The sequence below is a fragment of the Xenorhabdus bharatensis genome, from assembly GCF_037996705.1.
Classification (GTDB): domain Bacteria; phylum Pseudomonadota; class Gammaproteobacteria; order Enterobacterales; family Enterobacteriaceae; genus Xenorhabdus; species Xenorhabdus bharatensis.
Genome location: NZ_JBBMXG010000001.1, coordinates 173,015 through 288,357, shown reverse-complemented (window position 1 = coordinate 288,357; position 115,343 = coordinate 173,015). Strand labels below are relative to the sequence as shown.

Sequence of the window (115,343 nt, the reverse complement as noted above, 5' to 3'; positions counted from 1 at the left end):
TAATTCAGTTATGAATTATTCCCCCAGTCACATAACTTATCTATGTGACGGGAGATTGGCTTCTTTATTGCTGGGGAGCATCAGTGTAATTTAAGATTTCTCAGTTTTTACTTTTTTGCCGCGCAACAGTTTTCTGACCCAGAAGCGGTTAGGGTTTAAAGCCGCTAATGTTTCATCGTCAAGCGGCAGAGCTTCACCAAAAATTTGTCCTGCGAGTAACTCAGCGCTTAAAGGAGCAGAGCATAAGCCACGAGATCCTAGTGCTCCGATAATAAACAGATCAGGATAACAAGGTGACTCGTCAATTTTCTCCCCGGACTGTATTTGTTGGTGTAAGTTGGCATACTTTTTCATAATTTCTTTGAGAACAGGCACATTACCCACCATTGGCATGTGATCCCGAATGACACAGCGTATTCCCTGACGAGATTTGTTTTCTGAGATATCAACCTCTTTCACCCACTCAACATCAGGAAAACACTTCAGTAAACGGTCTCGGTTTTCTTGTTGTTCGGCGGAAGAATACTCAGTATCCAGAAAATGACGCTGATAACTTGCGCCAATACAGTGATATTGATTCTGTGGGTTGACAGGTGTCATATAACCATCGTAACAGAGTACAGTTTTTAGCTGGTTGAGGCGCTCGGTAGTTGGGATATGACTGACTTGTCCACGAACAGCGGTAACTGGGAGCTTTTCAGTTTGTTCAAATTGTGGCAAGCAGTGCCCGTTGGCAATAACAACCACTTTATGGGTTTTAAGCTGTCTTTGCCCCTGATGTTCAATATGTAGCTGCCAGCCGTCTTCATATTGATCCAAGCGTATTATCTTCTGGTTGAAGTGCGTACACATACCACGCTGTTGTGCAAGTCTGATAGCTTCCTGAGTCAACTGTCCCGGATATAACCATCCTCCTTGTGGATAATGCACACCATGATAATTAACATCCAGCCCACTAGTCTGGCTCAGGTGCTGGCGATCCATTTCAACGGCAATGTCTTCTGGCCATACTGTCTGGAGTATCCCTGAGATTTTTTTATCCGATTTTTCATCGTAGGCCAGCTGGCTCACTCCATCCCACTGATGATCAAATAAAACGCCTTGTTCAGTCAGGTGGTCGTACTGACGACGGGCAAAGGTAAATGCGCAGGTAAAAAAACGTTCGAGTGGATCATTCTGACCATTCAGTAAGGGATACAGCGCGCCTTGTTGATTACCTGACGCATTTTGTGCCGGGTGTTCATCCTGACAATATAGGGTGACTTTTGCTCCACGGCGCAATAAAGCTAGCGCAGTAAGTGCGCTGGCAATACCGCCGCCAATGATGGCGATATCATCAGTGTATGCTGCGCTTTGTCGGGTAAACCAAGGGGTATCCGGGCTGGAATTGAGAGCTGTGGGAAGTAAAGTGCCTGTCAGCATCTCTCTTTTACGCCCGAAACCTTTTATTTTTTTGACATCAAAACCTGCTTCCTGTAATCCGCGGCGAACTAAACCGGCGGAAGTAAAAGTCGCAAATGTCCCTTCTGAGCGGGAAAATTTTGCCATTGAAGTGAACAGTTGTTCGCTCCACATTTGTGGATTTTTGGATGGGGCAAAACCATCTAAAAACCATGCATCAACTTTGCTGTTCAGGCCAGAAGTTATCTTGGGTAATAGCTCATTTACATCACCAAACCAAAGATCCAGCGTGATAGCACCATTATCCAGAATTAACCGATGACAACCTGAGAGTGGTAAGGGCCACTGTTGACATAACTCTTCAGAGAATGGCTGAAGTTCTGGCCAGCGTTGATGGGCATTTTTCAGATCTGCGATTTTTAATGGATATTTCTCAAAGCTAATGTAATGAAGCCTTTTTAATGTAGCATCGGGTGATTGTTGCCTGAAAGCTGAGAAAGCCCGCCAGAGTGCCAGAAAATTTAACCCTGTACCAAATCCGGTTTCAGCAATAACGCAATCAGAACGAGGATGTGTGTTAAAACGTTGAGGAAAATGATTGCCTTTCAAAAATACATATACCGTTTCTTCCAACCCATCTTGATTTGAAAAATAAACATCATCAAACTGCTCAGAAATAGGTGTGCCCTGTTCATTCCAACTTAGGGTTGCGCTACTGATAGTACTGTTTTTCACGATACTGTTTTTCAAAATAAGACCTGTATTGTTGTGAAGAATAATGGGGGATTTTAACGGTCTTGATGCTGTTACACCACCTATTGAGGATCTTAAGAACTGACTCTGATCAATTGTTCCACAATTTTTAACCTGATCGGACTTGTTCAGCGTACAAGTGTACGCTAAAGTGCGAGTAGGAAATCCCGCAGGTAAACATATTGATGAGGTAATTAATGAAAAGAGCAGTAATCACTGGTCTGGGAGTTGTTTCCAGTATTGGTAATAACCAGAAAGAGGTGCTTAAATCTCTGAAAGAAGGCCTTTCCGGGATAACTTTTTCCGAAGAATTCAAAGAAATGGGGCTTCGCAGCCAAGTTTGGGGAAATGTCAAACTGGATACAACGGGTTTGATTGACCGAAAAACACAGCGCTTTATGAGTGATGCTTCTGTTTATGCTTATCTGGCAATGGATGAGGCAATCAAAGATTCCGGCCTGTCAGATGATCAGGTTTCTAATTTACGCACAGGGCTGGTTGTCGGTTCTGGTGGCGGTTCACCTCATAATCAGGTTGTCTGTGCAGACGGTATGCGTGCCCGTGGCTTGCGGGGTGTCGGGCCTTATATGGTTACAAGAACAATGGCTTCCGGCATTTCAGCTTGTCTGGCAACACCTTTTAAAATTAAAGGCGTGAACTATTCGATCAGTTCTGCCTGTTCGACCTCTGCGCATTGTATCGGTCATGCTGTTGAGTTAATTCAGCTAGGCAAACAGGATGTTATTTTTGCGGGTGGCGGTGAAGAGCTTAGCTGGGAAATAGCCTGTGAATTTGATGCAATGGGTGCGCTTTCCACCAAGTATAATGAAACTCCGGATCGGGCTTCCCGTACTTATGACCAAAACCGTGACGGCTTTGTTATCGCAGGCGGTGGCGGTATCGTGGTTGTTGAGGAGTTGGAACATGCATTAGCCCGTGGCGCGCATATTTATGCTGAAGTTATTGGCTACGGAGCAAATTCCGATGGAATGGATATGGTAGCACCTTCAGGCGAAGGAGCGGTTCGTTGTATGAGAATGGCGATGGACGGTATTGATGGTGAAGTAGACTATATCAATACTCATGGCACATCGACGCCGGTTGGCGACCTGAAAGAGCTGGAAGCTATCAGAGAAGTATTTGGTGACAACACACCTGCAATTTCAGCGACTAAGGCGATGACCGGGCATTCTTTGGGAGCGGCGGGTGCTCAGGAAGCAATTTACAGCCTGTTGATGCTGGAGCACGGGATTATTGCACCGAGCATTAATATCGAAGAGTTGGATGAAAAAGCGCTGGGTATGAATATTATTACAGAACCGACCGAACGCGAGCTAAGAACAGTGATGTCCAATAGCTTCGGGTTCGGTGGTACGAATGCATCTTTGGTAATGCGTAAATATTCTGCTTGATTTTCTAAAGTTGAATATTTTATCGTTCTGAGTAAAAGCCAATTCATCAGTTATGTGGATTGGCTATAAATTTTCCTGCTTTTCTGCCGTTTTTTACGAATGATCCGTAATGTAGGTGGAATAATTAGAACCAGTGCAGCTAAAACCAGCAAAGACTGAGCGATAGCACTACTCCACAGGATATCAAAACTACCATTGCTGATTGAAAGAGCCCGCCTTAAGTTTTGCTCCAGCATTTCACCGAGCACAAACCCCAGAATAAGGGGTGACATTGGGAAGTTCATTTTCCTGAGGATGTAACCAAAAACCCCCAGACCAACCATTAACATCAGATCGAACGTTGTGCTGTGTACTGCATAAACGCCGATTGCTGAGATGCTGGCAATGATCGGAACTAAAAACCAATGTGGGATGCTCAGCATACGGGTAAATAGACCAACCATTGGGATATTCATAATTAGCAATAGAATATTCGCAATAAGTAGTGCAGCGATTAATCCCCATACGATATCAGGCTGTTCGGTGAACATAGCAGGTCCCGGAGTGATGTTATAGAGCGTCAGTGCGCCTATCATTACCGCTGTTGTGCCTGAACCGGGCACACCCAGTGTCAGCATGGGAATGAATGAGCCACATGCGGATGCATTATTGGCCGCTTCAGGAGCGGCAACGCCCCGGATATCACCTTTACCAAACGAATCACTGTTACCACTGAGCCTTTTTTCGGTCATGTAGGTGATTGCGCTGGCAATGGTCGCTCCGGCACCGGGAAGTATTCCGACAAAGAAACCAATAACTGACGAGCGTAATATTGGCCCGGTACAGGCTTTAGCTTCTTTTTTATTAAACAGCAATCTTCCGGTTTTACTTATTACTTTTTGGCCGGTAGACGTGCTTTCCAGCATCAACAGAATTTCGCTGACAGAGAACAGCCCAATGACAACGACAATAAACTGAATTCCGTCGGAGAGGTGGACACTATCGAAGGTGAAACGATAAACACCTGTATTAGAATCAACGCCTACAGTGGCTAACCCCAAACCAATCAAGGCCGCCAGTAGCGATTTAACCGGATTCTGGCTCATCATGCTGCCAAGACAGGCAATTGCAAAAACCATCAGGGCAAAATATTCGGCAGGCCCGAAGGCCAAAGACCATTTTGCCAGAAGAGGCGCAAACAAAATGATCCCAGCAATAGCCAGAATTGACCCACAGAATGAACTGACCGCTGAGATAGATAATGCAACCCCGGCTTTCCCTTGTTTTGCCATCGGGTGCCCATCCAGAGCGGTCATAATGGCAGCGGCGTCCCCCGGCACATTCAGCAGAATTGAAGATATCCGCCCTCCATATTCACAGCCAATATAGACCGTTGCCAGTAAGATTAAGGCGGATTCTGCGGGGAGTTTCAGAGCAAAAGCCAGAGGTAATAAAATCGCAACCCCATTGATTGGGCCAAGACCCGGAAGCAGGCCAACAACAGTACCAATAAAACAACCGATTAGCGCAATGACCAGATTTTTAGGGATTAATGCGACTTCAAAACCATGTGTTAGGTATATCCATGTATCCATTTTATCTCCTTACCTGAACAGGCTACCAATTGGCAGAGTGACATCTAGCAGGCGATCAAAGATAAAAAAGAGAGAGGTACCTAAGATCAAGCCAGAAATAATTGCGGCGGGAAGTGTGGCGTTAAACAGTAATGCAATGCTGACAGTCAATAATGTTGTTGCAAGAGGGAAGCCTAACCACTCAAACGTTCCGGCATAAAAGATCAGTGAAGTAACCAGTAAGAATAAACGGAGCAATGTTTGTGGAACAGGCCAGTCAACTATTTCCGGTTTTCTGAATAGTAGTAGCAGTGCGCACAATATCATTAACGAAATAATAGCAATCGGAAAAGGGCGCGGGCCGAGTGGCTCATAGCTGTATTCACTATGGATACCCCAGCCAATGACCAGCCCTATTCCACATAACACTAACCAGATGACGGCAAAAATACGATCACTCATAATGCAGTCCCTATTATTTCGCTAAACCAAAAGATTTAGCCATTTCATGGTACTGAGTAACCTGTTTTCTCACATAATCATCCAGCTCTTTGCCTGTCATATTGAATTCAAATAGACCGCGTAGTTCACGCTGCTTTTTAAATTCGTCGGTTTGTTGCAGTGTGTTGAACGTGTCAACCCACCATTGATATTGTTCATCAGAAACTTTCGGCCCCATGTAAAAACCCCGGATCACCGGCCACACAATGTCGTAACCCTGTTCTTTAGCTGTCGGGATACCTGCCAGAACGCCATCCAGTCTTTTGTCTGCATAGACAGCAAGAACACGGATTTTATCACTTGTCAGGTACGGTAGAGCCTCGCTGATATCGCCGGAAAAAACCTGAATATGGTTACCCAGCAAAGCTGTAAGCGATTCTCCTCCACCTTCAAAGGCGACATAACGCATTTTGTGTGGATCAATACCGGCTTCTTTGGCGAGTAATGCGGTTTTCATCCAATCCTGACTGCCGATGGAGGCACCGGCACCAAATACAATATTGGCGGGGTTACTCTTAAATACATTGAGGAGATCTTTTAAGGTTTTATAAGGAGAATCCTGACGAACGGCAATCATACCGTAATCAGTACCAACACCGGCCAGCCAGCGCACATCATTCACGTTGTAACGCCCGAATTTTCCCTGAGCAAGATTTAACAGCGAGCCACCGGAAAAGGCGACAATCGTTCCCGGCTCGGCTGGTCGCTGGGCAACAATAGCATTGTAGGCCACAGCGCCGACGCCACCGGGCATAAATGTTACCCGCATAGGTGAATTAATAGCTTTAGTTTCTAATAATGAGACCTGAGCCAATTTACAGGTTAAGTCAAACCCGCCTCCGGGTTTGGCTGGAGCGATACATTCAGTTCTGTCAGGGGCGCTGGCTGCAAAGGTATTGATACAGAAAAGTAAACCAGTAGCCGCTAATAATGTTTTTAATATTTTCATTTTTTATTCCTCACATGGCACCAGTCCAGTAATGGTGACAATACAATAAATCTCTGGTGCATTATTATTTATAGAACCGAAATCTCTTATTAGCCGTGAAAAATGTTTATATGTGACACTAATCACCTAATGTCACATTTGGTTTGCTTTTAAATACACCAAAATACTTAATGTTATTGATAACTGAAATAGAGTAAGTCTGGCCTTATTTTTTATACTAATTCAACTTCAATGTGCATGTTATATATCCCCACAATGTGGCGAGATATAAGGACTTTCCTCAGATTACCCGTTGTAACTTGAAGTTTATCGAGTATATATTAGAGAATCTTCTTTAAATGTATCTTTAATAGAACTCAGTATTAATATTTATTAATACTGAACAAGTTTAACTAATGTGTTTTTCTAAATTGTTTTGATATTAACAAAAATAAATTTATAGATTATAGAATCACTAGATTTCAGTTTAATAACTCATCTGTGAGTTATGAACAATAAATGAAGAGAACAGTAAATAGATTCAGTTCGGAGGGAGGTATTACGATCTGTTTTTGCAGTTATTGCCCAATGATACTATTGGGCAATAACTGGTGATAAAGTTATTTAAAATGTCTTACGATTAACTTTTGATACTATTTTCAGTTTGTTTTTTATAACTGTTAATTGGGGTACGTAATTGTTGGGCAATCATCACACCAGCCAGCACAATACCTCCTCCGATAAGATGATAGCTATACATCTTCTCATGAAGTACTACAATCGCAATGATGGCGGTAAAGACCGGAGCCAGATTCATAAATATCGATGTCATATTTGCACCCAATCGTCTAACTCCCTGTATCCACACATAAGGTGCAATAATTGAAGCCGGAATACCCGCAAACAGTACAAGAGGAATATTATCACTGGTTAGCTGAACATCTTCTGTCATCATGAAATTAGGAAAAAGTAACAGTACGCCAAACCCGATTTGTATATAAAGAGCCTGCCAGTTGGGTAATGGAATTGCCCAGCGTTTGGTCAGGACGCCGTACAAAGCATAAGCGGCTGATGCAATAAACATCATTGCGTCTCCGATCCCTAATCCGTTCTCCAATAAAGTAGACGGTTCACCTTTACCCACTAGCCATATCAGCCCAAACAGTGAAAAAGCCGTTCCGAGTATAATGCCAACGGTCGGCGTGATCCGTAGTATAAATATACTGAGTATGATCGTCAGCAACGGAATTAATGAGGTTAAGATCCCAATCAATGTTGCACTGACAGTATGGGCAGCATAGTAAATCAGGCTTTGATTAAGAACCATACCAAGAAAACCCAGAATCAATAATTTCCACCAGTGTGGGATGACTGCTTTCCACTGCTTTATTACCGGCAGTAAGATAAAAGGCGTCAAAATCAAAAACGCGATAAACCAGCGATAGAAAGCGATAGCGCCGGGTTCAATTGAGATTGCTGCGGATTTACTGACTACCGCATTAGCTGACCAAATCAGTACAGCAATAAGGGGAAATAATAAATTTTTCATTGAGTTTCATTGTGTGTAGAACATCGTGTACTTAGTGTAGCAGTGACCGATTTATTATACATATTGATAATCCGCCAACTGATGTGGCAATCAGGACAATTTATAAATGCCTCTCCGTTTTTGGGAGTAAAAATGAATTTTTTGAAAGGGAGTTAATCAAATGATGTTTCAGTTACCGGACTGGGATATACCCAACACCCTCATTTTTCGTGATGAAACCCTGAGTGCTGATACTGAATTTATGCTGCATTCCCATCCATTCGGGCAATTAATTTATGTTGTAAGCGGCGTTATGGAGATGGCTGTGGAAGGACAACGTTTTCTGGCTCCTCCGGAATTCAGTATCTGGATCCCGAAAAATAAGGTTCATTCGAGCTATAACCGGAAAACGATGCAGTTTTGGATAATCGATATTTCACCGCAATTGAGCAAATTTTTGCCCCAACATCCCTGTATTATCCGGTTAAGTTCTATTTTTAATGCCATTATGCAGGATTTCTTTAGCCGTAGGATTATCCGGCCCCAGACAGATAAAGATCAGCGTCTGGCACAGATCCTGATTGATCAGCTTGAAATTTCACCAAGCCAGAATACTTACCTGCCCTCATCAAAAGATAAACTGCTTGCACCGATCTTACAGGCATTAGAGCATAACCCCGCTGATAATACTTCATTGGTAGAATGGGCAAAGAAGCGTTATACCTCGGAAAGAACCTTATCACGCCGTTGCCAGCAGGAGTTGGGGATGTCTTTTAGTGAGTGGCGACAGCGTCTGCGTTTTCTGCATGCGATTTCTTTGCTGGAACAGGGGAAAAGCGTTCATGAAGTTGCATTTGATGTGGGTTATAGTTCATCGTCGGCTTTTATTGTTATGTTTCAACAGATTGCCGGAACAACACCGGAACGATTCAGGAAAGGATCAGCTGAAAGTAACACCAATCAGAGTGCATGAGGCTGCGGAAATTTTCTCATTAAAGAGCTAAGCAGAAAGAGAAAGCGGGATTAGGCATTATGTCGATTAAATGGCAGAATAGCGGATCACGCCCACTCAAGTCGTTGGATATGAAAAGTGAAAATTTTAGTCGATGAAAATATGCCTTATGCTGAACAACTCTTTAAACAATTAGGAGAAGTTCAGGCAATTCCGGGGCGCCCTGTGCCTGAGGGGGTTCTGGAACACGCGGATGCTTTTATGGTGCGTTCTGTCACTAAAGTTAATGAGTCCCTGTTAAAAGGCAGTGCTGTAAAATTTGTCGGCACAGCGACCGCGGGTATGGATCATGTCGATCAGCCGTGGTTAGAGCAGGCGGGGATCGGTTTTTCTGCTGCCCCCGGATGCAACGCAATTGCTGTTGTTGAGTATGTCTTCTCCGCGCTGATGATATTAGCAGAACAGGATCAATTTCAGCTGAAGGATAAAACTGTCGGTATTGTCGGTGTTGGAAATGTCGGGGGGCGTCTGGCTGCACGACTGGCCGCTCTGGGCGTGAAAACTCTGCTGTGCGACCCACCTCGGGCAGATAGGGGTGATGAAGGTGAATTCTGGCCTTTGGAAAAATTGGTCAAAGAGGCAGATATTCTGACTTTCCATACTCCGCTTAATACATCAGGCCCTTATCAGACTTATCATCTGGCAGATGCAGAACTGCTTTCTGCCTTGCCGGATAACCGGATCTTAATTAATGCCAGCCGTGGCGAAGTGGTTGATAACCAAGCACTGTTATCAGCTTTACAAAACGGAAAAAAATTGCGCGTCGTACTTGATGTCTGGGAACCAGAACCTAACCTTTCATTACCTTTGCTGGCGCTGGTGGATATCGGTACACCGCATATTGCGGGATATACGCTGGAAGGCAAGGCCCGCGGTACAACTCAGGTTTTTGAGGCGTATTGTGAATTTTTAGGCAAGCCACAAAAAACCGCATTGTCTGACTTATTACCTGAGTCTGATTTCAGCCATATCACGGTTCGTGGTGAAGTGACACAAAGCATCCTGAAGCGTCTGATGCATTTAGTGTATGATGTGCGCCGTGATGATGCACCATTGCGTCAGGTAGCCGGGCAGAATGGTGCTTTTGACCAATTGCGGAAAAATTACCCGGAACGCCGTGAGTGGTCTTCCCTGACAGTGCATTGTGATTCTGAAAGCAGTGCTCAATTACTATCCCAGATTGGATTTGAAACTAAAGTCATTTAAAAACAGCTGATTAACGGTGTTTAATTAACTGTATTGAGTTAACAACAGGCAGAATTCTCTGCCTGCCAGCAAAATAAAAGAGAAGTGGAGAAAACCAACATGTCAGAAGGTTGGAATATTGCGCTATTGGGTGCAACGGGCGCAGTAGGTGAGGCGATATTGGCGTTATTACAGGAGCGCCAGTTTCCGGTTGGTGAACTGCATCTTCTTGCCAGTGAACAAAGTGTCGGCAGCATCAAGCGGTTTAATGGTAAGAACATCACCGTTCACGATGTTGCCGAATTTGACTGGTCACAGGTACAGCTAGCATTTTTTGCTGTGGGTATGGACGTCACCGCACAACATATTGCACAGGCAACAGAAGCGGGCTGTCTGGTGATAGACAGCAGCGGGTTGTTTGCTGCTGAACCGGATGTTCCATTGGTTGTGCCGACAGTAAACCCCCATGCGTTGGCTGAGTATCGTAACCGTAATATCGTTTCAGTTGCTGATAGTGCAACCAGTCAGGTGTTAACGGCTATCAAACCTTTAATTGATACTGCGGGTATCGCGCGTTTACAACTGACTAATATCCTGCCGGTTTCTGTTCATGGTAAAGCAGCGATTGAAGAATTAGCAGGGCAAAGTGCCCGTTTATTGAATGGTATCCCACCCGATGAGGGGCGTTTCAATAAACAGCTGGCATTCAACTTACTGCCTTTGCTGCCTGATGTGGAAGGTACAGTGCGTGAAGAGCGCCGGATTGTCGATCAGGTTCGCAGAATATTACAGGATGAAGGTTTGCCTGTTTCTGTCAGCTGTGTTCAGTCTTCCGTCTTCTACGGTATTGCCCAGATGGTCAGTGTAGAAACGCTGCGTCCGGTTGGTGTAGAAGAAGCGCGTGACGAATTTGAACGTCTTGAAGAAATTCAGGTCTCAGAAGAGGGGGATTACCCGACTCAGGTTACTGATGCATCAGGTGCAGATGGGCTGAGTATCGGCTGTCTGCGTAATGATTACGGAATGCCGGAGAGGCTACAGTTCTGGTCTGTTGCCGATAACATTCGTTTCGGTGGTGCATTGATGGCGGTTGAAATCGCAGAAAAACTGATTCAGGAGCAATTTTACTGATGTCTGATACAGAACTGAATCAGTCTGTGCCAGAAGCAAAAAAAGTGAAAATTGCACTGGGGATTGAATACGACGGCAGCCGCTATTATGGCTGGCAGCGTCAGCAGGAAGTCAGAAGTGTACAGGCGTGTCTGGAAAAAGCGCTGTCAAAAGTTGCAAATGAACCCATTGCTGTTTTCTGCGCAGGCAGAACGGATGCAGGTGTTCACGCAACGGGGCAGGTTGTGCATTTTGAAACTTCGGCACAGCGTAAAGATGCCGCATGGACAATGGGCGTTAATACCCATTTGCCTGCGGATATCGCAGTGCGTTGGGTGACAGCGGTAGATGATGAATTTCATGCCCGTTTCAGTGCAACAGCACGTCGGTATCGGTACGTTATCTTTAATCATCGTTATCGTCCTGCGGTATTGGCGAAAGGTGTCACGCATTTTCATTATCCTCTGGATGAGAAAAAGATGCATGAAGCAGCCCAATGTCTGTTAGGAGAAAATGATTTTACTTCTTTCAGAGCAGTACAGTGCCAGTCCAATTCGCCGTGGCGCAATCTGATGCACATTAATGTCAGTCGCCACGGGCACTATGTTGTCGTGGATATCAAAGCGAATGCTTTTGTCCATCATATGGTGCGTAATATTGTCGGCAGCCTGCTGGAAATTGGCTGTGGTAATCAGGGCGTACAATGGATGGCTGAACTGTTAGCACTGAAAGATCGGACAAAAGCAGCAGCAACGGCTAAAGCTGAAGGGCTATATTTAGTTGCGGTGGATTATCCTGCTCACTTTGGGTTGCCTGAGCCGGTGATGGGGCCTTTGTTTCTGGCTGATGAATTGGTTTCTGACTGATGAACTGGTTTTTGACTGATAAATGCTGATTTTTTCGAATGACGGCAGGGATGTTTGAGTACTACGAGGAATATTATGGAGTTTTTTACTCATTTTATTGATTTCGCGAAGTTCATTGTTGATTTTATTTTACATATTGATGCCCACTTGGCTGAATTAGTTGCCAATTATGGTGACTGGGTATATGGGATCTTATTTTTAATCGTATTTTGTGAAACCGGGCTGGTGGTTACACCGTTCCTGCCGGGGGACTCACTGCTATTTGTAGCGGGAGCGCTGTCGGCATTGGATTCTAACGATCTTAACGTACATATTATGGCTGCATTGATAATTGCCGCGGCAATTATCGGGGATGCGATAAACTATACTATTGGTCGTGTTTTCGGTGAGAAACTGTTCAATAACCCAAATTCGCGGATTTTCCGTCGCAGTTATCTGGATAAAACTCATCAGTTTTATGAGAAACATGGCGGAAAAGCGATCATTCTGGCGCGGTTTGTGCCAATTATCCGAACATTTGCGCCATTCGTTGCCGGGATGGGAAAAATGTCTTACCGACATTTTGCTGCATATAATGTTATCGGGGCATTGATATGGGTATTATTGTTCACTTATGCCGGTTATTTATTCGGTGACATGCCGATTATCCAACAGAATCTGAAATTATTAATTGTTGCAATTATATTTATTTCTATTCTGCCGGGTGTGATTGAAATCTGGCGTCATCGCCGGGCGGCATCTAAAAATGCGGCAGATAATAATTAGATGTCACTAAATGATAGATAGCCACAAACAGGTTTGAGCAGTTTTTTATCCACACTGTTATAGCATTGTGGTTTAATGGCACGTAAAACAAAAGCTGGCTTATACCGAGGAAATGCAGCCCCCGTTATAGGCCAGAATCAGACGGAAAGGTTCATTAATGAGCTGGATTGAAAAGATTCTAAACAAAAGCAAAATCATGCAAACTCGCAAGGCAAGTATCCCTGAAGGAGTTTGGACTAAATGCGACAGTTGCAGTCAGGTGCTTTATCGCGCTGAATTAGAGCGTAACCTCGAAGTGTGTCCACGATGTGACCACCATATGAAAATTTCTGCCCGCCAGCGTTTGCAGTCATTTTTGGATGAGGGAAGTACAACAGAGTTAGGCAGCGAATTAGAGCCTAAAGATATCCTGAAATTCCGCGATATCAAAAAATATAAAGATCGGCTGGCAGCAGCTCAGAAGCAGACTCAGGAAAAAGATGCCCTGATCGTCATGAAAGGCTTGTTACATGATATGCCGGTTGTCGCGGCTGCATCTGAGTTTAACTTTATGGGCGGCTCCATGGGTTCGGTTGTAGGCGCGCGTTTTGTGCGTGGTGTTGAACAGGCACTGGAAGATAACTGCCCGTTTATCTGCTTTGTCTCCAGTGGTGGAGCACGTATGCAGGAATCACTGATGTCACTGATGCAGATGGCAAAAACCAGTGCTGCATTAGCGAAAATGCAGGAGCGTGGCTTACCTTATATTTGTGTTCTGACTAACCCGACGTTCGGTGGTGTGACCGCAAGTATGGGTATGCTGGGTGACATCAATATTGCCGAGCCTAAGGCATTAATCGGTTTTGCTGGCCCACGGGTTATCGAGCAGACGGTACGTGAGAAATTACCGGAAGGTTTCCAGCGCAGTGAATTCCTGCTGGAAAAAGGTGCGATTGATATGATAATGCGCCGTCCGGAAATGAGAGAAAGAATTGCCAGTATGCTTGCCATGCTGACTCATCAGCCACATCCCGACGCGAAAACAGCGGTAACAGAAATTGTTGCTGAACCTACTGACGTCGAAGTTGACATACACATCAACCCTAATAAAGAAGATGTCTGATACTTTACAAATTCCTCAAGCCACATCGTCACTGACGATGTGGCTTTCCTACCTTGGAAACCTGCACCCGAAAGCGATTGATATGGGGCTTGAGCGTATCGGTACCCTTGCCGATAAACTGGATTTACTACATCCGGCCCCTAAAGTCATTACGGTATCCGGTACCAATGGTAAGGGCACAACCTGCCATACCCTTGAATCCATTTTTCTGGCTGCGGGCCTGAAAGTTGGTGTTTATAGCTCCCCGCATCTGGTGCGTTATACCGAGCGGGTACGTATTCAGGGTCAGGAACCTACAGAACAGGATTTTTGCCGTGTATTTGCTGGCATTGAATCCCAGCGTGGTGATATCTCCTTAACCTATTTTGAATATGGAACACTGGCGGCATTACAGCTCTTCAGAGAAGCTGATCTTGACGTTGTGATCCTCGAAGTAGGGCTGGGTGGGCGCCTAGATGCCACGAATATTGTCGATGCAGATATTGCCGTAGTTACCAGCATTGCACTGGATCATACCGATTGGCTTGGCGCGGATCGTGAACGTATCGGACGCGAAAAAGCGGGTATTTTCCGTCAGGGCCACTTTGCTGTCGTTGGCGAGCCGGATATGCCACATTCCATTGCTGATGTTGCCGATGAACTGGGCGCAAAATTATTCAGCTGTGGTAAAGACTGGGATTTTGCTCAGGAAAAAGAGAGCTGGCACTGGCGCACAGTTGATCGACAATTTAACTCGTTGCCGATCCCTAACCTGCCATTAGCGAATGCTGCAACTGCACTGGGCGTCATTCATTGTCTGTTACAGCAGAATGATAAAGTCAGTCAGGCGATTGATGAACAGGCTATTCATGATGGTTTGAAGCGTGCCCAGTTACCGGGGCGTTTTCAAATCATAGGGGAAAAGCCGCGTATCATTCTGGATGTGGCTCATAATCCCCACGCCGCCGGATATCTGGCACAAAAACTGACGGAGTTATCCCGTTCACCGGGCAGTAAAGTACGGGGTGTTGTCGGCATGTTGCAGGATAAAGACATTGCGGGAACACTGGCCTGTCTTACTCAGCAAATTGACGAATGGTATTGTGCATCACTGCATGAATTTCGTGGTGCAGAAGCGGCTGTGCTGGCGGAACACTTACCCGATGCCCGAATATTCCCGGATGTTGAACAGGCATGGCATCAGGCTATGGAAGAGGCATCAGAGCAGGATATTATCGTGGTCTGTGGTTCTTTCCATACGGTCGCTCATGTTATGGAGTCATTGGAGGAGATAAAGGGACGTGGCAAGTAAATTTCAAAATCGCTTAGTCGGAACCATCGTTCTGGTGGCACTGAGTGTCATCGTACTGCCGATGCTACTGGACGGCGATAAGAAATATAATGAGGGAAAATTCGCTTCTATCCCATTAGTGCCTAAGCCGGGTGATGAAGAGAATATTGATTCGATTCCGCCACTGACACAAAGTATGCTGTCTACACCTCCGGAAGGGGCTGCAGAGGCGATGCAGACACAAACTCAGGAGCGACAGCAAGGTACGGATACGGCAGGTACTGATACATTTTCCGGTGCTTCGGCTCCGGAACCAGTACCGGAGCCGCCAGCTGTAACGTCAAGAGACAGCGGAGAACAGGTAAAATCTGATCTTCCTGTTATTCCTAAACCAGAAACCAAACCGCAGGTTAAGGTAGAGAATCGCACTGAAAGCCAGCCGGAAATGAAATCCCGGTCTGTTGAGCAGGCGCCGCAGGCGGTTGCTTACGTTGTCCAGCTTGGGGCATTAAAAAATGCGGATAAAGTAAATGAAATTGTGGCTAGGCTGCGTCTTTCCGGGCATCAGGTGTATACGGTTCCTTCTTCGGCAGTACAAGGCCAGTTAACCCGGATCTATGTCGGGCCGAATGCATCAAAACAGGCTTTGGGGTCTATTTTGCCTGAACTGAAAGAATTAACCGGTTTACAGGGGCAAATTAAAAATTACACGCCATAACATCATGGTCTTACATACCGGGTTAAAACCCCCCGTGAAAGTTCAGGAGCCCTTCATAATGCACATAGCTTGTACAGGCAGATATGAGCGGTTCCTTAAATTATTTTTAATAGCGGAGTGATAAATCTGCTACGCAAACGTTTTCGTTTTCTGTTAGAATGCGCCCGACCTGAAAGTCGGGAGCCTGTTTTGGATTAAAATATGGTCTGGATAGATTATACAATTATTGCCATTATTGGTTTCTCTGCACTGGTCAGCCTGATTCGGGGCTTTGTTCGTGAGGCACTTTCACTGATCACTTGGGGATGTGCTTTCTTTGTTGCAAGCCACTTCTATACTTACCTGGCGGTTTATTTTACCCGTCTTGGCGATGAGCTGGTGCGCAATGGGGTTGCGATTGCTATTTTATTCATTGCAACACTGATTGTGGGTGCAGTAGTAAATTATGTGATTGGTTCACTTGTTCAGCGAACAGGCTTATCAGGTACTGATCGGGTTCTGGGGATCTGTTTCGGGGCACTGCGGGGTGTCTTAATCGTTTCTGCTATTTTGTTTCTTGCAGACTCATTTACTCCGCTTCCCCAAAGTGCGGACTGGAAACAGTCGCAGTTGATCCCTCAGTTCAGTCAAATTATCAGGTGGTTTTTTGACTACCTGCAAAACGCGTCGAGTTTCCTACCGGAGAAATAGCCTTCTCCGCCTGACTGATGAGGAAAGACTACATGTGCGGTATTGTTGGTATCGTTGGTTTTACATCGGTTAACCAGTCGATTTATGATGCATTGACGGTGCTTCAGCACCGTGGACAGGATGCAGCAGGTATTGCGACTATTGATGGTAACAATGAATTCCGTTTACGTAAGGCCAATGGTTTGGTTAAAGATGTGTTTGAAACAAAACACATGTTACGTTTACAAGGGGCAATCGGAATTGGGCATGTCCGCTACCCGACAGCGGGGAGTTCCAGTGCTTCTGAAGCCCAGCCTTTTTATGTGAACTCACCTTTTGGTATCACATTGGCACATAACGGCAATCTGACAAACGCGCTGGAACTGAAAAAAAGTCTGTTTGAAAATGCCCGTCGCCATGTCAACACTACGTCTGATTCTGAAATCCTGCTGAATATCTTTGCTGATGAGTTAACGCAATTTCCGCATTTCCCATTAGAGCCTGATGATATTTTTGCAGCAATTGCGGCAATGCACCGGAAAATCCGCGGTGCTTATGCCTGTGTTGCTATGATTATCGGGCATGGTTTGGTGGCTTTCCGTGATCCGAACGGGATCCGGCCTCTGGTATTAGGGAAACGTACACTGGCAGATGGCCGCAGTGAATATATGGTGGCCTCGGAAAGTGTGGCACTGGATACCTTAGGGTTTGAGTTCCTGCGGGATGTTGCTTCAGGTGAAGCCATTTATATTACTGAGCAGGGGCAATTATTTACTCGCCAGTGCGCAGAAAGCCCCTCATTAACTCCCTGCCTGTTCGAATTCGTTTACCTTGCCCGCCCTGATTCCTTTATAGATAAAATTTCCGTTTATAACGCCCGGTTACGGATGGGAAGAAAGTTAGGGGAAAAAATAGCCCGTGAATGGGAAGATTTACAAATAGATGTTGTTATCCCCATTCCTGAAACTTCCTGCGATGTCGCACTGGAAATCGCTCATATTCTGGATAAACCTTATCGTCAGGGGTTTGTTAAAAATCGCTATGTCGGGCGTACCTTCATTATGCCCGGTCAGCATGAACGCCGGAAGTCAGTCCGGCGTAAACTGAATGCCAACCGTGCTGAATTCCGTGGCAAAAATGTTTTACTGGTGGATGATTCGATTGTCCGTGGTACAACGTCGGAGCAAATTGTGGAACTGGCCCGGGAAGCTGGCGCTAAAAAAGTCTATTTTGCTTCGGCTGCTCCTGAAGTCCGCTTCCCGAATGTCTACGGAATAGACATGCCAAATGCTAATGAATTGATCGCCCACGGTCGCGAAGTTAATGAAATTCGCCAGTTGATTGGTGCTGATGCCCTGATATATCAGGATCTTTCTGATTTAATCGCTGCGATGCATGAAGAAAACCCGGATATTGAAAAATTTGAATGTTCAGTTTTTGACGGTATCTATGTCACGAAAGATATTGATCAGACTTATCTCGATTATCTGGAAAACCTACGTAAAGATGATGCCATGAAATTACAGGGGCAGAGCGAAATCGAGAGTCTGGAAATCTATAATGAAGGATAATAACATTCCTATCATTAAATTATTTCCGGTATTACTGAGGAGCGCATGAAAAAACTGATCGTCGGTCTGACAGGGGCAAGTGGTGCAATTTATGGCATTCGGCTGCTACAGGTTTTGCAACCTGTAGAGGGTATTGAAACACATCTGATAATCAGCCAGTCAGCCCGGCAAACACTGGCACTGGAGACAGACTACACTTTGCGTGAAGTACAGTCCCTTGCTGATGTGGTGCACGATAGCCGTGACATTGCCGCCTCTATCTCTTCGGGGTCATTTAAGACATCAGGGATGGTGATCTTACCTTGTTCCATCAAAACATTATCGGGCATTGTGCATAGTTACACAGATGGCTTAATCACCCGTGCTGCCGATGTGGTTTTGAAAGAAGGGCGTAAACTGGTGTTGGGCATCAGAGAAACGCCATTACATCTGGGGCATTTAAGGTTAATGACTCAGGCTGCTGAAATCGGTGCTGTAATTATGCCGCCAGTACCTGCATTTTATCATCGGCCTGAATCTATTCAGGATATTGTTGACCAGACGGTTAACCGTGTGCTTGATCAGTTTGATATCGACCTGCCAGCGGATTTATTTAACCGCTGGCAGGGCGCAAAAACTGTCAGTATTTAACATATCAGTATTTAAAACGTCAGCGTTCAATATTACCTGACGTTTCCCGTTAGTAACTGTTTTAGGGTTTCTTCTAATTCAAAATAGCGGAAGCCGAATCCGGCTTCTTCCAGCCGCTTCGGTATCGCCTGTTGCCCGCCTAATACCAGTGTTGCAGCTTCTCCCATCACGATTTTTAATACGAAAGCCGGGAGCCGGAACACAGCGGGACGATGCAGCACTTTAGCGAGTATTGCGCTGAACTGATCATTATGAACAGGATAGGGCGCAGTCATATTGAAAGGGCCTTCCAGCTCAGGAGAAACCAGCAGATAATAAATACCACTGACCATATCATCAATATGGATCCACGGCATATATTGCCTACCATCTCCTATCGCTCCCCCAAGCCCTAAACGGAACATAGGCAGCATTTTACTGAGCGCACCTCCCTGACTTGCCAGCACAATACCTGTCCTCAGCAAACATACCCGGGTTTTTTCACTTTTAGCCTGTAAGGCCAGTTGTTCCCAGCGTTCACAGAGCTGATGGGAAAATTCATCATGGGGAGGGTCATCTTCTGAGACAAGAGATTGCCCTTGATCGCCATAATATCCGACGGCTGAACCGGAAATAAAAACAGAAGGAGGAGACTCACCTGCTCTTATCAACGCACTTAATTTTTCGGTCAGTTTCCAGCGGCTCTGGCAGAGTTTATCTTTTTGTTTGGGTGTCCATCGCTTATCTACGATAGGTTCACCGGCAAGATTGATAACTGCATCAAAGCCATTCAGATTGTTCCGATCATTCAATGTTGTCCAGCATTCCACCTTATCACTGAATAAAGAATAAACTTTTTGTGGAGAACGGCTCAAAACAGTGATGGAGTGGGAGAGTGAAAGTAATTGATAGATTAACTGTCGGCCTATCAGTCCGGTTCCCCCTGTAACTAAAATATGCATAACCACTCCTTGTGAACAAAGCAAAAGTGGGTATATCTGGGATCTCTCAGGTACAACAACCAGATGGTATCCTGAAAAACGCGAAGTATAGCCAGTGACTGACTATAGCAAGGGATGATGTATACAGCAGCGAAATATGCTGTTATCTGCTATCGACATCAAGTTTTCAGGTGAAAAATTCACGCGGATAAATGATTAGGCCCAGAAAATTTCAAACGACTTCACGGCGACAAAGAAGCGGCCCCCGATAGCATAAGTGCTGATATCGGGGGGTGCGCAGCCGACAAAGAGCCAGCTTGGATACATACTTATTACTTTATGGCTTATTGTAGACGGCTTGCGTTGCAGGACGCTGGCTGATTTTTTCTAACCACTTTTCTACAGCGGGATAATTCTGCAAATTAATTTTTTGATGTTCATAGCGATACGCCCACGGATAAGTAGCAATATCCGCAATACTGTACTCATTGCCGCCGAGATAAGGCGTTTTTTCCAACTGGGTATTCAGTACATTGTATAGCCGCTGAGTTTCTGTTACATAGCGATTTATCGCGTAGGGAACGACTTCAGGCGCATAGTGGTTAAAGTGATGATTTTGTCCGAGCATCGGGCCGAATCCTCCAACCTGCCAGAATAGCCACTGTAATTGCCGGATACGTTCCCGTTCATTCTGGCTCAATAATTTCCCGGTTTTTTCGGCCAGATAGAGCAAAATAGCACCTGATTCGAAGAGAGAGACGGGGTCTCCTCCATCGACAGGCTGATGGTCGACAATGGCAGGGATTTTATTATTGGGTGAAATGGCAAGAAACTCTGGAGTGAACTGTTCATTGGCGCTTATATTGATTGGGTAAATCGTATAAGGGAGACCCGCTTCTTCAAGGAACAGCGCGATTTTATAACCATTAGGTGTAGGGGCATAGTATAGGTCTATCATATAACCTCTAGTAATAATAACGTTAGGATTAATGTTAGATATATTACATTACCATTGTTCCTGTTTGGCTGTAAAATTCCACCGAAGCAAAAGTCGGCATATATATTATTTAGTAAAGGTTTGAAGATGACTCAAGAAAAATCAGTAGATATTGAGTGGGTTGATATTGTCAATGAAGAAAATGAAGTCATCGCGCAGGCAACCCGTGAGCAAATGCGTAATCAAAACCTGAGGCATCGGGCAACTTATATTGTTGTACATGATGGAATGGGAAAAATTCTGGTTCAGCACCGTACAGAAACAAAAGATTTTTACCCCGGTAAACTGGATGCCACTGCTGGTGGAGTCGTAACGATGGGTGAGCATCTGCTTGAATCAGCCCGTCGTGAAGCTGAAGAAGAACTGGGAATCGCGGGAATTCCTTTTGCTGAACATGGGATCTTCTATTATGAAGAAAAAATCTGCCGTATATGGGCAGGCTTGTTCAGCTGTGTCAGCCACGGGCCATTTGCATTACAGGAAGAAGAGGTTTCTGCGGTTTACTGGTTATCAGCGGAAGAAATTGCAGCCCGATGTGATGAATTTACGCCAGATTCGTTGAAGGCCCTTTCTCTATGGTTGTCCCGTAATAAATTATCCTGATCCAAAATATCCCCTTTTTATTGCGTATCAGCAGAATGGAGCCATAACGCTTCATTCTGCATAGCAAAGTCTGATGTAAAACCTCACCGAATATCAGCAGGAATGCACTATACACAATGGAATTCAAGCGGCGTCGCGGTGGCAAGAGAATTCATTCCCGGGGACATAGATAACTATGTGACCGGGCTGTGACTGGAGTGAGTGAGCGCAGCCAACAAAGAGGCAACTTGAAAGGTGAAGTGTATATAATCGTTAGATTTATTTGACAATATAGTATCTCAGATTTTGTCATTTTTTTGTTTTTCTAACTTCTCCGTTAATTTTTCAGATAAATAATCAGCTGTTTTTAATCTTTGCTCATTGATGAATATTTTATTCATCCTGCTTTCCTGATATTTTTTATCTATCACATATTAATTAATCTTTTTTTGTATCTAAATGATGTTATTTATTTGTTTTTTAAAGAATAACCTGTGATTTTTCTTAGGGTAAAGTAATTTTTTAAATTGAAACAATAATGGATTAAAGGTATACCAATATCCTGTTACGTAAAACGTTAGTCGTTTATCTTAATAGCGACAAACATGATAAAATTTATAATGAAGAAAATAACAAATATACTTAATATAAGCTTCGTCTTTTAGGTCAGGTTGATTAGGGGAGTGTTATGGCTTCATTGAATCACAAAAAACATCTGACAATGGCCGATTTTTCCAATGCTATTGTGCGCAGCTTTATTGATATCACTATTATTGGCGGAATTTATTTTTTCCTGTGTGGTTTACAGGGGGAAGCGCCTTCGGCCAGTATTTATCTTATTATTTACCCTTTAGTTTCTATTGTTACAGTTTCTTTTGAGATTATATTTGATAATGTAAAATCTTCCTCGGATAAATATAGTCAACAAACCCTCTCTGGTAATATCAGAAAGTCAGATAAGCTGATAAACAAGAATGGGCATGTTTACCGGTTATGGGGATTGATTACCCTCTATGCCGTTATGTTTTATATTATATTGATCCTGCCATTTTGTTTTTTATTACAGAGTATCTCTGTTTCGTCAAAATTAAATATTTGGCTGGCACTAATCGGCAGTTTTTTATTGATATTACTTTCAAGTTGTTTCATTGTATCCAGACTTAAAAATTACGCTATTGAACTTTATGGCCAACTATTCTCCACGGCAAAGGGAGAAGTAAAAGAAGAAGATAGTGACTCTCATATAATATTTAATTATTTTTTACCTTGGGCAATTATTGGTGCTGCGATTGCAGGGTTATTGGCATATGGTTATTTTCGGGCCGAGAGTGGTAATTTTACAGATGTAATTACCGTTTCAATGGTAGCCTTCAGTGCAGGCGGAACATCTTATATTATTTCTCTATGGATAGCTTATGTAACACAAAAACAATCTATCCTCGATATTAAAGCAAATTTATTACACTTTGAAAAAGATGATAAACTTGATGAATACTCAATGTATTTTCTCATTCATGTTTTCAGTGGTGGTGTCATAACATTAATTTTTATTGCATCTAAATTTTTATCTATTGATCACTTCTCTCTAATACAAATAATAGTTATTGAAACAATTGTCGGAGCTGCGGCGGCTATAGCAGGTTCATTAGCCGGGTTATTAAGAGGCAGATCAAAAACGTTATCCTAAAACGTTTAATTAATATTTTTGTCAGAATATCTTGCTAATCTATTTGAGCTGCGGGTATTTGAAAACATACTCAGAAATATGCTTAATAGGTTGAGTATGGTGTTCCTGATAGCAGATAACAGTGAAAACACTCAATACAGTGCATGAGATATGCGCTGGATATGGGATTGCTTTATTCAGAACGCGAGGGATGTATGTCCAGGACATATTTTTTGCATGACAGAAAAATTAATGGAGATATTGCGATTGTCGGGATGGCAACTCATTTCCCTGATGCCCCGAATTTATATCAATTCTGGGAAAACATCATAGGCAAAAAGGATTCGCTGATCGATATCACGGAGATGTCAAAAGAAGAATATTGGAAAAAAGAAGACTTTTATCATCCAGACCCGACAGCCACTGATAAAACCTATGGTCATCGAGCCGGCTTTGTGCCTGCGATTGATTTTGATCCGGTCGAATTTAAAATTCCTCCCGCTATTCTCGATTCACTCAGTACAGCTCAGTTATTTGCCTTGTATGTGGCTAAACAGGCAATGCAGGATGCTGGTTTGCTGGATCCGCAAAACAGTAAGACTGACCGTGATCGTATTGGTGTGATTTTAGGTGGTGGTGGCAACGGCAATACCTCATTTTCGCTGGCTGCCCGCCAACAGGCCCCTTATCTGCGTGAAATCATGACAAAGGCAGGTCTTTCCGAAGAAGTTGCCGATGAAATTATTGAACGTGCGCACGGAATGTATCTGGAATGGAACGAAGACAGTTTTCCGGGGTTTTTGGGTAATGTGGCCTGCGGCAGGATCGCCAGTTATTTTGATCTCGGTGGGACATCCTATATGGTGGATGCCGCTTGTGCCAGCAGCCTTGCCGCAATCAAGGCCGCTATCGGGGAATTACATTCCGGTAGCTGTGATGCTGTCTTAACGGGCGGTGTCAATTTGGAAAACTCCATTTTCTCTTTCCTTTGTTTCAGTAAAACCCCTGCCTTATCGAGAAATAACGTATCCCGTCCCTTCGACCAGAGCGCTGATGGCATGATGCTGGGGGATGGTGTGGGAATGCTGGTGTTAAAGCGCCTTGAAGATGCAGAGCTGGATGGCGACAAAATCTATGCAGTCATCAAATCCGTTGAAGCCTCCAGTGATGGTCGTGCAAAGAGTATTTTTGCTCCCCGTCTGGAAGGGCAGGTAAAAGCCCTGAAACGGGCTTATGCCAGTGCAGGTATTATGCCGGCTGATATTCAGCTCGTTGAAGCACATGGTACCGGAACCGCTTCCGGTGATGATACTGAACTCAAGAGCCTGCATGCGGTCTTTGGGGAGTTTCAGCTTCCGCCGAAATCGGTGGCAATCGGCAGTATCAAATCTCAGATTGGGCATACCCGTTGCGCCGCTGGCGCGGCTTCGATGATCAAAGTGGCACTGGCGTTACATCATAAGGTATTACCACCGACAATTAATGTGGAAAAACCAACAGATTTGTTGATGTCGGAAACCAGTCCGTTCTATGTCAACAGTGAATCCAGACCGTGGCTACGTTCGTTCAGAAATGCGCCGCGCCGGGCGGCATTGAGTGCATTTGGTTTCGGTGGCACTAACTTTCATGCCATTCTGGAGGAATACGAGAAACAGGCCAATGGCCGTTATCGGTTGAATGAATCACCTTGGGTTGTGTTGCTTAAAGGGGAAAATCCCGCTGAATTACTTACGCAGTGTGAATCCACGTTATCCCTCTTTACCCGTGATGCAGCGGAAAATGCCATCCGTCGGCATCTTGAACAACAAGATATTGATAATTTACAGCAGCATCAGGCCAGAATACTGTTCGTTTCTCAGTCGATAGAACAAACAGTGAAACTGCTTTCCATTGCGATCAGTCAATTACAGAAAAACAGCACAGAAGGTTGGGAACATCCTCACGGGATCTATTATCAGCCTGAAGGAAAAATGCTGGATGGCAGGATCGTTGCTCTGTTTCCGGGGCAGGGTTCGCAATATGTAAATATGGCGCGGGATATTGCCAATGACTACCCTGAAATGCGTCAGGCACTGGAAGTGCTGGATGATGTGGCTGTCAATGAATCAGGTCACGAATTATCCCCGATCATATACCCTGTTCCGGCTTTTTCAGATGAAGAGTATGCCGGACAGCAGCAGCGGCTGACAGACACCGCTAATGCTCAGCCGGCATTGGGGGCAGTTAGCGCCGGTTATTTCAATATATTGGGCAATATGGGATTCAGGCCTGATTTTGTAGCCGGTCACAGTTATGGTGAGGTAACGGCACTTTGGGCAGCGGGTGTTCTTTCCGACAAAGATTTTCATCGGGTTTCCCTTGCCAGAGGCCGAGCCGCCGCATCAGCGAATCGGCTTTGTGGCACAGGCTCTGATGCCGGTGCAATGCTGGCGGCATCATTGCCCCACGCCCGGCGTGGAGAAATCCTCCACCGTTATACAGGCGTTATTATTGCCAATGATAACTCTGAACAGCAGGTCGTCTTCGGAGGAGAGACTGCTCAGATTAATCAACTGCATGATGAATTGAAAAAACAGGGCGTTCATTGTCGTATTCTGCCGGTATCTGCCGCTTTCCATACCCGATTTATCCAGCCCGCTTATCAGCCTTATCGTGAATATCTGGCGGATATTAACTTCCAGTCACCGGAGTGCCAGTTATTTTCCAGTGCCACAGCAGAACCTTATAGCCGCACACCGCAGCTGATCAGAGAATTATTGGCCGAGCAGCTGATAAAACCCGTCAAATTCCGCCAGACCATAGAAGCAATCTACCAACAAGGAGGGCGTTTATTTGTTGAGTTCGGGCCAAAAGGCGTTCTGGGCAAATTAGTGTCCGATATTCTGAAAAATCGCGAGCACACCGTGATTTCAACTAACCCCACCGATAAAGGGGAGGAGAGATTACAGCTAGCCCGTGTTCAGGCCCGGTTACTGGCAGAAGGAGTAAAGCTGCGGGATATCAACCGGTATGTCCGCCTCCAGCCTGTGGAAGAAGAAAGAAGCAGACGTCTGACGTTCAGATTAAGTGGCGGTTTCTTCCTGTCTGAAAAAAATAAAGCCCGGCGCCAGCATGCCTTGCGTGTTGGTGATCATGCTGTTGTTGAGCGGTTTATCGCAGGATCTTTGCCCGTACAGGCAGAAGTTGAAAGTCCCCCTGTTTATGAAGTTGAAAGTAGAGTCGAAGTTATCGCTGAAAGTGATTTTAAAAACGAGATTGAAACCGAGATTGAAACCGAAAAAGTGGTAGAACATAACCAGCCCGTTTCAGCCGAATTTATCCGACAGAACGTACTGACAATTATTCAAAAACGAGATAACCCTATGGAACAGAATAATAAAATAAGTGAAAGCCTGAATGCCGACACACTAAATGAACTGTTGCAGGCCCAACAAGTGATGAGCCAACTACATCAGCAATTCCAGACAAATCAGAAAGAGTATATTCAGTTGCTGAGTATGTTGTTGGAAAAGCAATACAATTTGATGGAAACCTGCCGGGATCATCAGAATCTGTCAGTGATGCTCTCCAGCCTGAGTCAGAGTGTTCAGTTGTTGGATAAAAATCTTGAACTGTATCATACCAACCATGAGCGTTATTTCATGACTCAGCAGAGTCTGTTCCAGTCCGGACAGGTAACTTCTGCTATGTCATTATCGTCTATGCCATCCTCGCCTACGTCATCACCATCGGTGAGCCATGTGACATCGCCTGCTGTTGAATACTCTGCTCCGGTTAAGCCTGTTGAACCGATTTCGACCGTAGTGCCGGACATCCGTTCAGCAGAAAAAACAGAAAAAATAGAAAAAACAGAAAAAATAGAAAAAACAGAAAGAATGGAAGCGGTTGTGGCTGTACGCCCAGTCGTACCGGAAATGCCAGAAATGCCAGAAATGCCAGAAATGCCAGAAATGCCAGAAATGCCGGTTGCACCGATGGTATCGATGGCCGCTTCCGAACCTGCAAATGAGCCTGTTAAACCAGAACCGGCTGAAATTAAAGTAAAAACACAAAAACTCACACCGGAAATCGAAAAGCTGGTCAGGCGTCTTGATCAGATCACTATAGAAAACATTATCAGCCAACTGGTGAATATCGTCAGTGAAAGAACGGGTTATCCGCAAGATATGATCAGCCCGGAGATGGATCTGGAAGCTGATTTGGGAATTGACTCCATCAAACGGTTGGAAATTTTTGGCGCAATGTTTGATGCCTTCTCGGCAAATCTGGAGTTGTACGGTGAAACATCAAGAAATAAAGACTTGGAAAACTTCGAAGTCGATTCACTGAGTACTATCGCCAGAATGAGTAGCTTCTTCAGGGAGATGGTCGATGAAGCGATTGCTGCCTTATATAGCAGGGAGAATGGTTCGGGATCAGAGCATACCCCATCACTGGCAGAAAGCCATCCTGTTGAAAAGCAGCCGAAAGAAATGGCGGCGGACAGAGGCGAGCAATCAGATAAATTACGCTCTCTGGGGTTCGTTACATCAACCATGACCTCATCTGCGAGTACTAATGTAAAAAAGCAGTTGGCTGAATCGCAACGGATAGAAACCTCTGCGGTTCAGCCTGTACTGAATCAACACACTGTATTGAATAAAGACGTTTTGAGCAAAGAAACACCGAACAAAGAAACGGAAAAAGTCCCTTTTGCTGCCTCGCCTGTTTCCCGTTTTGCAGTGGTAAAACAAGCATTGCCGATGCCGGAGCGTTTGCAGGATGTTTTTGCATCCCCGAAATGCTGGCTGATCGTCGATGAAGAAACAGTCGGTTCGACTTGTGCGGATACTTGTGCGGGTACTTGTGCGAATAATATTGCTGAGTCACTGAAAGCGCAGGGGCAGAGAGTTGTCATTATGTCACTGAGGCGGGATCAGGCATCAATGAGCGATGAATCGTTACTGGATGCCGCCCTGACAGATATTGAACGGCAACATGGCTCTATTGACGGCGTTATCTATTTACAGGCGGTCAAACAGCCAGTTAAGGGGCTGACGGATGTCTTCAGTGAGCAGGATTATCGTTCAGTTGAGACAACTTTTCTGTTAGCTAAACGCTTGCAAAGGAGCCTTACGGGCGATGGGAAAAGATCGGGATATTTCATGGTGATTATGCGGGGAGATGGTGAACTGCTGACCTCCGGCCGTGAGTATTTACCTGTCGTTTCTGCGGGTATCACCGGGCTGACAAAATCGCTGAATATTGAATGGGCTAATGTTTTCTGCCGGACAGTAGACATCGATGCCAGCGTCAAAGATCGTGATGTGGCAAAAATAGTGATGGAAGAGCTTCAGGACAACCGGACTGAGATGGGTGAAATCGGGCGTGGTGTGAATAATGAACGCATGACATTGTCACTGACAGAAGAAAAAGCACTGTCAGTGACACCCGAGATGCAGGTCAGTACCCGTGATGTTCTGGTCGTCACCGGAGGTGCCCGTGGCATAACTGCACACTGCATTACTGAACTGGCAAAACAGAGTCAGGCGGCGTTTATTCTGCTCGGGCGTACTGATATTACCGCCCCGCTGCCGGTATGGTCAGCAGGTAAAACAACCCTGTCTGAACGTAAAGCAGCAGCCATTGATTATCTTCAGGAACAGGGTATTCAACCGACACCGGTGAAAGTGAATAACATGCTAAGCCGCCTGATCCATGTTGATGAGATTAATGCCACACTAGAGGCGATCAGGCAGGCAGGGGCACGGGTGATATACCTGCATTGTGATATTACTGAGCCGGAACAAGTGAAAACCGCACTGGAGAAAGCACAGCAGCAATTCGGTCAGATAACGGGGTTGATTCATGGTGCTGGTAATCTGGCGGATAAGCGGATTGAAAAGAAAACACTGGCTGATTTACATTCAGTTTTGTATGCCAAAGTCAGAGGGCTTGAAAATATATGTCGCGCAATAGACTGCACATCTCTGCGACATATCATCCTGTTTTCATCTGTTGCCGGATTTTTTGGTAATGCAGGGCAGACGGATTACTCACTGGCGAATGAAATACTGAATAAATTTGCTTACCTGCCGTTTCACAACAAAAACAAGCAGATAATTCGCTCGGTGAACTGGGGGCCGTGGGATGGCGGTATGGTCAGCGATGTGCTTAAACGGGCCTATAAAGCTCAGAATATGGTGATTATCCCGCTTGAAGAAGGAATACAGCGTTTTGTCCATGAATTCTGCGATTCCCGCACACGCCAGATTACTATTGGTGGAAAAACGTATATGGCCCCGAAAAAAATGACACCATGATATTTTAACGGATTTCAAGGTGCGTCGTAGTGGTAAGTTATCACAGCCGACAAAAATGCACCTTGAAAGACGAAGTGTATATCAAAAAATAATTATGGCTTGTCAATAATAAAATAATAGACCTGAACGAAAATATCCGCTCAGGGAAACGCTATCATATTAAGGAGTCTCTCCTTTATGGAACATATTGCTATTATTGGAACCGGATGTTTATTTCCCGGTGCGGATACCCCTGAAAAATACTGGGATAATCTATTACATGAAAAAGATTGTTCCACCCCGTTGTCAGCTCAGGAATTAGGTGTTGATCCGGCCTGTTATTATTCTTCTGAAGCGGGTAAACCTGACACAATTAATTATATTAATAATGGTCATGTCCGTGATTTTCATTTTGATGGCAAAGGTTATCATTTGCCGGAAGAAGAATTAAATACACTGGACGATCTATTTAAATGGACAATTTATGCCGCAGATCAGGCATTAAATGATAGTGGCTATCGCCAGCATAAAAATATTCTGCAAAAAACCGGATTAATTCTCGGCAGTATCGGTATGCCGACTCATTCCACTAAACAATTAATGAATCCGTTTTATCACAAAATATTACAGCCTTATATCAGAGAATTAATTGGGCAACCGGATTTTAAGTTTAATCAATTCTGGCCTCAGGCTAATCATTCTGAGCAGAATTTAATAACCGGTGGCTATAACGCCACAATTGCGGCATTAGCATTAGGGTTATCCGGGCCTCGGTATTGTCTTGATGCCGCCTGTGCATCAGCATTGTATGCCATCAAACTGGGAGCGGATTATCTTCTCAGTCACAAGGCTGACATGATGTTGGTTGGTTCAATCTGTCATGTGGATCATATTTATATTGATCACGGATTTAATATATTGCAGGTTTTCCCGGAAAAAGGGGATTCTATTCCTTTTGATAAATCATCCAAAGGGGTAAAAGCCGGTGAAGGTGTCGGCGTTGTCGCTATCAAACGTTACTCCGATGCGGTGCGTGATAACGATAAAATATATGGGGTGATTGAAGCCATTGGGTTATCTAATGATGCGGGTACTAAACATTTGTTGGTACCGGATCAACAAGGACAGAATATTGCACTGGAGCGAGCCTATCAGAACTGCCTGCGGGAAATTGATTACATTGAATGTCATGCAACCGGCACCAATATCGGCGATCAAATTGAGCTGTCAACGATTGAGGCTTTTTTTGGTGGCAATAAAAATTCTGATGAAAGTGAAAACATTCCATTAATTGGTGCGAATAAAGCCATCAATGGTCACATGCTGACTGCATCAGGCATGGGCAGTCTGCTGAAAGTGCTGTTGGCTATGCAGCATAATCTGATCCCGGCCACGCCACGGGTTAATCAACTGGTATCGACACCGCAAGGCAAACTCAATATCAATCATATCGTGCGGCAGGCCAGACCCTGGCCTGAGCGTCATCGTCCCAAAAGAGCCGGTATTAATGCTTTTGGTTTCGGTGGTGTCAACGGACATATGGTTATCAGTGAAGATAGTCCTGAACGGCGGTCTGCCTGTATCCCCTCTCAGATGAAAAAAATGCAGAAAACGGAGCGTCTGGCGATTGTGGGTATGGGTGTTCATCTGGCAAAAACAGAAGATAACCTGACACTGGATCAGACGTTACAGCAGGGAACCCAACACTTTTATCCGCTGCCGAAAACCCGTTGGATTGGTATGGAAAAACGGCCGGATATTCTGGCGATGCGCGGGATCAGTCAGCCGCCGTTAGGCGCCTATATTGAAACTTTTGACGTTGATTGCAGGAAATTCAAATTACCCCCCAATGTTATCGGAGCGCACCTCAGCTGCCATTTGTTTTTGTTGCCAATTGCGGAGCGGGCTTTTCTTGATGCGGGATATCAGCTGGATGGCAGTAAACGTAATATCGCCGTCATTGTGGCGGGAGGAATTGACTACAGCTGTCTGCGTTATCAGGTACGTAATGAAATTAGCTGGCAATTGAAACAAAGTCTGGAGAGTCACGGTATTCAGCTATCGGCAGAAGATACCATCGCATTGCAGGACATTGTTAAAGATAGCCTGTTCCCGAAACCTTATCCCGAAGGTATCACCGGCGGAATCGGTAATATTGTGGCGAGCCGTCTGGCTGCACATCTGAAACTGAATGGCCCGGCCTTTACGCTTTATAACGAAGAAAGCTCTCCGTTTAAGGCTCTGGAACTGGCTCAGTTTATGCTGAACAGACAGCATGTGGATGCAGTTATGATTGCCAGCAGCAGTTTTGGTGGCAGTCTGGAAAATGTGTTGTGGGATCACCAATCCGAGCATGGAAATCAGATAGTCGGGGATGGGGGAGGTGTGATAGTCCTCAAACGTGAACAGGATGCCATCAAGGAAAATATTCCGGCTTATGCCATGTTGGATGGTATTGGCATCAGTTACGTACCGGATCATTCACTGGATTTCCGAATCAATGAAGACGCGATTGCTGCGGCTGCCCGGTCAAGCCTGACTGCGGCGGGCTGTAGTGTGGATCAGGTTGGCTATATTGAACTTTATGCGGGGGGAAAATCCGGCGAGATTGCGACGGAACTGTCTGCTCTCGGGCGAGTTTATGGCGCACAAGACGGAAAACCCACTGCGGCTATTGGTACGCTGAAAGCAAATTATGGTCATTTATCGGCGTCTGCGGGTTTGCTCGCCATTATCAAATCCGCCCTGCAACTGACACAGTGTTACTTGCCGATATTACCGGATTACCCTCAGAGACAAACGCTGGCCCAGCATGCTGCGGGTAAATTCCATTTACCGGCACAGACTCAGGCATGGCTTGCTTCAGAGGGTGCTCCGCGTCGTGCTGCCATCAGCCATTTAGGTATTGACCGTTCTTACAGCCACGTCATTTTAAGTGAACCACAAAACGGAAAAAAAGCGCATCTGACACAGCCGCCGGTATCAAATCAACCCGGTCTGAAAGTAACGACTTATACCGCAAGAGAAAAAACAGTAGAAGAGTTCATTCTCAATGAGCAGACATTAACCCGTTTCGCACCTTTGAGAGCCGTTTCTGTACAACAACAGGCCGTATCAGCAAAAGAAACGGAAACTATTCAACCAGCCTTTCCACCAGCGGAAGTGAACCATTTCATACGCAATGCCCGTACTCAGTTGTGTTATCTGCAACTGGAACAGACATTTTATCAATTGATAAAACAGAACTTAGCGCAATCCACTGATATTTCATCAATCAATCAGGCGTCGTCCATAACGGAGAAAACCGCAGTGGCTTCATCTGTCATTTTTGATGAGCATCAATTACTTGAGCTGACCGACGGGAGCGTGGCAAAAATACTGGGAGCGGATTATGCCGAAGTCGATAACTATCCGATCCGTACTCGTATGCCATCCCCTCCGTTTATGTTTGTTTCTCGTATTACGGGGCTTTCTGCTGTTAAAGATAAGCTGGAACCTTGTTACATCGAATGGGAATACGATATTCCTGAAAATGCATGGTATGCCGTGAATGGTCGCGTTCCTTCGTTTGTCGCGCTGGAATCATCCCATGCGATGATTGTCGCGTTTACCGTGATTGGTTGTGACATGTTGTTCAAAGGGCAGCTTTGTTACCGCGCGGTTGACTGTAGCACGACAATCTACAGCGAAATGCCGAAAGCAGGAGAAATATTACGCGGACGTGTCAATATCACTTCTGTTATACGGGTAGGAAGCCGGTTTCTGGCGGGCTACGAATATCTTTGCTATGTGGGGGATCGTCTGGTTTTCCGGCTGGTAGCCACATCGGGCTTCTTTAGCCGTAAGGAGATCGAAAACGCGGGTGCCTTTGATAGCAAGGCTTATTTTGCCAAAGCCAGAGCTGCGGTCACGGAAAACCCCTTCACGCTTTTATTAACGGATAAGCCTTCCCCGAATAAGGTATCACCAGACAGACAGGGACAGAAAACGCCATCGTATGCTGAATTCCTACCCAGCGCATTTCTGCACTGCGACAAAACCACGTTTAATCAACAAGATATCACGCATGTTATGAATGGGGATTTGTCTGCCTGTTTCGGTTCCGGCTATGGGCGTATTCATAGCGAGAACCTGTGTACGCCGGATACCCGTATGCTAAGCCGGATCCTGAGCGTTGACAAAATGGGTGGGGAATTTGGTCTGGGGCAGATAGTGGGAGAGTTTGATATCGATCCTGAACACTGGGCGTTCAGGGCACATTTCAAAAATGATCCGGTGATGCCGGGAACGCTATTGGTAGAAGGTTCAGAGCAATTAATGAAATTCTACTTGTTTTATCTCGGGTTACATTCTCTGCCTGATCTGGAAGTACAGACACTGACAGAACATACGACCAGCGCCAAATTCCGTGGTGAAGTGAAATGTACGCGGGATGTGCTGCAATTCCGGCTGACCTGTAAATCCATTGATGCCCGCTATACCGCTGATAAACAGCAGGGCGACAAACTGGATTCGATCACTTTGTTTTTCATCGCAGAAACTCTTTATCGCGGCAATGTCGTGGGGATCAGTGACAACATGGGGGTGAAGTACATCCGTCGTCAGCCACCGCAAACGGCAGAGCCGGAACAGGAAGCCCCAAAATGAATCAGCCGAAAGCTATTTCGTCAAACTTGTTAAACAACAGTTTGTTAAAACACTCTGTATCGATGGAAAGTGTTCCTCGCTTGCAGGATTTGGGCGCTGAACTGAGGGTGGTTAAATCCGGCACTTCTATTTCATTGCTATCAACGGAATTGCTATCCACGGATGAGCCAATAACAGATCGGGTTACTGTTCTGGGGAGTCTGCCTGCTATAACGGCAGGTAGTCTGGGAAATGCCGGTTTTATGGCAGATTATGGTGTGGACTACGCCTATTATGCCGGTGCAATGGCAAACGGTATCCATTCTGAAGAGATGGTTATTGCATTGGGGCGGCAACGAATTCTGGGGATCTTTGGTTCCGGCGGTTTACGTATTCCCCGGATTACCGCAGCGATTGCTCGTATTCGGCAGGCATTACCGGAAGGGCCGTTTGGGGTAAATTTGCTGCATAACCCCGGTAACCCTGACTGGGAAATGGCCTGTGTGCGTCTGTGCATAGAAAATCAGGTTCGGGTGATTGAGGCTTCAGCTTATATCAATCTCAGTCCGGCACTGGTTTATTATCGTGTCAGTGGGCTGGCTCAACAGCCAGATGGCTCCGTATTGCGTCGCCATCGCCTGATAGCGAAAGTTTCCCGTCGGGAAGTCGCCCAACATTTCCTGCGTCCGGCTCCCGAAAACCTGCTGCAAAAACTGCGGGCAGACGGCCTGATTACGGCTGAACAGGTTGAGTTGGCCCGTCAGGTTTCAATGGCAGATGATATTACCGTAGAAGGTGATTCCGGCGGGCATACCGATCAGGGCGTGCTGGCCTGCATTTTCCGCTCGGTTGTACAACTACGGGATGACATTGCGGCAGATGAAAGCCAAATCGGTTATCAGGTGCGGATCGGCGCAGCAGGAGGATTAGGAACACCCCATGCCATTCTGGCTGCTTTCGCACTGGGAGCGGCTTATGTTGTCACCGGCTCAGTCAATCAGAGTTGTGTGGAAGCAGGAACATCTGCTGCCGTGAAAAAAATGTTGGGGCAGGCTCGTATCAGCGACGTTGCTACTGCGCCATCAGCAGACATGTTTGAACTGGGTGCCAAAGTACAGGTTTTGAAACAGGGCAGCATGTATGCAGTACGGGCACAGAAACTGTACAGCCTGTATAAACAGCATGACGCTCTGGAGGACTTACCAGAGCAAGAAATAACTTTGCTGGAAAAACAGATATTTCATAAACCGCTGTCAGACATCTGGCAAGAAACCATCGACTATTTCCACTCAACGAATCAACCCGACATTATTGCCAAAGCAGAAAAACAACCAAAGAAAAAAATGGCGCTGGTATTCCAGTGGTATCTCGGTCAGTCATCCCGCTGGGCGATTACCGGTGATCCCGTGCGTAACATGGATTACCAAATCTGGTGCGGTGCGGCAATGGGGGCCATGAATGAATGGCTGAAAGGCACGCCTTTTGAGGCGGTTGAAAACCGGCATGTCAGTGACATTGCCAGACTTCTGATGAATGGGGCGGCCTGCCTGACCCGCATAGCACTACTCGAATTACTCAATGTTGTTGTACCTGAACAGGTAAAACAGCAGCTGTTGTTGAGTCACGGGCAATACAGCTCAAAACAAGGTGTTACAGAACGACGTTTTACAGAACAAAGCGTTACAGAAAAAATCATTACAAAACAAATGCCTGACCAAAAAATAGAATCTAACCAAAAAACAGAACCTGATCAAAAATCAAAGGTGAGGAGTAAAGAATCTATGGATGCTTCAACAAAACTCTGTCTGGATAACTCAAAAGGTTTTTATAAAAAATGCTGGGATCTGATGCCCGGAGGATCGCACTATAACTTTGGTGATCCTGAGCGTCCGTTAGTGATCCCGTTTAATCGCGGGGAAAAATCCCGGGTATGGGATCTGGATGGTAATGAACATCTGGATATGTTTTGTAAATTCGGTGCATTACTGGTCGGGCATCACAATGAGGCTTACAACAGCTCATTGATTGAATATATGAATAAAGTCACTTCCGTTGATACCTGTGATTTGGAAGTGAGTGTCTGTGAAACGATGGTCAGACATATTCCTTGTGCTGAAATGGTGCGTTTCTGCCTGAGCGGAACCGAAGCTGTACAGAATGCGCTGCGTCTCGCCCGTGCGTTTAGCGGTAAAAACCGCTTTATCCGCTTCCACGGTCACTATCACGGTAATGCCGACAATATTATGGGCTGGCGCAAGAAACAGGATCTGACTTATCCGGTGCCGGAGCAGTTCAAGGGAGATCTGCTGGATACATTGGGGCGTGATCCTAACGTGATGACAGATCAGTCTTTTATGTTGCCGTGGAATGATATTGATATCCTGACAGCGACGATAGAGCGCTACCACGATGAAATTGGTGCCGTTCTGATGGAACCGATCTGCATTAATGGCGGGGGAATTTTCCCGGTCGAAGGCTATTTGGAGAAAACCAAGGCACTGTGTGAAAAATACAACATTGTACTGATTTTCGACGAAATTATCACCGGCGTTCGTATCGGGCTGGGTGGAGCACAGAAAATACTGGGTGTGACGCCGCATCTGGCGACGTTTGGTAAAGCGCTGGGTGGCGGAGCCATGCCAATCTCTGCCATTGCCGGACGTCGGGATATTATGAATCTCTATACCCGCGGCAAAGTTATTCACGCCGGAACGTTCAACGGTTATCCACTCGGACTGGCTGCCATTAAAACCACTTTCAGCCTGATTGAACAGGACCCCGGTTGTTATGACCGGATGGGCGGCATCATGCGCCAGATTTCGAATACCTTTGTGAAAGCCGCAGAAGCTGTCGATTTACCACTGGTGGTACAGGGTATGCCGACAGCGCTGGTGTATCACTCTCAGGATACACCGGTTATGTCTACTGAAGGTTACAGCGATAAAGTTAAATTCTGTGACATCATCATCCGTGAAATTTCCAAACGCTATGGCATTCAGTTCTCGCCATTATCCCGCATGTACCCCAATCTGCTGATGTCACAGGATGACGTACGTTTCTTCGAAGAGCGGATTTTCGATGCCATGGAAAATGCCCGCAAAGTGATTGATATTGCTTTTAAAGAAGGGGTTACCGGATGAGCCGGCAGATTGCTGTTGTCACCGGAGCAGGCGGGGGATTCGGCACCGCGATTGCCAGCACTTTGCTGGATATCGGTTACCAGGTGGCTGCAACCGATATCAGCATACAAAAACTGACGCTCCTTAAGGAGCGTCTCGGGCAGCCGGAATCTCTGGCGATATTTGAAATGGATGTCACTGATCCCGCCTCTGTTGAACAGGCCGCACAACAGATCACTGAAACTTGGGGTAAAACGATCACGGTACTGGTGAATAATGCCGGCATTATTCACCGGACTTTCTGCCTGTCAGGTCAGGGGCTACCGGAAGTTGCCAAAATGATAGATGTCAATCTGACCGGCGCCTTTAACTGCACATCGATTTTTGTCCGTTACATGGCAGCGCAGAAATACGGGCGCATCATTAACATCGCCTCGATTGCCGGTATTTGGGGCGCGGCGGGGGGAGCGGCCTATGGCGCATCCAAAGCGGGTCTGATTTCTGCCACGGAATCCTGGGGGCGTGAACTTGGCCCTCTGAATATCAGCGTGACAGCGATTGCTCCGGGGGTCTGCAAAACTGACATGCTGGAGCAGTTTGTCAATTCAACCCCAATGGAATCAGCGGCGGAAGATAAGATCGTACGTTCCATTGTGCCCGTCGGACGTTGGGGAACATCAGAAGATGTGGCGGAAGTTGTCGGATTTCTGGCGAGTTGTAAAACCAATTATCTCAATACTGCGGTGATCCCGCTGGATGGCGGAATGCGCGTCGGTACCATATGAAACCTGTTTAACCCATTAACGCAGAGGATAAACATGCTCAACAATACCCAAAAGGATATCAAAAACATTCTGGTAACTGGTGCAACAGGTGTCATGGGGGGAAGAGTTTTACTTGAAATTCTGACGACAACTGATGCGAATGTATATTGCCTGATAAGAGCTGAAAATAATCAGCAGGCACTGATGCGTCTGGAAGATTTTTTATTTACTTACGATCCCGAAAAACGGAGCCGCGACAGTTTACATCGCATTATTCCTGTATTGGGTGATATTACAGAAACAAATCTTGGGCTGGCAGAACCTTTTTACGCAGAGCTGGCTGGTAAAATTGACAGAGTGATCCATTGTGCAGCCTGGACAAATCTGGTGGCATCTTATAGCCGCCTTGCTGCCGTCAATGTGTCGGGAACAGAGCATGTTATTGAATTTTGTCTGCGGGGTGATATCCCCATGCTCTATACCTCCAGCTTCAGTATCGTGGGGGAAAACCTGTACCGTAATGGCTTTGTCATGCATGAAACGGATCTGGATGTGGGGCAGAGATTCGATGACATGGATTATGAGCGCACGAAATTTGAAGCAGAACAGGCTGTTCACCGAGCGGGGGAAAAAGGACTCAGGTGGGTCATTGTGCGTCCGGGTAACATCTGGGGCGATAGCGCCAATGGCAATTACCCACTGAGAAATACCAGAGTCAAAGGTCTTTACTATGAAATGGTCAGGGCGCTGGTCGAAACCGGGCTGACTTTTAGTGCAACGGATGATTTCGATATTACACCTGTTGATTACATCGCACAGGCATCATTGTATGCCATTTTGAATATCGATAAATTTAACGGAAAAACCCTTCACCTGACGACGCCCAATCCAATCAAATACAACGATATTGTCGCTTTCCTGCGGGAATTCGGTTACCGCATTGAAACCATCAAAAATGAAGTTTACATGGAAGCATTAGCCCAAAGCTGCCTGTATCTCAATGGGCAACCTTATCGTTCAGTTTTTACTGATTTGCTGGCGCTGGTTCATGGCGATGGAGAAATGAATGAAACGGCCAAATATGCCACCGAGATAACGACCGAGTTACTCAGTGGCAGCGGTATTCAATGCCCGCCATCGGATAAAAAGCTGCTTTCCTGTTATGTGAACTACCTGATTGAAAATAACTTTATTCCATCACCTCAACAGCAGGGTGAACAGGCCGAAATCCGCTCATTGTCAGCGGGCAGCGGTTATATGGAAAATTTGTTTGATGCGGATTTGTAATAAGAAAATACGGACTAAAACGGAGTTTACAATGATTGAACAAGATCTCTGTGTGACATTAATTCAAACCGATTTGTTTTGGGAAGATGCAGAAAAAAACCGGAAACACATAGAAGGCTACATTACGCAACTGGTTGAGAGTGATCTCATCGTTTTGCCGGAGATGTTTACGACCGGATTCAGTATGAAGCCACAAGCTATCGCAGAAACGATGGATGGCCCCAGTGTGCTGTGGATGAAAAAACTGGCGGCTGAAAAAAACTGTGCCATTGTCGGCAGCATGATCATCACTGAAAACCAGCAATTCTATAACCGTCTGTTATGGGTCAATGCAGATGGCTCCATTGCCTATTATGACAAAAAACATCTCTTCACTTTCGCTCACGAAGATCATGAATATACCGCGGGCAATACCCCACTGATCGTCGAGTACAGAGGGTGGAAAATTGCCACGTTTATCTGTTATGACCTGCGGTTCCCGGTATGGTCACGCAATACTAATGAACATTATGATGCCGCACTCTATATCGCCAGTTGGCCAGCCAGACGCTCTCTGCACTGGCGTACCCTGTTACAGGCACGGGCAATTGAAAACCAGAGCTATGTCATCGGTGTTAACCGTGTAGGACAGGACGGAAACCAGCTCGACTATACCGGGGATTCCATGCTGGTTGATCCGTTAGGTGAAATTCTGCTGCACGAAAAAGAAATCGAGGCAGTAAAAACCATGACCATCTCTCTGGCCAATGTTCGGGAAACCAGAGAACGCTTTCCTTTCTTGAAAGATGCTGATCCTTTTATTTTTCCACCGTCATTTTAATAGAAGCGCTTTAAACGAAGCGCTTTAAAAAGGTCATGTGAAAAGGATCGTTGTAAGGCACGTTTCAGGGCTGTTTGGTCGCACAACTGTTTTAATTCAAAGCGAATGTGTTTAATTGAAGGAAGATGGCTAATGGTGATTTCAACCGAGTTTGAGCAAATTGCTGCACGTTTCCCGGAAAATATCGCGGTGACACAGGGAAATGAAAGTCTGACCTATCGCATGCTGTCAGAGCACGTGACTACACTCAGCCAACCATTGCATGATCAGGCTGGCAGTCAGTTCGTCATGACATTGATGGAAGAGAGTATTTCTCTGATAACCGCAGCCTTAGCCATTATGAAAGCAGGCAAAGTGTTTGTGCCATTATCGCCAAAACTGCCGGAACAACGCCTTGCCACCTTGCTGGCCCAATTTCGTGGCGCAACGATTGTGACCAGCCGTCAATGGCTGCCACTGGTGGAACATTTGTCTGAAGGTTATTCGCTGGTATTTGTTGATAATATGTTGGCTGATGAAATTCAGGAGCAACATTCAATCATCCCGCCTGTCGGAATGCCGGAAAGCGTGCCGGAAAGAGTGCCGGCAAATGTATTACCTACCCGTATTCATAACGGTGACACTCAGCATCACAGGCTGGCGTATGTCTATTTTACCTCTGGCTCGACCGGGCAGCCCAAAGCCATATTAGGGCGTGAAGACAGCCTGCTGCATTTTATCCATTGGGAAAGTCGTGAGCTGGGCGTGACACCTGCTGATAAAGTCAGCCAATTGATCAATCAGATGTTCGATCCTTTCCTGCGGGACATGCTGTTACCTTTGTTGAACGGGGCAACACTGTGCATTCCGCCTGCCCATGATATCCGCTATTCACCGCAGGAATTACTTGGCTGGATACGTGACCAGCAAATCAGCATTACGCATCTCATTCCTTCCTTATTTCAGGTTTTACTGGAGTGCCTGCAATCTTCTCATGATCTCCGCTCTCTACGCTATGCGGTGCTGTCAGGGGAAATGTTGAAAGGCTCGCTGGTGGATCTGTTTTATCAGTGCCGGTTACCGCAGGCTCAGTTAATCAATCTGTATGGAACGACAGAAACCACACTGGCACGAGTCTGTTATCGGGTCACAGAGCAAGACCGCCAACGGTCACTGATCCCTGCGGGTAAGCCTATCGATGATACTGCCATTGCCGTGGTCAATGAGAAGGGAGAAAGTGTTCCTGCCGGTATGGAAGGAGAGATCTGGATCAGTACGCCCTATATGAGTGGCGGTTATTTGTCATCGGGAGCTGAAAATCACGCACGTTTTATCACACCGGAACAGGGAGAGCTGGCCGGTCAGCCGGTTTACCGTACCGGTGATTTGGGACGTATTGATGAACAGGGAAATTTACTCCTGCTGGGGCGAAATGATTTCCAGATTAAAATCAACGGACAGCGCCTTGAAACAGCAGAAATTGAGAGCCTGCTTGAACAGCACCCTGCGGTACAACAGGCCATCGTGCAGGCATTTGAGCAGCCACAGGGTATCCGGTTAGTGGCCTTTATCCGCCCGCTTCCTGAGGCCACCGTGACCGGGGCGGCATTAGATACTTATCTGTCACCTAATCTGGCGGCTGCTATGCGCCCCGCTGATTATCAGTTCCTGTCACAACTCCCGCTGTTATCCAATGGAAAAATTGATCGTAAGGCATTACAGGCACCGGCTATTCGCCAAGACGCCATTCACCGACAGAATGCAGTGCCTCCATTGGGCGAACAGGAAATAAAGCTGGCGGCTATCTGGCAGTCATTACTACATGTTGGCCCGATTGGGCGTGACGATAATTTCTTTGCTCTGGGAGGCGATTCTCTACAGGCAATCCGCATGATTGCTCAGGTACGGGAACAAACGGGGCTGAAACTGCATTTCAGTGATCTGTTCCGGCAGCCGACGCTGGCCCAATGTGCGGCTATGCTGCACGCCAGCGAACAGCCAGAAGCGATAACGACAGATTTACAGACTGCCAGTTATGAACAGCAGGGCATTTATCTGATTCAACAATCTGTTCCTGACATCCCTATTTTCAACATGGCCTATGTTACCGAATGGCAGGGAGCGCTGGATCAGCATCGTTTACAACAAGCTTTTGATGCTTTGCTTGTCCGTTATGATGTGCTGAGAACCGGTTTTCTAATGCAGCAAGGCGAGATTACCACCCAGATAGCGCAAACTGTTTCTGCTGATATTCTCTGGCAGGATCTGACCCGATACGGTGCGCAGGCACCATTGCAGGCCGAAAATATTATCAGCCGGCTTGCTTCCTCACCCTTTGAATTAACTCAGCCCCCCTTGTTACGCTTGGCAGGGCTGACACTGAGACCACACAATCACCTGATTGTACTGGTTTTTCATCATTTGATTGTGGATGAAGAATCCGTCAGACAGCTGTGGGATGAATTACTGGAAAACTACACGCAGTTGCAGGCAAGAAAAGAGCTTACTCTCCGATCATCTCATTATGGTCAGCGGGAGCATGTACGTATCCAGCACCAGCGGGTGAACGGGAAAAGCGGAATGGCGGCCCGTGAATACTGGCAACAACAACTGGCAGGAACACTGCCGTTACTCCAACTGCCTTATGATTTTCCCACACCCGCCGTCCGCAGTTATCGGGGACGACATATGTCCTTTAGTCTGCCCTCAGGGTTTCATAAACAGATTGAGACACTGGCCTATCAGTATGGCGTCACGCCTTATTTGATTTTACAGGCGGGATTTATTGCATTTCTGGCCCGCTATTCGCGTCAGAGCGATATTTTGTTGGGAACACCGGTTTCCAATCGTCATTATAGTGAGGAGCAGCAGCCGGTTGGTCTGTTACTCAGCTTATTGGTGATACGCAATCAGGTCGATCTCAGCCAGTCATTCGGACAACTGCTGGAGCAGGTTAAATCGACCTTCATTGATGCGATTGCACATCAGGATCTGCCCCTCAGCCAGTTATTACTTCTGCTCAAAGAGAAGTCAGGAAAAACCAGTTCAGAACACACCAGTGGCGAAGATAATCATCACCCGGGGATTTCGCCCCTGTTTCAGACTCTGTTTACCTACCAAAACACACCCGTTACTCACAAACGTCTGGGAGCAGTACAACTTTCTCCGTTACGCCATTGGGATGTACAAATCGCCAAATACGAGCTGGCACTGGAAATGTGGTGTGAAGATGGCGAATTACAGGGCGTATTTCAATATGCCAGCGACCGTTTCCTGTCGGAAACCCTCTCTCGCATGGCGGAAAACTTCTGTTATTTTCTGCCGCAGTTAATCAACCAGCCACAACAGGCTGTCGGGCGTGTGGCCCTGCTCAGCCCTGACCAGCAACAGCAACTGGCTGAATGGAACCGGACTGAACGCCCCTTCAGCGATAATATTGCGCTGCACCAGCTTATTGAACGTCAGGTACAACGCGTGCCTGATGCGATTGCTGTTGAATTCGGTCAGCAATGCCTGACTTATGCTGAATTGGATCAGTGCGCTAACCAATTGGCTCGTTTTTTGATCCAACAAGGTGTCGGGCCTGAAATTTGTGTCGGATTGAGTGTTGAGCGTTCACTGGAACTGGTGATCTGTTTTCTGGCGATCCTGAAAGCGGGTGGGGTATATGTGCCGATTGATCCTGATTACCCGTTGGATCGCAGCCTTCATGTGATTGAAGATGCGGGCCTGCACGTATTGATAACACAGGAACAGTTTGTGTCACGTTATCAGGACGGTAAAGTTCCTCTGTTCTGTCTTGAAACGCTGATGCCTCAGCTATCTGCATTCAGTACTGACACCCCACAAACAGATGTCCGGGCTGAAAATACCGCCTATATCATCTATACCTCCGGCTCGACCGGCAAACCGAAAGGCGTTCCTGTCCGCCACCGGGGAATATGTAATCTGGCAGAAACGGAAATGGCGTTTTTAGCTATACCGCCGGACAGCCGGATACTCCAGTTCGCCTCTTTTAGCTTCGATACTTCCGTCTGGGAAATCCTGATGGCGTTCTGTAGCGGTAGCACATTATTAATGGCTTCCCGCCTTGCTATCATGCCCGGCCCTGATTTGCTGGAACAGCTTATTACGCGACGTGTGACTCATGTCACTTTACCTGCATCGGCACTGGCTGCACTGCCTATGGCAGATTTACCTGATTTGCAGGTGCTGATCGTCGCCGGAGAAGCCTGTGGGTTGGATTTGCTGCATAAGTGGGGAAAAAATCGTCGTTTTATTAACTCTTATGGCCCGACGGAAGCCACAGTGGGGACGACGAATGCCGAATTGACAACGAGTGATACTCAGATTCATATCGGGCGCCCAATCTCCAACTCACAGGTCTGGATTCTGGATGAATATCAGGCACTATTGCCGATTGGTGTCGCGGGTGAACTTTACATCGGCGGGGTTGGTGTGACGGCGGGTTATCTGAATCGGCCTGATCTGACTGCCTCCCATTTTATCCCCGACCCGTTCAGCTCCCGACCGGAGGCCCGCCTTTATCGCACCGGCGATCTGGCTCGTTACAGAGCTGACGGCAATATTGATTATTTGGGGCGCATTGACCAGCAAATAAAAATTCGTGGCTATCGCGTAGAACTTGGCGAAATTGAAAGCGCCCTGCGCCAGCATTCTGCTATTGCTGATGCCGTGGCAATGGTACGGGAAGATTACTTGAATGCCAGTGCAATCGTCGCTTATATACTTCCTAACGTTGGGGCTGAACTGGATCAGGCGCAGATTGAATCGCATCTGAACGGCTTATTGCCGGAATTTATGTGCCCTTCCTGCTATGTGTTTTTGCACGAATTTCCTCGCCTGCCGAATAATAAAGTGGATAGAAAGCGCTTTCCCAAACCCGTGAGGCAGCAAAACGAAAAAAACGAAATTGTTGCAGAACCTGCTCAGAACGACACAGAACAGGCCATTATTCAGGTCTGGCAGGATTTGTTGGGGCATCAGTCGATTGGCCGTCATACCTCATTTTTTGCCGCAGGGGGGCACTCACTGCTGGCTGCTAAAATGGTCGCTACGCTGGCTGACCAGTTCCGGCTGTATTTCAAAGTCAGTGATGTGTTTATCTGCCGAACTCCGATGCGGCTGGCAGAAAAAGCCGATTTAACAGCCCCTGTTAATCCTCTGTATCCGGCAGCAATTCATGAAGCTCCGCTGAGTTTCGCCCAGCAACGGATGTGGTTCCTTGATCAGCTATACCCTGATAGTTGTCGTTATCACATCACCAGTATCAAAACGTTTACCCGCGCTGATTCACTGACCAACACAACCGGAAACGGCGGAGAGGCTGAACGGATACAACACAGCATAACGTTGCTGTTCCGCCGCAATCCATTACTCAATCTGCGTTTACGGATGGAAGGAACCACGCCACGGCAATACTACAGTGAGCAGTTACCTGATTGCCCGCACGAAATTATCGAAGTACAGAATGAACAGCAATGGCAGCAGCAGTTACAACAGCGGGCTATGCATATGGCGGAAACGCCATTTCAGTTGATCGGGCAACCGTTGTATCGGCTATTGCTGGTCACGGATGCAAAGCAAGGCAGCGCATTGATTGTCTGCCTGCATCATATTCTGGTGGATGAGCAGTCACTGGCGCAGCTGGATAATGAGTTACTGTCATTGTATTTGACAGAAGAGTATTTGACAGAAGAGCATCTGGTAGAAAAAAACACCATTCAACCAGCCACCCCCGATTATATGCAGTTTGCTGCATGGGAACACAGCGAAGCAGCCCGGCAAATCCGGCATAGCCAGTTAGATTACTGGCGTCAGGTCTATCACCATCTGCCACCGGTAGTGACATTCCCTCAACAGCATTCTGAACGGACTGACGATGTCAAAGCGGCTTATCACCGTCTGCCGCTCTCCCCTGAACAAACCGCCGCTCTGCGCAGGCTGGCACAACAGCAGGATACAACACTGTTTACCCTGATGATGGCGGCGTTCCAGATATTATTACAGCGTTACTGCGGGGAAGGTGACGCAACAGGGGATATTGTCGTTGGGATACCTGTATCGCTGCGTGACAAACCCGAACTGCAATCTGTGATTGGATTATTACTCAATACGCTGGCTGTACGGCAGAACGTGGATATCAGGCTGCCATTTACTGAGTTTCTGCATCGCAGTGTGCAAACACTGAATCAGGCCATGGCGAACAAAGATGTGCCGTTTGAGCAGGTTGTGGATGCGGTATTACCCGCGGCAAAACGCACGCTTTCTCCGCTGTTCAGAGTCATGTTTGTATTCAATGCACAGCAGCATAATCAACAATGCCCGACAGGCACAATAAACAGTCAGTCGATACATAATCCGGAAGCTAAATTCGATTTAACGTTGTTTGTTCAGGAGATGTTTGTTCAGGAACTGTCACAGCCGGAAAAGACGGATAGCCTGTTATTAACCGTGGAATATCGTCAGGCGTGCTTTGCACCGGAAATGGTGGAGCAACTGATGACACATTATGCCCGTCTGCTGAACAGCCTGTGTGATACACCAGAGCAGCCAATCTATCAGTTGCCTATATTGTTACCACAAGAATATCAGCAACAGGCGAATGTATTTAATACCACGGAACAGCCGATGTTGTATCCAGTGGTTCACCAGCAGTTTGAACAACAGGTGAATCGAACCCCACAGGCGATTGCTCTGCGGGAACAAGACGAAACCGAATTTGCGTTGAGTTATGAACAGCTCAACCAACATGCTAATCGGTTGGCGAATGATCTGCTGCAACAGGGTATTGGTCAGGGATCGCAGGTGGGGATCTGCCTGCCGCGTTCCGCGATGCTGGTTGTGGCGATCCTTGCCGTTCTGAAAACAGGGGCAGCATATGTGCCCGTTGACTGCACTTATCCGGCAGAACGTGCCCGGTTTATGCTGGAAGATGCACAGGTTGTACGGGTGATCACTAACCATGAGCAGGCTGACAGACTGGCTCTGCCAGCGCAGCAATGCATTCTGTTGAATCCCGGACAGTTTATTTCAGCAGCCGTTACCGATTATCAGGGGAATGTGCCTAATCCTGCTATTGTGATTTCACCGGAGCAGCCTGCCTATATTCTCTATACTTCCGGCTCGACCGGCAGGCCAAAAGGCACCGTCATTCCGCATCGTGGGCTGCAAAACTATCTCCAGCATGCCTGCGAATATTATGGAGACAGAAGCAGACAAGGAAATACTCTCCATGCCTCCATCTCCTTTGATGCCACGATTACCAGCTTGTTCCTGCCGTTATTACAGGGGCAAACCCTGTTTATTCTGCCGGAAGGCGACGATATCCCGGCATTAATACAGGCGTGGCAGCAGTTGCCGGATTTAACAATGGCGAAGATCACGCCGGCTCATCTGGAACTGCTGAGCCAGCAGTTATCACCGGAACAGGCAGGGCGGATACCGTTGCTGGTCATTGGCGGCGAAAGTTTGTCTGCCAGTGCCCTGCGCTTCTGGCGGCAATATGCACCCCAAGTCAGAATTATCAATGAATATGGCCCGACGGAAACTACAGTGGGCTGCTGTATCTATGACATATTAGCCGGAGAGATAAAAGGTGATGGCGCATTGCCGATTGGCCGCCCGATAGCCAATACACGGCTTTACCTGCTGGATGAATGTCAGCAGTTGGTGCCGTTTGGTTCGGTGGGAGAACTGTATATTGGCGGAGAGGGCGTAGGGCTGGGGTATTTTAATCGCCCGGATCTGACCGAAAGCCGCTTTATCACATCGCCTTTCCCTTCATCATCACAGAAAAAACTCTATCGGACAGGAGATCTGGCTCGTTATCTGCCGGACGGCAATTTGTTATTTCTGGGACGCAAAGATCAACAAATCAAACTGCACGGCTACCGAATTGAACTGGAAGAAATAGAGGCTCAACTTTCAGCCTGTCAGGGTGTGGCTCAGGCAGCGGTAGGGATGAGAGACGTTCACGGTCGTCAGCATCTGGTTGCTTATCTGGTCATGCACAAACAGTTGGCAGATCAAGTTGTCACAGAGATGGAAAATGTACGGCAAGAACTGAGTCAACGCTTGCCAGCATATATGTGCCCGTCTCAATGGGTCATACAGGAAACTCTGCCACTGACAACGAATGGCAAAATTGACCGCAGAAGTCTGGCGCAGATTGCGTTACCCGAACAACCGGATTACCCGCATCGTCGGAAGCCGGTGACAGCATTGGAAAAACAACTGACAGCAATCTGGCAACAAGTGTTGGATCAGCAAAATTTGGGCATTGATGATGATTTCTTTGTTCTGGGTGGAGATTCTATTCTCAGCCTGCAAATTGTGTTCAGAGGGCGGGAAATTGGCCTGCGGATCACACCAAAAATGCTGTTTGATTACCCGACGATTGCAGGATTAGCCGCTGTCGTAACACAAGACCCTAACAGTAAAATGGCACAGGCAAATAATGTTGATGATAAAGCCGGAAACAATGCTCAGCCCGTACAGGGAGAGTATGCCCTGCTGCCAATTCAGCGCTGGTTCTTTGCCCATCGCCATGCTAACCCGCACCATTATAATCAGTCTTATCTATATACGCTGGAGCCGGAAACAGATATTTCGCGGCTGGAGCAGGCATTGACACTGGTGATTAATCAGCATGATGGACTGCGTTCACGTTTTCCGCTGACAGGCGATCATGGACGGAGTTATGGGCGAATAGACGAAGCAGTCACAATATTCCCGATAGAGCGCTGCCGGATCACAACAACCCCGGCGAGAAAAGCCCTGCTGCAAGCCGTGGCTGAACGGCAGGCACAGTTGAATATTGAACATGGCCCGCTGCTGACAGCGACCCATTTTATGACCACAGAAGGAGACTATTTATCGCTGGCTGTTCACCATCTGGTCATAGATGGTGTTTCATGGCGCATTCTGACTGAAGATTTAAGCCACTATTATCGGGCACTGCTGGCAGGGGAAAAACCGACCCTGATGACCAAAACGGCCTCTTTGATTAACTGGTCATCCCATCTTATCGATTACGCTCAATCAGAGCAGGCTCAGGAAGAGTATCGGTTCTGGCAACAAAAACTGAATCAGGCCATGCCTTCTCTGCCTTGCGATCAGGGAGAAAAACCGTTCCCCGGCTTAGTCAGAGAATCGGCTAAATATCGGCTGGCATTAGCGCCTTCTGTTACCACGGATCTGGTTCAGCACACCGGACATGCCTACCGTACCCATGTGGGCGATTTATTACTGGCAGCGCTGGTGGCAACGCTACAACAATGGAGCGGTGCCGGATTGCTGCATGTGGATATGGAAGGTCACGGACGGGAAAGTCTGCATGAACATGTGGATGTCAGCCGTACAGTTGGCTGGTTTACTACGATTTATCCTCTGTTACTGGAACTGCCAACACCCTGTTCACCGGATCAATTGATTCAACGGGTAAAAGAAGCTGTGCGTCAGGTTCCTTATAGCGGAACCGGATACGGGGCATTACGCTATTCCCAGCCAAATGCCAACCATCAACTGCCCGCCATGCCGAAGGCTGATATCTGCTTCAACTATCTGGGCCAATTTACCCGTACCTTCCATCAGACACCATTACAGGGTGTGGCAGATATGGGGCTGGACGATCGTTATGCCGCGGATAATACCGCTTCATATGCGCTGGCGGTCGATTGCTACATTGATGAAGGGCAATTACAGATAGAGTGGACGTATAACCGTCAGTGTTATCGGGATGAAACTATCAATAAACTGGCGATGGTGATGAAAGAGCAGCTTCTCCAGTTGACAGATCACTGCGTGGCTCAGAGCCGGACAACATATACACCATCTGATTTCCCGCTTGCCCGCCTGAATGCGGAAACCCTGCACCAGTTGCAGCAACGATATGGCGTAATAGAAGATATCTACCCGCTGACTGACACGCAGGAAGGGATGCTATTCCATTCAATGGCAGAGCAGGGGCGCGGGCTGTATCACGAGCAGCTCTGTTTTACGTTCAGTCATCATGAAACAGATATTTCCCGCTTAAAGAGAGCATGGCAGCAGGTAACAGACCACTATCCTGTTCTGCGCAGCCGTTTTGAAATGAGGCTTGCCAGTCAGCCGTTACAGATTGTCATGCCCAATCAGGAGATAGACTGGCGCCAGCATGATTTAAGGGCTTATCGCAGACCGGAAGCAGAACAACATTATCAGAACCTGTTGGCTGCGGATCTGGCAGAAGAATTTACACCAGAACAAGGAACACTGTTCCGCATCACCGTGCTGCAATTACCGGATGGGGTGATACGGCTTCTGTTCAGCCATCATCATGCTATTCTTGATGGCTGGTCAGTCAGGCTGTTACTGACCGCCGTTGAATCTCTTTACCAGCAGGCTTCCCAGCCTCTGAATAGCATCCTGCCCCCCGCACCGGCATTCCGATCATTTATTCGCTGGCAACAAAATAACCGAAGAGCGTGTCAGGCATACTGGCAGGCACAATTAGCGGATGTTGGTGCAGCCACACCTTTGCCCGCCGCTCATCCGCTCAGGGCCGCCAGTCAGCTGAAACAACGTCATACCTTCCGGTTATCTGCCGCACTTTCGGCGCGGCTTGCTGAAACAGGCCGTCGTTACCGCTTAACCATCAATACGCTGGTACAGGGCGCATGGGCTTTATTGTTACAGCGTTACAGCCAGCAGGATGAGTGTCTGTTCGGTATGACGGTATCCGGCCGACAGGCAGAATTAGCCGGTATTGATAAAATGGTCGGGTTGTTAATCAGCACATTGCCAATCCATATTGTTACTCACCATGATCAGACGACCACAGACTGGCTGAACGCTATTCAACAGCAGCAGCGGGAACATGAAAGATTCAGTGATATCTCGCTGGCTGATCTGAAATCAGCCTGTGAACTGCCGGAATTTGAAACGTTGCTGGTGTTTGAGAATTACCCGCAACCCAAACAGACCGATGCCCAGAAAAACCTGTTCCAATTTACTCAGGCGACGGAAAGCACGAATTATCCACTGGTGTTGGTGGCATCATTTTCTGACGGCCTGCATGGTACGTTGGTGTACGACACCGGTTTGTATGATGCCGCTACCGTGGCCCGTTTGACAGGGCATTTTATCCGTCTGTTGGAGCAGTTAATCAATAATATGACGGGAAGGCCGGGCGATATTGCCCTGCTGGACGAACGGGAAAAGCAGCAGCTACTGACACAATGGCAAGGGGAAGCATTGCCTGTTTTTGCCGGGAATGTGTATAGCCTGTTTGCCCGTCAGGTTCAGAATTCTCCCCGACAGATTGCGGTGATTGATGGGCATCAGCAGGTCAGTTATGCCGAATTAGCGCAGCAGGCTGAACAGATTAGCCTGCGTTTGCACCATAATCAGGTTAAGGCCGGAGACAGGGTTGCACTTTATTTACCCCGCAGTCTGGATTATATCGCGGCGATGCTGGCTGTCAGCCGGATTGGTGCCTGCTATGTGCCGATTGATACGTCTTATCCCACGGAGCGGGTCACTTATTTATTGTCAGACAGCCAAAGCTGTCTGGTGCTGACTTATCAGGCTCTGGCCGCCGGTCTTACACATGACATCGCTGTTTTGGCTCTGGATCAGCAGACAGAGCCGTTACCAGCGAATGCTTTACCGCCGGTCATTGATGACGCCAGTGCATTGGCTTATCTGATTTATACCTCCGGCTCTACAGGCGCACCGAAAGGCGTCATGATTGAACATCACAGCCTGATTAACTATCTGACAGATGCCGGTCAGCGTTATCAGGTGACGGCCGGCACTCAGAGCCTGTTCCATTCTTCCGTCAGCTTTGATGCCACCCTGACCAGCCTTTACCTGCCGTTGTTACATGGCGCCACCATCACCGTGGTTAAAGATGATGCGGATATTGCGGCAATCGCAACGGCATTACAGCAAGCCTCATTCGGGGATCGCCATTTATTGAAAATCACGCCGGCTCATCTGGGCGTGTTATCGGAATATCTGAATGTTAGCGCGAGATCTCATGTGCATTCATTGGTGATCGGAGGCGATGCGCTCAGTTGTGAAACCGTACAGGCATGGCTGTCAGACGGGATGGACATTGGTGTATTCAATGAATACGGCCCGACGGAGACCGTCGTTGGCTGCTGTGTTCATCGTGCGGACAAACAGCAGGATTCACAGGGCATGATGCCGATTGGTTTACCTATCGCCAACACGCGTCTGTTTGTCCTGAATGATGATTTGTCACCGACCCCCTTTGGTATGGCAGGTGAGTTGTATATCGGTGGATTCGGCGTGGCACGGGGTTACTGGAATCGCCCTGAATTAACGGCAGAAAAATTCATCACATTATCCGTCCCGCTGGACGATGGAACACAGGAAAGCATACGGGTTTATCGCACAGGGGATCGGGTTTGTGCCTTACCGGACGGAAAACTGCTCTATCTTGGTCGCCGCGATCGGCAAATCAAACTCCGGGGTTACCGGATTGAACCGGGGGAGATTGAAGCACAACTGATGCAGCATCCCTGTGTACAGCAAAGTGCATTGCTTGCTTATTCTGCAACAGCTTATTCCGGCACAGCATCTTCCGGCACAGCATCTTCCGGTAAACAGGAAGATATGCAGCTGGTGGCTTGTGTGTCCCTGAAACCAACAGTAAAAACCGATGTATCTTCCGATTATTTATCAGAAATATCAGCGCAAATACTCGGTTTCCTCAGTGGGTATCTGCCGACTCATATGTTGCCGCATGTCATTGTACCGATGGATGAAATGCCACAAACCACAAACGGTAAGATTGATTACCGGGCTTTGCTGGCACGTTTGCCGGAACATCTATCCAGATTGAAACATCCCTCCCATCAACCGCAAGAAGAAAACGCGTCGTACTCTCCCCAAACGGCACTGGAAAGCCATCTGCGGGATATCTGGAGTGAAGTACTGCGACAACAACAGATTGGGTGTGATCAGAGTTTCTTTGCGCTGGGAGGGCACTCATTACACGCCTTACGTATTGCAGCCCGTATTGAACAACAACTGGCAGTCAGGCTCTCTCTGGCTGAACTCTTGCAACACCAGACCATTAAGCAGCTTGCTCATTTTCTGGATTCTCGTATGACCGGAAAGGTGATCGGAAAGAACACACAGCACAACACGATAAAACGTGTCGTACGCGGACGGAAATAAAAAACACAATAACAATGGAATATACCCGAAACCTGCAAAGTAACGGGTATTCAGCCGGAGGTTTTATGCAGGAAAATACATTTCAGTTTAAAGCATCCCTTGCGCAAAAACGTTTATGGTTGCATGAACAACTCGAACAAAAATCCGCCATTTATCACATCACAACTGCGCTGGTGCTTGAGGGACATTTGGACATACCGGCACTTACGCAGGCTATCAGCGACATGGTGGAAAGGCACGAGTCTTTTCGCACCGGTTTTGTGTATCAGAATGGCTCACTTTACCAGTGCTGCCATGAATCCGTATCGTTACCGTTGGTTACGGTTGATCTGTCTATGCTGAGTGAAGAAAAGCAAAAGCAGCGTTTGCAGCAGGACAGCCAGCAACCGTTTGATTTACAACAGGCCCCGTTATTGCGTTTTACTCTGTATCAGTGTGGAACCGAACACGGAGAAGAGCGCCACTATCTGGTGATGGTGCTGCACCATATTATTTCAGATGGCTGGTCTGCCGGTATTATCAGCCGTGAACTGACAACATGTTATAACGCACGGCGACAGGGCAGATTCCCCGAATTGCCGGAGTTACCCATACAGTACATTGATTATTCAGAATGGCAGCACGAGCAGCATGAAAATCCTGAATCGGCGGAGTCATTGGTATGGTGGAAAGAAAAACTGTCCGGTATTGAGCCTATCGCACTGCCTTTTGATTATCCACGCCCCAGCCGTCTGAGCCTGCGCGGTAAAACGCACTGTTTCGCATTATCGCCTGAACTGACACAAGCACTGGATCAGCAGGCACGTCAGCAAAATAAAACCCTGTTCTCCACGTTATTGAGTGCATTTTACCTGCTGCTTTACCGCTACAGCGGTCAGACTGATCTGGTTGTTGGTTCGCCGGTCTCCGGACGTGGGCAACTGGAGCTGGAAGGCATTGTCGGATTTTTTGTCAATACACTGGTTTACCGGATTGAGCTGGATCCTCGTGCTAATTTCACTGAATTACAGACACAGGTTTTTCATACTGTACTTGATGGCTTGTCCCACCAGCAGGTGAGTTTTGAGCAATTGGTGGAAGCGATTAACCCCAGACGGGATCTGAGTTATGCCCCGCTGTTTCAGGTCATGTTTGCCTTTGATAGCTCAGACTCTGCCGGATGGCAGTTAGACGGCATCAAAACCACGCCATTCACGGTTACGGGGGATTACGCCAAATTCGATCTGACGCTCTCGATGGAAAAAAACTCACAGCCAGACGGCAGAGAACAATTGCAGGGCACATTTGAATACAGCACTGACCTGTTTGATGAAGCAACGATTAAACAGATTGAGGCTAATTTCTGCTTTCTGTTGCAGGAAATAGCCAGAAACGCCCATGCAGCGCTGACTGAATATCAATGTATCAATGAAGCGGAAAAACAGTGGTTACTGCAAGAATGGCCGCGCAGTCTGAACACGCATCCGGTGACACACACCTTACATCAGGCATTTGAGCAACAGGTCATGCGTCGTCCGCAGGCCATTGCTCTGAGTACTGACAATGGCAAGACACTCACTTACGAACAGCTTAATCAGCGGGCCAATCAGCTGGCACACTATATTTTGAAAATCAGGCAGCAAAGGGAGGGAACGACAGAATTGACACCATTGATCGGCCTTTGTCTGGAACGTGATGAGGAGATGCTGGTTGCTATTCTGGCAGTATTAAAAGCAGGGCTGGCTTATGTACCTATCGATGGCAGCCATGCACCGGAACGGGTTCGTTTCTACGTTGAAGATGCGGGTATTCAACTGATTATCGGTACTCCCGTATACCGCACTCTGTTTGACCATGAAAAAGTGGATTATCTCTGCATAGAGACTGAAAAAACCTTTATTCAGACTATGCCGCAGGATAACCCTGATATGGCCTGTCAGCCTGATGCACTGGCTTATGTGATTTATACCTCCGGCTCGACCGGAGTACCGAAAGGTGTGGAAATACCACACGCTAATGTCATGCGGTTATTCAGTGCCAGTCAACGTCATTTTACCTTTAGCGAAAATGATGTCTGGACACTCTTTCACTCCTGCGCGTTTGATTTCTCGGTATGGGAAATCTGGGGGGCATTACTGCACGGCGGGCGTCTGAGCATTGTGCCTTATTGGACCAGCCGGACACCGGGCCATTTTTATCAGTGGGTACAGCAGGAAAAAGTGACCGTACTGAACCAGACGCCTTCTGCTTTCCAGCTATTTATGGCGGCTGATGAACAATTGAATAAAGAGCATGAAAACGGCATAACTTCATCCCTGTCACTGCGTTATGTGATTCTGGGAGGAGAAGCGCTGGAGCCGGCTAATTTGTTGGGCTGGTTTAAAAAGCATGGCGATGAGCAGCCTGAAATCATCAACATGTATGGCATCACTGAAACGACAGTGCATGTGACTTATCGCAGGATCAGACAGGCGGATGCCTTGCAGGGGGGAAAAAGCCCGATTGGTGAAGCGCTGGACGATCTGGAGATTTTTTTACTGGATGGACAGGGTAGATTGTCCCCGCTGGGAGCCGTAGGAGAGATATACGTTGGTGGCGCCGGTGTAGCTCGGGGCTATTTGAACCGGCCTGAACTGACGGCCCAGCGTTTTGTCGACAAACGGCAGTTTTTCCCGCAGGCAGAAGCAGGACAGCGGTTATACCGGAGCGGAGATTTAGCACGTTTGCGGCGGGATGGTGCATTGGAATATCTCGGACGTGCCGACCATCAGGTCAAAATCCGGGGCTTCCGTATTGAGCTGGGCGAGATTGAAACAGCCCTGAAACGCATTGACGAAATAGAACAGGTGGTCGTGATGGCTTACCAGAACGACGGTGAGCATACTTCCCATCTGGTGGCGTATATTGTGCCGACAGGAACAGGTTCGGCTGAAGCCTTGTCTGTCGATATGCTCAGGGCTGAGTTGAAGCGTACTCTGCCGGATTACATGCTGCCATCAGCCTTTATTTTCCTTGATGTCCTGCCACTGACCAGTAATGGCAAAATTGATCGCAAAGCCCTGCCCGCACCACAACAGGTACGCCCGCAACTCGCCAGTGAATATCGGGAAGCTCGCAATGAAACCGAACGTGAATTGCTGAAGTTATGGCGGGATACATTGCCGGTATCGCGGATTGGTATCCATGATAACTTTTTTGCGCTGGGGGGCGATTCCCTGCGTGGTGTCCAACTGACGGGCAAAGCACAGGAGCAAGGCTGGTTGCTGACGCTGGCGGATCTGTTCCAGCACCAGACCGTGGCAGAATTGGCAACCCTGATTGATGAACGCCGCAAAGAGCATCAACTGTCAGCGCAGAGTATTGCACCATTCAGCCTGATATCAGAAAAAGATCGCTTGCATTTACAGGCAAAAGCACAGGAACAATCGCAAAAAATCGTGGATGCCTACCCACTCAGCCGGATGCAGGCGGGTATGTTCTATCATATGAATATGTCCCCGGATGCCAACGTATATCATTGTACCGGAACCTCTCATCTGCGTATTAACGGGGCGTTTAATGAGCAGGCATTCAGGGAAGCAACTGCCCAGACCGTGGCGGCTCATGATGTACTACGCACCGCGTTCGATATGGAAAATTACAGTGAACCGTTGCAATTAGTCTATGCCTTTGCTGAATTACCGATTGTTGTAGAAGACTTACGTCATTTGTCGGAACAAGAGCAGGATGTGCGGGCAAAAGCCTTGCTGGAAGCTGAACGGGTAAATCCGTTTGATCTGCTGAATCCGACCCTGCTGCGTTTCTTCATTCAACTGCGTACTGATAACTCCTTCCAGTTTACGATGACCGAATGTCACCCGGTCTTTGATGGCTGGAGTTATAACACCATGATTGTGGAAGTCTTCAACCGCTATGCTACGCTGACAGGGCAGGCAAACTGGCAGGCACCGGATAAAAAATCGCTGGAATATCGTGATTTTATTGCGTTGGAACGGACTGCCGTTGCTGATGAGCAACAAAAAAATTACTGGGCACAGAAGCTGGATGATTGCACCATCCTTGAATTGCCCCGTAAACAGCATACAGAGGGTATTCAGAGTGCTCATCCCCCTGCAACCAGCCCGAAACTGAAAGCGGTTTCCCTGACGCTGGATAGTGCTGTTTATCAGGGATTACGTCATCTGATGCTGCAACTTGGCGTACCGCTGAAAAGCGTCCTGCTGGCAGGGCACGTCAAGGTTATCAGTATTTTCAGCGGAGAAAATGACATTCTTACCGGGATCAGCGCGAACGGACGCCCGGAAGCGCAGGGAGGAGAGCATCTGTATGGTCTGTTCCTTAATATTCTCCCATTCCGTCAAATTCTGACATCCGTTTCCTGGAACGAGCTAATCCGGCAGGTCTTTGCTAACGAAATTGAAGCCATTCCGCACCGTCGCTATCCATTGGCAGAAATTCAGCGCCAGTTCGGTCAGCAGCCGTTACTGGATGAAGTGCTGTTTAACTATATTGATTTCCATGTTTACGACCAGATGGCACCGGAAGTAGGGCTGGAAGTGGTGGACAGGCTGCATACGCAGGATGTTTACGAAGGCACCCATTTTACACTGGATGTCCATTTTCAGCATCTCACGCTCTCTTCGGCACTGGCCAGTGATCAAATTTCCATCCAACTTGATTATGACGAAAATAAAATCAGCCGTGAATTGGTATCAAATATGGCGGAATGCTATATCGCGGTATTTACGGCGATGGTGGCAGAACCACAGGCATTGCATTGCGCCGATCATTTCCTGCCAATGGGACAGCAACGGAAACTGGAACATTTCAATCAGGGAGCCGCAGGCTATCAGGGGCCGGAAACACTGGCCGGGTTGTTTGCTGAACAGGCGGCTAAAACGCCATCTGTGCTCGCGGTTGAATTCGGTGAGCGGCGGCTCAGTTATCTGGAGCTACACCAACAGTCCAATCAGTTAGCACATCTGCTGGCGCAAAAAGGGGTGAAACAAGGGCAGTATGTGGCGCTATTACTGGGGCGCAGTGTTGAATTGATCGTTTCGATGCTGGCACTGGTAAAACTCGGCGCGGTTTACCTGCCACTCAATACTGACGATCCGGATATCCGCCTGATAGAGCAGATAGAAGATGCCCGGTGTGATTTGTTAATCATAGATCGGCGGGTAACAGATCGGTGGCTGCCTGCCACTATGCCAGATCTTCCGCCTGTTTTATGGCTGGATGAAGAGCAGCCTGCTCTGGCACAAATGCCGGTGACTGATCTGCCGGATGACCTGAATTCTCACGCAGAGCATCAGTGTGGGCTGCCTGCTTATATCATGTACACCTCTGGCTCTACCGGTAAACCGAAAGGGGTTCTGATCGGACAAAAAGGCATTATTCGTCTGGTTAAAAATGTCAGCTATGTTGATTTCCGCGCTTTCAAGCGTTATCTGCAACTGGCTTCCGTCAGTTTTGATGCATCAACATGGGAAATATGGGGACCATTACTGAATGGCGGTTCAATCGTCATCTTCCCGCAAGGTGTTGTTTCTGTCCTTCTGCTGGAAAAAATCATTCAGGAATCGCAGATAGAAAGCCTGTTCCTGACCGCGTCCTTGCTGAATCTGATTGTTGATGAACGCCCCCAGATATTGCACCCCGTAAAACAATTGGTTTCCGGTGGTGAGGCGATGTCATCATGGCATGCCGCCCGCCTTAAAGAACGTTATCCTGAACTGACCCTGATCAACGGTTATGGCCCAACGGAAAACACCACGTTTACCACCAGCTATCGTTATCGGGGGACAGAAGGCCATAGTGTACCCATCGGCAGGCCGAATGAGGGCAATCAGGTTTATATCCTTGATAGCTTCCTCCACCCTGTTCCTGTTGGTACTGCGGGTGAGTTGTACGTTGGCGGTGAGGGTCTGGCGATGGCTTACCTTAATCAGGAAAGCATCTACCAAACCCTGTTTATTGAAAACCCATTCGATAAATCTCGCTCAGCCCGGCTGTATAAGACCGGTGATCGCGGGCGTTTTCTGCCTGATGGCAACATTGAATACCTCGGGCGTATTGATGACCAAAACAAGATCAGAGGCTATCGGGTAGAAACCGGAGAAATTGAAGCCGTTCTGTGCAAACACCCGGATGTAGAACGTGCAGCGGTTCGGGTGATTGAGGAAAACCGGGGTAAACGGATTATGGCTTATATCGTTCTGCATGTCGGGCAGGCGCTGAACACGATGGAGCTGCGTAATTATCTGGCGGAAAGGCTGCCACGTTACATGATCCCCGCCTATTTTCAGGCGCTCTCTTCTCTGCCATTGAATGCGAACGGCAAACTTGATATTGCCCGATTGCCGCAGGATATCCCACAACAGGCTGCTTATCATGAACTGAGTAACGCTTCCCCGTTAGCGGAGACGGCTCCCGCTATCGCTGAAGAAAAACCGCATGTCTTGACCGATCCTGTCGTGCTTGCCATTCAGCAGGTCTGGGCCGAAGTGTTGGATATGGAATCTCCCGGCTGTAATCAAAACTTCTTCGATTTGGGAGGCGATTCCCTGCTGCTGGCCCGTGTTCATCTGAAACTGCATGCGCTGGGTCATACCCGGCTCTCCATTATTGATTTGCTGAATTACTCCACCATTCACCAGCTTGCCCGCTTTATCAACGGAGGGCATGGACAGAGTGAACACGGAGGAATTTCGGCCGTCATGAATAGAGCACAGGGAGCTAAAGAAACCAGCCTGAACAACATCACTGATGGCCGTCAGCGCTTGGCTGAAATGCAGAAAAAAATGCAGCAGAAAAGATAGCCGGAAGATGAATAGCGGGAATGAGGAATAACGGATCATGAATAACACCGATGTTAATAACGTTCAGAGAGAACAGGCAATGGAATCAATGTCTGATTTGGAAATGCACGGTTTTGAAATCGCGATTATCGGCATGGCGGGACAATTTTCCGGCGCGGGTGATGTTGAACAATTCTGGCAGAATATCGCGGCAGGTGTTGAGTCTGTCAGGTCATTGAGTGATGCCGAACTGGATGCCGCAGGAATATCAGTGGAGGCCCGTTCCCGGGCCGATTTTATCCGCAATGTTTCGGTGCTGGAGCATCCTGAAGATTTTGATGCTGAATTTTTTGGTTATTCTCCGCGGGAAGCACAGGCTCTAGATCCACAGCAGCGTTTGTTTCTGGAAACGTCATGGCTGGCGTTGGAAAATGCCGGTTATACAGCGGAAAAGTTCTCAGGGCCAATCGGCGTGTATGCCAGCAGCTCCAGCAGCAGCTATTTTATGAATTATCTCTTGAATCATCACACAGCCGAAGGGCCGTATTTATCGGATATGCTGCTATTTGGCAATAACAACGATCTGCTTTCGACGCGGGTATCCTACAAGCTCAATCTGCGGGGGCCGAGTTTCACTATCGGTTCTGCCTGCTCCAGTTCAATGGTGGCGCTACACTACGCCTGCCAGTCTTTATTAGCCGGAGAATGTGATATCGCACTGGGTGGCGGTGTTCATGTTGGTTTCCCATCTCACAGTGGCTATCACTTCGAGGGCAGTGGCATTCTTTCCCATGACGGTCATTGTCGTACTTTCGATGCTGAGGCATCCGGTACTCTGAGCGGTGATGGCGTTGGTGTTGTGGTGCTGAAACGGTTACAGGATGCACTGGACAGTGGCGACCATATTTATGCGATGATTAAAGGTTCTGCGGTAAATAACGATGGGTCAGAGAAAATCGGTTTCACTGCGCCTTCGGTAACAGGTCAGACTGCGGTTCTTCAACGCGCATTGCTGGCAGCGGATGTGACACCAGAAAGTATCAGTTATATCGAGGCGCATGGTACCGCCACTCATCTGGGCGATCCGATGGAAATGAAAGCCCTGCTCAATGCTTATGGTCAGCCTGAAACGGCGCAGCCGCGCTGTGCGGTGGCTTCTGTAAAAGCGAATCTGGGCCACGTAGACTCAGCCGCAGGCGTGACGGGAGTCATGAAAGTTGCCCAGATGATGACGCACCGTTATCTGCCACCGGCAGTTAACTTTTCCCGCCTCAATCCTGAAATTAATCTGACCGGTTCAAGATTCTATATACCGACAAAAGGTGAAGCGTGGCAGTGTGAAGGCGTACGCCGGGCGGGTGTCAGTTCCTTTGGTATAGGCGGAACCAATGCCCATATGATTTTGCAGGAAGCTCCCTACACTTTCCCGTCAGGCCCGGCTCACCCGCAGCAGTTGCTCTCTTTTTCAGCCAAATCGCCGCAAGCATTACAGGCAAAGTTACTTAATTTCCGCGATTGGCTAGAAAAATCTCCCCGACTGCCATTAGCTGATATTGCTTATACCCTGCATATCGGCCGTCATGAAATGGAGTATCGGCACAGTCTGGTATGCCATGATCACATCAGCGCAATAGCGGCACTGGATAATTATTTATCCCGGCCAGCACAGGAAAATACGTTACGTACCGTTTCCTCATCTGTCATTTTTATGTTCAGCGGGCAGGGGGCACAGTATCCCGGCATGATGAAGGGGTATTACGATCAGGAGCCAATATTCAGGGCCGCAGTGGATACATGTGCGGAGATGATGCTGCCTTTGCTGGGGCGCGATATCCGTTCGTTAATCTTCGATACGACTGAAGCGAATAAAACTCCGGCGTTATATCAGACTCGTTATACCCAGCCAGCTCTGTTTGTTATCGAATATGCATTGAGTCAGTTGCTGATGGCGTGGGGGATACGCCCTACGGCTTGCATTGGTCACAGTATCGGAGAATATGTTGCCGCTTGTATTGCGGGTGTGTTCACTCTGGAAGGTGCAGTGAAAATTGTGATCAGGCGGGCTAACTTAATGAATCAGATGCCTGCCGGAAAAATGCTGGCGGTAGAACTTAATGAAAGAACATTACAGGGATATCTCACTGAGGGCGTTACACTGGCTGCTTATAATGCGCCTGAGCTTTGTGTGGTATCCGGTGAAACAGAAGCCATATTGATGCTCGAAGCGCGTCTGGCGGAGGATAATATCGAATCCGGCATGTTGCACACTTCCCACGCCTTTCACAGTGCGATGATGGATGCGTGTCTGGAGCCGTTCAGGCAGGCGTTTGATGGCATAACACTATCAGCGCCAGAATTGCCCTTTATTTCCTGTGTAACGGGAACATGGATCACCGCTGAACAGGCTATGTCGCCGGATTACTGGGTACACCAATTGCGTGAACCGGTTGCATTCAGTCAGGGAGTGGCCTGCTTATTGTCTCAACAGGAAGTCACTTCAGCCTCTCATTTACAGCAATCTCATATACAGCAATCCCAATCACAAAAAGTTTTACCCTCAAAAGCGCCGGTTTTACTGGAAATCGGGCCGGGCAGTGCGCTGACCGGACTGGCAAAAATACAGCTTACAGGTTCATCGGCACATCAGCGGGTGTTCAGCAGTACCCGAGGTATCAAACAAACTATTCCGGACAGGCAGCATTTACTGAATCTATTGGGACAGCTATGGCAACAGGGAGTATCTGTCGATTGGTCTGCATTTTATCAGCCACAGAAACGCCACCGCCTTCCTCTGCCCGGATATACATTCCAGCGTCAGCGTTACAGTCTGGACGCATGGTTTAGTGATACCTCACATAACATAGCTTCTCACACCAGACAGGCGGCTTCGGACAGAGGGCGATTGCCACTGGAGCAGTGGAGCCATCAGATCCGCTGGAAACAGATGACCATCCCCGTGTCAGATGATACCCGGTTAAATGGGCAGGTTTTCCTGATTTTTATGGATCGTTCAGGAGTAGGCAAACAGTTGACGGCTGAACTGACACAACTGGGTGGTGAAGTCTGGCAGGTGATACAGGGCGGGCGTTTTAAAGCGGAGACAAACACACGTCAGGTCATCATCAATCCGCAGAATAGCGCAGATTATCAGGCATTGGCGGATTTATTTAACCGCCGGAAAGTGAAGGTCACTAACATCATTCATGCCTGGTCAATAACGCGTTCAGCTTCCATTGCATTAAACACGGCCTTTACCCATTATGAATCCCTGTTGCATATCGCCCGGCAATTTGCGGTAGACCGCTTAGCAACAGATGAAATGGGATCAGCGAATCAACTGGAAACGGTTTCACTGAAAATAAATATCCTCTCCAACCGGTTGCATTCGATTACAGAACAGGACAGAAACGATCCGGCTAAAGCGCTGCTGATTGGCCCATGTCGTGTCATTCCAAAAGAGTTTGAGCAGGTGCAGTGCAGGAGTATTGATATTGCCCTGCCTGCTCGCTGGTCACTGCCTTTACTTAATCCTAGGCCGTCCGATGCCGTAATATCAGCATTACTGACAGAGATCCTCAAACAACCGGAAGAACAGGGTAATCAGGATAATATTGTCGCGCTTCGCGGAAGGCATCGTTATGTTCCGTTGACTGAAACCGCAGTCTTACCCGCGACGGCGTCCCCGTTATTAAGACATGGGGGAAATTACCTGATTACGGGCGGATTTGGCGGTATTGGTGCCACAATAGCACTCTATCTGGCTAAGCATTATCAATCCCATTTGATTTTCATCAGCCGCAGTGAATTACCGCCCAGCAATGAATGGTCAGACTGGCTGGAAAATCATGATGCCGACAATAAACGCTCACGCCATATCCGTTTGTTACAACAGTTAAAGCAGATGGGAGCTTCTGTTTCAGTGATTTCTGCCGATCTGGCGGATGCCTCAAAAATCAACAAAGCGTTGACCGACGTTGTTATCCAATATGGGCAGATCCACGGCATCTTTCATTGTGCGGGTATTGCCGATGGCGGGCTGATTCAGAATCGCAGATTCGAAGATTCACTTCAGGTATTCCAGTCAAAAGTACTGGGGACACAGGTTCTGGATAACTGGTTTAAACGCCGGCCACTGGATTTTTTCGTTTTAAGTTCATCACTGGCAGCCCACATAGGCACCATCGGGCAGGTTGCTTATTGTGCAGCTAATGCTTTTGAAGATGCTTACGCGTTATCACGCCATCAAGATGTTTTGGCTGAGAAACGTGTCAATAAGCCACATTCAGGCAGGAAAAAAACGACCCGCTATCTTGCTATTGGCTGGGATGCATGGCGTGAAGTCGGCATGGCTGTGGATAGCCTGCGTCAGTGGTATCAGGATCATGAAGAACAAGAAAGTATCAGGCACGGTATTCTGCCAGAAGAAGGTTGCCAGTTGCTGGAATTATTACTGTCACATGGGGACAGTGTTTATGCGATTTCTACCCGCGGTTTACCATTACCGGATACCGACCACGCTACGGAAAACAATACCCCAGCGGAACCGGATCGAAATACGGCAAATACGGGCGAGCAGAACCTGTATCCCCGCCCGGTATTAAGTGTCGCTTATCAGCCTCCCCGCAATCAGACGGAAGAAATTATTGCCGATATCTGGCAGGAAAAAATGGGGATAGGCCCATTGGGGGTGTTTGATGATTTCTTCGAATTGAATGGTCACTCACTGATGGCTGTTCAGATCATCGCAAAAATTAAACAGCGGCTACAGGTGGTATTTCCTGTCGGGTTTATTTACGAGCACTCCACCATTGAACAATTGGCTGAGCAGGTCAATCTGCGTAACAAGGCGCAGCCGGACAACGTGACAGGCCGTTCGGAGGAAAGGCGATGATAGCCAAGATGCAAAGAGGCAAGGCAGCCCGCGACTTGTACCGCACCGGGAATAACAAAAAGGGAAACTGGTTCCCGTTGGGCTATGCCCAGCACTGTTTCTGGTTTGTATCCACTGCACTGGGGGATACCGCTAACAATCAGGTTGGTATTCTGATTGAAGGAGAACTGCGGATAGCGGTGCTGGAACAGGCTATCAATACGCTAATCCAGTCGCATATTTCCCTGCGCACGGAAATACTGGATTACGCCCCCCTGCAGCGACTTTGCCGGATGCGGGAGTTTGATCTACCCCTGCTGGATTTATCAGCTTATGATGCCGATACGCAGGAACAGCGGGTGGTTGAAAATAGCCAAAAATTCCTGCAAACGCCATTTAATCTTAAATCTCCACCCCATTTGAGAGCACAGATTTTCCGGTTGGCGGAGTCAAAACATGTATTGTTTTTATGTTTTCCTCACATTGTGGCAGATGGAGGCGCTATACACCTGTTTGAGCAACAGCTCTGGCGGCTTTATCAACAGGGCTGCCACGGAAAAAAATGCCAGTTAAATTTATCTGATCAAATGCAAATTGATGAATGGGTCTGTTATGAGCGGGAAACCCATCATCAACATGGTCAGCAAGATTTGGCTTTCTGGCGGCAGCATTTGAAGGGATATCCTTATGCGCGTTTTCCTGCTTGCTATCTCAACCGGAATACTCTTACCGATCATGAGTTTTACCTGCCATTTCCTGAAAATAGCTATGACTGGCTGGATACACTGGCTAAACAGCAAAAAGCAACCTTGCAGATGGTTTTTCTGACACTGGTTGCTGAGGTGGTTTATGCAATGACAGGGCAACCCCGTTTCTCGCTGAATTCAGTGCTGGAGGGCCGGGAACAACCCGGAAGTGAAACATTGATGGCACCCACACTGCGTGTTATGCCGGTGCCTGTCAATCTGAATAGCCTAAAGGATAGAACAGGAAAAAATGAGGCCACGACAATGGCTTTGTTGGAACAGGTCAGAGAAAAAATTTTATCGGCCTATGACCACATGGAATGCCCGTGGAGTTTGCCGGTTGGTGTGCTGGCTGAACAACGCTGGCATAGCAGCCCCGGTATTTACTCTCTGGCAATCCGTGCAGGTAGCTGGCTTTACAGCAAGGTATTCCGGCGTGCCCGGCTCTATCCGCATTTTCTGGCTGACTTTTTGTTTATGGAACCCAGACCACCGCAATCCATTATCCGCCGGGCCAAGCGTGGCGTAGAAATTTCACAACCGACGATTAACATTAATATATTACAGGATGCATTCAAATCTGCGCCGACGGGTAACAGGCCGGAGGGATTACGCCTGAGCAGCTACTGGAAAAGTGAACATCGGGAACATCAGGCGCTGCCCGGTCAGGCTATTTCCACCCAATGGGAAAATGACTCTATCAATATTTACGTCACACTTTCTGAAGATAATAAACCCATCATGCAAATTAACTGCTGCTGCTTTAATCAGGCAGGAATGGCGCGTTTTACCGAATTGCTGAAGGAAAAACTATCTTCTCTCGCCCAACTTATCACTGAATGAGATACAGAGAATGGCTATTCAGAAACAAGAAGAGAAAGTGATTGAGTTTAAGCAGGTCAGGAAACATTACAAAGATTATCAGGCGCTGAAAGGCATTTCTCTGGACGTTTATCGTGGTGAGTTTATTGGTCTGCTCGGCCCGAATGGTGCGGGAAAAACGACTTTGGTTGAAATACTGGAAGGACTAAAAAAAGCAGATTCAGGCTCAGTTAGGGTATTGGGAAAAACATGGCAGCACGATGCTCCTTATCTGCGCCGTCGTCTCAGCGGAGTCTTACAAGAAACGTTATTTATCAACAAACTCAGAGTAAAAGAAGTGCTTACGCTGTTCGGTAGTTTCTACGGTTGTTCACGTAATCGGGTACAGGAAGTAATGGAACTGGTTGAATTAACCGAAAAACACCGGACTTATGTGGAAGGGTTATCAGGCGGTCAGCGCCAGCGGCTGGCTTTGGGCGTTGCCATCATGAATGAGCCGGAAATCCTGATACTGGATGAGCCGACAACAGGGCTTGATCCGCGTTTCCGGCATGATACATGGGACATTCTGCGCAAACTCAACCGGGAAAAAAAATCAACAATGCTGCTGACAACGCATTATATGGAAGAAGCGGAGTATTTATGTGATCGTATTTGTATCATGAATCAAGGGGAAATTATTGCGCAGGGTGGCATGAATGAATTACTGAAAAAATACTGTAACGGCGATCTGATTGAGCTGACAACCCGGTCTCCTGAACGTTTGCAAGCCCTGAGCCGGCATAATCGGGTATTAAGTTATGAATACGATGAATCAAAAAACAGGATCCGTATGATAATTGACGATTCAGCCAGCTTTGTGGCTGAGCTTTTTGAATATGCTAAAAAAGCCGATACCGATATCAATGAACTGGTGATCAGAAAGAAAACACTGGATGATTTGTTCATGACACTGGCAGGGAGACGCTTCCATGAATAGTGCGCTGATCAACCTGATGAAAACACAATTCAGGCAATATATCCGTGAACCGGAAATTCTGTTCTGGTCATTTGGTTTTCCGCTTTTGCTGGTCTGGCTATTAGGGCTTTCGTTCTCATCACAGGATATTCCTGAAAGGTATATCGGCATTGTCCTGCCAACAGAAATTACGGAACAACAGAAGATCCAACAATGGGGAGAGCAGTTTACCGAGCATGAGCACACCATTTCCGGCATTATCAATCAGGATGAAATCAAACGGAATAATCTGGTGAAGGTCAAATATCACATTAAATATTATCCTGACCGTGAGGCGGTGATTCTCGGGTTGAAACGGGGTGATATTCAGATGTTTATTGAACAGAATGCACAGGGAAAACAGATTCATTACCTTGATCCACAGGATGGTGATGCCCTGCTGACTTATTATTTGCTCAATCAGCAAGAGGGAAGACAGACAGATAAAAATCTTTTCATTCTGGAAACACCGGGATTGCGTTATCTGGATTTTCTGATACCCGGGTTACTGGCGATGGCAATAATGGAAACGTGTTTAATTGCTGTCGGCTGGGCATTGGCAGAAAAACGCCTCGCGCGGGTCACTCGTCAGATGTGCATCACGCCAATGCGTAAGACCACATTTCTGATGGCACATATTCTGGCCTGTCTTATCATCAACTTCGTTGAGATACTGATTATTTATCAGTTTGCTAAGATCTACTTTGATATAGAAATACAGGGTTCATTTTACGCCTTCCTGCTTTTACTCTTTGCCGGGAATATCTGTTTTTCTGGTGTGGCAGTGCTGGTGGCATCCCGGGCACGTAAGGCTCAGACCGCAAATGGCTTACTGGAAGTTTCGATTCTGATACAGGTTTTGTTATCGGGGATCTTTTTCAGCTACAAACATTTTCCACAATGGATGGTTAATATTGTTGAGTATTTGCCATTAACCATTCTGGCTGATAATATGCGCAAAGTATTTATTGAAGGCGGGGAATTATTACAGGTTGTTCCTGCCTCTATTGCACTGATTATTATCGGTATCATGACTTTTATATTAGGAATGCGAATTTTTCGCTGGTATTAATCTGTCAGTGGCTGCTTTGGCAGCCACTTGAAAAAATAGATCATGGAAACATTCTACTGATTAATATAATAAATAAAACCGAAAGGATAATGTTAAATAAAACCTAACCTGATTAATTTTTTGTGTTTTTTATATGGAAAGCAATCTGATATAGGAAGTGGAAATATTATATTATGAGATGATAATATGTTAAATAACATTCCGTATATTATTTTTGACGCAGAACCATTCTGTTTTGGCCCGATATCTACCACATTAAATATTGTGGAGCAATTAAAGCATCGAAATAAATTGATATCAGGGACTAAGCTCATCTTATTAGGCACACTTACCTCTTCTCAATTAGGTGAAAAATCTCATTTATTTGATATTATTTATGAGTGTGATACAACTTCTGTTACCGAGCTTTCACGTTATTCTGAGCTGATTTCAGGAGCCAGTCTTTACATTAACAATACTAATCTCGGGTCGATCAATTTTGTTTCGCAACTGGGGACACCTATTGTCTATATCGATACACTATTCTGGATGTGGCGTGATCTCCACGTTGATCTACACCAAACCGAAAAAACGTTCATTCAGAACTTTCATGGAATAGAACAGAATATTGCCAAATTCCGGGATAAACTTGGTGATTATCAAGTTATACCCCCCATTCTTTCTGATTCTTTGCAACAGGGCCTAATGGATGATCATCCATTAGATGGTGTATTAATTACCCTTGGTGGTATTGATACGGTTTACAAAGAGACAACAGATTTTTACTCCCATTTTCTTCAGGAATTACTCTCTATTCCCAATCTGCAAAATGAAACAAATATTACGATTGCAGGTGGTGGAAAAACAATTGGTAATCTGAAAGATAGACTCACTGAAACACACCCCCATATCCATGTTGATTGTTTTTCAAGACATGATTTTCTGCAAAAATTACGGCGGGCCCGTAAAGTCTTATCTAATGCGGGGCTTACCACATTTTATGAATGTGTTGCGCTTAATAAAGATGTTTTTTTCTTACCACCACAAAATTATAGCCAGCAATTGCAGTTAGAAATATATCTTCAACATTATTATCCCCCTGAATATGGTTTTTTATGGCAGCCGGAATATGGATACCCTGAGATCCCTGCCTACTTATCAGAGAGAGAGGGGTTAGCGTTAATTGATAAATGCACCGATTTATTTATTAATCGCCCGATAGAAAGAAAGCGTGCTCTGGAGATGATTGACCAGTTTCTCTCAAAAGAGAAAGTGAATACTCATTTTTATCAGGATATCTTTGAAAATAATGCGAGTGATACGGTTGTCGATTATATTGAAAAACGGTTTTAGCCAGAAGGTTACAGGGTGAAAAAGATATGAATGCACGCAACTGAATTAATATCTGAAGGTTGATGACAAATGCTTAATTAAATGCTAACTATTAGTCTTTCAGACAGGATAATAGGTGTGTTTGATATGAACTCCAAAAATATTTGGAGAACCTACGGTTCAACTTCTCTTTTTGTCTTATTGTGGAGCAGTGGCGCTATCTTTTCTCGTTGGGGGCTGGATTATAGCTCTTCTTTTGCCATTTTGACTGTACGTTTTGTCATCGCTTTTCTATGCCTTTTGTTACTCAGTGTGTTCAGAAAGCATTACTTACCGGCGTCAGGAACTATCGGAAAAGTTGCGGGTACAGGATTATTGATGATTGCCGGATATTCTATTTTTTATTTTCTTGCATTAGAGCATGGCATCACCCCCGGAATTTTAGCTACAGTCATGGGAATTCAGCCTATTATTACCCTGTTGGTGATAGAAAAACATTTTTCTGCCCGCCGTTTACTGGGGTTGTTCTTGTCTTTAATGGGGTTGATATTCGTTGTTTTCCAAGGGCTGGTGATGACTAACTTTTCTTTTCTAGGTACGTTTTTTGCCTTGTCAGCATTAGGTTGTATGAGTTTAGGCGCTATTTTTCAGAAGAAAATTCATCAGTCACCGTCAGAAGTGCTGCCTTTGCAATATGGTGTAAGTTTAATAGCATGCTTATTATTTGTTCCTTTTAAACCTTTTCATATTGAATTCACCACGGGTTTTATTGTCTCTGTTTTATGGCTTGGGCTAGTTATTTCTGTAGTAGCACAGTTATTACTTTATCGGCTCATTAAAGTCGGCAATTTAGTTAATGTCACTAGCCTGTTTTATCTTGTGCCGTGTGTTACCGCATTAATGGATTATTTATTTTTAGGTAATGCACTTTCCACGTTAAGTATGATTGGAATGGTGGCGATAATCACTGGTTTGGCTTTTGTTTTCCGTGAAAAAAAGTAATAGGAATATTGTTACTCTGATTTATTGTGTTCCTGTTTCTTACGATATGAGCGCCAGCGATATCTGGGCCAATAGAAACTGAATAGGATCATCAGTATGGTCAGTGGTGTTCCGCAAAAAGTGATCATTGTATCAATGGGAAATCCGGCTCGATTTGCAAGAAGATAAATTCCGATCGCTTTTGACAGGTAGACCAAAATCCAAGCGATGGAAACCTCGTGCCATACTTTGTTATAGATGGGCTTGCCATAAACCGAGATAGTCTTTAATCCCGGCATGGCTTGCTCTGCCATTGTTTTTGCAGCCGGTCGTCCTATTAATGAATAAAAACAGAAAACGGCAACCAATGATACCGCACTGCTGATTGGACGGAAAATTTCCTCCAGTTTTTTATCAAACAGGGTATATCCGTGTATATAAAGATAATGGCTTAGCCCTGATACTAACAACAGAGCGATCACTACCCAAGTACTTTGTGTTTTGCTGATAATTTTGAGAATAACTGAATATATTGTGGTCAGTAGCAAGGCAGTACCAGCACCGCCTATATTGAATGCAACATGATACAGAATAATCGGTATAATCATGTTGAGCATCACATCCCGTGATCTTAAATAACGCCAGATAGATAATTTTGTTTGCTGCATTTTTTTTACCTGATATTTAAGGGGTTTTAGGCTACATACACAGGAAAACTAAAAGACAATAAATTAACATGTTGAATATTAATATATAGTCGGAAATATGTGTCCCGCAAGAAATAAACCGAGTTAAGTTATATATTACTTTGGACATATAAACTGGCGTTAAACCAATCTGTTTTTTTATGAATATCTATAATGTTATTTTAAATAAATCACTCTTAATGAGACATGCTTTCAATTTTATTGCATTATTATTGCGTGAGTTTGATAAATATCTCTAATTGATGCATGATGGTTTGTTGAGTACTTTTATCGTAGTTAAAATATGCATTTTGCCATTCTGAACTGAATATATGCCAAGATTAATTGGGTATTAATAGGATAAAGGAGCAAAAAACATGATCGTCTGTGAGTCTAAAGAAATATCAGAAATACAATTAACACGTTGCATACAAACACTGACACGTGCTTTTGATGGTTATTCTTTGATGCGGCATTTTCTGGCTGAGAATGGTCACCAACAGAGAGTACAGCGTTATCTGGAGGCCTTTCTTCGAAAAGTCGGTATGGCAGTAGGGCATGTGTGGGCTACTGATGATGGAACGGCTGTATCTATATGGACGGCTCCCGGTATTGAAGATGCCGCGTCTGTTTTTGTTCCGCTGTCTGTCGAATTTGAAAAGATCGCAGGGGAAAGAGCAAACATCATGCAGGCATCTGAAGCCATTATGGCGAAAGAACGCCCGGATTTTCCGTGCTGGTTTTTGGGGGCCGTCGCCGTAGATCCTGACTTTCAGGGAAAGGGACTGAGTCGCGCAGTTATTGAGCCTGGGCTGAAGAGAGCTGAGCGTGAAGGGTTTCCTGTGTTTCTTGAAACATCGGATGAAAAAAACGTCAGAATTTATGAGCGGCTGGGGTTTGAAGTCACAGCAGAATATCCGCTTCCTTTCAATGGCCCCATGATGTACGCAATGCTCAGGCAGTAGATATATACACTTCGTCTTTCAAGTTGCCTCTTTGTTGGCTGCGCTCGCTCGCCCCGGTCACCGTTTTTATAAACATACGGTTATCTATGCTCCCGGGGACTTACTCCCTTGCCGCCGCGACGCATCTTGAAATTCATTGTGTATAGTAATGACTCGACTCAGTGCAGAAGTATTAATATTCTTCTGCACTTTTTTCTGTTTCAGCTCTCTGCAAAAGCACATTTCTTTTATTTAGTTGATTAACTGAAAAATCAGCCATGTAACCGAAAGTTGTTGAACTATCATCAGGTCAGTTTATCTGAATAGTCATGATAATATCTGAGATTTAATTTATTTAATTTATTGATTTCAAATGATAATATTTATTTTTTTGTAAAAATTCGTATTTGCAAATATTTTTTAATACACCTGATTGTAAAATGCGCCTTCAATTAATGAATAATTATCGAGCAAAAGACGGCGTTTTTTCGCCCTGCCTAATTTTATACCTCCTTTTATTTATTTTTTATGCAATGTTTATGCATAAACTGAATAAAAAATCATTTTTATAAATTGTGAAAAACATCAAAAAAGTAAATTCATTGTGATTATGTTGTGTTGACTTTGTTAAAAATCAAAGAGATGATGCGATTAATTGTTAATCAGGGCTGCAATGAAAGGTGTTGAAAGATTAATTTTAAGTTTCAGAAAAGCATTGATTCGATGAATGAATAAAACTAAAAATTAATAGAAATAATTAATGAAAAATACGAGTAGATTCATTAATTTTAAAGACTCTTTAAATACACGCCTATTACCACCTTTCTTGTTAATTATTCGAGGTAAAACAAATGACGAAAGAAATTCAAAGAAATTGGTTTGAACAGTATATGGTTCCTTGTTTCGCTCCAGCGCCATTTATTCCTGTCAGAGCCGAAGGCTCCAGAGTATGGGATCAGAATGAAAAAGAATACGTTGATTTTGCTGGAGGTATTGCTGTTAACGCATTAGGTCATGCTAATAATGAATTAAAAGAAACATTACGCAGTCAAATGGAAAACCTTTGGCATATTGGTAATGGTTACACCAATGAACCGGTCTTAAAACTGGCAAAAGATTTAGTTGAGAATACCTTTTCTGATAAGGTTTTTTTCTGTAATTCCGGTGCCGAAGCTAATGAGGCTGCGCTGAAAATTGCCAGAAAATATGCTTTAGATAAACATGGCAGCCATAAAAACGAAATTATCTCATTTGAAAACTCTTTTCACGGAAGAACATTATTTACAGTGACAGTGGGTGGGCAACCTAAATATTCACAAGATTTTGCTCCTCTTCCACAACAAATTACTCATCTCCCTTATAACGATATTGAAGCCATTAAAGCGCATATTTCTGACAAAACTTGTGCCGTCATTGTTGAACCCATTATTGGCGAAGGTGGTGTTATCCCTGCAACGCCAGATTTTCTGAAGGCTTTGAGAGAACTGTGTGATCAATATCAGGCATTGCTGATTTATGACGAAATACAGACCGGAATTGGCCGCACGGGTTATCTGTATGCCTATGAAGAAACAGGCATTGAGCCGGATGTACTGACGAGTGCTAAAGGGTTGGGTGGTGGTTTCCCAATCGGTGCGATGCTGGTTAAACAGCATGTTGCAGAAGTATTCCAGCCGGGTTCACATGGCACCACATTTGGTGGTAACCCACTGGCAAGCGCCGTTGCCCATAAAGTGCTGAGTATCGTGAACCAGAAGGCGTTTCTGGCCGGTGTGCAGGAGCGCCATCAGGAATTCATCCGGCATATGACAGATTTGAACCAGCGTTACCAAGTGTTTGGTGAAATACGTGGTAAGGGTTTGCTGCTGGGCGCAGAGTTGGCGGGCAAATATCAGGGTAAAGCGAAAACATTAACCAATATTGCTGCGGAAGAAGGGTTAATCGCTCTGATTGCAGGGCCGAATGTACTGCGTTTCGCACCGGCATTAAATATTGAACAACAGGATATCAACGACGGTTTTGCCCGGCTTGAAAATGCCCTCAAGCGATTTGTTCAGGAATAAACGCAGTTTTTGAGGTGATATCATGATGCTATTTAGATCCGTTCAACATAAAGATTTGGGGGATATCCTCGATCTCTCGTCTCGCGCTGGCGTGGGTTTGACGTCGTTGCCGAATAATCAGGAGTACTTGGCAGCACGGATTTCACGCAGTATTGATTCATTTCACGATGGGCGCGAGCGTTCACAACAGGGATTCTTGTTTACTCTGGAAGACACGGAAAAGCATCGTGTTGTTGGGGTGAGTGCGCTGGAGGTTGCGGTTGGGCTGGAGGAGCCTTTCTACAATTACCGTGTTCAGAAATCGGTGCGCTCATCCCGTGAATTAGGAATTTACAATTCGTTTGAGACCTTGATTGTAGGGCAGGATCATACCGGATACAGTGAGTTGTGCACCTTGTTCCTTGACCCCGCTTATCATGGGGGGCGCAATGGTATTTTCCTCTCCAGAAGCCGCTTTTTATTTGTTTCAGCGTTTCGCCATCTTTTTCCGAAAACTATTTTTGCGGAAATGCGCGGAGTCGTTAATGAACAGGGTGAATCACCATTCTGGAATGCACTGGGGCAACACTTTTTTAATGTCCCGTTTGCTCAGGCTGATTATCTGACAGGCATTGGCGCCAAAACATTTATTGCTGAACTCATGCCGTTCCATCCGATTTATGTGCCTTTGTTGCCGGTAGAGGCACAGCGGGCTATCGGGCAGGTACATGAGAATACCGTTCCGGCCCGCGCCATTCTGGAAAAAGAAGGTTTTTCCTACCACGGTATGGTCGATATTTTCGATGCCGGCGCTATTTTGCAGGCTGAGATCGATGATGTGCGAACCGTAAAAGCCAGCCGGCTGGTGTCTGTGAAAAGAAGCGAAAATGTCTCCAGACAGAGTGATGGCAGGCTATGCATTGTTTCTAATCTACATTTTCAGGATTTTAAAGCGTTGCTGCTGAATATCTCTGACGCTATTGATAGTGATGAACTGCACCTGACGGGTGCAGAAATGGAAGCACTTCAGGTAGAGGAAGGGAATTTAGTTCGCTGTGCTGCTCTTTTTTCCGAGGAAACTTCACAATGAGTGATCAGGCAAATTACATTGATGGTAAGTGGGTAACCGGGCAGGGTGTACAGGTAGTTAAACATTCGCCCATTGATCAGCAAATCCTGTGGCAGGCACACAGTGCTTCTGTTAAGCAAGTGGAAGAGGCTGGTCTGGCAGCACGCAGGGCATTTTCAGAATGGGCAAAGCTGGCAGTTGAAAAACGTATTGCCATCGTTCAGGCATTCGCTGATTTACTGGCACAGGAAAAAGAAACAATTGCCCGTGTGATCAGTGAAGAAACCAGCAAACCATTGTGGGAAACCCGGACAGAAGTTCAGTCTATGATGGGTAAAGTTGCTATTTCCATTGAGGCATGGCAGCAACGGACAGGTTATTCAGAAACCGCCATGCCGGATGGAAAAGCAATATTACAACATCGTCCTCACGGCGTGATGGCCGTTTTTGGCCCTTATAATTTCCCCGGTCATTTACCTAACGGCCATATTGTTCCTGCTTTGATTGCCGGTAACACCTTAATCTTTAAGCCAAGTGAATTAACGCCAATCACGGCAGAAAAAACCGTAGAGTTATGGATCAAAGCCGGCTTACCCGCAGGAGTATTAAACCTCGTTCAAGGGGGCAGGGAAACCGGTGGTGCATTACTGGATTGCCGGGAAATCGACGGAGTACTGTTTACGGGCAGTGCAACAACGGGTTTTCATTTCCACCGTCTGTTAGCTGGTCAGCCGGAAAAAATGCTGGCACTGGAGATGGGGGGAAATAATGCCCTGATTGTCGATGATTATGATGATCTTGATGCGGCAGTTTATACCATTATTCAGTCTGCTTTTATTTCCGCTGGTCAGCGTTGTACTTGTGCCCGCCGGTTGTTGGTAAAACAGGGTGAGAAGGGCGATGCCCTGATCCAACGCTTGACTGAAGCGGCTCGTCAGATAGTTCCGTCCCGTTGGGATGCCGAACCTCAGCCTTTTATGGGCGGTGTCATTTCTTTGGCTGCGGCAGAAAGTCTGCTGAACGCTCAATCAGGGTTGTTGGCACTGGGCGGTACTGCTCTGCTGACACTCACACAACCGGATCCTCATTCAACCTTTATGACTCCCGGCATTATTGAACTGACAGGCGTTAGTCAGGTTCCGGATGAAGAGTATTTCGGCCCTCTGCTGACCCTGCAGCGTTATGGCACCTTTGAGGAAGCGATTTCCATCGCCAATGATACCCGTTTCGGTCTGGCGACAGGGTTGATTTCACCTGATGAGAGCCTTTTCCTTCGGTTACAAGAAGAAGCAAGAGCCGGGATTGTGAACTGGAACAAACCACTGACCGGCGCTTCCAGTAAAGCACCTTTTGGTGGGATTGGCGCATCAGGTAATCATCGCCCCAGTGCTTACTATGCTGCTGATTATTGTGCATGGCCAATGGCATCTTTGGTGACGGAAAAACTGTCTCTGCCAGACACCTTCGTCCCCGGGCTTGATTTTTTCCGCTCTTAATTTTTTCAGTTAGCTTTTTTCTGACCAGCCGGTTTTTAAAGACCCGCTGGTTTTCAAAGGACAGCAGGGAGAACAGAGGTCACTATGTCGGGAATTGAAGCAAATTTTGATGGTTTAGTGGGTATGACCCACCATTATGCCGGGTTATCAATGGGCAATGAGGCCTCGATAAATCATCGTGGGCAGAAATCCAACCCTCGTAAGGCAGCCTTACAAGGGTTAACGAAGATGAAAGCACTGTCAGATATGGGATTAGTGCAGGGGGTTTTACCTCCACAACAGCGGCCTGATTTATCTGCTTTACGGCAGCTAGGGTTTACGGGAAATGATGCACAGGTGCTGAATAAAGCAGCAAAGTACTCACCATTGCTGTTGTCCAATCTCAGTTCAGCCTCTTCCATGTGGACAGCTAATGCAGCCACGGTATCGCCTTCTGCTGATAGTGCTGACCAACGCGTACACTTCACGGTGGCAAACTTAAATAACAAATTGCATCGTTCACTGGAAAGTGTGACCACATCCCGGGCGCTAAAAGCTGTTTTTTCAGATCCGAATTACTTTGTGCACCATGCACCATTGCCTCAACATGCTGACTGGGGAGATGAGGGTGCGGCAAACCATAACCGTTTTTGCGGCGAATATGACGAAGCGGGTGTACAGCTATTTGTATATGGCCGCAGTGCTTTCCGGGAAGGCCCGGTACCAGAGCGTTATCCCGCCCGTCAGACACTGGAAGCGAGTGAAGCAATTGCCCGTTTACATCAACTGGATGAAAGAAAAACGGTTTTTGCTCAACAGAATCCTATCGCCATTGATAGCGGCGTTTTCCATAACGATGTCATTGCTGTCAGTAACAGGAATGTATTCTTTTATCATGAACAAGCGTTTTTAAATCAGCAGTCAGTCTTGGCTGAGATTGCGGAAAAGCTGGCGCGCCTCGGACAAAAGTTTATCCCTGTTGAAGTGCCTGCATCGAAGGTATCCATGCAGGATGCAGTCAGCTCTTACCTTTTCAACAGCCAGTTATTAAGCCTGCCTGAGGGTGGGATGGCGTTGATCTTGCCGGAAGAGTGCCGACAGAACACCAACGTATCATCTTATTTACAGTCTCTGGTTTCGAAGGGTGACAGTCCTATCAGCCAACTCCGTTTCTTTGATTTGCGCGAAAGTATGCGTAATGGCGGTGGGCCAGCCTGCCTGCGTCTTCGGGTGGCGATGAAAGAAAAAGAACTGGCGGCGGTTAATCCGGCAGTGATTATGACCCCCGATCTGTATCTGAGCTTAACCGACTGGGTTGAACGTCATTATCGAGATTCTTTATATACCGCTGATCTGGCAGATCCACAGTTGCTGACAGAAGTCTGCTCCGCTCTGGATGAATTAACCCAGATCCTCAGGCTCGGTTCAATCTATGAATTTCAGCGCTAATCAGGAGGATTGATGGATTTACTTTCCCCATTACTTGAAAAGAAGCTTGAAAGTACACTGAGTTTCCCGTCGACATTAACCGCTAAATGGCTGGCAGATGGTGTATTGCAACTGATCCCACAAGAGAGTAAAAGCGATACGCTGATTATTTCCGCAGGAATTCATGGTAATGAAACGGCTCCGATTGAAATACTGCTCCAGCTATTAACACAACTGGTGCAGGGGAGTTTGTCGTTGCAGCATAACCTGCTGCTTATTTTCGGCAATTTGCCTGCCATGCGTGAAAGTAATCGCTATATTCATAACGATCTCAATCGCATGTTTGGTGGCAGGTATCAGAACTTTCCTTCCGGAAATGAGACACAGCGGGCAGTTGAGCTGGAATCTGTGATACAGCAGTTTTTTCAGGAGCCTGCGGTTATGGCTTCAACACGCCGCTGGCATCTTGACCTGCATACAGCCATTCGTGGTTCCTGCCATGAACAATTTGCCTTGTTGCCTTTCCAACAGCGTGAATATGCGCCTGACCTTCTACAGTGGTTGGAAGGCAGTGATATTGATGCGGTGGTTTTTCATAAAAGTGAAGGCGGAACATTCAGCCAATTTACCAGCCAATACTTCAATGTAGACAGTTGTACGATGGAAATTGGCAAAGTCTATCCTTTCGGGCAGAACGATCTGACTAAATTCAGCAATATTACAACAGCATTACAGAAGCTGATTGCTGGCGTATTTTCTGTGAAACGGCAAAAACCGGCAATAAAACGTTACCGGGTAGTTGATTCAATTATCAAACAGGACAACAGCTTCCGGCTTCATATTCCGCAAGATACAAAAAACTTCACAGCCCTGCCGGATGGTTTTGAAATTGCCAGTCAGGAAAATCAATCCTGGAAAATGACTTCTCCGGCAAACTTTATTTTATTTCCTAACGCTAACGTTGCCATTGGCCTGAGGGCTGGCCTGCTATTGGAGCAATTAACCTGATCAATTCATATCTATACACAATGGATTTCAAGATGCGTTGCGGCGGCAGGAAGGAAGTCAATCCCCCGATAGCCTAGATAACCTTATGTTTATAAATAGGGTGGCTGGGGTGAGCGAATGTAGCCAATAAAGAAGCAACCTGAAAGACGAAGTGTATACCCATTATAAAAAGAAAACCCCGGAGGTTATTGATGACGAATACGGTAAAAACATCTGCGGAGCAATCCGCAGGTGCGCAGAAACTCCACCGTGGATTAGGAAAACGTCATGTCCAGTTGATTGCCATTGGCGGTGCTATCGGGACTGGCCTATTCATGGGAACAGGAAAAACCATCGCTGTATCAGGTACCTCTATCATTCTGACTTACCTACTGATCGGCTTTTTTGCCTTTATGGTGATGCGGGCGATGGGAGAGTTACTGCTCTCCAAATTGGATTACCGTACCTTTGCTGATTTTGTCGCTGACTATCTTGGGGAAAAAGCCAGTTATTTTCTCGGTTGGACATATTGGATGAGCTGGGTAGTGAGCTGTATTGCGGATGTCGTGGTCTGTGGTGGCTATATTCAGTATTGGTTTCCTGATATTTCCCTCTGGTTTACCGCGTTGTTCATTCTTGGGTTAATGTGTTTATGCAACTTTTTTTCAGTCCGCTTGTTCGGTGAGACAGAATTCTGGTTTGCCATGATTAAGGTTGTGGCAATAGTTGCACTGATTATTGTTGGCGTGGGTATGGTGGCTGTTGGTTGGACATCACCCAATGGGGTCACGGCTTCTGTTCGCCATCTGACTAACCCGGAAGTCTTTCTGCCTAATGGCGTATTTGGTTTTTTTGCTGGTTTTCAGATTGCGATTTTCTCTTTTACCGGCATTGAACTCGTGGGAACTGTTACCGCTGAGACGAAAGAGCCGGAGAAGATTTTACCGAAATCCATTAACAGTATTCCGATTCGCGTTATTATCTTTTATGTGTTTTCCATGATGTGCATTATTGCTGTAACTTCATGGCCTCACATCTCTCCGGAAGTCAGCCCGTTCGTTACACTATTTGCACTGGCGGGATTACCGGCTGCCGCCGCAGTGATTAATTTTGTGGCGCTGACATCGGCAATGTCTTCAGCAAACAGCGGATTATATGCCTGTACCCGGATGTTATATGGCCTGTCTACTGAAAAATTGGCTCATGGTTGGTTCGGGCGGCTTTCAGTAAGTAGTGCAATTCCTGTTTTCAGCCTGATATTTTCGGTTGTTTGCATGGCAAGTGGTGTACTTCTGTTGTTTATCGTTCCCGATGTGATGAAGTTATTTACCATTGTTTCTACTGTAGCCGCCATCATGGTTGTTTATAGCTGGTGTATGATATTGCTTGCTTATCTGGCTTACCGTAAAAAACGCCCTGACTTACATGAGAAGTCCATCTATAAAATGCCGATGGGCATTCCGATGACATGGTGTACTCTGATATTTTTCGCTTTTACCGTGGTTATCATGATCTTTGATTACGATACGCGTATTGCCTTATATGGCACACCAATCTGGTTTATTATCCTTGAAGTTTTATGGCGTATACGGCAAAAACGGCAGCAGCCAAGAAGGGTTATAGATTCAGTTGATTAATTGATAATGTTGAGGGTTTATTGAGCCAAAAGAGCAGGTTAAATACGGTTATAGCGCTCGGCATTATCTTACGTTTAATAGCTAGCCAGATGACTTTTTTCAGCGAGTCATCTGACAGGAATATCTATAAGGCCGGGTAAATGTGAGTCAGCGTTCTAACGCCTCCACCCGCAAACCTGCTGCCCGCCATCCCGGAAAACCTTCTCCGACTCGCAGCGCTTTAAATCCTTCCGACCGCAGTAATGAAACAGCCTGAACAGAGAGTACGCAGTATCGTCCGCCACAGTAAGCAAGAATATCCTGATTACGTGGTAACTCATCAAGGTGGTGTTCAAGGGTTTCTGTTGGTATGTTAATGGCTCCCGGAATATGCCCTGCGGCGTAATCCTCTTCTGAGCGGACATCCAGCAATAGTACACCGTCTTCTTGCCTGCTGAGCAATTCTTCAATAGAAATACCTTCGAAGTGCTCCGGATAACGAATGCTGTCAGAAACGACACGCTGGATCTCAGTTTGTTGATAGGCAAGATAGTCCCGTAAAGCAACAAGTATGTTTGCTACCGGTCCATCGCCGATCCTGTACAGCACATGCTTGCCTTCACGACGGGTCTGAACGAATCCGGTACGTCGCAATTGCTGTAAATGTTGTGAAGTATTGGTAATGGATAGCCCGGATATTTCTGCTAAATATTCCACTGAACTTTCACGCCTAAATACGGCTTCAAGCAGGGTTAGTCGATGTGAGTGCCCGAGCGTTTTAGCAAAATCAGCCATTTCATTAATAGCATGAGCAGTAGGATCAACTGTTTTCATAAGCAACCGTTTCAGATAACAAGAAGTTCGAATATCGAGATGTGCAATATAAATAGCATAATTAATTCATCTTCACCATTTATCCATTAATTGTTGGAATGATAAATTAATGACCTGATCGCAAAATGAGCAGCTCCATGTATAAAACTGATGAGGTAATTTATGAGTTCTAATATTGCCCCTTCTTGGGGAGAACTACTTTCCGGCCGCAACGGCCTGATCTCAATTGCACTCGCAGGCGGCGTCGCATTACATGCAATCAATATCTATATTGCTACAACAATCCTGCCATCGGTTGTCCGGGATATTGGCGGGCTTGAGTATTATGCATGGAATACGACTCTGTTCATGGTTGCATCAATTATCGGTGCGCCATTGTCTAAAAATGTGCTGAGTCGTTTCGGGCCTCGCGCTGCTTACCTTGTGGCGCTTGTCGTTTTCTGTATAGGAACGCTGATATGTGCAGTGGCAACAGATATGCAGTGGATGCTGGTTGGGCGTTTTATACAGGGTTTTGGTGGCGGGATTTTATTTGCCCTCAGCTACGCACTCATTCGTATCGTATTTGATGAACGATTATGGCCCCGAGCGATGGCGATGGTGTCTGGTATGTGGGGTATTGCGACACTTTGTGGCCCGGCCATCGGTGGGATTTTTGCGCACGGGGATACATGGCGTCTCGCATTTATTGCTCTTTTACCTGTTGCTGCCGTCCTTGCAGTGATTGTGATTGTTCAGTTGGCGATTTATCAAAAATCTGTGGTGCAGACAGAGCGGGCTGCAATTGGCAAGATCCTGCTACTTGGGGTATCAGTGCTTATTATTTCGGTTGCAAGTCTGTCAAAGTTAGTTTTTATCAATATTTCCGGTGTCATTATTGGACTTGCGATTGTGGTATTGATTGCCCGTTTTGATCGTAAAGCGAAAATTAAACTGTTGCCGACAGGTGCTTATGATATTCGTGCTCCTCTTGGCGCTATTTATGCCTGTATGAGCCTGCTTGTCATCGGTATGACAACTGAGATATTCGTACCTTATTTTTTGCAGGTCATTCATGGCTATCGCCCATTAATCGCGGGTTATGCGACTGCATTAATGGCGGCAGGCTGGACGCTTGGTTCATTGTTCAGTTCCGGACGTAGCACACAGATTGCACAGATGTTGGTTCGGCGTGGCCCCATTCTGGTTGTAATTGCGCTTATCATGCTGGCAGTCATTATGCCATCGCAATCCCTGTTCAGCCCGGCTTCCGGTTTTATATTGATGTGCGTTGCACTTGCTGCGGTTGGTATCGGTATTGGTGCTGCCTGGCCGCATATGCTCACACAAGTATTGACGAGTGCGCCTGCCGGTCAGGAAGATCTGGCATCGACCTCGATTACAACCGTGCAATTGTACGCGACCGCAATCGGCTCCGCACTTGCGGGTATTGTGGCAAACATTGCCGGGTTCTCTGAACCGGGCGGCTTAGCCGGTGCTCAAAGTGCCGCAGTGTGGCTATTTGCGGTCTTTGCGATAGCTCCGGTACTGGCTGCGTTTGTTGTACGCCGTGTACGTATTGTGTGAAAGATTAAATGAGGTGAAATGACTTTTCTGACAGAGGGGATAGCCGTAGCAAAATAACACATGGCATTATTTAAATATAATCCCGGCAATTAGCCGGGATTATAGAACAGAAAATGACGTAAAGATTACGCGTTTTCTTGCTGAGTAGCCTGAATAGCCGTCAGTGCAACGGTATAAACGATGTCATCAACCAGTGCGCCACGGGACAGATCGTTAACTGGTTTACGCATACCTTGCAGCATTGGCCCGATAGAGACCAGATCCGCAGAGCGTTGTACCGCTTTATAAGTGGTGTTACCGGTGTTCAGATCCGGGAAGATGAACACGGTAGCCTGACCCGCAACTGGTGAGTTTGGTGCTTTGGATTTCGCTACGTCTGCCATGATAGCCGCATCGTACTGCAATGGGCCGTCAATGATCAGATCAGGGCGTTTTTCCTGCGCCAGACGGGTTGCTTCGCGAACTTTCTCAACGTCGCTGCCCGCACCAGAGTTACCGGTGGAGTAGGAGATCATGGCAACGCGAGGATCGATACCAAATGCTTTCGCAGAGTCTGCGGACTGAATGGCGATTTCAGACAGTTGTTCTGCGGTTGGATCCGGGTTGATTGCACAGTCACCGTAAACCAGTACTTGTTCTGGCAGCAGCATAAAGAACACGGAAGAAACCAGAGAGCTGTTTGGCGCGGTTTTGATTAACTGCAATGGCGGACGGATGGTGTTTGCGGTTGTATGAACTGCACCGGAAACCAGACCATCAACTTCGTTTTGTTCCAGCATCATGGTACCGAGAACAACGTTGTCTTCCAGTTGCTCGCGAGCGACAACTTCAGTCATGCCTTTATTTTTACGCAGTTCAACCAAACGTGGAACATAACGCTCACGTACAGCCGCCGGGTTAACGATTTCAATACCCGCACCCAGTTCAACACCCTGAGCCGCTGCAACACGGCGGATTTCTTCTGGGTCACCCAGCAGAACACATTCAGCAATGCCACGCTCAGCACAGATAGCCGCAGCTTTAACGGTACGTGGCTCATCACCTTCTGGCAGAACAACACGTTTACCAGCCTGACGCGCCAGTTCAGTTAACTGGTAGCGGAATGCTGGCGGTGACAGGCGGTTCGGACGTTCAGAAGTGGCTGCCAGAGAATCGATCCATTCGTTGCTGATATGCTGCGCAACGTAGTTTTGCAGTTTCTCAATACGCTCGTGGTCATCCGCAGGAACTTCCAGACTGAAACTTTGCAGGTTCAGGGAAGTCTGCCAAGTGTTCGTGTTCACGGTGAAAACTGGCAGGCCAGTATTGAATGCACGCTCACACAGTTCACGAATAGAATCATCAATTTTGTAGCCGCCGGTCAGCAGAACTGCACCAACTTCAATGCCGTTCATCGCTGCCAGACATGCAGTGATCAGAACGTCAGGGCGGTCTGCGGAAGTCACCAACAGGGAACCCGGACGGAAGTACTCCAGCATGTTAGGGATGCTGCGAGCACAGAAAGTCACAGATTTGATACGACGGGTCTGGATAGCACCTTCGTTAACGATCTCTGCTTTCAAGTGTTTTGCCATGTCAATCGCACGGGTTGCGATCAGATCGAAACTCCATGGGATGCAGCCGAGAATTGGCAGCGGGCTGTTTTTGAACACGGTTGCCGGATCGATATTGGCAATAGTTGCTTTTGTTGCTTCGTCGAAGATTTCAGACAGGTCAGGACGGGTACGGCCTTGATCATCAACCGGTGCATTCAGCTTATTGACAATAACACCGATGATATTTTTGTTCTTGTTGCCACCGTATTCTGCACGGCTCAGCTCAATCTGTTCTTTTAATTGCTCTGGAGTGTGAGTACCCAGTGCAGTAACGAACACGATTTCTGCATTCAGTGTTTTGGCAATTTCATAGTTCAGAGACTGGGCAAACGGATGTTTACGAGTCGGAACCAGACCTTCGATCAGAACCACTTCAGCGTCTTTGGTGTTAGCGTGGTAGTTAGCCACGATTTCTTCCATCAACACATCTTTTTTATTGGTAGCCAGCAGGGATTCCACATGAGACATCGCCAGCGGTTCAGCAGCGTGAATGCTGGTATGGGAACGGATGATCGTTGTGGTTCTGTCTTGGGAGCCGCTGTTACGTGGCTGGGCGATAGGTTTGAAGACACTCAGGCGAACGCCTTTTTGCTCCATGGAGCGGATTACACCTAGGCTGACACTGGTTAAACCAACGCTGGTGCCAGTAGGGATCAACATAATTGTACGGGACACGGAAACCTCTTTAACGGTTGCTGGTCATTCAAGCAATAACCGCCAGCATGACTGGCGGCTACCGGAAATCATATTACTTATGCAGTCAGGCGAGCTGAATCCTGAGCGATCACCAGTTCTTCATTGGTTGGGATCACCAGAGCAGGACGGCTGTTGTCAGTTGTGATCACACCATCTTTACCGAAACGTGCTGCAAGGTTGCGCTCGTGATCGTACTCGAAGCCCAGCAGCGCAATTTTCTTCAGGGTCAGTTCACGAACCAGTGCAGAGTTCTCACCGATACCGCCAGTAAATACGATTGCATCCAGACGGCCTTCCATCAGTGCGCTGTAAGCACCAATGTATTTAGCCAGACGGTGGCAGTAAACATCCATTGCGCGCTTAGCGTCAGCTTTGGTTTCGTAGTTGTCTTCAACGTAACGGCAGTCGCTGGTCACTTCAGTCAGACCCAGTAAGCCAGACTCTTTGGTCAGCAGCGTGTTGATCTGGTCAATGCTCATGCCCATAGCATCGTGCAGGTGGAATACGATAGCCGGATCGATGTCACCACTACGAGTACCCATGACCAGACCTTCCAGTGGAGTCAGACCCATTGACGTGTCAACACACTGACCGTTAACAATCGCAGAAACAGAACCGCCGTTGCCCAGATGGCAAATGATGGTATTCAGTTCTTCAGCGGGTTTGTTCAGCATTTTTGCTGCTTCGCGGGAAACGAAGAAGTGGCTGGTGCCGTGTGCGCCGTAACGACGGATTCCGTGCTCTTTATACAGGTTGTATGGCAGCGCGTACAGGTAAGCTTCTTCAGGCATAGTCTGGTGGAAAGCAGTATCGAATACGGCAATGTTTTTCTCAACCAGATGAGGGAATGCTTTTTTCGCTTCAGCGATACCGATCAGGTGTGCAGGGTTGTGCAATGGTGCGAATGGGATCGCAGCTTCGATACCTTCGATAACTTCATCAGTGATGATGACAGAAGAAGTGAATTTTTCACCGCCGTGAACGATACGATGACCGATGGCTGAAATTTGTGCAGAAAGTTCTGGCTTTTCAGACAGAATAGTATTAACAATGAAGTTCAGCGCTTCACTGTGTGCTGCGCCGGCACCTAGAGCAGCTTCGTTTTTCGCGCCATCAATTTTCCATTTGATACGAGCTTCAGGCAGACCGAAACACTCAGCCAAACCAGAAAGATATTCTTCACCATTAGCAGGATCGATGATAGCGAATTTCAGAGAGGAGCTACCGCAGTTAAGAACCAGTACCAGCTTACTTGACATGGAATTACCTATTATCTTGTTGTGATCTAATCTTAAATAAGAAAAATGTTAAAAAAGAAGCAATTTGTTAACAAACGGAACCAAAGTGTTGCGAAAACAGGCGGGCTTTCTGTTTTGTAGCTGCAACCATACAAAAGTGCGTGTAGGATACCGTTTGCCAGCAGTAAAGACAAAATATACTTAATGCTATTAATACTACAAAAAAGATTTTATCTTTTGTAGGTATTTTTTAAAAACTATACCTTTAATTGATTGAGGTCATGATGAATACGATGCCGCCTACCAACCCTGGTTGGTTCAAAAAAGTCCAGCTGGGGCAACAATATCTGAAGACGTGGCCACTGGAAAAACAGCTTGCTCCTGTGTTTCCTGAAAATCGCATCATTAAAGCGACCCGCTTTGGCATCCGTTTCATGCCGCCGTTGGCGATTTTTACCCTGACATGGCAAATCGCATTGGGCGGGCAACTAGGGCCATCTATCGCAACTGCTCTGTTTGCCTGTAGTTTGCCATTGCAAGGACTCTGGTGGTTAGGAAAACGCGCGGCGACTCCTTTACCGGAAAGCTTGCTGAAATGGTTTTACGAAATTCGTGAAAAATTTGCCGAAGCAGGGATTGCAATGATGCCTGTCGAAAATACACCGACCTACTTATCACTGGCTGAACTGCTGAAACGTGCGTTCAAACAGTTGGATAATTCATTTCTTGATGATATTTAAACCATCAGTGTTGGGTTCTGACAGTTGTTGTACCGGTTGACTGATAAATTTTCCATCCAATAAATTTAATACGATTTTAGATAGGTTTTTCATAGCCAGAAAAATCTATCTTATACCAATGCAACTTCAGCATGCGTGTTATATCTCGCCGCAACGCGGGGAGATATAAGGACTCGTCTCATATTTTCTGTTGCAACTTGAAGTTTATCGAGTATATCCCTGAGTTTTAATTGATGAGTGGTTATTTGATTTTTGTAGATGATAAATATTGATTGTGCTGCATAAATAAATGTAATCGCATTTACCTGTGTATGTTGTTATTTTGTTAAAGGGTTTATTATAAATTTGTAATGCTGATTAACATTTATTAATGGTTTTTGTGGAGGTTTTAATCCGATTTTTATTCTCCGTGTTTCATATTTTCAGCAAAAAAGAAATCGTGAAGAATAAAAATAGTGACGATAATAATGGTAAGTAATTTAAATTTAAGTGGTTGTTATTTTTGTTTTAGTGCTCACTTAATGTTTTTAATTAAAATATGATTATTTAAAATAATGTCTGTGTAAATAATAAAAATTTAGTTAGGTTTCCATCAGGGAAGGAATGTGCTGAACTTATTTTCGATAGTGGTATTGAGACTTGTTCTGTAAAACTAATTTCATAAAATTCTTGTTTCATATTAACGTGAGGGAATTGTTATGATGAAATTATATTCTATGCTTTTTTTTATTATAGTATCATTGTTTCAATATGCTAATGCGACTGAAGTGATCAAAGGGGATTTTGATCGTTTTGAAAACTTTACTTTAAAATTTAAAAATAACTCTTCAGATAGAACGTTAACGATAGATAACGTAGAGCCGAAATGCATGTTCGGAGAAGATAAACAACCTATTACTTTGAAAGCTGGCGATAAACATAATGAGAGTTTTAGCGATAGTAATTCAGGTGATTGTATATCTAAGAATAAATCTATAGAGTGGAATATATCGTCTGATTATGGGGGTTCTTGTTCTATTGAGTTGGATCATTACTATAATCATGATATTGGTTGGTATGTTTATTTTCATAAAAAGAGTGAGTGTGCTAATTTTAATTTGAGTGCTACATGTAATGAATCAAATTGTTTAGGTAATACCGTTATTTTTTATCCTGACTCTGACCCAAGTAATCTTGTTGTAAGCATTAATGATGTTAGTGAACCACCTACTGAAGTAGGGAGTGGTTGTCATCATACCAGCGGCATTATGTGTTGCTGTAGTTTTGAGGTTAATGGCTATACCCATATTGAGATGAGAACAAAATCTGAGGGAGAGATATGTGCTTGTCCCCGTCTTTAGTTATATATCTCTATTCTGATTAGGAATAATCATTATAAGTGCAGTGGTGGAGATTATTAACAGAATAAGAAGATACGGCTGTAGTATTAATACTATAGCCGTATAGTTGTTTCTATCCGGTTAACAGACAAATTGACATAATGCAAATGCTCAGCTTGTTGTTTATTGGGCGTTATAGTCAGTTTGTGATCTTTATTGTTATATACACTTCGTCTTTCAAGTTGCCTCTTTGTTGGCTACGCTCGTTCACCCCTGTCACCGTTTTTATAAACATACGGTTATCTATGCTCCGGGGATTCACCCCCTTGCTGCCGCGACGCATCTTGAAATCCATTGTGTATAGAAAAAAGTGTGGCGTACAATTATCAGTTATTTAATGTTTTATTTTTTACCTTAATAATATGAGCAGTCTGTTGTTAAACTATGCTTAATTTAGATAAATGTATTTAAAGGAGTTGGGTTTGGAGCTGAAATGTAGAGGTTTTTTATTTGATTTGGATGGTACGCTGATCGATTCACTGCCTGCCGTTGAACGAGCATGGATTAAGTTTGCTGATAAGCTGGGTATTGATCACGATGAAGTGCTGAACTATGTGCATGGCACACCCGCATTATTATCAATACGCCATTTTATGCCTGATGCCACAGAAGAAGAGATTATCAGTACTTTTAAGTGGATTGAAAAAATTGAAACAGAAGATATGGAAGGTATTACAGCCTTGCCCGGTGCTATTGCCCTGATTGATAAACTGAATGCGCTGGAGATCCCTTGGGCCATTGTCACATCAGGAACAATCCCGCTTGCTTCTGCCCGCCATAAAGAAGCTGAATTACCAGAGCCAGCCCATTGGGTGACTGCTGAGTCGGTCAAAAACGGTAAACCAAATCCCGAGCCTTATTTGCTGGGAGCACAAAAATTAGGGTTGTTGCCGGAAGAGTGTGTGGTTTTTGAAGATGCGGTAGCCGGTATTCATGCCGGATTAGATGCAGGCTGTCAGGTTGTGGTTGTTCATGATGCACCGGGAATTCCCCGCCGTGACGAAACTCATATGACTGTCACCAATCTGGAAGATATCGAAATTGTTAAATCCGGCGGATATGTAACAATTTATCAAATGAATCAGATAGATTGTTGATCTGAGCCGAAGAATTATTCATATAAAACAGGTTTAATGCATCCAGTATAGGTTCTTGTTGATAATCCCCGGCCTGCCTGCAAGTAGGCCGTCTTTTCTGATAGAGGCTGTATTGAATACTGAACTGTTGTGGGTATTGACCCTGTTATTAGTCGCGATTGTCCTTTTTACAACGAATAAAGTCAGAATGGATGTCGTGGCTTTGTTAGTTATTACTGCTTTTGTCCTGAGTGGTACGCTTTCCTTAAATGAAGCGACTATCGGTTTCAGCGATCCTAACGTTTTATTGATTGCAGCGTTGTTTGTCATTGGTGAAGGGCTGGTGAGAACGGGTGTAGCCTATCAGATGGGAGACTGGCTGGTTAGGGTGGCGGGTAACAGTGAAACGAAAATGCTGGCTTTACTGATGTTATCCGTTGCCGGACTGGGGGCTTTCATGAGTTCCACGGGGGTTGTCGCTATTTTTATTCCGGTCGTTTTAAGTGTGGCGGCCAGAATGCAGACTTCATCCGGGCGGTTAATGATGCCATTAGGGTTTGCCGGCCTTATCAGTGGCATGATGACGCTGGTTGCAACACCACCGAATATGGTGGTGAATAGCGAACTGGTACGTGAAGGGTTGCAAGGTTTTGGTTTCTTTTCCATTACACCCATCGGGATTTTAGTTTTACTGGCGGGCATTATTTATATGTTACTTGTCCGCCGTTGGCTGGGAAGCAAAACACCGGCAAGACCTGATGAGCGCTATCATCGTTCATTTCGTGATCTCATCCGTGATTATAAATTATCAGGGCGCGCCCGACGTCTTGCTGTCCGGCAGAGTTCACCATTAATAGGCCATACTCTGGATGAATTGGGGTTACGTGCACGTTATGGGGCGAACGTGATTGGTATTGAACGTTGGAGAAAGTTTCGCCGGGTTATGGTTGCTGCAACCGGCGAGACAGAACTGCGTCAACAGGATGTATTATTGGTGGATATGTCCGACAGTGATATAGATTTACGTCAATTCTGTAGTGAGCAGCAGTTAGAACCCATGATATTACGCGGTGAATATTTTTCTGATCAATCCCGCGAAGTCGGTATGGCAGAAATATCTGTGATCCCTGAATCGGATTTATTGGGGCAATCACTGCGTAGTATGAAGTTCCGTACTCGTTATGGACTAAATGTGGTAGGTATTCGGCGTGGTGGTAAGGCTCTGGTTGGTAAGTTGTTTGATGAGCCTTTGCTGTTGGGCGATACTTTGCTGGTCATCGGTGACTGGAAGCTGGTACGTGAGCTGAGAACCAAAGCCCCTGATTTTATTATGCTGAATTTACCGGTTGAAGTAGAAAGTGCTGCACCAGCCGCATCTCAGGCTCCTCATGCCCTGTTTTGTTTAGCGTTAATGGTGGCAATGATGCTGACCAACGAAATTCCGAATTTTATTGCCGCTTTGATCGCCTGTCTACTGATGGGGCAGTTTCGCTGCATTGATATGGAGAGTGCTTATCGTGCCATTCATTGGCCAAGTATTATCCTGATTGTCGGTATGATGCCATTTGCACTGGCGTTACAAAAAACCGGCGGGATTGATTTGATTGTCAGTGGATTAATGGATATTGCCGGTAATATGGGCCCACGAGCTATGTTGGTTTGTTTATTTATTCTGTGCGCGGTGATTGGGCTATTTATTTCCAATACAGCAACCGCAGTATTAATGGCACCGATTGCTATTGCCGCAGCCAAACAAATGGCAGTATCTCCTCTTCCTTTTGCAATGATTATTGGAGTCGCGGCTTCGGCAGCATTTATGACGCCGGTTTCTTCACCGGTTAATACGCTGATATTGGGGCCGGGTGGATATCGTTTTGCCGATTTCCTGAAATTGGGAGTGCCTTTTACATTAGTTGTATTAGCCATTAGTGTGGCTGTTGTGCCTGTTCTTTTTCCTTTCTAATTATTTTTGTTGGTTAAGTATCTTTAAATAGACTGAATAGATATCGGGCAGCTTAATAAGAATCTTAAGCTGCCCGATTTTTGCCTATTTAGCTGTTTTTATAGGCTAATTTCATCAAGAGAAAGGCTGAAACTCGGAACAAATACGGTGATGAAATAATCCATTTCCTGACTGTGGCGTTTTTCTAATGTTTTTTCTAACCTGATTTTGGCCTGATTGAATTCAGAATTACCCGCGGATAATTCTTCCAGACATTTTAAATAAGCGCATATTGCATCAGCTTGTTTAATAATATGAGTTTCTTCTTCATTATGATATTGATCATCTAAAATAAAACGAAAATCATTTTGTAATTCAATCGGTAACATATCTAATAATTTATGTTGGGCGATTTTTTCTATTTTTTTATATTCATGAGCAATTTGAGGGTTGTAGTATTTTATTGGGGTTGGCAAATCCCCGGTAATAACTTCACTGGCATCATGATACATTGCTAATATTGCAATGCGTTCTGCGTTGATATTCCCATTAAATTTACGGTTTTTTATTATTGCCAGGGCATGTGCAACAAAAGCAACCTGTAAACTATGTTCTGAAACATTTTCTGTGCGTACGTTACGCATAAGAGGCCAGCGATTAATCAATTTAAGGCGGGATAATTGGGCGAAAAAATGGCTCATAATCTTCTCTTACAATGAAACAGGGTGATTATGATTGTGGGCGTTAGTCAGGCGGAAGTAAATCCGTTAGCCTTCAAGTTGCAGCTTTATTCGCTGCAACCTGAAGGGGATGGGATATATAACTTACTTATTTTTATATTATTTTTGCCGGTAATTGCCAAGGAAGCGGGCAAATTTTTCAATGGCTATTTGCAGGTCTGCGGTATGTGGCAATGTGACAATACGGAAGTGATCCGGTTCTGGCCAGTTAAAAGCCGTTCCCTGAACTAATAATACTTTTTCCTGTAACAAGAGATCCAAAACCATTTTCTGGTCATCATAAATATTGAAACGTTTTGTATCAATTTTAGGGAACATATAGAGAGCCCCCATCGGTTTCACACAGGAAACACCGGGGATCTGATTGATTAATTCCCAGGCATGGTTGCGCTGCTCATAGAGGCGTCCGCCCGGAAGAATGAATTCGCTGATGCTTTGATAACCACCGAGTGCGGTTTGAATTGCATGCTGCATCGGTACATTAGCGCAAAGGCGCATAGATGCCAGCATTTCCAGTCCCTCGATATAACCTTTTGCCTGTTTTTTCGGGCCGTTCAGCACCATCCATCCCTGACGGAAACCGGCAACACGGTAGGTTTTTGACAGGCCATTAAAAGTGACGGTAAAAAGATCCGGTGCCAGTGCAGCGATCGAATGATGTTGGGCTTCATCGTACAGGATTTTGTCGTAAATCTCGTCCGCGAAAATAATCAGGTTATGCTGGCGGGCAATTTCCACGATTTCCAGCAGGAGTTCTTTACTATATACCGCGCCAGTCGGGTTATTCGGGTTAATGATGACGATACCACGGGTACGGGGGGTAATTTTACGGCGGATATCATCTAAATCAGGGAACCAGCCTTGTTGTTCATCACATAAATAATGGACAGTTTTACCACTGGAGAGAGAGACGGCAGCAGTCCAGAGCGGGTAGTCAGGAGCCGGAACCAGCATTTCATCGCCCGTATTGAGCAAGGCCTGCATAGACTGAACAATAAGTTCAGAAACACCGTTACCGATAAAGATATCTTCAACGGTAACATCCAGCATATTCCGCGCCTGATAATGTTGCATGATCGCTTTACGCGCTGAATACAGGCCTTTCGAATCAGAATAGCCCTGAGCAGTTGGCAGATTGCGGATAACATCAACTAAAATTTCATCAGGTGCTTCGAAACCAAATGGTGCCGGATTACCAATATTTAATTTCAGTACCTTATTCCCTTCCTCTTCAAGCCGTTTGGCTTCTTTAAGGGCGTTACCTCGGATGTCATAGCAGACATTATCTAATTTGCTGGATTTATTAATGGAAAACATAGGGTGCCTTAACCTTTTTCTTGGCAGAAGTGGAACTTATCCGGCTTACAAAAAATCTAATGTTCAATGTACTCCTCTCTGTCAATCTTTTGAAGAGCTCATGATATCTTTGGTTAAAACGGTTGTTTTAAAGTCTAATGCATAATGCTGCTATCTGAAAACATGAGTTTAGTCAGTTTATGCTTTCAGTTGTTTTGAATATGTCGGAATTTAATTCTGTATAATGGGGTGTTTTTAGTTGGCGAACTGTAGAAAGATAAGGAATGATGCTGATTTTTAGCCTAAACCATAAAGGCAAGCTGAATTGTCAATAAAAGTAAGATAATTTGTATAATGTATTCTTATAATTTATCTTTGCCGACATAAAATTAATTAAGGTTTTTATCTAAGATACTTCGAGAATCTTTTTGAATTTTTACCCGTAACATTTTCATGACTTTTCAATAAAAGTATTAATTCATTAAAAATACTAATATTGTTTGCTGTGGTTAAGTTTTGCGAATTAAAGTTATGTTATTCTTTGAAGCAAGTCAGAAAAAGACTATTTGTACTGGAAATTGGTGGTTATGTAAGGTAAATAGGTTTTTACTTGGCCATTAATTCAGTGATTGCATAAATTTTGTTAAGAAAGGAGAAAATAAAACCCATGATGATATAAGTAGTAAAAAAATGCAGTAAACCTTTGCCCTCTTTAATAGAGTAGAGTAGTGTCAGAATTGGTATTATTTTATTTGATACTGCTGAAGTAAAAACACCAGGTTAGTTAGTAATTAAAATCAAAAAAAAGTGATGAATAAACAATGATAAATGCAAATCGTCAGATAATAAACCTCGATCTCGATCTGCTAAGGACTTTCGTTGCCGTTGCTGACTTAAATACGTTTGCAGCAGCAGCAGCAGCAGTTTGTAGAACGCAATCGGCTGTTAGTCAGCAAATGCAACGTTTGGAACATTTAGTGGGGAGAGAATTATTCGCTCGCCACGGACGTAATAAGCTCCTTACCGAGCACGGGCTTCAACTTCTTGGTTACGCACGCCAAATTCTGCGTGCTAATGACGATGCTACAGCATCATTGACATATAATGATGCAGACGGTGAACTCAGGATAGGAGCGTCTGACGACACAGTCGATACTCTGCTTCCTTTCCTGTTAAACCGCATTGCTTCTGTCTATCCGCGTATTGCTGTTGATGTACGTATTAAACGTAGTCAATTCATTGAAAGTATGCTGGATAACCATGAAATTGATTTAGCATTAACCACAGCAAAAATTAATCATCATCCTAGTACTGTACTTCGTTCTTCACCCGTATTGTGGCACTGTGCGCCTGACTTCCAGTTACAGATGAATGAGCCGGTTCCCCTGGTTGTGATGGACGAAACGAACACTTTCCGTCAAATCGCACTTGATACTCTTGATATGAGTGGTATTCCGTGGCGTATTGCCTATGAAGCTGCATCCTTGTCCGCTGTTCGCTCTGCTGTCAATGCAGAGGTTGGTATTACTGCCCGTCCTTTGGAAATGCAGAATGCTGACTTAAGAATTCTGGGTGAGAGTGAAGGGCTGCCGCGTTTGCCAGAAATACAATTCTTCTTGTATCGAAACAGTAATGAACAAAATGAATCCGTTCTGACAGTTTTTGATGCTATAGAAAATAAGAAAACACCTTATACCGTGACATCCATTGAATCAGATGAAACAGATGATATTGATGAATCTGATGACTCTCTTGAATCCATTGAAGAATCCTCAGTCGAAAATATAAACGAGTAATATTACGTGTGTTTTATAGGCTAATATTTCCATTTTATTTGTGGAAATATTAGCCTGTTCTTAAATATATATTAATAACCTTTTCCTGTTTCCATTCTAATTGCTGATATTTACTGTCAGAAATATCCCTTATTAATTTTATTATCCTTTCTAATTTTAGTTAATGTAATGTTTCTTTGTTAACAACTTTCATTTTTTAAACTGATAAAATAGATCTATTTTCAGAAATAGTTGCGTAATTAAACTCAAATTGTTTCTTTTAGAAACAGTCCATTAATGGTTGAATGAAATCTGTTCTGTTGTTGAATGTTTTTCAATGAAACTGTGCACTTGATCATAAAAATACTCCCCCCTGCACAGTGGAAAGACAGGTTTTTCCTGAGATAATAGTGTAGTAAAGTCGAGTTATCGGTTAGACTAGTCATAGTGTGTTGTTAGTTTTTTGTCCTACTGACACGTTTTAGCGATACACAAGCACAATTCGTTAATTAAAGGTTTGTGCTTTGTAAAATAAATTAGTAAGCATATTTGTCGTAACTGACAAAATTGTTGAGAGGAATAAAAACCAAGATGATCCATGCCGTTCAAGCAATTGATTAGCACTGTTTCAGATTTGGTTGTTATCCCTTCCCATGAATCGATGTGGTGCAACACTGCCGGTTAAAAGAGCAGACACTTTGACACCACTTTTGATGAGTAAGCAACGAGTATGTCTACATCTACTGGAGTTTTGGCCCATAACTGGGCATTTGCGATTTTCCTGATAGGTGCTCTTGGGTTGGCTGCGTTCATGTTACTGGGAGCGTACTTTCTTGGGGGCAGAGCAAAAGCCAGAGCAAAACACGTCCCTTATGAATCGGGTATCGATTCTGTCGGCAGTGCCCGTCTTCGTCTGTCGGCGAAATTTTATCTGGTTGCCATGTTTTTTGTCATCTTCGATGTTGAAGCCCTTTACTTATACGCGTGGTCAGTCTCTATCAAAGAGAGTGGCTGGCTGGGCTTTGCCGAAGCAAGTATTTTCATTTTGGTCTTATTAGCAGGCTTGGTTTATCTGGCTCGTATCGGCGCGCTGAACTGGACACCCGCACGTTCAAGACGTCAGGTTAGTCATTCCAGTGCTGATGTGCATACCGCTAATATCAGCACCAATAATGCTAATACCACCAATGTTAATACCAACAACAGTCAAATGCAGTAATAGCGAGGCATAAAGATGGATTATACGCTCACCCGCATAGATCCGAACGGTGAGAATGACCGTTACCCCCTGCAAAAGCAGGAGCTTGTCAGCGATCCTCTGGAGCAGCACGTCCACCGTAGTGTCTATATGGGTAAATTAGAACATGCTCTGCATGACATGGTGAACTGGGGAAGAAAGAATTCCCTGTGGCCTTATAACTTCGGCCTTTCCTGTTGTTATGTCGAAATGGTGACTTCTTTTACCGCAGTTCATGACGTTGCCCGTTTCGGCGCTGAAGTACTGCGGGCATCTCCCCGTCAGGCTGATTTCATGGTTATCTCAGGTACATGCTTTGTCAAGATGGCACCTGTGATCCAGCGTTTATATGACCAGATGCTGGAGCCTAAGTGGGTTATTTCGATGGGAGCCTGTGCAAACTCAGGCGGGATGTACGATATTTATTCTGTCGTGCAGGGAGTTGATAAGTTTATTCCCGTCGATGTCTACATTCCCGGCTGTCCACCGCGTCCTGAAGCCTATATGCAGGCACTGCTGTTATTGCAGGAGTCTATTGGCAAAGAGCGCCGCCCGCTGTCATGGGTCGTTGGTGATCAGGGGGTTTACCGCGCAAATATGCAATCAGAAAGAGAACGGAAGCGTGGTGAACGTATCGCAGTGAAAAATCTGCGTACCCCAGATGAGATTTAAGGCTTTTAGCCGCTATTTTAAGGCTTTTTAGCCATAAAAATAACCAGAGCAATGTCGTAACTCAAGATTATGTTGCGATCACATTAAACCCTGATCAAGCGTTGTGGTGAAGAATGATGACAGATCAGATAGCGCAAGAAAGCGTACGGCCTGCTTGGGAAACCAGAGATCACCTTGATGATCCGGTCGTAGGTGAGCTTAATCGCCAATTCGGCCCTGATACGTTTACTGTCCAGCCTACCCGTACTGGTATGCCGGTTGTCTGGATTAAGCGGGAACGGTTAACGGAAGTAATCACGTTCCTGAGAAAGTTGCCCAAACCTTATGTCATGCTGTTTGATTTGCATGGTGTTGATGAGCGTCAGCGTTCTCACCGGGAAGGTCTGCCAGCGGCGGATTTTTCGGTGTTTTATCACCTGCTTTCCATCGAGCGCAACCGTGACATTATGTTGAAAGTTGCACTTGATGAGAGAGACCTGAATATCCCGACTATCACGTCAATTTTCCCGAATGCCAATTGGTACGAACGTGAAACGTGGGAAATGTTCGGCATTACATTTAATGGTCATCCGAATTTACGTCGTATCCTGATGCCACCCACTTGGGAAGGCCATCCGTTGCGTAAAGAGTATTCAGCTCGCGCCACGGAATTTGATCCTTTCATGCTGACCAAACAGAAAGAAGATCTGGAAATGGAAGCCCTGACTTTCAAACCAGAAGAGTGGGGCATGAAACGGGGAACCGAAAATGAGGATTTCATGTTCCTTAACCTCGGGCCAAACCACCCGTCAGCGCATGGTGCATTCCGCATCATTCTTCAGCTTGATGGTGAGGAGATCGTTGATTGTGTCCCTGATATCGGCTACCACCACCGCGGTGCGGAAAAAATGGGTGAGCGTCAGTCATGGCACAGTTACATTCCTTATACCGACCGGATTGAATATCTGGGGGGATGTGTTAACGAAATGCCTTATGTACTTGCGGTTGAAAAACTGGCGGGTATTGAGGTGCCTGAACGTGTGAAAACGATCCGCGTCATGCTGTCTGAACTGTTCCGCATCAACAGCCATCTGCTTTATATCAGTACCTTCATTCAGGACGTTGGTGCGATGAGCCCCGTGTTCTTCGCCTTTACCGACCGCCAGAAGGTTTACGATGTTGTTGAAGCCATTACCGGGTTCCGTATGCATCCGGCCTGGTTCCGTATCGGTGGTGTTGCGCATGACCTGCCGCGTGGTTGGGATAAACTGCTGCGTGACTTATTGAACTGGTTGCCGAAACGTTTGAACTCTTATGTCAAGGCGGCACTGAAAAACAGTGTTCTGAAAGGGCGCTCTGTTGGTGTCGCTGCTTACAATGCTAAGCAGGCATTGGACTGGGGCGTGACAGGCGCGGGTCTGCGTGCAACCGGCATTGAGTTTGATGTGCGTAAATGGCGTCCTTACTCGGGCTATGAAAACTTCGATTTTGAAGTACCGGTTGGTTACAACGGCGATTGTTATGACCGCGTGATGCTGAAAGTGGAAGAGATCCGTCAGAGTATGCGCATCCTTGAGCAGTGTCTGAAACATATGCCGGAAGGCCCGTTCAAGGCTGATCATCCACTGACTACGCCGCCGCCAAGAGAGCGCACTCTGCAACATATCGAAACCATGATTAACCACTTCCTGCAAGTGTCATGGGGGCCGGTCATGCCAGCCAATGAATCATTCCAGATGATTGAGGCGACTAAGGGTATCAACAGCTACTACCTGACCAGCGATGGTAGCACCATGAGTTACCGTACCCGTATCCGCACACCGAGTTTCGCACATTTACAACAGATCCCTTCGGTGATCCGCGGCAGTCTGGTTTCCGACCTGATCGTTTATCTGGGTAGTATCGATTTTGTTATGTCTGATGTGGATCGCTAACAATGCAAAGTGAATTTAACGCAAACAAGCAGGCACGCCTTGATGTGGTCAACGTGACAGACGCTCAGATACCGGATGAGTTTGTACTGAGTGCCGGGGAACGTGATGCTATCGAGCAGGAAAAACACCACTACGAAGATCCGCGTGCAGCGTCAATCGAAGCACTGAAAATTGTACAGAAGCAGCGTGGTTGGGTGCCGGATGGTGCAATTTCGGCCATTGCAGAAGTATTAGGTATTCCCGCCAGTGATGTGGAAGGCGTGGCGACATTCTACAGCCAGATTTACCGTCAGCCGGTAGGCCGCCACATCATTCGTTACTGTGACAGTGTTGTTTGTCACATTACGGGCTTTCAGGGGGTTCAGGCGGCAATTGAAAAGCATCTGAATATCCGGCCGGGGCAAACCACGACTGATGGTCGTTTCACATTACTGCCAACCTGTTGTCTGGGTAACTGTGATAAGGGACCGACCATGATGATTGATGATGACACTCATAGTTATGTGAAACCCGAAGAAATTGAAAAATTGCTGGAGCAGTATCAATGACAACGCATTCAGGAGTGAAAGAAATTATCCGCACAGCGGAAGCTCATCCCCTGACTTGGCGGTTGCGTGATGATCAACAACCTGTCTGGCTGGATGAATACCGTAGCAAAAATGGTTACAAGGGAGCCGAAAGAGCGCTGAAGGGCATGGCTCCTGATGAAATTACCACACTGGTGAAAGATGCTGGCCTGAAAGGGCGCGGTGGAGCGGGCTTTTCCACGGGGTTGAAGTGGAGCCTGATGCCGAAAGATGAAAGCATGAACATTCGCTATCTGTTGTGTAATGCCGATGAAATGGAGCCGGGAACGTATAAAGACCGTCTTCTGATGGAGCAATTGCCGCATTTGCTGGTGGAAGGCATGCTGATAAGTGCCTTCGCGCTGAAAGCATATCGCGGTTATATCTTCCTGCGCGGTGAATATGTTGAAGCCGCTGTTCATCTGCGTAAAGCCATTGAAGAAGCGAAAGCAGCAGGGTTACTTGGCAAAAATATTCTGGGCAGTGGTTTTGATTTTGAACTGTTTGTGCATACCGGCGCGGGACGTTATATCTGTGGTGAAGAAACTGCACTGATTAACTCCCTTGAAGGGCGCCGTGCCAATCCTCGTTCCAAGCCACCATTCCCGGCAACCGCAGGCGTCTGGGGAAAACCCACCTGTGTCAATAACGTAGAAACCCTGTGTAATGTGCCGGCAATTCTTGAACACGGTAAAGAGTGGTACATCGGTTTAAGTGAAGGCAAAAGTAAAGATGCCGGCACTAAACTGATGGGGTTCTCCGGTCGGGTTAAAAATCCGGGCTTATGGGAACTGCCATTTGGCACCACTGCCCGCGAAATTCTCGAAGATTACGCTGGTGGTATGCGTGACGGGCTTAAATTTAAAGCCTGGCAGCCGGGGGGGGCAGGAACCGACTTTCTGACCGAAGAACATCTTGATCTGCCGATGGATTTCGAACACATCGCCAAAGCCGGAAGTCGTTTAGGCACCGCGCTTGCAATGGCGGTTGATCATGAGATCAACATGGTTTCCCTGACCCGTAATCTTGAAGAATTTTTCGCCCGTGAATCCTGTGGCTGGTGTACACCATGCCGTGATGGTCTGCCCTGGAGTGTCAAAATTCTCCGTGCCATTGAAGAGGGAAAAGGCCAGCCCGGTGATATCGAAACACTGGAACAGCTCTGCCGTTTCCTCGGCCCCGGCAAAACTTTCTGTGCTCATGCTCCCGGTGCCGTAGAACCTTTGCAAAGTGCAATCAAGTACTTCCGCGAAGAATTTGAGGCGGGGATTGTCACCAGAGATTACGGGAATACCAGCCTGATTGCAGGCATCCAGCCAAACCTGCTTAAGCAGCGTTGGTAGAGAAGAATTTTTGATTAACGCCTGCCACGGCAGGCCATTGGGAAGCATGCTGACTATGGCTACGATACATGTAGACGGCAAAAATTATGATGTAAACGGGGCTGATAACCTGTTACAAGCCTGCCTCTCACTGGGGCTTGATATACCTTATTTTTGCTGGCATCCAGCGCTGGGAAGCGTTGGCGCTTGCCGCCAGTGTGCGGTTAAGCAATATCAGAACGCGGAAGATACACGTGGTCGTCTGGTGATGTCCTGTATGACGCCGGCCTCAGATGGTACGTATATCTCCATTAATGATGAAGAAGCAAAACAGTTCCGCGCAAGTGTGGTGGAATGGCTGATGACTAACCATCCTCATGACTGTCCTGTCTGTGAAGAAGGTGGTAACTGCCATTTGCAGGATATGACGGTGATGACGGGGCATTCATTCCGTAAGTACCGTTTTACCAAACGCACACACAAGAATCAGGAACTGGGTCCATTTATTGCTCATGAAATGAACCGTTGTATCGCCTGTTACCGTTGTGTCCGCTACTACAAAGATTATGCGGATGGCACGGATTTGGGTGTTTATGGCGCACATGACAATATCTACTTTGGCCGCCCTGAAGATGGCACACTGGAAAGTGAATTTTCCGGTAACTTAGTCGAAGTTTGCCCGACAGGGGTATTTACCGATAAAACGCACTCTGAACGTTATAACCGCAAATGGGATATGCAGTTTGCACCGAGTATCTGCCAGCAGTGCAGTATCGGCTGTAACACCAGCCCCGGAGAACGTTACGGAGAATTGCGCCGGATTGAAAACCGTTATAACGGCACGGTTAACCACTATTTCATGTGTGACCGCGGTCGTTTTGGTTATGGTTATGTCAATCGTGATGACCGCCCTCGCCAGCCACAACAACTTCGTGGTGATCAGTGGATCTCACTGAATGCCGTGCAGGTGATGCAGGGTGGAGCAGATATTCTGCGTCAGGCGAAAAACGCGATTGGTATCGGTTCGCCGCGCGCCAGTATCGAAAGTAACTTTGCACTGCGTGAGTTAGTGGGTGCGGAGAATTTCTATAGCGGCATTTCAGCAGAAGAGCAGCACCGCCTTGACATGATGTTGGAAATTCTGCAACAGGGCGGGGTTTATACGCCATCTCTGCGGGAGATCGAAGAGTACGACGCTGTGCTAGTGTTGGGTGAAGATTTGACACAAACAGGTGCCCGCATGGCGCTGTCGGTACGTCAGGCTGTTAAAGGCAAAGCCCGTGAAATGGCCGCAGCTCAAAAAGTCGCGGACTGGCAAATTGCAGCAGTGATGAATATTGGTCAACATGCCAAATACCCGCTGTTCCTGACCAGTGTTGATGATACCCGTCTGGATGATATCGCAGCATGGAATTATCGTGCCCCTGTTGATGATCAGGCCCGGTTCGGTTTTGCCGTGGCACATGCCCTGAATAGTATTGCTCCTGCTGTCAATGATCTGCCGGATGAATTGAAAGCGAAAGTAGAAATCGTTGCTCAGGCACTGCGTGGAGCGAAGAAACCACTGATTATCAGTGGCAGTAATGCAGGCAGTGATACCCTGATTCAGGCTGCTGCTAATATTGCATGGGCACTGAAAGACAGCGGAGCCAATGTCGGTCTTTCCTATGTCGCAGCCTATGCGAACAGCCTTGGTTTGGCGATGATGGAGGCGCAGTCGCTGGATGTTGCTTTACAGCGTATTGCTAAAGGCGATTCAGACACGGTTATCGTAATGGAAAACGATCTCTACCGTCATGCTCCGGCTGATAAAATCGACAATGCACTGGATAGCCTGAAAAACCTGATCGTCGTTGACCATCAGCATACCGCCATTATGGATAAAGCCCATCTGATCCTCTCTGCTTCCAGTTTTGCAGAAAGCGATGGCACGCTGGTGAATCAGGAAGGTCGAGCACAGCGATACTTCCAAGTATATGAGCCTGCATTCTATGACAAATCCGTTGTCATGCTGGAAAGCTGGCGTTGGATGCATTCTCTGCATACGACCTATACTCAGCGTCAGACGGACTGGACTCAGCTTGACCATGTGATTGACGCTTGTGTCAAAGAAATGCCGCAATTCAAGGGCATCGTCAATGCAGCACCGGATGCCACATTCCGCATCCGAGGTCAAAAACTGGCCCGTTCACCTCATCGTTACAGTGGTCGTACAGCCATGCTTGCCAATGTCAGTGTTCATGAACAGCGCCAGCCGCAAGATATCGATACGGCGTTTGCCTTCTCAATGGAAGGGAATAACAGCCCGTTTGCTGATCGTCAGCAAATCCCGTTTGCATGGGCGCCGGGTTGGAACTCACCACAGGCATGGAATAAATTTCAGGCTGAAGTGGGCGGTAAGCTGCGTTTCGGTGATCCCGGTGTACGCCTGATTGAGACAGTGGATGGTGGTCTGAACTACTTTGACAGCATTCCGGCTGCTTTTAGTGCGCAGGAAAATGAATGGTACATCGCACCTTACTTCCACCTGTTTGGTAGTGAGGAGTTATCCCAGCGGGCGGATGTCATTCAGGAGCGCATGCCTGAGCCGTATGTCATGATGAACCGTCAGGATGCTGAACATCTTAATGTGAAAGAAGGTTCCATGATGGAATTTGATTGTGCGGGGCAGCAATTACGCTTAGTGGTGCGCTTAAGCAGCAATCTTGCTCAGGGTCAGATTGGCCTGCCATTGGGAATGCCGGGTATTCCGCCGGTTCTGGCAGGCAGAGCAGTCAATAACTTACGGGAGGTTGCATAATGAACTGGCTTACTCCCGAATTGATTGACATTTTGATTTCTGTTCTTAAAGCGGTTGTCATTCTGCTGGTTGTGGTTGTCTGCGGAGCGTTCATGAGTTTCGGCGAACGCCGTATTCTTGGTCTGTTCCAGAATCGCTATGGGCCAAACCGCGTAGGGTGGGGCGGCTCATTACAGCTTGTCGCTGACATGATCAAAATGTTCTTCAAAGAAGACTGGGCACCACGCTTCTCAGACCGGATGATCTTTACTCTGGCTCCTATCGTTGGTTTCTGCTCCCTGTTACTGGCTTTTGCCATTGTACCGGTCAGCCCGACATGGATGGCGGCAGATCTGAACATCGGTATCCTGTTTTTCATGATGATGGCGGGTCTGGCTGTTTATGCGGTGTTGTTTGCCGGATGGTCGAGTAACAACAAATACTCGCTGTTAGGCGCAATGCGGGCATCAGCGCAGACACTGAGTTATGAAGTTTTCATTGGTCTGTCCATGATGGGAGTTGTCGCACAGGCCGGCTCTTTCAATATGGTGGAGATTGTGAACTCCCAGCAGCATCTGTGGAATATTATCCCGCAGTTCTTTGGCTTCCTGACGTTTGCCATTGCGGCGGTTGCAGTATGTCACCGTCACCCCTTTGACCAACCGGAAGCAGAGCAGGAGCTGGCAGATGGCTACCATATTGAATATTCCGGCATGAAATTCGGGATGTTCTTTGTCGGTGAATATATCGGTATTGTGATGGTGTCTGCTTTAATCGTCACACTCTTCTTTGGTGGCTGGCATGGGCCTTTCCTGCCTCCATTCGTCTGGTTTGCGCTGAAAACAGCATTTTTCATGATGATGTTTATTCTGATCCGTGCTGCGTTACCGCGTCCGCGCTATGACCAGGTGATGTCATTCGGCTGGAAAATTTGCTTGCCGTTAACCTTACTCAACCTGCTGGCGACTGCCGCAGTGATTTTGTACAACGCTCAATAAAGGGGTGATTAAACCATGACATTAAAAGAGTTATTGGTTGGTTTCGCCACCCAGGTACGCAGTATTTGGATGATAGGGCTTCATGCCTTCCATAAACGCGAAACAAAAATGTATCCGGAAGAGCCGGTTTATTTGCCACCCCGTTACCGTGGGCGCATCGTTCTGACGCGTGACCCTGACGGTGAAGAGCGTTGTGTTGCCTGTAACCTGTGTGCAGCCGTGTGTCCGGTGGGGTGTATCTCCCTGCAAAAAGCCGAACATAAAGACGGTCGCTGGTATCCGGAATTTTTCCGTGTCAACTTCTCACGCTGCATTTTCTGCGGACTGTGTGAAGAAGCCTGCCCGACTACGGCGATCCAGCTGACACCGGATTTTGAACTGGGCGAATTCAACCGTCAGGATTTGGTATACGAAAAAGAAGATCTGCTGATTTCCGGGCCGGGTAAATACCCTGACTATAACTTTTATCGTAAGTCAGGTATGGCTATTGATGGCAAAGACAAAGGCGAAGCCGACAATGAAGCCAAACCTATCGACGTTAAAAGCCTGTTGCCATAAGGAGCGATATTCATGGAATTTGCATTTTATATCGCAGGGTTGATTGCCATTCTGGCAACACTCAGGGTAATAACGCACACCAATCCCGTACATGCGTTGCTGTACCTGATTATTTCCCTGCTGGCGCTTTCAGTCGTGTTCTTTTCTCTGGGCGCTTATTTTGCCGGTGCATTGGAAATCATCGTTTATGCCGGGGCGATCATGGTGTTGTTCGTCTTTGTTGTGATGATGCTGAACCTTGGCAAATCAGTCGCTGATCAGGAAAAACAATGGCTGAAGCCGAGAGCCTGGATTGGGCCTGTCATCCTTTCGGCCATTTTACTGGTTGTCCTGATCTTTGCTATTCATAGCCTGCCTGAAGCGGTGATCAGTGGTGAAGTGGTCAGTGCCAAAGAAGTGGGCATCAGCCTGTTCGGGCCTTACGTATTGGCAGTCGAGCTGGCATCCCTGCTATTACTGGCAGGGCTTGTGGTGGCTTACCACGTGGGTCGTGAAAGTCGTCAGGGTGAAGTACTCAGCAATCGTGTGGAGGACCAACAATGATACCTTTGGAACATGGTCTGATTCTGGCGGCTATTCTGTTTGCATTGGGTTTCACTTGCCTGATTATCCGTCGGAATCTGCTATTTATGCTGATCGGGCTGGAAATCATGATCAATGCTTCAGCGCTGGCATTTATTGTTGCCGGTAGCTATTGGCTCCAGCCTGATGGTCAGGTGATGTACATTCTGGCCATTACACTGGCAGCTGCCGAGGCGAGTATCGGTCTGGCTCTGTTACTACAGCTGTACCGTCGTCGCCAGAACCTGAATATTGATATAGTCAGTGAGATGCGCGGATGAACTTACTCTATTTAACAATTCTGTTGCCACTGCTGGGATTTTTGCTGCTGGCATTCTCCCGGGGCCGCTGGTCTGAAAATCTGTCAGCGACCGTTGGTATCGGTTCTGTCGGGCTGGCTGCATTGGTTACACTTTGGGTCGGGATGGATTTCCATACACAGAATGAAGCTGGTGGGTTTGTCTATAGCCAGACATTGTGGAACTGGATGAGCGTAGACAGCTTCAGTATTCCGGTCAATCTGGTATTGGATGGCTTGTCATTAACCATGCTGAGTGTAGTCACCGGCGTCGGCTTTCTGATCCACACTTATGCTTCATGGTATATGCGCGGTGAAGAAGGCTATTCCCGTTTCTTCGCGTATACCAACCTGTTTATCGCCAGCATGGTGGTTCTGGTTCTGGCAGATAATATGCTGCTGATGTATCTCGGTTGGGAAGGGGTAGGGCTGTGCAGTTACCTTCTGATTGGCTTTTATTACAAAACGCCTGCCAACGGTGCAGCGGCAATGAAAGCCTTTATCGTAACCCGTGTGGGTGACGTATTCCTTGCCATCGGTATGTTTATCCTCTACGACCAGTTGGGTACGCTGAGCTTCCGCGAACTGGCGGTACTGGCACCACAGCATATTGAAGCCGGTTCCACAGCAATCACATGGGCAACCCTGATGATTCTGGGTGGTGCAGTAGGTAAATCTGCTCAGTTACCATTGCAGACATGGCTGGCAGATGCGATGGCCGGCCCGACGCCGGTTTCTGCTTTGATCCACGCCGCAACGATGGTAACAGCCGGTGTTTATCTGATTGCCCGCAGCCATGCTCTGTTCCTGATGGCACCAGATATTCTGCATCTGGTGGGAATTATTGGTGCCGTTACCCTGTTGCTGGCGGGTTTTGCGGCACTGGTACAGACGGACATCAAGCGCGTACTTGCCTATTCCACCATGAGCCAGATTGGTTACATGTTTCTGGCATTGGGTGTACAGGCATGGGATGCGGCAATTTTCCACCTGATGACTCATGCCTTCTTTAAGGCGCTGCTGTTCCTTGCTTCCGGCTCGGTGATACTTGCCTGCCACCATGAGCAGAACATCTTCAAAATGGGCGGGTTGAGTAAACGTATTCCGTTTGTTTATCTCTGCTTCCTAGTGGGTGGTTCGGCCTTGTCTGCCCTGCCGTTGCTGACAGCAGGCTTCTACAGTAAAGACGAAATCCTGTGGGGTGCGCTGGCAAATGGTCATATGAACTTGATGCTGGCAGGTCTGATTGGTGCATTGATGACTTCTCTGTACACCTTCCGCATGATCTTCATTGTGTTCCACGGGAAAGAAAATACCAAAGCGCACTCAGTTAAAGGCATTACCCATACGCTGCCATTGTCAGTGCTGCTGATATTGTCAACTTTTGTTGGTGCGTGGATTGAACAACCGCTGACCGGTGTTCTGCCGGGTAACGGAGCGGAAGGGCATGATGGCAAGATGACGCTGGAGATTGTTTCCGGTGTGGTTGCTGTGCTGGGTATTTTGCTGGCTGCCGCGTTGTACCTTGGTAAACGGAGTTTGGTCAATGCAATTGCCAACAGTGCTCCGGGGCGTTTCTTCTCAACATGGTGGTTCCATGCCTGGGGTTTTGATGCTCTGTATGACTGGGTATTTGTGAAACCATTCAAAGGTATTACACAACTGTTACGGAATGATCCTCTGAACTCACTGATGAATATCCCTGCCATATTGTCACGCTGGGGCAATAAGGGGCTGGGTTTGAGTGAGAACGGACAGGTTCGTTGGTACGCTGCCTCTATGGGGTTGGGTGCAGTGCTGGTTTTAGCTCTGCTGCTTTTGGTTTAATTAAGGGACACATTGCGCCATGCTACTACCTTGGCTAATTCTTCTGCCCTTCATCGGAGGCCTGCTGTGTTGGCAGGCAGAACGCTTCGGCACCCGTGTGCCGCGTTGGATAGCGTCTCTTGCGATGGGGCTGACTCTGCTGCTTTCTCTGTACCTCTGGATGCAGGGAGGCTATACGCTGACCAACCCACAAGGCATTCCACAGTGGCAATCAGAATTTATGATGCCGTGGATACCGCGTTTTGGCATCTCCATTCATTTGGCTTTGGATGGTCTGTCACTCTTGATGGTCGTCCTGACTGCACTGCTGGGTTTAATGGCGATTCTCTGTTCGTGGAACGAAAACCAGCCGTATCAGGGTTTCTTCCACCTGAACCTGCTTTGGATCCTCGGTGGCGTGATGGGTGTATTCCTTGCCATTGACCTGTTCCTGTTCTTCTTCTTCTGGGAAGTGATGCTGGTTCCGATGTACTTCCTGATCGCACTTTGGGGTCACAGAGGTTCACAGGGCAAAACCCGTATTACGGCAGCGACGAAATTCTTCATTTATACTCAGGCCAGCGGTCTGGTGATGCTGATTTCGATTCTGGCACTGGCCTTCATTTACCACGATGCAACCGGCGAATGGTCATTCAGCTATGAGAAACTGCTGGATACCCCGATGTCACATACTGTTCAGTATCTGCTGATGCTGGGGTTCTTCATCGCGTTTGCAGTGAAAATGCCTGTTGTACCTTTACATGGTTGGTTGCCGGATGCTCACAGTCAGGCACCAACGGCAGGTTCTGTTGACCTCGCGGGGATCTTGTTGAAAACAGCGGCATATGGCTTGTTGCGTTTTGGTTTGCCTCTGTTTCCTCAGGCTTCTGCCGAATTTGCACCCATCGCGATGTGGCTGGGTGTCATTGGTATCTTCTACGGTGCATGGATGGCTTTCAGCCAGACCGATATCAAACGCCTGATTGCTTACACTAGTGTTTCGCATATGGGCTTCGTTTTGATCGCTATCTATACCGGCAGCCAACTGGCTTATCAGGGGGCAGTGATTCAGATGATTGCCCACGGTTTATCAGCGGCGGGTTTGTTTATCCTGTGTGGTCAGCTCTATGAACGCCTGCATACCCGCGATCTACGTCAGATGGGTGGCTTGTGGGGACGAATTCAGCTGTTACCGGCCATATCGCTGTTCTTTGCTGTAGCAACATTAGGTATGCCGGGCACCGGTAACTTTGCGGGTGAGATTATGATCCTGTTCGGTAGTTTCGGTAAATTTACCCTGATTACTACGGTATCTGTCTTTGGTCTGGTTTTCGCCTCCGTATATGCTCTGTATCTGATGCAGAAAGCTCATTATGGTACGCCAAAATCTGATGAGCCATTGCCACGGATGGATGCACGAGAAATTTCCATTTTGCTGCTGCTGGGTGCCCTGCTGGTTATTCTTGGTGTTTATCCACAACCGATCCTTGATACTTCGGCTGCGGCAATGAGCAACATCCAGAATTGGTATTCAGCTTCACTTTTAACTACAAGGCCGTGATTCGCCATGACAATAACTTCTGAACAATTGATCGCACTGTTGCCGCTATTAATCGTCGGATTGACGGTGGTGGTTGTGATGCTGTCCATTGCATGGCGACGCGATCATTTCACCAACGTCACCCTGACGGTAATTGGCCTGAATCTGGCACTGTTTTCTCTCTATTTTGTCGGGCAACAGGAACCGATGGATGTCACTCCGTTGCTCCATGTGGATCGCTTTGCCATGTTCTATACAGCACTGGTGCTGATTGCGAGCCTTGCAACGACGACATTTGCCTATTCGTGGCTGGAAAATTATCCCGATAACAAAGAAGAATTTTATCTGCTGGTGTTGATTGCAGCTGCTGGCGGTATTCTGCTTTCTGCGGCCAATCACATGGCATCCTTGTTTATCGGTATTGAGCTAATCACTCTGCCGCTGTTTGGCTTGATTGGTTATGCCTTCCGCCAGAAACGCTCACTGGAAGCGAGTATCAAATATATGCTGCTGTCTGCGGCGGCATCCTCGTTCCTGTTGTTCGGTATTGCTCTGTTGTATGCTGAATCAGGCGATTTGTCCTTCGCATCACTGGGCAGAAGCCTGAGCGACAGTAAACTCCATGAGCCGCTGGTTCTGGCAGGGCTGGGAATGATGATTGTCGGGCTGGGTTTCAAACTTTCCCTCGTTCCCTTCCAGCTTTGGACACCGGATGTGTATCAGGGCGCGCCAGCACCGGTATCGACCTTTCTGGCAACGGCGAGTAAAGTGGCAATTTTTGCTGTTGTGATGCGCTTGTTTGTGCAGGCGCCTGTAACAGACAGTGAAACCCTACGCATTGTACTCACGGTGATTGCAATCGCCTCAATCCTGTTTGGTAACCTGCTGGCACTGACGCAGAGTAATATCAAACGTCTGCTCGGTTACTCATCCATTGCACATCTGGGATATTTGCTGGTGGTCTTGATCGCTATTAAAGATCACAAATTGGCAGAAGAAACAGCCGGGGTTTATCTGGCCGGTTACCTGCTTGCCAGCATTGGCGCATTTGGTGTGGTCAGCCTGATGTCCAGCCCATACAGAGGCCCAGATGCGGAATCACTGTTCTCCTACCGTGGTTTGTTCTGGCATAAACCCATTTTGTCAGCAGTGATGACAATTATGATGCTGTCACTGGCAGGGATCCCGCTGACATTTGGTTTTATCGGTAAATTCTATGTTATCGCAACCGGTGTTGAAGCCAGACTGTGGTGGTTGACTGGCGCGGTAGTATTGGGAAGTGCGATTGGTCTTTATTTCTACCTGCGTGTGATGGTGAGTTTATACCTGCCAGCACCAAAAGCACTGAACCGTGATACCCCAAGAAACTGGGCACTCACCTCTGGTGGTATTGTTGTATTGCTCACTGCGTTACTGGTCCTGCTCCTCGGAGTCTGGCCACAACCACTGATTGAGATCGTTCAGCAGGCGAAAAGCGTGATGTAAGGTTTGATCTCAGACAATGTCATAAAAGCCCCGATTATAATTGATCGGGGCTTTTGAGTTTATAGGGTTGCAGCAGCTTGTTCGAAAAGATAACCAATGCAACCGATAAGAGCCAGAGGTAAGTAAAACAACAATATTACCCAGCAAATCAGGTAAAAGGGATGTCTGTTTCCCCAGTTTGTCATTTCACGCATCCCTTTTTCCTGAAGTTGAGCGGATAATTTACGAAACATCCGTATATATATGAAGCTATAAATAGGCCAGATAATAAGAATAAGTTTAGCTAATTCTTTCCCTCCGATAATGCCAAGTACCACCGGAATAGCAAAAAATCCAAAGACCGCACGATTATCTAATCGTTTTAAAGCATCATAAATTTTCTGATCATGCTTTTTGATTTTATATCTGGATAATTTCATCACAATATCCATTAGTGATTTTAGCGAAAAGTTTTATAGCATGTTTTATCAAAACTCCCTTTTTACAACAAGATAACCATTAAATCTAACAGCACAATCATGATCATTCACTAATGCTGAAGCCAGAAAAACATTATGTTTGTTCTCTACATTTTCGTAAGTGAATTTTATGATAATATTTTTTGCATTATCTTCCCGAAAAGTATGTGCATATTCACTTATGGTTGTAGTATCTTCACTATTTACTCCTTCAGATTTTTTTTCCTGCTCTCCATAGTAGGTAGACAATGGTATTCCTACAGAGTTTGAATATAATAATTCTGATTTTGTTTTTTCCAATATTACATCTTCTTTTTTCACTTTAAGGTCATTTAACATAAAGTTAGTCATATCAATACCAACTGTTCCATTAATGCTGATACAATTAGCCGGTAACACTTTTGCGAAACTAGACGTGCTGGTGAAAATTAATATTAATGCGATAAATGGAAATAATTTCATTTTATAATAAGCTCCCTATCCCCACTTTCCCAAATTTTTTGTCTGTAACTTGGATGAGCGACAATACAACCATTAGAAGCAGTACCGCGGCCATTATCACCATGAATCAGAAATCCAGCCCTTCCACACATATAATTAGTTTCATGAGGAGTTAGCCTTAGAGTATAACGACCAGAATGTGGATGTTTGAAAGGTGCCCCAATTTTATATCTTCCTCTTGGAAGAGGCCCCTTATTTGAAACACATTGATGTTCACTATTATTCTTGTACCCTGGTGCACCCGCATACAGTGCATAAAACTGAAATTTTTCGTTATGATAAAATGCTTTTTTGTTTACTTCATAAACCCATGCCATTTTTTTCTCCTATTTTAAATACGATTTTGATTATTACTAATGATTTCTGTTTTCTCCTGCTTATACAACTGGAGTATATATTAAATCATTAAATATATTCCTTGAAGTTTTTTGTTGCTAATAGTTAATATTAAAATTTTCACCATGGTTTATTTAGTATGTGTTTATTATATTCTTTTTATTGTAAATAATTAGTATGATGTTTTTAATTGCAATTCTTAAAGTTGATTTAATGTTTAATGTTTATAAAAAATATGGTGTATTAATACCAATGTTATTTGGTCACAGAAAACAGAATAAAAATAACAAATTGATATTGATAAAGGAAAGAAATAAATAAAAGGTTATCCTGAGCAATCTCTTTATCCCAGATACAAAGCGTGAGATTAGTTCTCTCAATACGTTGGGTAAATTTATTGATCATGACTACAAAGCGTTATCATGATATTTCTCAATATAAGCCCAATAATTTTTTGTGGGTCAACCATCAACCAGTTGGTAGGCAAGGCGGTTATGTTGCTCAATAATGACAGGAACGTCCACGGTAGTTACTTTACCATCTTCGACTACGATGCGGCCGTTGATGATGTTGTACGCCACTTTACCCGGGTTACAGAATACCAGCGCTGAGACAGGGTCGTGCTGTGCGCCTGCAAGGCCAATTCCTTCAAGATTAAACACAGCAATATCTGCCATCATGCCCGGAGCCAGCGCACCTATATCGTCACGGTTGAGGTTTTTTGCGCCTCCAAGTGTTGCGATTTCCAGTGCTTCACGCGCAGTTAATGCTTCAGGGCCGAAACCTACGCGCTGTAATAGCAGCGCCTGACGTACTTCTCCCATCATATCTGAGCTGTCGTTAGAGGCGGAGCCATCGACTCCCAACCCCACATGCATTCCTGCGTCCAGCATATGCCGTACTGGTGCGATACCGGAACCCAGACGCATGTTGGAACATGGGCAGTGTGCTACGCCGGTGCCGGTACGGGCAAACAGCTTTATGCCGTAGTCGTCGAGCTTCACGCAGTGTGCGTGCCATACATCATGGCCAACCCACTCAAGATCTTCCACATATTGCGCCGGGGTTTTGTTGAACTTTTTTTTGCTGTAATCGATATCGCTGATGTTTTCTGCCAAGTGGGTATGCAGTGAAACGCTGTGCGCTCGGGCAAGTTTTGCAGAGTCACGCATTAGCCCTTCACTTACTGTGAACGGGGAACATGGTGCAACCACGATGCGGATCATCGCGCCGCACTTTGCGTCATGGAACTGCTCAATTACACGCTGGGTGTCTTTAAGAATAAATTTCTCATTCTCAACGATGGAATCCGGTGGCAGACCACCCTGTTTTTTTCCCATACTCATACTGCCGCGGCAGGCGTGGAAACGCATTCCCATTTTTTGTGCAGCTTCAATACTGTGATCAAGCTTGATGCCGTTCGGATAGATATATTGGTGATCGCTGGAAGTGGTACAGCCAGAGAGCATTAATTCAGCCATTGCCGTTTTGGTTGCCACTTTCATCATTTCCGGAGTCAGTTTTTCCCAGATCGGATACAGGGCGGTCAGCCAGTTAAACAGCTCGCCGTCCTGTGCCGATGGCACTACGCGGGTCAGGCTCTGGTACATATGATGGTGAGTATTAATCAGGCCCGGAATGACGATATGCCCTTTGAGATCGATAATTCTATCGGCTGTTTGCGGTACTTCGCTTTCCGTTCCGACAGCAACAATGATATTACCCTTAATAAAGACGCAACCTCTTTTAATTTCTCGCCTATTTTTATCCATGGTCACAACCATGTCAGCATTTTTAAGTAATAGCGTTTTTCCGGTTGTTGGTATCGCATCGGGGGATTTATCTCCGATGAAAGATGATAGCAGTTTTTCTTTTGCATAAGCAGGAAGTGTTGTTAATAAAGGAACCAGCAGCGGAAATTTTACTAATAGGCGACGTAATTGGTCAGGCTCTTTATCCTTCATAACTACTCCTGATGTGAATAAGGGATAATAAATTCTATTGTTTAATAATGAGATGCATACTCTTCTTATCGCCATAACTCTTTGCTGGTCATGATTTTACTTTCTTAAAATATCTCATCCTTACAGGCAATTATAAAATTTCTTTTGATTTGAAAAATAATAGATCAGATTATTGGTTGATCTATTATTGATCTTGTTTTAGAAAGATCGTTATTTTTTTAATAATTTATTAACCTCATAACGTCTTTTCTCAAAAATAGAGGTGCTCGACGTGATTTTTTTAATATCATCTTCATCATTTCCTTCACCGACTTTTTGAACCCTATTATAAGAAGAAAAACGTTCATATAGGGTTAGTGGCTTATGGTCGTTATTGGATCTATTTTTACTAACCTCGTAGGTTCTTTTATCTGTTTCTTT

Annotated in this window: 72 protein-coding genes (1 of these 72 cut by a window edge); 54 read left to right on the top strand and 18 right to left on the bottom strand. The window is 46.2% G+C overall.

Going from position 1 to position 115,343, the window contains the following annotated elements; genetic code table 11:
- Positions 1 to 90: 90 nt before the first annotated feature.
- The gene (mnmC, locus tag AAC855_RS01120; RefSeq protein ID WP_340607913.1) at positions 91 to 2,136 is read right to left on the bottom strand and encodes a bifunctional tRNA (5-methylaminomethyl-2-thiouridine)(34)-methyltransferase MnmC2/FAD-dependent 5-carboxymethylaminomethyl-2-thiouridine(34) oxidoreductase MnmC1; all 2,046 of its coding nucleotides are present in this window, start codon (positions 2,134 to 2,136) and stop codon (positions 91 to 93) included.
- Positions 2,137 to 2,351: 215 nt separating this feature from the next.
- On the opposite strand from mnmC, the gene fabB reads away from it, so the two are divergent.
- Positions 2,352 to 3,566 (top strand): beta-ketoacyl-ACP synthase I, encoded by a 1,215-nt coding sequence (gene fabB, locus AAC855_RS01115; protein ID WP_340607817.1) that lies wholly within the window; start codon positions 2,352 to 2,354, stop codon positions 3,564 to 3,566.
- Positions 3,567 to 3,616: 50 nt separating this feature from the next.
- On the opposite strand, the gene AAC855_RS01110 is transcribed toward fabB, so the two are convergent.
- The 4 genes from AAC855_RS01110 to AAC855_RS01095 all read right to left on the bottom strand — a co-directional run bounded on the left by AAC855_RS01110 (position 3,617) and on the right by AAC855_RS01095 (position 8,097).
- Positions 3,617 to 5,140 carry a tripartite tricarboxylate transporter permease gene (locus AAC855_RS01110; RefSeq protein WP_340607816.1) on the bottom strand — a complete coding sequence of 508 codons (1,524 nt, stop codon included), beginning with the start codon at positions 5,138 to 5,140 and terminating at the stop codon, positions 3,617 to 3,619.
- 9 nt (positions 5,141 to 5,149) lie between these two features.
- Positions 5,150 to 5,581 (bottom strand): tripartite tricarboxylate transporter TctB family protein, encoded by a 432-nt coding sequence (locus AAC855_RS01105; RefSeq protein WP_340607815.1) that lies wholly within the window; start codon positions 5,579 to 5,581, stop codon positions 5,150 to 5,152.
- 13 nt (positions 5,582 to 5,594) lie between these two features.
- A complete protein-coding gene (locus tag AAC855_RS01100) occupies positions 5,595 to 6,569 on the bottom strand; it encodes a Bug family tripartite tricarboxylate transporter substrate binding protein (protein WP_340607814.1) in 975 nt (324 codons plus the stop codon).
- A gap of 619 nt (positions 6,570 to 7,188) precedes the next feature.
- On the bottom strand, positions 7,189 to 8,097 hold the full coding sequence (locus tag AAC855_RS01095; RefSeq protein ID WP_340607813.1) for a DMT family transporter: 909 nt from the start codon (positions 8,095 to 8,097) through the stop codon (positions 7,189 to 7,191).
- Between the two features lie 160 nt (positions 8,098 to 8,257).
- Between AAC855_RS01095 and AAC855_RS01090 the strand changes: the two genes are divergently transcribed.
- The 11 genes from AAC855_RS01090 (at position 8,258) to AAC855_RS01040 (ending at position 18,974) form a co-directional block, all read left to right on the top strand.
- On the top strand, positions 8,258 to 9,049 hold the full coding sequence (locus AAC855_RS01090) for an AraC family transcriptional regulator (RefSeq protein WP_340607812.1): 792 nt from the start codon (positions 8,258 to 8,260) through the stop codon (positions 9,047 to 9,049).
- Between the two features lie 117 nt (positions 9,050 to 9,166).
- Positions 9,167 to 10,294, top strand: a complete 1,128-nt coding sequence (gene pdxB / locus AAC855_RS01085; protein WP_340607811.1) for a 4-phosphoerythronate dehydrogenase PdxB — start codon at positions 9,167 to 9,169, stop codon at positions 10,292 to 10,294.
- A 99-nt stretch (positions 10,295 to 10,393) separates the two neighbouring features.
- Positions 10,394 to 11,404 (top strand): aspartate-semialdehyde dehydrogenase, encoded by a 1,011-nt coding sequence (locus AAC855_RS01080; protein ID WP_340607810.1) that lies wholly within the window; start codon positions 10,394 to 10,396, stop codon positions 11,402 to 11,404.
- A complete protein-coding gene (gene truA, locus AAC855_RS01075; RefSeq protein WP_340607809.1) occupies positions 11,404 to 12,249 on the top strand; it encodes a tRNA pseudouridine(38-40) synthase TruA in 846 nt (281 codons plus the stop codon). The genes AAC855_RS01080 and truA overlap by 1 nt, the downstream gene beginning before the upstream one ends.
- 75 nt (positions 12,250 to 12,324) lie before the next feature.
- The gene (locus AAC855_RS01070) at positions 12,325 to 13,014 is read left to right on the top strand and encodes a DedA family protein (protein ID WP_422824333.1); all 690 of its coding nucleotides are present in this window, start codon (positions 12,325 to 12,327) and stop codon (positions 13,012 to 13,014) included.
- A 157-nt stretch (positions 13,015 to 13,171) separates the two neighbouring features.
- On the top strand, positions 13,172 to 14,116 hold the full coding sequence (gene accD / locus AAC855_RS01065) for an acetyl-CoA carboxylase, carboxyltransferase subunit beta (RefSeq protein ID WP_340607808.1): 945 nt from the start codon (positions 13,172 to 13,174) through the stop codon (positions 14,114 to 14,116).
- Positions 14,109 to 15,407 (top strand): bifunctional tetrahydrofolate synthase/dihydrofolate synthase, encoded by a 1,299-nt coding sequence (folC, locus tag AAC855_RS01060; protein ID WP_340607807.1) that lies wholly within the window; start codon positions 14,109 to 14,111, stop codon positions 15,405 to 15,407. The genes accD and folC overlap by 8 nt, the downstream gene beginning before the upstream one ends.
- Positions 15,397 to 16,104 carry a cell division protein DedD gene (gene dedD, locus AAC855_RS01055; RefSeq protein WP_340607806.1) on the top strand — a complete coding sequence of 236 codons (708 nt, stop codon included), beginning with the start codon at positions 15,397 to 15,399 and terminating at the stop codon, positions 16,102 to 16,104. The genes folC and dedD overlap by 11 nt, the downstream gene beginning before the upstream one ends.
- A gap of 201 nt (positions 16,105 to 16,305) precedes the next feature.
- Positions 16,306 to 16,794 (top strand): colicin V production protein, encoded by a 489-nt coding sequence (cvpA, locus tag AAC855_RS01050; protein ID WP_340607805.1) that lies wholly within the window; start codon positions 16,306 to 16,308, stop codon positions 16,792 to 16,794.
- 32 nt (positions 16,795 to 16,826) lie between these two features.
- The gene (gene purF, locus AAC855_RS01045) at positions 16,827 to 18,344 is read left to right on the top strand and encodes an amidophosphoribosyltransferase (protein ID WP_340607804.1); all 1,518 of its coding nucleotides are present in this window, start codon (positions 16,827 to 16,829) and stop codon (positions 18,342 to 18,344) included.
- A gap of 45 nt (positions 18,345 to 18,389) precedes the next feature.
- On the top strand, positions 18,390 to 18,974 hold the full coding sequence (locus tag AAC855_RS01040) for a UbiX family flavin prenyltransferase (protein ID WP_340607803.1): 585 nt from the start codon (positions 18,390 to 18,392) through the stop codon (positions 18,972 to 18,974).
- Positions 18,975 to 19,006: 32 nt separating this feature from the next.
- On the opposite strand, the gene AAC855_RS01035 is transcribed toward AAC855_RS01040, so the two are convergent.
- Positions 19,007 to 19,915, bottom strand: a complete 909-nt coding sequence (locus tag AAC855_RS01035) for a TIGR01777 family oxidoreductase (RefSeq protein WP_340607802.1) — start codon at positions 19,913 to 19,915, stop codon at positions 19,007 to 19,009.
- A gap of 316 nt (positions 19,916 to 20,231) precedes the next feature.
- Positions 20,232 to 20,852 (bottom strand): glutathione binding-like protein, encoded by a 621-nt coding sequence (locus AAC855_RS01030; protein WP_340607801.1) that lies wholly within the window; start codon positions 20,850 to 20,852, stop codon positions 20,232 to 20,234.
- A gap of 126 nt (positions 20,853 to 20,978) precedes the next feature.
- Between AAC855_RS01030 and yfcD the strand changes: the two genes are divergently transcribed.
- The 16 genes from yfcD (at position 20,979) to AAC855_RS00950 (ending at position 70,826) form a co-directional block, all read left to right on the top strand.
- A complete protein-coding gene (gene yfcD, locus AAC855_RS01025) occupies positions 20,979 to 21,494 on the top strand; it encodes an NUDIX hydrolase YfcD (RefSeq protein WP_340607800.1) in 516 nt (171 codons plus the stop codon).
- Positions 21,495 to 22,161: 667 nt separating this feature from the next.
- Positions 22,162 to 23,160: a DUF6347 domain-containing protein gene (locus AAC855_RS01020; RefSeq protein ID WP_340607799.1), complete on the top strand. Its 999-nt coding sequence runs from the start codon at positions 22,162 to 22,164 to the stop codon at positions 23,158 to 23,160.
- Positions 23,161 to 23,354: 194 nt separating this feature from the next.
- Positions 23,355 to 29,441 carry an SDR family NAD(P)-dependent oxidoreductase gene (locus AAC855_RS01015; RefSeq protein WP_340607798.1) on the top strand — a complete coding sequence of 2,029 codons (6,087 nt, stop codon included), beginning with the start codon at positions 23,355 to 23,357 and terminating at the stop codon, positions 29,439 to 29,441.
- Positions 29,442 to 29,618: 177 nt separating this feature from the next.
- On the top strand, positions 29,619 to 34,067 hold the full coding sequence (locus AAC855_RS01010) for a polyketide synthase family protein (RefSeq protein ID WP_340607797.1): 4,449 nt from the start codon (positions 29,619 to 29,621) through the stop codon (positions 34,065 to 34,067).
- Positions 34,064 to 37,186, top strand: coding sequence for a PfaD family polyunsaturated fatty acid/polyketide biosynthesis protein (locus AAC855_RS01005; protein WP_340607796.1), 3,123 nt, complete (start codon positions 34,064 to 34,066; stop codon positions 37,184 to 37,186). Before AAC855_RS01010 ends, AAC855_RS01005 begins: the two co-directional genes overlap by 4 nt.
- Positions 37,183 to 37,950 (top strand): SDR family NAD(P)-dependent oxidoreductase, encoded by a 768-nt coding sequence (locus tag AAC855_RS01000; RefSeq protein WP_340607795.1) that lies wholly within the window; start codon positions 37,183 to 37,185, stop codon positions 37,948 to 37,950. Before AAC855_RS01005 ends, AAC855_RS01000 begins: the two co-directional genes overlap by 4 nt.
- Positions 37,951 to 37,983: 33 nt before the next feature.
- A complete protein-coding gene (locus AAC855_RS00995) occupies positions 37,984 to 39,216 on the top strand; it encodes an SDR family oxidoreductase (protein WP_340607794.1) in 1,233 nt (410 codons plus the stop codon).
- A 31-nt stretch (positions 39,217 to 39,247) separates the two neighbouring features.
- Complete coding sequence (locus AAC855_RS00990; protein WP_340607793.1) at positions 39,248 to 40,036, top strand: amidohydrolase; 789 nt, start codon at positions 39,248 to 39,250, stop codon at positions 40,034 to 40,036.
- Between the two features lie 132 nt (positions 40,037 to 40,168).
- Positions 40,169 to 53,227, top strand: coding sequence for a non-ribosomal peptide synthetase (locus tag AAC855_RS00985; RefSeq protein WP_340607792.1), 13,059 nt, complete (start codon positions 40,169 to 40,171; stop codon positions 53,225 to 53,227).
- 65 nt (positions 53,228 to 53,292) lie between these two features.
- Positions 53,293 to 60,027, top strand: coding sequence for an amino acid adenylation domain-containing protein (locus AAC855_RS00980; protein ID WP_340607791.1), 6,735 nt, complete (start codon positions 53,293 to 53,295; stop codon positions 60,025 to 60,027).
- 37 nt (positions 60,028 to 60,064) lie between these two features.
- A complete protein-coding gene (locus AAC855_RS00975) occupies positions 60,065 to 64,897 on the top strand; it encodes a type I polyketide synthase (RefSeq protein ID WP_340607790.1) in 4,833 nt (1,610 codons plus the stop codon).
- Positions 64,894 to 66,465, top strand: coding sequence for a condensation domain-containing protein (locus AAC855_RS00970; protein WP_340607789.1), 1,572 nt, complete (start codon positions 64,894 to 64,896; stop codon positions 66,463 to 66,465). Before AAC855_RS00975 ends, AAC855_RS00970 begins: the two co-directional genes overlap by 4 nt.
- Before the next feature lie 10 nt (positions 66,466 to 66,475).
- Positions 66,476 to 67,423: an ABC transporter ATP-binding protein gene (locus AAC855_RS00965; protein ID WP_340607788.1), complete on the top strand. Its 948-nt coding sequence runs from the start codon at positions 66,476 to 66,478 to the stop codon at positions 67,421 to 67,423.
- Positions 67,416 to 68,513 carry an ABC transporter permease gene (locus tag AAC855_RS00960; protein WP_340607787.1) on the top strand — a complete coding sequence of 366 codons (1,098 nt, stop codon included), beginning with the start codon at positions 67,416 to 67,418 and terminating at the stop codon, positions 68,511 to 68,513. Before AAC855_RS00965 ends, AAC855_RS00960 begins: the two co-directional genes overlap by 8 nt.
- Positions 68,514 to 68,699: 186 nt before the next feature.
- Positions 68,700 to 69,845 (top strand): hypothetical protein, encoded by a 1,146-nt coding sequence (locus AAC855_RS00955; protein ID WP_340607786.1) that lies wholly within the window; start codon positions 68,700 to 68,702, stop codon positions 69,843 to 69,845.
- 126 nt (positions 69,846 to 69,971) lie between these two features.
- Positions 69,972 to 70,826, top strand: a complete 855-nt coding sequence (locus AAC855_RS00950) for a DMT family transporter (protein ID WP_340607785.1) — start codon at positions 69,972 to 69,974, stop codon at positions 70,824 to 70,826.
- Between the two features lie 11 nt (positions 70,827 to 70,837).
- On the opposite strand, the gene AAC855_RS00945 is transcribed toward AAC855_RS00950, so the two are convergent.
- Positions 70,838 to 71,473, bottom strand: a complete 636-nt coding sequence (locus AAC855_RS00945; protein WP_340607784.1) for a hypothetical protein — start codon at positions 71,471 to 71,473, stop codon at positions 70,838 to 70,840.
- 395 nt (positions 71,474 to 71,868) lie between these two features.
- On the opposite strand from AAC855_RS00945, the gene AAC855_RS00940 reads away from it, so the two are divergent.
- The 7 genes from AAC855_RS00940 to AAC855_RS00910 all read left to right on the top strand — a co-directional run bounded on the left by AAC855_RS00940 (position 71,869) and on the right by AAC855_RS00910 (position 81,073).
- Positions 71,869 to 72,456, top strand: a complete 588-nt coding sequence (locus AAC855_RS00940; protein ID WP_340607783.1) for a GNAT family N-acetyltransferase — start codon at positions 71,869 to 71,871, stop codon at positions 72,454 to 72,456.
- Between the two features lie 830 nt (positions 72,457 to 73,286).
- Positions 73,287 to 74,498 carry an aspartate aminotransferase family protein gene (locus AAC855_RS00935; RefSeq protein ID WP_340607782.1) on the top strand — a complete coding sequence of 404 codons (1,212 nt, stop codon included), beginning with the start codon at positions 73,287 to 73,289 and terminating at the stop codon, positions 74,496 to 74,498.
- 22 nt (positions 74,499 to 74,520) lie between these two features.
- On the top strand, positions 74,521 to 75,567 hold the full coding sequence (astA, locus tag AAC855_RS00930; RefSeq protein ID WP_340607781.1) for an arginine N-succinyltransferase: 1,047 nt from the start codon (positions 74,521 to 74,523) through the stop codon (positions 75,565 to 75,567).
- Complete coding sequence (gene astD / locus AAC855_RS00925; protein ID WP_340607780.1) at positions 75,564 to 77,042, top strand: succinylglutamate-semialdehyde dehydrogenase; 1,479 nt, start codon at positions 75,564 to 75,566, stop codon at positions 77,040 to 77,042. The genes astA and astD overlap by 4 nt, the downstream gene beginning before the upstream one ends.
- Positions 77,043 to 77,126: 84 nt before the next feature.
- On the top strand, positions 77,127 to 78,470 hold the full coding sequence (gene astB / locus AAC855_RS00920; RefSeq protein ID WP_340607779.1) for an N-succinylarginine dihydrolase: 1,344 nt from the start codon (positions 77,127 to 77,129) through the stop codon (positions 78,468 to 78,470).
- Between the two features lie 12 nt (positions 78,471 to 78,482).
- A complete protein-coding gene (astE, locus tag AAC855_RS00915; RefSeq protein ID WP_340607778.1) occupies positions 78,483 to 79,457 on the top strand; it encodes a succinylglutamate desuccinylase in 975 nt (324 codons plus the stop codon).
- Positions 79,458 to 79,648: 191 nt separating this feature from the next.
- On the top strand, positions 79,649 to 81,073 hold the full coding sequence (locus AAC855_RS00910) for an amino acid permease (protein WP_340607777.1): 1,425 nt from the start codon (positions 79,649 to 79,651) through the stop codon (positions 81,071 to 81,073).
- Between the two features lie 147 nt (positions 81,074 to 81,220).
- Here the strand turns inward: AAC855_RS00910 and AAC855_RS00905 are convergent, their stop codons facing one another.
- A complete protein-coding gene (locus AAC855_RS00905) occupies positions 81,221 to 81,886 on the bottom strand; it encodes an ArsR/SmtB family transcription factor (protein WP_340607776.1) in 666 nt (221 codons plus the stop codon).
- A 162-nt stretch (positions 81,887 to 82,048) separates the two neighbouring features.
- Between AAC855_RS00905 and AAC855_RS00900 the strand changes: the two genes are divergently transcribed.
- Positions 82,049 to 83,452, top strand: coding sequence for an MFS transporter (locus AAC855_RS00900; RefSeq protein ID WP_340607775.1), 1,404 nt, complete (start codon positions 82,049 to 82,051; stop codon positions 83,450 to 83,452).
- A gap of 125 nt (positions 83,453 to 83,577) precedes the next feature.
- Here the strand turns inward: AAC855_RS00900 and pta are convergent, their stop codons facing one another.
- Complete coding sequence (gene pta, locus AAC855_RS00895) at positions 83,578 to 85,722, bottom strand: phosphate acetyltransferase (protein WP_340607774.1); 2,145 nt, start codon at positions 85,720 to 85,722, stop codon at positions 83,578 to 83,580.
- A gap of 77 nt (positions 85,723 to 85,799) precedes the next feature.
- The gene (gene ackA / locus AAC855_RS00890; protein ID WP_086956170.1) at positions 85,800 to 87,002 is read right to left on the bottom strand and encodes an acetate kinase; all 1,203 of its coding nucleotides are present in this window, start codon (positions 87,000 to 87,002) and stop codon (positions 85,800 to 85,802) included.
- Between the two features lie 263 nt (positions 87,003 to 87,265).
- Between ackA and yfbV the strand changes: the two genes are divergently transcribed.
- From yfbV to AAC855_RS00870, 4 genes are all read left to right on the top strand, one after another.
- Positions 87,266 to 87,721, top strand: a complete 456-nt coding sequence (gene yfbV, locus AAC855_RS00885; RefSeq protein ID WP_340607911.1) for a terminus macrodomain insulation protein YfbV — start codon at positions 87,266 to 87,268, stop codon at positions 87,719 to 87,721.
- A gap of 698 nt (positions 87,722 to 88,419) precedes the next feature.
- Positions 88,420 to 89,061 carry a hypothetical protein gene (locus tag AAC855_RS00880; RefSeq protein WP_340607773.1) on the top strand — a complete coding sequence of 214 codons (642 nt, stop codon included), beginning with the start codon at positions 88,420 to 88,422 and terminating at the stop codon, positions 89,059 to 89,061.
- A 461-nt stretch (positions 89,062 to 89,522) separates the two neighbouring features.
- Positions 89,523 to 90,197 carry a sugar phosphatase gene (locus AAC855_RS00875; protein ID WP_340607772.1) on the top strand — a complete coding sequence of 225 codons (675 nt, stop codon included), beginning with the start codon at positions 89,523 to 89,525 and terminating at the stop codon, positions 90,195 to 90,197.
- A 112-nt stretch (positions 90,198 to 90,309) separates the two neighbouring features.
- Positions 90,310 to 92,139 (top strand): SLC13 family permease, encoded by a 1,830-nt coding sequence (locus AAC855_RS00870; RefSeq protein WP_340607771.1) that lies wholly within the window; start codon positions 90,310 to 90,312, stop codon positions 92,137 to 92,139.
- Positions 92,140 to 92,237: 98 nt separating this feature from the next.
- Here AAC855_RS00870 and yfbR read toward each other — a convergent pair whose 3' ends face one another.
- Positions 92,238 to 92,819, bottom strand: a complete 582-nt coding sequence (yfbR, locus tag AAC855_RS00865; RefSeq protein WP_099123736.1) for a 5'-deoxynucleotidase — start codon at positions 92,817 to 92,819, stop codon at positions 92,238 to 92,240.
- 138 nt (positions 92,820 to 92,957) lie between these two features.
- The gene (locus AAC855_RS00860; protein ID WP_340607770.1) at positions 92,958 to 94,175 is read right to left on the bottom strand and encodes a pyridoxal phosphate-dependent aminotransferase; all 1,218 of its coding nucleotides are present in this window, start codon (positions 94,173 to 94,175) and stop codon (positions 92,958 to 92,960) included.
- 800 nt (positions 94,176 to 94,975) lie between these two features.
- On the opposite strand from AAC855_RS00860, the gene hexA reads away from it, so the two are divergent.
- The 14 genes from hexA (at position 94,976) to nuoN (ending at position 111,664) form a co-directional block, all read left to right on the top strand.
- Entirely contained in the window at positions 94,976 to 95,950 is a 975-nt protein-coding gene (hexA, locus tag AAC855_RS00855; protein WP_340607769.1) for a transcriptional regulator HexA, read from the top strand.
- A 709-nt stretch (positions 95,951 to 96,659) separates the two neighbouring features.
- The gene (locus AAC855_RS00850) at positions 96,660 to 97,148 is read left to right on the top strand and encodes an NADH-quinone oxidoreductase subunit A (protein ID WP_340607768.1); all 489 of its coding nucleotides are present in this window, start codon (positions 96,660 to 96,662) and stop codon (positions 97,146 to 97,148) included.
- A gap of 15 nt (positions 97,149 to 97,163) precedes the next feature.
- A complete protein-coding gene (locus AAC855_RS00845) occupies positions 97,164 to 97,838 on the top strand; it encodes a NuoB/complex I 20 kDa subunit family protein (protein ID WP_099108389.1) in 675 nt (224 codons plus the stop codon).
- 113 nt (positions 97,839 to 97,951) lie between these two features.
- Positions 97,952 to 99,751, top strand: coding sequence for an NADH-quinone oxidoreductase subunit C/D (gene nuoC, locus AAC855_RS00840; protein WP_340607767.1), 1,800 nt, complete (start codon positions 97,952 to 97,954; stop codon positions 99,749 to 99,751).
- Between the two features lie 2 nt (positions 99,752 to 99,753).
- On the top strand, positions 99,754 to 100,299 hold the full coding sequence (nuoE, locus tag AAC855_RS00835) for an NADH-quinone oxidoreductase subunit NuoE (protein WP_340607766.1): 546 nt from the start codon (positions 99,754 to 99,756) through the stop codon (positions 100,297 to 100,299).
- Positions 100,296 to 101,660 carry an NADH-quinone oxidoreductase subunit NuoF gene (gene nuoF, locus AAC855_RS00830; RefSeq protein ID WP_099121153.1) on the top strand — a complete coding sequence of 455 codons (1,365 nt, stop codon included), beginning with the start codon at positions 100,296 to 100,298 and terminating at the stop codon, positions 101,658 to 101,660. Before nuoE ends, nuoF begins: the two co-directional genes overlap by 4 nt.
- 55 nt (positions 101,661 to 101,715) lie before the next feature.
- Positions 101,716 to 104,439, top strand: a complete 2,724-nt coding sequence (gene nuoG, locus AAC855_RS00825) for an NADH-quinone oxidoreductase subunit NuoG (protein ID WP_340607765.1) — start codon at positions 101,716 to 101,718, stop codon at positions 104,437 to 104,439.
- A complete protein-coding gene (gene nuoH, locus AAC855_RS00820; RefSeq protein WP_340607764.1) occupies positions 104,439 to 105,416 on the top strand; it encodes an NADH-quinone oxidoreductase subunit NuoH in 978 nt (325 codons plus the stop codon). Before nuoG ends, nuoH begins: the two co-directional genes overlap by 1 nt.
- Positions 105,417 to 105,431: 15 nt before the next feature.
- The gene (nuoI, locus tag AAC855_RS00815; protein WP_099108384.1) at positions 105,432 to 105,974 is read left to right on the top strand and encodes an NADH-quinone oxidoreductase subunit NuoI; all 543 of its coding nucleotides are present in this window, start codon (positions 105,432 to 105,434) and stop codon (positions 105,972 to 105,974) included.
- Between the two features lie 12 nt (positions 105,975 to 105,986).
- On the top strand, positions 105,987 to 106,517 hold the full coding sequence (nuoJ, locus tag AAC855_RS00810) for an NADH-quinone oxidoreductase subunit J (RefSeq protein ID WP_340607763.1): 531 nt from the start codon (positions 105,987 to 105,989) through the stop codon (positions 106,515 to 106,517).
- Entirely contained in the window at positions 106,514 to 106,816 is a 303-nt protein-coding gene (gene nuoK, locus AAC855_RS00805; protein WP_086956183.1) for an NADH-quinone oxidoreductase subunit NuoK, read from the top strand. The genes nuoJ and nuoK overlap by 4 nt, the downstream gene beginning before the upstream one ends.
- On the top strand, positions 106,813 to 108,660 hold the full coding sequence (gene nuoL / locus AAC855_RS00800) for an NADH-quinone oxidoreductase subunit L (RefSeq protein ID WP_340607762.1): 1,848 nt from the start codon (positions 106,813 to 106,815) through the stop codon (positions 108,658 to 108,660). The genes nuoK and nuoL overlap by 4 nt, the downstream gene beginning before the upstream one ends.
- 19 nt (positions 108,661 to 108,679) lie before the next feature.
- Positions 108,680 to 110,200, top strand: a complete 1,521-nt coding sequence (gene nuoM, locus AAC855_RS00795) for an NADH-quinone oxidoreductase subunit M (RefSeq protein ID WP_340607761.1) — start codon at positions 108,680 to 108,682, stop codon at positions 110,198 to 110,200.
- A 6-nt stretch (positions 110,201 to 110,206) separates the two neighbouring features.
- Positions 110,207 to 111,664 (top strand): NADH-quinone oxidoreductase subunit NuoN, encoded by a 1,458-nt coding sequence (nuoN, locus tag AAC855_RS00790; RefSeq protein ID WP_340607760.1) that lies wholly within the window; start codon positions 110,207 to 110,209, stop codon positions 111,662 to 111,664.
- Between the two features lie 59 nt (positions 111,665 to 111,723).
- Here the strand turns inward: nuoN and AAC855_RS00785 are convergent, their stop codons facing one another.
- The 5 genes from AAC855_RS00785 to AAC855_RS00765 all read right to left on the bottom strand — a co-directional run.
- Positions 111,724 to 112,083: a hypothetical protein gene (locus AAC855_RS00785; RefSeq protein WP_340607759.1), complete on the bottom strand. Its 360-nt coding sequence runs from the start codon at positions 112,081 to 112,083 to the stop codon at positions 111,724 to 111,726.
- Between the two features lie 48 nt (positions 112,084 to 112,131).
- Positions 112,132 to 112,584 carry a hypothetical protein gene (locus AAC855_RS00780; RefSeq protein ID WP_340607758.1) on the bottom strand — a complete coding sequence of 151 codons (453 nt, stop codon included), beginning with the start codon at positions 112,582 to 112,584 and terminating at the stop codon, positions 112,132 to 112,134.
- Positions 112,581 to 112,940, bottom strand: a complete 360-nt coding sequence (locus tag AAC855_RS00775) for a tlde1 domain-containing protein (protein WP_340607757.1) — start codon at positions 112,938 to 112,940, stop codon at positions 112,581 to 112,583. The genes AAC855_RS00780 and AAC855_RS00775 overlap by 4 nt, the downstream gene beginning before the upstream one ends.
- Positions 112,941 to 113,420: 480 nt before the next feature.
- Entirely contained in the window at positions 113,421 to 114,923 is a 1,503-nt protein-coding gene (locus AAC855_RS00770) for an 8-oxoguanine deaminase (protein WP_340607756.1), read from the bottom strand.
- Between the two features lie 210 nt (positions 114,924 to 115,133).
- Positions 115,134 to 115,343, bottom strand: partial view of a YopJ family acetyltransferase gene (locus AAC855_RS00765; RefSeq protein ID WP_340607755.1) — the 3' end only. 702 nt of this gene lie beyond the right edge of the window; only the last 210 of its 912 coding nucleotides appear in the window; its start codon lies off the right edge, out of view; it ends in the stop codon at positions 115,134 to 115,136.

What these genes read in the sequence shown, in the direction of transcription:
- fabB (WP_340607817.1), top strand. Translation starts at nt 2,352, where the DNA reads ATGAAAAGAGCAGTAATCACTGGTCTGGGAGTTGTTTCCAGTATTGGT.
- AAC855_RS01110 (WP_340607816.1), bottom strand. Translation starts at nt 5,140, where the DNA reads ATGGATACATGGATATACCTAACACATGGTTTTGAAGTCGCATTAATC.
- AAC855_RS01105 (WP_340607815.1), bottom strand. Translation starts at nt 5,581, where the DNA reads ATGAGTGATCGTATTTTTGCCGTCATCTGGTTAGTGTTATGTGGAATA.
- AAC855_RS01100 (WP_340607814.1), bottom strand. Translation starts at nt 6,569, where the DNA reads ATGAAAATATTAAAAACATTATTAGCGGCTACTGGTTTACTTTTCTGT.
- AAC855_RS01095 (WP_340607813.1), bottom strand. Translation starts at nt 8,097, where the DNA reads ATGAAAAATTTATTATTTCCCCTTATTGCTGTACTGATTTGGTCAGCT.
- AAC855_RS01090 (WP_340607812.1), top strand. Translation starts at nt 8,258, where the DNA reads ATGATGTTTCAGTTACCGGACTGGGATATACCCAACACCCTCATTTTT.
- AAC855_RS01080 (WP_340607810.1), top strand. Translation starts at nt 10,394, where the DNA reads ATGTCAGAAGGTTGGAATATTGCGCTATTGGGTGCAACGGGCGCAGTA.
- truA (WP_340607809.1), top strand. Translation starts at nt 11,404, where the DNA reads ATGTCTGATACAGAACTGAATCAGTCTGTGCCAGAAGCAAAAAAAGTG.
- AAC855_RS01070 (WP_422824333.1), top strand. Translation starts at nt 12,325, where the DNA reads ATGGAGTTTTTTACTCATTTTATTGATTTCGCGAAGTTCATTGTTGAT.
- accD (WP_340607808.1), top strand. Translation starts at nt 13,172, where the DNA reads ATGAGCTGGATTGAAAAGATTCTAAACAAAAGCAAAATCATGCAAACT.
- folC (WP_340607807.1), top strand. Translation starts at nt 14,109, where the DNA reads ATGTCTGATACTTTACAAATTCCTCAAGCCACATCGTCACTGACGATG.
- cvpA (WP_340607805.1), top strand. Translation starts at nt 16,306, where the DNA reads ATGGTCTGGATAGATTATACAATTATTGCCATTATTGGTTTCTCTGCA.
- purF (WP_340607804.1), top strand. Translation starts at nt 16,827, where the DNA reads ATGTGCGGTATTGTTGGTATCGTTGGTTTTACATCGGTTAACCAGTCG.
- AAC855_RS01040 (WP_340607803.1), top strand. Translation starts at nt 18,390, where the DNA reads ATGAAAAAACTGATCGTCGGTCTGACAGGGGCAAGTGGTGCAATTTAT.
- AAC855_RS01035 (WP_340607802.1), bottom strand. Translation starts at nt 19,915, where the DNA reads ATGCATATTTTAGTTACAGGGGGAACCGGACTGATAGGCCGACAGTTA.
- AAC855_RS01030 (WP_340607801.1), bottom strand. Translation starts at nt 20,852, where the DNA reads ATGATAGACCTATACTATGCCCCTACACCTAATGGTTATAAAATCGCG.
- yfcD (WP_340607800.1), top strand. Translation starts at nt 20,979, where the DNA reads ATGACTCAAGAAAAATCAGTAGATATTGAGTGGGTTGATATTGTCAAT.
- AAC855_RS01020 (WP_340607799.1), top strand. Translation starts at nt 22,162, where the DNA reads ATGGCTTCATTGAATCACAAAAAACATCTGACAATGGCCGATTTTTCC.
- AAC855_RS01015 (WP_340607798.1), top strand. Translation starts at nt 23,355, where the DNA reads ATGTCCAGGACATATTTTTTGCATGACAGAAAAATTAATGGAGATATT.
- AAC855_RS01010 (WP_340607797.1), top strand. Translation starts at nt 29,619, where the DNA reads ATGGAACATATTGCTATTATTGGAACCGGATGTTTATTTCCCGGTGCG.
- AAC855_RS01005 (WP_340607796.1), top strand. Translation starts at nt 34,064, where the DNA reads ATGAATCAGCCGAAAGCTATTTCGTCAAACTTGTTAAACAACAGTTTG.
- AAC855_RS01000 (WP_340607795.1), top strand. Translation starts at nt 37,183, where the DNA reads ATGAGCCGGCAGATTGCTGTTGTCACCGGAGCAGGCGGGGGATTCGGC.
- AAC855_RS00995 (WP_340607794.1), top strand. Translation starts at nt 37,984, where the DNA reads ATGCTCAACAATACCCAAAAGGATATCAAAAACATTCTGGTAACTGGT.
- AAC855_RS00990 (WP_340607793.1), top strand. Translation starts at nt 39,248, where the DNA reads ATGATTGAACAAGATCTCTGTGTGACATTAATTCAAACCGATTTGTTT.
- AAC855_RS00985 (WP_340607792.1), top strand. Translation starts at nt 40,169, where the DNA reads ATGGTGATTTCAACCGAGTTTGAGCAAATTGCTGCACGTTTCCCGGAA.
- AAC855_RS00980 (WP_340607791.1), top strand. Translation starts at nt 53,293, where the DNA reads ATGCAGGAAAATACATTTCAGTTTAAAGCATCCCTTGCGCAAAAACGT.
- AAC855_RS00975 (WP_340607790.1), top strand. Translation starts at nt 60,065, where the DNA reads ATGAATAACACCGATGTTAATAACGTTCAGAGAGAACAGGCAATGGAA.
- AAC855_RS00970 (WP_340607789.1), top strand. Translation starts at nt 64,894, where the DNA reads ATGATAGCCAAGATGCAAAGAGGCAAGGCAGCCCGCGACTTGTACCGC.
- AAC855_RS00965 (WP_340607788.1), top strand. Translation starts at nt 66,476, where the DNA reads ATGGCTATTCAGAAACAAGAAGAGAAAGTGATTGAGTTTAAGCAGGTC.
- AAC855_RS00960 (WP_340607787.1), top strand. Translation starts at nt 67,416, where the DNA reads ATGAATAGTGCGCTGATCAACCTGATGAAAACACAATTCAGGCAATAT.
- AAC855_RS00955 (WP_340607786.1), top strand. Translation starts at nt 68,700, where the DNA reads ATGTTAAATAACATTCCGTATATTATTTTTGACGCAGAACCATTCTGT.
- AAC855_RS00950 (WP_340607785.1), top strand. Translation starts at nt 69,972, where the DNA reads ATGAACTCCAAAAATATTTGGAGAACCTACGGTTCAACTTCTCTTTTT.
- AAC855_RS00945 (WP_340607784.1), bottom strand. Translation starts at nt 71,473, where the DNA reads ATGCAGCAAACAAAATTATCTATCTGGCGTTATTTAAGATCACGGGAT.
- AAC855_RS00940 (WP_340607783.1), top strand. Translation starts at nt 71,869, where the DNA reads ATGATCGTCTGTGAGTCTAAAGAAATATCAGAAATACAATTAACACGT.
- AAC855_RS00935 (WP_340607782.1), top strand. Translation starts at nt 73,287, where the DNA reads ATGACGAAAGAAATTCAAAGAAATTGGTTTGAACAGTATATGGTTCCT.
- astA (WP_340607781.1), top strand. Translation starts at nt 74,521, where the DNA reads ATGATGCTATTTAGATCCGTTCAACATAAAGATTTGGGGGATATCCTC.
- astD (WP_340607780.1), top strand. Translation starts at nt 75,564, where the DNA reads ATGAGTGATCAGGCAAATTACATTGATGGTAAGTGGGTAACCGGGCAG.
- astB (WP_340607779.1), top strand. Translation starts at nt 77,127, where the DNA reads ATGTCGGGAATTGAAGCAAATTTTGATGGTTTAGTGGGTATGACCCAC.
- astE (WP_340607778.1), top strand. Translation starts at nt 78,483, where the DNA reads ATGGATTTACTTTCCCCATTACTTGAAAAGAAGCTTGAAAGTACACTG.
- AAC855_RS00910 (WP_340607777.1), top strand. Translation starts at nt 79,649, where the DNA reads ATGACGAATACGGTAAAAACATCTGCGGAGCAATCCGCAGGTGCGCAG.
- AAC855_RS00905 (WP_340607776.1), bottom strand. Translation starts at nt 81,886, where the DNA reads ATGAAAACAGTTGATCCTACTGCTCATGCTATTAATGAAATGGCTGAT.
- AAC855_RS00900 (WP_340607775.1), top strand. Translation starts at nt 82,049, where the DNA reads ATGAGTTCTAATATTGCCCCTTCTTGGGGAGAACTACTTTCCGGCCGC.
- ackA (WP_086956170.1), bottom strand. Translation starts at nt 87,002, where the DNA reads ATGTCAAGTAAGCTGGTACTGGTTCTTAACTGCGGTAGCTCCTCTCTG.
- yfbV (WP_340607911.1), top strand. Translation starts at nt 87,266, where the DNA reads ATGAATACGATGCCGCCTACCAACCCTGGTTGGTTCAAAAAAGTCCAG.
- AAC855_RS00880 (WP_340607773.1), top strand. Translation starts at nt 88,420, where the DNA reads ATGATGAAATTATATTCTATGCTTTTTTTTATTATAGTATCATTGTTT.
- yfbR (WP_099123736.1), bottom strand. Translation starts at nt 92,819, where the DNA reads ATGAGCCATTTTTTCGCCCAATTATCCCGCCTTAAATTGATTAATCGC.
- AAC855_RS00860 (WP_340607770.1), bottom strand. Translation starts at nt 94,175, where the DNA reads ATGTTTTCCATTAATAAATCCAGCAAATTAGATAATGTCTGCTATGAC.
- hexA (WP_340607769.1), top strand. Translation starts at nt 94,976, where the DNA reads ATGATAAATGCAAATCGTCAGATAATAAACCTCGATCTCGATCTGCTA.
- AAC855_RS00850 (WP_340607768.1), top strand. Translation starts at nt 96,660, where the DNA reads ATGTCTACATCTACTGGAGTTTTGGCCCATAACTGGGCATTTGCGATT.
- AAC855_RS00845 (WP_099108389.1), top strand. Translation starts at nt 97,164, where the DNA reads ATGGATTATACGCTCACCCGCATAGATCCGAACGGTGAGAATGACCGT.
- nuoC (WP_340607767.1), top strand. Translation starts at nt 97,952, where the DNA reads ATGATGACAGATCAGATAGCGCAAGAAAGCGTACGGCCTGCTTGGGAA.
- nuoE (WP_340607766.1), top strand. Translation starts at nt 99,754, where the DNA reads ATGCAAAGTGAATTTAACGCAAACAAGCAGGCACGCCTTGATGTGGTC.
- nuoF (WP_099121153.1), top strand. Translation starts at nt 100,296, where the DNA reads ATGACAACGCATTCAGGAGTGAAAGAAATTATCCGCACAGCGGAAGCT.
- nuoG (WP_340607765.1), top strand. Translation starts at nt 101,716, where the DNA reads ATGGCTACGATACATGTAGACGGCAAAAATTATGATGTAAACGGGGCT.
- nuoH (WP_340607764.1), top strand. Translation starts at nt 104,439, where the DNA reads ATGAACTGGCTTACTCCCGAATTGATTGACATTTTGATTTCTGTTCTT.
- nuoI (WP_099108384.1), top strand. Translation starts at nt 105,432, where the DNA reads ATGACATTAAAAGAGTTATTGGTTGGTTTCGCCACCCAGGTACGCAGT.
- nuoJ (WP_340607763.1), top strand. Translation starts at nt 105,987, where the DNA reads ATGGAATTTGCATTTTATATCGCAGGGTTGATTGCCATTCTGGCAACA.
- nuoK (WP_086956183.1), top strand. Translation starts at nt 106,514, where the DNA reads ATGATACCTTTGGAACATGGTCTGATTCTGGCGGCTATTCTGTTTGCA.
- nuoL (WP_340607762.1), top strand. Translation starts at nt 106,813, where the DNA reads ATGAACTTACTCTATTTAACAATTCTGTTGCCACTGCTGGGATTTTTG.
- nuoM (WP_340607761.1), top strand. Translation starts at nt 108,680, where the DNA reads ATGCTACTACCTTGGCTAATTCTTCTGCCCTTCATCGGAGGCCTGCTG.
- nuoN (WP_340607760.1), top strand. Translation starts at nt 110,207, where the DNA reads ATGACAATAACTTCTGAACAATTGATCGCACTGTTGCCGCTATTAATC.
- AAC855_RS00785 (WP_340607759.1), bottom strand. Translation starts at nt 112,083, where the DNA reads ATGAAATTATCCAGATATAAAATCAAAAAGCATGATCAGAAAATTTAT.
- AAC855_RS00780 (WP_340607758.1), bottom strand. Translation starts at nt 112,584, where the DNA reads ATGAAATTATTTCCATTTATCGCATTAATATTAATTTTCACCAGCACG.
- AAC855_RS00775 (WP_340607757.1), bottom strand. Translation starts at nt 112,940, where the DNA reads ATGGCATGGGTTTATGAAGTAAACAAAAAAGCATTTTATCATAACGAA.
- AAC855_RS00770 (WP_340607756.1), bottom strand. Translation starts at nt 114,923, where the DNA reads ATGAAGGATAAAGAGCCTGACCAATTACGTCGCCTATTAGTAAAATTT.